This window comes from Chitinophagales bacterium (assembly GCA_017303415.1).
GTDB lineage: Bacteria > Bacteroidota > Bacteroidia > Chitinophagales > Chitinophagaceae > SpSt-398.
Genome location: JAFLBJ010000001.1, coordinates 346,029 through 461,371 on the forward strand (window position 1 = coordinate 346,029; position 115,343 = coordinate 461,371).

The window sequence follows — 115,343 nt, forward strand, 5'->3', positions numbered from 1 at the left end:
CTTTATTACTCAAGGAATTTGTTAAGTAATGTGGTGCAACAAAGCGAACGCTCAACAAAAGGTTTGCCGCAAGGCTGGCGGACGGAATAACAATCATCAGTTGTACTACTATCAGCTAATATCGGGCTTGACAGAATACTATTTGGCTTTTAGTTGTTAACTTCAACATCAGTTTTTCAATCGGCTTCAGTTGCCGGGCTGGCACAGCAACAATTCCAGCCCAGCGGCAAGCCTCAAACGTTAGCGGATAGGCAAATAGACACTTCATTCAATTATGAGCAAACTTATAGACATAGGAGTTGAAGGAGACCACATTGAGTCGTTGACTAAAGCAAACGGTATTACTGCTTTATCGGAACTTATTTGGAATAGTCTTGATGCTGACTCTACAGAAGTTCATGTTGAAATAAGACCTAATGGCTTAGGGGGCTACCAATATATTAAGGTGAAAGATAACGGACACGGTCTGACATATGAAAATGCCCAAGATGTTTTCTCAAGATTAGGCGGCTCTGCAAAAAAAATAAAAACACAAAGTCCAAATGGTCGACAGTATCATGGAAAAGAAGGAAAAGGTCGCTCTAAAAGCCTTGCGTTAGGAGATTTAGTTAAGTTCAAAAGCATTTATGAAGACAAGGGTATTTTTTCAGAATTTACTGCAACCATCGACAGAAACAAATTATCAACTACAGAAGTCAGCGATTTAAAGCAACTCAAGAAAGGAGAAAAGCAATCAGGTTTTACAGTTGAAATTGAAAATATCAATCTTAAAAACGCTGAAACAGCAATAAAATATGAAAATCGCAAGGAACTAGAGGAAAAATTTGCTTCATATTGGATAAGCTATCCGACGTTTAAAATCTTTTTCAACGGAAAAGAATTAGAATTTTCTTCTTTAATAAAAAACTCCGACCAAACAGATTGCACAGTTGAAAAAGATGAAACAATACATAGCTTTTTGATAAAGGTTATAGAATGGAATTTTGAAAATAAGAAAAAGACCTATTTATGCAACTCTCAAGGAATTCCGTTCTTAGATACCAATCTTGGGATTAGGTCTAGCATACCAATATCGGTTTTTATACAAGCCGATTACATAGAAACTCTGCAAAGAGAGAATACAATAGACTTCTACGAAAATGACGAAATTTTAATCCCTGTTTTTAAAATTGCAAAAGAATTTGCAAGAGAATATGTCAGAAAAAGATTGCATCAATATTCAAAAGAATTTATTAATGATTTGAAATCGAAAGGAATCTATCCATATAAAGAACCCGCTGAAAATATTTTAGAGGAGTCAAAACGTCAAGTATTTGATATCGTTGCATTACAAATCCACGAGTATTTTCCAAGCTTCAATGAACAAGATGACAAAAACAAGAAGTTAACGCTAACATTGATAAGTGAGGCTCTAGAAAATGATTCTAAAAATTTAAGGAAAATACTGACTGAAGTAGTAGAGCTTCCTGAGGAAAAACGTGAAGATTTAGCTGAGTTGCTTGATAGAACATCGCTTTCAAGTATGATTGATACAATGACGGAAATAAAAAATCGCCTTAATTTCCTGACTGGATTAGAACAAATTATTTACGACAAGAAATTAAATAAGAATATTCGTGAAAGAAAACACTTACATAAAATCATTGTAAATGAAACTTGGATTTATGGTGACGAATATACTTACGGAGTAGATGACATTACCCTTAAAAATGTTTTGAAAGAATATTTAAGAAGCTGTCTAAAAAGAGACGATTTTGAAGAGGTTTGTGATTCTGACGACAATAGCGAACTTCAGACAATTCCTGATGTATGCTTATGGCATCAATATAGCCAAGGCAAAGCTGGGGTAGAAAATTTAGTTATAGAATTAAAAAAGCCAATCGTTGATGCCGGCTGGGACGAAAAAACACAGATTGAATCCTACGCAACAAAGGTTGCTAATGATAGACGGTTTCCGAAAAATAAAACTCGTTGGAAGTTCATTCTAGTGACAAAAGACATTAAGCCAGAAATTGAGCCTCTTCTTAGTCAGAAAAATAGAAAATACGGACATATTCACGAAGGTGACAATTTTGATGTGTTCATTCTCACCTGGGGAGACATAATCACAGAAGCGAAGACAAGACACAACTTTATTAAGGAAAAATTAAACCTCAACCTAGAGGGTAACGAGGAAGGGTTAAATTATTTAAGAAGTAAATACAAAGAGTATCTTCCAAACGAGTTCTAAAACTGCCCATCCGCTAACATTGGTATTGCCAATAGTGAGGCTTGACATTGGAGCAATCAACAGCGGTAATTCTTTTGTGCCTATGTTTATCGAACTTCTAATTCTTAACTCCTATAAATTAATTTTTGATCATTGGTATTGGGTTTTAATTCTCCATATTATTGCACCCCTTAGATTTAGCGCCTATTTGTTATTCTGCGAGGCAAGAAGCAGTTCCCTAGTTTTAGCAAATACTAGAAAACTATTAGTAAGTAAGTATTATTCTCCAAATTAGGGGTTGCAATCACTTTAAACTTGGGTTGTTGGTGAACCATAAAATGACTCCTTACAACCCAAGTCTAGTAGATGGCTATTTAAATTGCATTTTTCTAGCCTATCAATAGTTTCTTTGCCACTGCCCTTTTCTTATCCACCCCAAACCCCTGTACATAAAACTGAGTGGTTCGGATATTCTTATGCCCCAGGCATTCACTCAGATATTCAACAGACTCCCCGCCATCTATAATAGCTTTTGAAAACTGGTGGCGTGCTGTATAAGTGGTTACCTTGGAGGTAATCTCCAATTCTTCCCGGATAAATGCTAAATGCTTATTGGTTACCTTGATAAACTGCATAATGGCCTTGTGCCTGACTTCCGGGTCCATACCTTCAGATATGAAGGGGAATAATAGCTGGTTGTTAGTATCCCGACCCCTCCATTTTTCAATAATTTCTGTTGACTCATCTAATAGTGGGACCCTTATCAAAATTGGGTTGGCCCTTCCGGTCTCTTTCGTTTTTCCGCGCACAAACACAATCTCCTTCCCCTGAATTTGATCCTTTCTAAGCAATAACAGATCCCTGAAGTTCATCCCCTGGCACAGGTAAGAAAGCACGAAGAAATCCCGGGACCTTGCCTTAAATCCCCTCTCATCTTCAATTTCCATTTGAATGATCTTTTGGAAGTCCTCCCGCTCAATAGCCCGCTTTGGGTTCCTTCCTTCCGGTATTACATACTGCCGTTTACCAAAGGGGTACTGGTCCCGGTGCATATATCCCCGGAAAATAGCTTCATTAATGATGGCTCTAAGTGGTCTCATGTAGATGCCTACTGTGGTCCGCTGCTTGCCCTGCTTCAACAGGTAAGCTTCAAACTGCCAAAGCAGATCGGGGGTGATATCTGCAAAGCTGAGCTTCTTGTTGAATGTCAGAAGGCTATTCAGGCTGCATTGATAATTACTGGCTGTATTAAAGCTACCCTCCGACTGCTTCTTCTTGATGACTGATTCAAATAACCCAAATAGAGACTCTGCTGGTTTTGCATCCGTTAAAAACCGCTTCTCAAAGCCAATAAAGCTGAATACAGGCAATTCCCGAGCAATGGCCTTTGCCTTATCCATCTTAGCATCCAGGATAATCTTAGCATCCCTAATCCTTTTGGGTGGGGCAGACCTTTGAACCTGATTAAAATCCTCCTCATTCATCTTAAATTCTGTAAGGTAATATTTCTGGACCCGGTGCCAGGTTACTCTTATCTTCACCGGGTAAATCCCCTCATCATTTTTACGCCGGGTATCCAGCACTAGTTTGATCGTTAGCATATAAAATCATTTATCCGTACATACAGCGTACATACAAGTTTTGAAAAATCAGGATAATAAAGGAAAAACGAAGCTAGAAAAATGAGCTTCAAATTGTTGACAGTCAATAAAATATGAAAACTCAGGAAAATTGAGGCTAACTGAGGAAAAGACCCAAATTGCGACTCATAATCAGAGGGTCGTTGGTTCGATCCCAACAGGGTCCACTTCTTCTGAAGCTATTAGCTGTGCGGGACCTCCGGTCCCGCACTATTCTCCAATCGCCTCTGGCGACACAAACCACACCCCAACACTTTATTATTACAAAGGAAATTTCTTAATTAGCTGTTCGAGACCTCTGGTCTCGAACCATTTTCCCGTCGCCTCTGGCGACACAAACAACACCCCAACATTCTATTATTACTAACGAAAATTCTTAATCAAAATAAATGACTCTATCCGCAGATGCAAAGGAGATGATTGAGCTGATTTCCCAAAGATTGGACCCACTCTTTGTCCAACACGGCTATATTAATAAAAGAAGATACTCAGATCCCTCGGTTTTCAGTGAAACCCTGGGATATGAGAAAGGTGAAACTGAGTTACGAATATCCCTTAGCCTGCATCCCCATGATTATCCCAACGGGATTGATATTCGGCTGATAAAAAAGACTCCGGGGAATTGGGAGTATTCGAGTTTTTCAGATTTAATTACCATGCTTGAAAAAAGCAACTCATTTCAAAAAGAAAACTTCCAAATCGAACCCAGAGAACGTTTTGACATGGCATTATCCAGCATGCAAACATTTTGCGAAAAGATATTAGAAAAGATTGGTTAACATAAGCCACTGAATGGATATCTAACCACTTCAAAATATAGAAGGCTGACTGTAGCCATTCAATATCCTGGATTATGATATAGGCCATCAGCCTACGGCCAATCTTATCTATTAAGTAGAATTACCTAGGCGGAATTCTTTGACATTTTCCGAAATAATCTTATTTTCATACAAACCTTATCCAGTTCCTACCAAATTTACCACTCCTCCCGGAAAACATTATTACTGAATCATTTAGAAACTTGGTCTGTGACTGAGGGGCACGAAGTGTGCAGTATTCAGAACTGAATTTTGGAAAAGCCTCATTCTAGATTAGAGAAAAGGAAATACAACAATACAACCAACAACCGAGTGATAATTAAATGATCAATGATTTTTAACCAACAGCTAATTACATAAATAAACGCGTTAGCTGCGATTTTATATGACACAAGACATCAAATTTAAATACGAAGTATCCTTCTCTTTTTTACAAAAGGATGAAGCGATTGCTTATGAAGTTAACGACCTAATTCAGGATAGAATTGAGACTTATATCTATTCTAAAAAGCAAGAGGAATTAGCAGGCACTGACGGAGAAAAAAAGTTTAATGATGTATTTTTTAAAGACAGTCGTGTTGTTGTTCTTCTCTATCGAGATGGTTGGGGTGAAACACCCTGGACAAGAATTGAAGAAACAGCTATTAAGAATAGGGCTTTCAGTTCGGGTTGGGATTTCCTTTTATTAGTAAATCTTGACAAGACCTCAAATCTTCCAGCATGGATACCTAAAACTTATATTTGGTTTGACTTTGAAAGATGGAAATCGGAAGGACTAGCTCCAGTAATTGAACAAAGGGTAAAAGAAGTCGGTGGACACGTAAGACCAGAATCAATAGAAGACCGAGCTGCCAGATTCAAAAGACTTAGAAATGCAGTAAAAGAAAGGGAGCGTTTCTTTATTGTTGGTAATCCAATTGCTGAATCAGATGAAGAGGCAAAGAAAATTATGCAATTAATGAGGGACACTAAAACTACACTTGAAGACCCTGATTCGCACCTCCATTTATCGACTTCAGAACGAAGAGAGGAAATGTATGAGTTCGGACATGACAGCTACTACCTATGCTTTAATTGGCATAACGGATATTACGAAATAAAGGCTAGAAAACTACTGGTTACAATTTATGAAAAGTTGGGGCATTATGGAATTAATGAAGGGGAACGTAAGTTTAAGCAAGTCTCTTATAAATTTGACAGGGACTTTTCTGGCAATAATGTTTGGACAGACGGCAGAAAATCTTTTTCATCAAACGAACTAGTTAATATTTGGGTAGCTGAATATTTAGATGTTCTATCTAAACGGGAGAAAAACCGCAGCTAACATTGCATTGGCAATATGGCGGAGCGACGAATATATACTCAGCTTCGGCTTCAGCAGACGAATAACGCCGAGCAGCAGAATAAACAATGAGCTTTTGTATTTTTTATCAACATTGGTTAGGGGCAGACGGAACACAGAATACCGCCACATCGCCAATGCTTCAACGTTATATGCACGCCAATTGAACCTTCACGTTAAAAAAGAATCTCATTAAAATATGAACACATTAGAAATAAGACTGTCCCAAATTGACCCAAACCTTTTCTCTAAGTTTGAAGAATCAAAAAGGGAAATAAGTTTAATGCTTGGCAAATACTCGAACAATTTCCCCACTTACACAGACCACTCTAGTCATCACACACTAGAAGTTTTTAAAATAGCCGCTGAATTGCTATCAGATGAGGAGATTGAAAATTTAAACGCCGATGAAGTATATATTTTATCAATGGCTTGTTTACTTCATGATGTCGGTATGTGTGTGCCTGAACAGCGAATTAAAGAAATATCAGATTCAAATGACATATTAGCTTATAAAGATTCTCATCCAAATTTGTCTGTGGAAGAATTTATTAGGGATATTCATCACCAATTGAGCAACAAATTCATTTTGCAAGAATGGCAAATGTTGAAAATTCCTAGTCTAAAATATGCAAAAGCAATCGGTTTGGTTGCAGAAGGACACCGGAAGGTTGATCTTAGTAACTTTGAAATTTACGATCCGCAATATTTTGCAAAAAGTGGCAAGGAGTTTGTCTGTATGCCCTATTTAGCTTGCATACTAAGGATTGCCGATGAATTAGACATAACTAATTCTAGGACGCCAAAGTTACTTACGAAATATTATATGCCTAATAACTCAGTGAGCATTCGGGAGTGGACAAAACATATTGCAACATCTCAAAGAAATTATTTAACGAATAAAGTGATTTTTGAAGTTGACTGCTCTGACCAGAATATTTATGCCGCATTGCAAGATCAATTTGATAAAATACAAAATGTGATAAATTATTGTCAGAAAATTGTAAGATCAATACCTTATGTAAAGACAAAGCCATATTCCCTAAATCTTTCTCTTGTAGATGTAAAATATAATTTCATTGGCTTTCATCCCAAGGGAATTAGATTTTCATTTGATGTGCAAAACGTTGTCACAGCTTTTATTGGCGAAGATCTTTATAAAGACAAGTTGACATCATTGAGAGAAGCGATTCAGAACTCAATTGACTCTTGTAGATATAAACAGAAAGTTCTGAAAGAAGTCTATTCTCCATCATTGAAGATTTATGTCCATCAAGAGTATTTAAGAATTGAAGACAATGGAGCTGGAATGGATGAGTTCATAATCGAGAACTTTTTTGGTAGGCTTGCAAGTAGTTTTTATGAGCAAGAAAAAATTAAAACACAATTTGAAGCAATTGGTCAATTTGGAGTAGGAGTATTTTCCTATTTTTTGTTGAGTGAATATATTGACATCGAAACTAAGACCGCCAAAAGTAGCACTGTGAAATTTAGATTTGATAAAGATCCAAAGAGTTATTTTCATTTTTACGACAAATGGGAAAGAACCACTCCAGGTACGACAATAACTCTCTATTTAAAAAAGGAAATAATTGGAAGATTATCTTTTGTAATCATCGAAAATTATCTAAAAAGAGTTTTTAGGCATATTGAAATTCCAATTGAGGTTAGCGGCGAGAATAATAAAAGTGTAATAGAATTTCAAGGCTATGAACTAGATTCAGACAAGGAAATAAAGGAACGACTAAAACTTCAAGATAAAAAATTAAGCTCTCAAGTAAAGTCTGTCAAAGCTGAAATCGATGATGATGATGTTGAAGGGACATGCCTATTACTAATAGGGAAAGATTATCTGGATACCTTTAAATATCATAGCTTCTTCGATTCAGATCAATTTAAAACATTCAAACATGGACATTTTCTTAGCCAAATCTCAGTTTCGCAAAAAGGAATTTTTGTAAACAATTATACATCCTCATCACTAACCATGCTCATTGGCGATATAAACTTAAAGAAGAAAATCAAGATAAATATTGATAGAAACGAATTTACCAATGAGGAGCAGGTTCACAAAATAATTCAGAAGTTTGAAATCATAATTTTAAATAAAGTTTTTACATTATTAAATGACTGCTACATTGATAATACTGAAAAAGTTCTTGTATCAGATTCTTTCATCAGCAACTACTTAAACTTTGACCCTGATCTCATAAATCAGCAATATATAGATATTATTATTACTTCTATTTATGTAAAAGTATTTTACAAGAATAGAACAAATATTTTAAATTTAAAAAGTCTCTTCAGCTTGAAAGATGAAGTGATACTGGTGTCTGACGAAGAAGATAGTTCCAGAATTTCAAAGGAAACAGGCAGACCTGTTTTAACAGCAAATGAATCCGCATATGTCGGTATTTATAATGATTTAAGTAGGTTGCTGTTAAATTTTTTGGGGTGTACGGATTATATTTTATTCCACCATGGAAGATATTATAAAGTATTTCAACAAAGTCGTGATTCAATGTACGATTATCATATAAAACAGCTACATGACCTTTTAGGAAATAATTACTTTGATTTTTCGAAAATAAATTCTCCTAGACTAGTAGTAAATATATGGAAGAATAAGACCGAAATTACGAACTCGTACTTTCACGATGGAGAAATCTATTTCAATTACAACCATTCGTTTATAGCATATATTATCTCAAATTATAAAGAAATAGGCAGTAGTTCTGTATATCGAAAGATCATCAAATCTGTATTCAGGTATCTGCAAGAATTGAGTCAAGGAGAAATTAAAAATGAGAATTTAAAAAAACTGAATGAAATAATTCAGCCATTGAATTCAATTTGTAAAATAAAGAATTTCAAATCTTCTGATTTTGATTTTTAAGATTTTTAGGAAGGCCTGAATATAACATGGGGTTTTTGCAAGTTGGGAAGACGAATAAATCCTCAGCTAATTGCAAATCCAAGCTTCAGTTCAGGCTTGACGAATAACTATCATCTTTTGTACTTAACTTCAACAACATATTTTCTATCAGCAGCGGTTATGTGCGGACGGAATACTAATTCCCAACCTGCATAAAGCCCTGTTCGTTGTGCTTAATATTATGAGACCGTTCAATAACTATATCCCTTTCCTTGAGTTAAAAGAAAAATTAGGACTAAAAATAACTAATCATTTAGTTGGGCTTGAAAGAACAAAAAAAGATGACAAGCAAAAAATTTTAAAACTCTGCCACATAGGAAAATTATTAGCAACTTATTACTCCGACTTTAACATCATTGAAGTTCGTGAAAAACCAGATTTTTTAATCTCTAATGGGCAGACAGCGATTGGTCTTGAACACGAAGTAATTTTAGATTCTAAATCAAAAGAGAAAGAAGGTTTTTACGAGAACATTTGCCAAAAAGTAGAAGCAAAACTTAAAGAAGAATCTGACTTACCTAATTTCCTTGTGAATCTATATTTAAAAGAAAACATCAGCTTAAAACTTCAAGACAAAAAAGTCTATAATTGATGAGTTTTGTGAAATAGTTAGACAAATTGTGTTAACAGGTGAAATGCAAGAGAATGATTTTGTCGAAAGAGCTATAAAAATGAGACACTCAGGAAAGAGTGTTAATCCAAATTTTGGTGCATACTGGCAAAAATCAATAACAGAAAATTTGATTTTGGAATTTATTGAGAAGAAGGAAAGCAAAATCGATGTATATAAACAAACTTCAGTGCCGCCACAATGGTTAGTTTTAATAATTGGCAGCAATGGACAGAGTTCATTTGAGGTCAATACTCTTTTTAAAGTTGCCATAAAAACTAAGTTTGACAAAGTGTTTCTTTATGAGGACTTTGACAATAAGTTATACGAACTAAAGTAGTGTGGTCCGCCAATACTACGCCCAACAAAAATATTTGCAAATGCAGGGCTGGACATTGTAACATCGCCTATCTGTAAGTATCAGCAGCGGTTCGGGCTCCACGTTCAATGTTCAGCTTTGGTTCTTAACTTCAACAACATAATTTCAATTGAGTATTTGTACCGAACTAGCCAATCACTGAATTTCCTGTCTTCGCAAATACTCGAACGTTGCACGAGAGTTTAACTGTCGGCAGTAGCCGGAAATTGATTATAACTTTACACACCCAATGTATCGAATAGTTTTAGTTTGTACAAATCATTCCGAGCTAGGAAAATGTAATTCTGAGGAATTATATAAGATATTAGAGTCACTTCGACCTGATGTGATTTTTGAGGAACTTCCGCAGGATTTGTTCGATAGGTTTTATAAGGAAAATTCAATTCCATGCGAACCCCCAGAAATAAAAGCTGTCAAAAGGTACATACGGAAGTACCCCGTAAATAACCTCCCAGTTGACTCGCCATCAAGTAATCTGTTATCCAGAAATGACATAAATTTCATGTTCAAAATCTTAAATAATCATTATAGCTTTACACAACTGGAAGAAACCCAACGAAAGCAGATGTTTGAAAAAGGGTATTCTTTCCTTAATAGTAAAGAAAATGAAGTGTTAACTGAGTCCAAAAGGTCTCTATCTAAAGAATTACTGGAGTGTGATATAAATCGAAGAAGGTTGTCTCAGATACATAGGGCGTTTTATGAAGAGCAACATCAACGCGAGTACGATATTTTGAAATGTGTTCACTATCACAGTCAGAGGCAATTCTACAATCAAGGTGTATTGTTACTTGGATCAGGGCATCGCAGTTCAATGAGAGAAAAAATCGAAGGTTATAGCTCTATTAGTGATATAAAATTGAGCTGGACATTTTTTGGTGATGCAAACTAAACCTTCAACCAACATTGGTCTTTGCGATATGGCAGGATAGGACATAGCAGAGCTGTGGATCATTGTTCAACTTTTGAATAACTTACCCAGCGACATTAATATAGACTATCGTCACCTCGTAAAGCTTCAGGCGTCGGGGCTAATGTTTAATTCGTAATTCCTTAGAGCAAATAATTAAATCACTAATGGGAAACTATTGGGTAATAGAATGTAGCCGCCATATAGCGACTCTTTACTCAGGCAAAGTAAAGACAACAGAAATCTCTGAAAATAAACTAATAAAATTTCTTGAAACGCTTCTATTCAAATATGCTCTCACAGACGACGAAATATTAAAAGAATTTAGAACACGAAAATCAGCTAAGCATACAAGGTATTTGACAATTAGAAGACAAAACAATAAACTGGGCGAACCACTTTCGATTTCATTCTCGGGACATATTGCTGACATAAATGTTGATGCTTGGCTAAGCGACTAACAATACGACAAACCTAGCGATGGACATTCAATAAATACCAGCACCACATAAAGCCCCGCTGGCCTTACTCTTCCCACCTCCAAACTCGTTCAATCCCCGCTGGCCGTAGCCTTGAAATTCAAATGTTAGCAATTTTAGTTCACCCGGCTACGGTCAATCCGATTTCCTATCAGTCAAAGTTTATCATTGGTCAGTTTTCGAGGAGAAGATAGGGTTTCAATACGTGAAGGAGAGGTGTGATCACTCTGATCTATTCACCAAATTCAACCCCTTTGGGGTTGCGCAAATCAAAATTCTTTACCACTGGTTGCACCGGTGGCTATTGATGGTTTAAGCCCTGCGGGCTAGTGCTAATATAAACAGTGAATATATTTCCCAATCCGGGAGATTTTATCCTGTCTTAAAAACCCTACTCCCTACCCATCCCAACCAGGGTGACCCCTTCAGGGTCTTATACAGGATCTCAATGCTTTTCTACAAACAGGCGACCCCTTCAGGGTCAGGTTGATGAAATTATTCGTAAGTTAGAATTAGAATCTTCCATCGAGTCAAAGAGAAAATGTAGGATTTGCTTCAGGGCAGGAAAATTAATGAACTCCCCGCCTTAGCAATACCCGTAGGTGGTAGCCTATTCAATTTACATTGAAACCTTTTAAAAAGATAATTGCTCTTCTTTATGGACCACCTAAAAAGCATAGAAAACGAATTTCACATAATACTTCCTGACGTTTACAAAAGATTTTACTATCTATGCGCAGTTTCAATGCCTGATAATTTAATTGGGACAGACCTTTTAAACAATTTCCCTTATTATCACTTAAGAAATAGTGCAGAAGAACTTTTGAAATATGATGGTGTTGACAACTTTCTAAAAAGTGAAGATTTTGTCTTCATGATCCATCAAGGATATATGTTTTGGTATTTTAAGGCGGATGGTGAAGCTGATCCAATTGTATATGGCTATTATGAAGGGAAAAATAGGCCAGATAATTTTGGGCATTTTTCAATTTTTATAAACCAATATGAAAAGTAAATAATGTCACTAATTCGTATACATGCCCTCCCGTATCCTGAATCTTCCTCCGCTGGCCTTAGTCGTCCTTCCTCCAAACTCTATCAGTCATAGGCCAATTGAATAATACCCAAACCTACCTTCCGGCCAATAATACCGTACCGAACCCCCATTCTTCAAAACAAAGATAGGGTTTCAATACATGGAGGATCATTTTCAAAATAACTTGGCTCTTTCTCTGTATAACTGGCAAATACTCCTTCATACCAGGGTATGACCGCCTTATCCAGTATTTTATGCCTTCTATTTAACTTTGGTGAGCAAAGGTCAAAGAAGTCCGACGCCTGAAACTACTCGCCATGAACATAACAGACCATTTCAGGTTAAATCAACGATAGAAAACAAAACTAATTTGGAAGAGAAAATGTGCAGAATTTATAATAAGGTAGGCTCACTGAACACTTTAAAATCACACTTAGCCGACAGTAACATCCATGAATTTAAGACACTAAGAGAAGTAATGCACTTTCAAAGGTCGTATTTGTCTATCCGACAACAAGTAATTTCTCACCATGAAAATCTTATTGAGGAAGAAAAAAATACGCTTGGCATAGAATTGTCTCAATTAGAAACAGCCATTCAAACACAAAAACAGGAAGCTGAAAAACGTTTGAATGATAAAATAGATTCGTTGAAACATGAATTAAGTGCTCTACAAAACAACATGCCACCGAATTTATTCAAAAAGACTATTAATAAATTAAAACAATGGCGCTACATAAGAAAAATCAACCAAATAGAACAGATTTATGATGTTGAGGCAAAACAATTAATAGATGGGCTTGTTCGCAGTTACCAAAGCAAACAGATTCGCTATCAGTATATAGGTTCAAATTTTAGAGAAGCAGTACGGCAAAGTGCTGAAAGCCCATTGTCGGAGCTTGAAAGAAAAAAAACAAAAATAGATGGACTAAATAGTTTTATTTATGGCGCTTTGGGGGAGCAAAAAGTTGTAACGACATTAGAAGCGCTATCGGATGACTATTACCTAATCAATGACTTTGCTGTTTCCTTTTCGCCTGCACTGTATAACAAAAAAGAAAATAGTTATATAAAATCTGTACAGATTGATCATATTCTTGTTGGACCCTCAGGTGTGTTTCTTGTTGAAACTAAGAATTGGAGTGAAAAATCACTAGAAAATTTAAATTTACGCTCACCAGTCGAGCAAATCAGAAGAACAAACTATGCTTTGTACAAGTTGCTAAATACCGGAGTAAGCATCTATCGTTTGAATTTAGATGAGCATCATTGGGGTGAAAAACAAATATCAATTAGAAACCTAATAGTTTTAACTAATGCAAAGCCAAAAGAAGAGTTTCAACATGTTAAAATTCTAACTGTGGATGAGCTCCTTAACTATGTTAATTATTTCAAGCCAATATTTTCATATTCTGAAACACAAAAAATTGCTGAGTTTATAAATATTGTAAATAATCAAACCTATTTATAACTACCCCACTAGCCGTATCCCCGCTATCCAGAATCTTCCCCCATTCCAAATATCAGAAGGACGCTAGCCGTAGTCTTACAGCCAAAAGCCTGACACGGTTTTGGGATAATAGATTACGGCCAAATAAGGTAACAGACCAGGAAAATACTACTAACAGGGTATTGGTACAGGTTATTCTAAATTGTAGTTTCAATTGAGCGTACTGATTTCTTCCCAAGCTGGCCGTAGTCATGTCCTATGAAACAATAGCAATTTTAGTTCATCAGGCTACGGTCAATCCGGATCATTTTCCTTAACAAACTAAACTTTATGGCTGATTTTTTTAAACAACTGGTTGGCCTGGCCGGCTTTGGCCTGGTCGGAATTGTCATTATCATGGTGATCGTTCTGGCTTATGTGGTGATCAAAAAACCCAACAACAAATTCGCCATCCTGGTTATGGCGGGCTTTTGCCTGATTGTTGTTGTCCTCTTCACTTTTGCCGGAGTGGGGATTGCCAAAGAAAATAAGGTTCTCGAAGAAGACAAAAAAGAACTGACGGATAATAACGAGAACCTGAAGGACAGTATCAAAAGCACCTCAACTATGCTTGATATCAAGAAACTGGAATTGATCACTGCCACCGATAAAAATCTTTCCAACAAGGACCTCGCCGAAATCAGTAATAAAATTGCGGATAAACTGGATACCCTGGGCGCCAACGCGCATACATCTGACAGTGCCCGCCAGAAATTTTCCAAAGCCGCCCTGGACTACCGGGCCATTTCCCGAAACCTGAAACAGGATAGTATCAAACCGGAGGAAGCTAAGGTAAAAATTTTGAGCAACGCGAAAGTAGTGCTGGTAAAACCAACCCTTATCCCTAAACAATAAATTCTAATCATGCCTTTTTTAGATTTTTCCATCGATCTGCATTGCCATCCCAATTACAAAACCTTTGCACGCGCGCATACTGATAACGGAAAAGCGCCAGGTGCGCAAAGCGATTCGATCAACAACCGCTCGAGTCTCTGGTATTATGATCCACCCAAACTGGGGGATAAATTGCTGAACTATTTTCTCAGCATAACCAAATTCAGGCAAAACAACCTGACAGCGGCCCTGTATGGCCGGCTGCTGGTAATGGCCGTTGGACTCGGAAGCGTGGAGAAGTTTTTTTTCAAAAACAAACTGGGATCCGGCAAGATCAGTGATATCGCCAATGACTTTGTATCCGAATTCGGCGAACCCCGGATCAATGCCATTCAGGGAATGAAAGATTACTGGGCCGACTTCAAACGGGAGATCAAATTCATGGAGCAGCAGGAAAGCCAGCCAATGAAGATCGACGGATACTGGTATACCTATCGCCTGGTTAAAAATTTTACCGAACTGCAGCAGGCAATGGCGGCCAATGAAATTGTCCAGGCGGGTACCCGTCGCGAACTGCCACTGAACCTGGCCCTGATTCCGGCCGTGGAAGGCTTGCATATCCTGAACTGTGGGTTGGAAAACCCCTGTACACCCGCTGAAGTGAAATCCAATGCCGAAGCGCTGAAAAAAATGCCCAATGCACCCTGGTTTGTCACATTCAGCCATCATTTTTATAATGAACTCTGCGGGCATGCCCGCAGTTTGCGTAAACAGATCGGCAAACTGACCAACCAGGAAGAAGGAATCAATTCGGGCTTCACCCCCCTGGGACGCTCCGTACTGGATATATTGTTGCGTAAAACCGGCGGACGACGGATCCTCATCGATGTCAAACACATGAGCGCACTGGCCCGCAAAGAATTCTATGCGCTCCGGAAAAGCAAATACAACAGCGATTTTCCCATTATCATCAGTCACGGGGTTTGTAACGGCCTGCCCACCCTGGGAGCTACGGTTTCCCAATTCCCGGAGATTGGAAACACATTTATCAACCCGGTGGAGGACGTTATGGGTGGCGATGGTAATTTCAAAGACCACAACCTGATCAATTTCTTTGATGACGAGATCATTGAAATGGTGAAAAGTGATGGAATCCTGGGCCTGCAACTGGACGAACGCCGGATTGCCAGTGATGAAACCATCAGCCGCGTAAAACATTCCCTGGCGCGGAACAAAATCATGCATTACCGCAGTGAACTGATGTGGAAACAGGTTCAATATATCGCCGAATTGCTGGATGCCAATGGGCTTTATGCCTGGGGACATATTGCCATCGGTTCGGATTACGACGGACTGGTCGATCCGCTGAATGCTTTCTGGACAGCCGAACAATATGATGATCTCGCCAGCTTCCTGGAACGGCATGCCTATAATTATTTCAAAGACCATCCCGAACGGATCAAAAACGGATTCAATAAAGTGACCCCGGACCTGGTGGTTCAAAACATATTTCGCGATAACGCCTGGAATTTCTTCAAGCGGTGGTTTTAAAAAAGTGGGTGTATTAAAAAACTGATTAAGTTAGCACCCAAAAACAACCACAGATGGAACCCACCAAACTTGGCATTGGCACCCGGCTGCAGCATACGCAATTCGGCCCTGGTGTCATTGTCGGCATACGCTATGCCTCTTACCTGATTTCTTTTATTCATCATGGCATCAAAGAAGTGGATAAAACAGATCCCAAGCTGGAAGAGATCATTCATGAAGAGATAACGGAGGAAATTGAAACCCATAGCGAAGCGGAGCGATCCCTGCTCAAGATCCTACGGCTCTGGGGAGGGCTGACGGAGATCGTGCCCCTGGGTGACCGGTGGGCCGGCGGCACTTTATTACTCCAGCCAGCCGACAAATCATTAAAACCAAAGGAAATCCCGGTCGACGATTTTTTTCACAAGATCGTGATGCTCCGCGACCGGCTAAGGGTGCTGGAGCAAAACATCAACAGCCACAAAAAACTCAGTGACGAAGACAAAGTAAATCTTCAACAGTATATCACCCGTTGCTACGGATCACTCACCACCTTTAATGTTTTGTTTAAAAACAAGGAGCACTGGTTTGTGGGAGAAAAAGGGGGGAAGGAAGACTAATTTTCAAATACAACCTACAGCCCATACACTACCAATTCCCGTTCAATAAAGCTGAGGCTAAAAGCAATTTCCATAATGCCCCCACACCTGCAATACTCCTTTTCCGCCCAAGTATGGCAATACAATCCCCCAGCGGGTTGGTTCTTTGTTTCCTTGCCTTTGGAAATAGCCAAAGAGATCCGGGAGAATGCCGGATGGCAGGAAGAAGGCTGGGGCCGATTAAAGACCACCGCCCGTATCGGTAAAACAGAATGGAAGACCGCCATCTGGTTTGATACCAAAAAAAGAACCTACCTCTTGCCGCTAAAAGCAGAAATTCGAAAAAAAGAAAATGCAGTGGCAGGGAAAAAACTGACTCTTACGATTTGGGTGTAATCTCTCCTGTTTATTCGCCAGGTTTGACCCGGTTGGCCATAGCCTTTCACTAATATTGAGTAACAACCTTAGACATCCAGGCTAAAGTCAAATCCCGCTTTTCAAAGATTACTGTTGATACTCAGCAGATTGAAGTGAAATAACAATTTTTGCTTCCGTATCAGAATACTGTACCTTACTGGTATCTCCAAAACCAAAACATTAAAAACATGAAACGATTGCTTATGATCAGTTGCCTGGCAACTCTTATTGCCTGCAACAGTGCCGACACCGGCCAAAAAACTGAAACAAGTTCTGACAGCAAAACAGCTATCCCCACCATGCCCTACACATTGGATAAGCCTTATAAAAACTGGCAGCCGGGTGACCAGCAAAATGCATTGATGGTCATGAACTCGCTAAAGGCCTGGGAAAATGGGGATATCAATAAATCAATGGAAGCTTTTGCCGATACCGTGGAAGTCCATTTCGACAACTGGGCGGGAAAATACAGCAAAGACAGCCTGGCAAAACAGTTTGCCACATTCAGAAACAGTCTTGCTTCCGTATCCATTCATATGGATGACTGGGAGTCTGTGATCGCGGAAGATAAATCGGAACAGTGGGTAACCATGTGGTATAAAGAAACCTCCACGGATAAAATGGGTAAAACTGATTCGGTGATGTTTGTTACCGATGCCGGTATTGTAAACGGAAAAATAGCGATACTCAATGAAGCTATGCGACGTTTTCCAGCTAAGAACTAAAGCATAAACATAGACCCTGAAGGAATCGCCCTCTTTATGGGCGACTCTTTCAGGGTCTTGTCATTTTTCGTCCCTCTAAAAACTCGCCCGGATGCCCAGATTTAACGTAAGGATACCATCCGCCTGCCCCAACTTATAATAACTGACTCCCCCACCTACACTCCAGTTGAGGGAACGCTCCCCCTCCAGAAAAATGCGCCGTATGGGAACCAGTGGTTTTGTAAAATCATAGTACCCGTTTATGGCTCCCCCAAAACCAAACTCCGATCCACCCCCCTTGAACAATCCCAGGGCCGGACCAGCCTCAAACTCTATATCTCCTTGTGGACAAGGCATTACATGATAGCCGGCAAACCCATGGACGATGGACAGGTTCTCATATTTAAAGGATCCACCTGTGTAGGTCTCGGTTTTCCCAATCAATACCTGATAACCAAATTCTGCCTGAAAACCAGAACGGACCACTTCAATGGCCTGTATCTGATCCATACCTATCACCCCAACGACTGAATCCAGTTGGGCCAATTCAAGGGCAGACATGCCCAACTCATCCCGGGAAAAAACGAAAGGACTTTTGGCCTCGTCCTCCTTGTACCCCGCCCCGCGAATAAGCCGGTTCCTCCCTAAATCATACTGAACCCGGGCACCCGCCCCCAGGGAAAAATTCTCGCCTCCCTTACCAATCGGTAAGTTGGCAATCAAATCAACATGAAGGTTTCCTGATCGCTCAATCATGCTCCGGTCAATGGCCGTAATAGCCATGGGTGTCTCCTGAATAATCTGCGCGTGGATAGATTGCAATAGGCCCATAACCAGCAACCATACGGGCACAAGAATGACTTGTTTCATACAGTGAAGTTTTGGTTAATGAATAAAAAAGGGCGGAATGGTAATCCCAGGCAATGGATGAAGAATCCAGGCTCCGAATCTGTAAAGAAAACAGGCAGTTGGTTAGATCCGTTTCAATTTAGCCTAAGAAAGGTAAGGAAAAAACACAACAGAAAGCCTCGTCCCTCCAAATTTGGGTTTCAGGAATAAGTTGCCTACATTTTGGGCATTAATTATGTATAAACGCATGAAACCCATCCTCCTTCTGGCGCTACTAAGCCTTTTTATTTCTCAGGTACAGGCCCAATCATTGAAGAAAGTTCCCATCAAAACAGCGACCAACAACACAGGTTGTTCTGTTTACAGTTTCTGTGATCTTACATTCAGTGTCACCCCAAGCCCCGACTCCTCCGAAGTATACTTGGGAGAATGTATAAAGGATAGCCTTGTTTATGGGGTGGTATTTGTTAAACTGGCAAAAGAAGCTATAGCAACCGATTTTGATGTTGCAATAGATTTAACCATTTCCTACCTGGATTTCCTGAAATCCAATTTGACCATTACTTCCGCCGCGGGATATGGAAAAGGTCATACCCTTCGCAACAATGAAAATATTCGGGGTGTTGTGGATTATTGGGAAGACCAGGAAAAAAACAACTGGAAAATAAAAGCATGGACCGACAAAACATTTATCTGTGTACTCTATGCTTATTCCAATAAAGAGTTGCCGGAACAAAAGATCGATGCTTTTTTGAATGGGTTAACTGTTCCGGGGATGTAAAAAGAATCTGGTTTTTAGAATTGCAAATCTTATATATGAAATCTTACCTTATCCTTTTGCTCTCTATCCAACTTTCTTCTGCCCTCCAATCCCAAACCCTTTCAAAGTTCTCCATCGAACTCAACTATGGCTTGAACGGCAATTTTTTTGTCCGGTCCTATGACGAAACAAGTGGGCCTCAAAACAAAACCTACCTCTATAAAAAGAATTTCCTCGGTACCGTGGGTGGCCTGGAACTGAAATACCATTTTCGAAACAACTCCGCACTGATATTCGGATATGCAAGATCAACCAATAAAGGAACCAAGAATTTTTCAGGAACAGTCAATGGCGTGGATGTCTATATCACCGATTTCAATATCCGCCACACCAATGGCTTTTATCAATTGGCCTACGAACGGAGGTTCAGGAAATCCAATCCGGCACTTACCTATCATGTCGGACTTGTACTGGCCAGTATGCAACAACAGGAAATTGGCATCGAAAATTTCAGCAATCAGATAGTGATTGCCGAACGAAATTTTAAAAACTCAAAATTGCAGGAAGCCGGCGTATTCGGAGGCGTTCAGATACAGAAAAAGATCGATACAAAATTTGAAATTGGACTACGCGCCAGAGCCTATTACCTCGTTTCCGTACAAACCCTGGAAGCCCTGACCCTTACCCCGACTCTTACCTATCGGTTTTAACAATACACCTTCACCCCTTTGTTATTGTTTCCCGGGGATCCGGGGAAATGATCAACGCTGAATTTACCGGAAATTCAATCCGGTTTCCTTGTGAAATAGTATTTCACTGAGGCTCTTGTATTTCCAAAGATCCAAATATGTGAATCTTGTAACTCTTGTCCAAGATTGTATAATGCTTTGTCGAGTGAAACTTCCCACCTTTAAGTCCTGAAATTCCTTCACATATTCCTGCGATGCGGGATATTAAAACATAAAAAATGAACTCTAAAGAATTAAATGGCAACTGGAATGTAATAAAGGGCAAACTGAAAGCAAAATTTGCCATCTTAACGGATGATGACCTGAAATTTGTCTTTGGCAAAAAAAATGAAATGCTGGGTCGCATTCAGATAAAACTGGGAAAAACAGAAGAAGAGTTCCATAAAATCATTGCAGCGCTTTAGTTGGTTTATGAATAAACCTGGCAAAGCATTAAATGACTTTACGATCAATAATAAATAGTATAGGATCTCCTCACAACCAAACCGAAGAAAATGAAACTACGGAAACTTATTTACCTGCTTCCCCTTTTGCTCCTTCTGGGGATTACCACACCGGCTTTCTCCCTGAACATTATCAAAAGCCCCGCAGACTCCACCAGCATAGCCATACGGTCGGAGCAAATTCTTAACCGGCTCAAGGAAATCAAAGGAATGGACAGATCGGCCTTGTCAAAGACAGAAAGAAAAGAATTGCGGAAAGAGGTGAAAGACATGAAAAAGGAAATGAAAGCTACCAAGGGCGGTGTCTATCTCTCCGTTGGAGCCATCATCATCATCATATTATTACTTATCCTGATCTTGTAAAAATTCATCCCCTTAAAAAAGACACTTTGCGGTATTCCCGGCTAGAAAACGAAAGGAGTTTGTTTTATACAAACTCCTTTGCCTTTTAATATTGTCACACCAGCAACATTGGGTCGATCAACTCTCCTGCACCGCTTCATAATTCTTTGGCTCAAACCGGGGTGTACAAAAACATAAAAATATCAGGTCTGCCGAACCCGTATTGGTGATCCGCTGGGTTTGACCCGGAGGAATCAGCACCATATCGCCAGGATTAACTGTACCTGCAGCTTGGCCATCGACCTCCATGGCGCCAGTTCCGGATAAGATATAATACTTTTCGGCTGTACCTAAAACCCGGTGTAAGGCCGTAGTGACCCCGGGCTCTACCCGGGCGCGGGCAACTGATAGATCAGGCTCCGAAGAATTGTTGAGCAACTCGGTGATATAACAGCGCTCCTCAAAATAATACTCGCTTTTGCTATCGGCCTTTATGATTGGGGACATAGAGAATATTTTATTAAAAACCCACCTTACCCCCGCAAAATAGGCCAAATGCGGGCTTCCAGGCAAAGTCTAAAGTCCAAACTTTCCCCACTTTTCCCGAAATTCGGGTTCAATCGAAAACCAAACACCCCCGCCCAACATGAGCAATGCCCGCGTCTTTGCCTACACTTTTGCTTCCATCTATCCGCACTATATCACCAAAGTGGAAAAGAAAGGCCGTACCAAAGAAGAACTGGATGAAGTATTGATGTGGTTGACCGGCTACAATAAAAAGTCATTACAACAACAGATCGATCAGAAATCAACGCTGGAGGATTTCTTTGCAAAGGCGCCGGAAATCAATCCCAACGCCTCAAAGATCACCGGCGTAATATGTGGCTACCGGGTAGAAGAGATCGAAGATAAATTAATGCAGAAGATCCGCTATATGGATAAACTGGTAGACGAACTTGCTAAGGGAAAGGCAATGGAAAAAATATTACGTAAATAATTAACTAAACACGCACCATGCTCCTCGCCATTCACCCCAAATTACCGATGCGCTCAAAAGCCGCTACGCGTGATTTTTACCTACATAACCTTGGCTTTAAAGACATCGGTCAGGTGGACTACCCTGACTACCTGATGGTACGCCTGGATGAGGTAGAAATTCACTTTTTCTCCTTCCCCACCCTCGACCCCGCTACCAATGACGGACAGGTATATATCCGCGTGAAAGACATTGAGACCTGGTATGCTTCGCTAAAAACCACCGGTATCCGCCTCACTGAATTAAAGACCATGCCCTGGAAACAAAAAGAATTCTCCACCTGGGACCCGGATAACAATGTATTGACCTTTGGGGAAGACGCGTGAATACAGAAAAGCTGACCCCAAAAACAAGTAATCACAGCCGATTACCTAAAGCAAATAATATTCCCTCCTGGGCGATACGGATCGGTCAGTGACCGTTTCTTCAATCATAGACAGATCAGGGCTAAACCTGGACTTATATAATTTGGCATGACCGGAAAGCGGTTCTTTGTCTTCCACCACCGCCACCGTTAGCTTCCCCTGATTGTACAGATCGGTGCCATACATCTGTTCCAGGTTCTTTTCAATACTCTGCGCGATCGTGGTCATAGGCGTGTCTGTGGGCTTATTTTCAAAGGGATCCTGCAGGTGAATGGCCATTTTTTCAATCAGTAAAAAACTGGCTGAGATGGCCACCACCAGGGGCACTTCAAACAAGCCAAAATACTCAATAACCCCAAATGGCAACAAGGCAATGAACAGCATCATTGACATATGAATATATAAACTGTAGGTGCTGGGGAAAACAGTATTCTTGATCCGCTCACATTTGCCCATGGCATCGCATAAACGGGAAAGGGTCCTGTCCAATTCAACTTGCTGAAACCGGTTGATCCAGCCCTCTTCAAGCGCCAATTGAATATCCCGCCCCATCAGGTCAAGCAAAGCAGCCGGTACATTGTCCATATCCCGCACATAGTCTAATTCCCTGGGTTCAAGGTATTTTTCGAGACCTGACATTACCTGCTGCTTGCGCAGGTGCCTGCCCAGACTATAGGTCCAGGCGATCTGCCTGCGGATCATACGTTGCCGGAAATTCTCCAGGCCTTCATTTTCACTTTCCATGGGTGTAAACGACATCACCTGCCGGGCCAACGTCCTCGAATCATTCACGATCGCCCCCCAGATATGACGGGCTTCCCACCACCGGTCATAAGCCTGATTGCTCCGAAAACCAAGCAATAAGGAAATAACTGTTCCCAAAATCGTAGGTACTGAAATCGGGATGGAGATACGCGTCATGTGATACTGCTCATAGAGGATGGAAACCAAAATGGCATACAAAGCGATAATAATGATCTCTTTCTTAATCTTTCCAAACACGTATCTAAAGGGAATATTCTTCTGTAATAACATACAAATCGTATTAGGTGAAATTTACCTGGTCCTTCGCACAGCCATTTTGGTACTTGTCGAATTGACTACCGGAATTAATAAGATCCCGCCTTTGCGTAAACCTGCTGAGGCTCAGTCGTGAAGATTTTTTTATTACTGAACACAGGTTCCTTTTTCCTTGGTACTTCCCTGACCACCGGAATACCACATTTGGTAAACAAGCCCGCCGGGTTTACGCTTTGCTTGTGCGCCTTGGTAAACACATAATGGCTGGGATAGAAGATCATGTTCACATCATTGGCCTCAATAAAATTTCTGAACATGGCCCTGGTATCACCCTGCATACACCGCACTACGATCTTACCTACCCGTTGGCCATATTCATCCTTTAACTGTTTACAAGCCTGACGAAAATTCTCTGTCATCAATTCTGCTGAAGGATCTTTATAACTGGGACGCAACAATTCAAAGGGCAGGGAAGATTGTTCAAAAGCATGAAAAAGAATGATATTAACTTTCATGTCTGTAGTTAAGCCCAGCGCCTGTTCAGCCAGTTTTATGGAGGCAGGACTAAAGTCTGTAGGTACAAGAATGTTTGCCATATTATTTTGGTTTTATTTAAACCTCAAAATTGGACAGCAAACATTAGAGGCTCCTAAAGACCAGAATAAAATTGGCTTAGAAATTCATTAGAGAGAGATTAGAAAATTAGAATGCCTTAATCTGTATGTCACTCCTTTGTTTTATTATCCACCAGTGGAAGACCGATCTTTACTGTTGTCCCTTCATTCTCAACCGATTTTACCTCGATAGCTCCTTTGTGAAGCCGAATGATGTTATTGGATAAGGGCATGCCGATACCATAACCCTCATACCGGGAGGTGTTGGAGGCCCTGAAAAATGGGTTATAGATATATTTCAGTTCGTCAGCCGGAATGCCAATCCCTTTGTCGACCACCCATATTTCTGCATTCTTTCCCCGGAAATACAGATGAATACTCACTTTACTATTATCTGAATACTTACAGGCATTCATAACGATATTACTGATGGCCATCACCAGCAAATTATAATTCCCCTGAACGCGGGAACGGCTTTCCTCTTCTGGCATTTCATCAATGCGGATCTCGATCTTGTTATCAGGCACAATGGCATCACAATTTTCCTTTACATCAAACAGAAGCTGATCAAGCCGGATGGCTTCCCAACGCTGCCGCTTTCCATCAAAACCGGTTTGGGCCAATGACAAAAGCCCCCTGGTAAGCTCCTGTAATTTTTCCGCCTGTTTGGTGATCTGAACCAGGCTTTGCTGATACCCCTCCACTGTTCTCTCTTTTGAAAGGGCCAGGTCGGCTTCTGCCACGATCGCCGTAAGGGGTGTTCGTAATTCGTGAGAGGCATTGCTCACAAAATTATTCTGAATCTCAAACGCCGTTTCCAGCCGATTGAGCATCAGGTTAAAGGTGCTTGTTAACTCCGCAATTTCATCCGCGCCTTCCTGTTCCTTTAACCGTAAATGAAGATTGCCCTCATTGATCTGTTTTACCCGGTTGATGATATCCCGGAAAGGCTTGAATGTTTTCTTGGAAAAATATCGCCCAACCGTATATATAAGCGCCACCGCAAAGATCAGGTTCACAAATTTGATGATGGCCAGATGCCGCATCATTTCAGTGCCATACTCATTGGTGGCGGACTTGATAACAATATAATTCCCCGATTCATCCTTATATAAAAACCCTGCAAAATGCCTGAACCGGATCTGGTCAAAGACCGTGGCGCCATCGGCTTTCGTGATATCCGCAATATATTTTTCGGTAAGGGGTTTGGGTATGGGTTTCTTTCCGGGCCCGGTTACACTGTCCAGCTTTAAAATGATCGCCTGCTCCTCAGGCAGCCGTTCCAAATATTGTTTCTCAATTTCCCGAAATGCTTCCGTTGACACTTCCCCTTGCTCAAATCGGTATTTGGAAGAAATGCGCGCCCGCAATTCAAGTCGCTTATGAAAATCATTGTTCGCGAAAGAACTGATAAAAATATAAACCACGATGTTCAGGATCAGAAAGATCGTAGCCGTGAGAATGGTAAATAGAAGGGTGGTCTTTGCTTGTATTTTCATATGGCTGCCTGCTTAAGCTTTCAGCATATATCCCATGCCGACTACCGTTTGAATGAATTTTTTGTCCGGGTTATTGCTGATTTTTTTCCGCAGGTAATTCACATATACATCCACCACATTTGTTCCCATATTAAAATCAATGCCCCAAACCTTTTCCAGGATCTCCATTCTTGACAATACCCTGTTTTTATTCCGGACAAAAAACTCAAGCAATCGAAATTCTGTAGAGGTAAGCGCAACCGGTACCCCATCCCTTTCCACTAATTTTGATTTGAAATCGATCCGAATTGTATCCAACTCCTGAACATCTTCCTCCTGTACCACCAGGCTCTTTCTGCGGTTCAGTGATTTTAAACGTGCTTCCAGTTCCGCAAACTTGAATGGTTTTACCAGGTAGTCATCCCCGCCAGCTTCAAGTCCGGCCACAATATTCTCTGTTGTACCCAGGGCGGTCAAAAAAAGAATAGGGGAATGGATCTTATTCTCCCGAAGCCTTCTGCATAACTCCATCCCACTCATACCTGGGAGCATGATATCCAGAATCAACACATCAAAGCTGTGGGCCAAGGCCATCTGCAAACCGACATTACCTTCCGGTGCTACTGAAATACTATAACCCTTCTCGGTAAGTCCCTTGTTTATTATTCCCGCAACATAAGGTTCATCTTCCACCAATAAAATCTTCATACTCAACTATATATTAAAAATAATTTCAATAAAAATGGCCGTTTTCTATCTTTACAAAGAAACCATCCATTTGTTCAGCACAAAACAAATTTTCGGTTGTAGGTGGCAGTGTGATTTATTGATTCGTCCAGATTTATAATTATCGATGTATAGAAATTACCAAATCAACAAACCCCCATCCATTAATATGAGAATTACAATCAAACTTGCACTTGCTTGCAGCTGCATACTGGCCTTCTCGGCTTTTAGTTTCCAACGAACTATTCAGGATAAATATCCCCTCAACGGAGAGTGGAAGCCCATTCGGCAAGAGATGGGAGGAAGGGCCATGCCTCCTGAATATTATGCCAAGCATCTCCTGGTACTTCAGGATACCAATTATGTTTTTACGGCAGAAAGCGTCGACATTGGTGTTTCAAAATATGCCGATGGGAAAATGGACATTACCGGAAAAGAAGGAGTAAATACCGGCAGATCGTTTAAAGCGCTTTACGAATTAAAGAAGGATACACTGAGTATCTGTTATAACCTGAAAGGTGATCAATACCCGGCCAGCCTCTCTACTCAGGGCCAACCGATGTACTTTCTATCCGTTTATATTCGAAATAATAAAGAATAGCGGTGTTGGTTCAGCTGTGCGGGACTTCCAGTCCCGCACAAATAGAAAGCCGCCTCTGGCGGCACCACCTATCCTAATCCCCCTCCTCCAACAAAAACAACTCCTCCACCGCCATACCAAAAACCTTCGCGATCTTCAACGCCAGTACGGTTGAAGGCACATACTTATTACTTTCCATGGCATTGATCGTTTGTCGGGATACGCTGACCTTTTCTGCCAGGTCAGCCTGGGTTATATTGAGCCGGGCGCGCTCTATTCGGATATTGTTTTTCATGACTGCAGGCTTTTTCTTCTTTCCAAATAAAGTACAAGGTTGAAACGAATCACAAAAAGAATCAACGTCGTACAGATATTATACGCCATGATCGTCAAAAACAATTCATTGTAAAAAAGTATGATCGAAACCATAATGAACAATGAATTGATCAGGACAGCCCACAACAAAGACTCCAATCTTAATTGCATGATCCGTTCATCTTCGTCCTTTTCCCTTGAAAAAGCCATTAACAACAGCCCACAGGTCAACAATACCCCACCCAACTCATCGGTGAAATTGTTTTGGTGAAGGTTAAAAAGAAACCCCTCATTAAAACTAAAATGCTCCGAGGGGCGTGAATAATCCAAAAATTCTAAGGTGAAATCAAAATTGAGGTAGGCTACCATCAAAGCAAAAGCCGGTATCGCTATTACCAGCCCTGCGTATTTCATGCGGGGTGAAAGCAAAAATCGGGGTGACATAAAATATGTTTTAAATGTACACCCCAAATGTAAAATTTATTTGTCTAAATGTCAAATAAACTTTACACAAATTTTTGTTAATCAGCGTAAACCCGCGTGATCAAATATCAAAGCGGTCCAACTCCATCACCTTCACCCAGGCTGCCACAAAATCCTTCAGGAATTTCTGCTCTCCATCTGCACAGGCATAAACCTCAGCCAGTGCCCGAAGTTCAGAATTGGAACCGAATACCAGATCTGCCCGGGTGCCTGTCCATTTCTTCTCACCCGTTCTGCGATCGCGGGCTTCAAACACCTCCTTGGTTTCATCCACAGCGGTCCAGGCACAAGTCAGGTCAATCAGATTGACAAAGAAATCATTGGTCAATTGACCGGGTCGTTTGGTAAATACCCCATGTTTGCTCTGGCCATGGTTGATATCCAATACCCGCAAGCCCCCGAGCAAGGCGGTCATCTCCGGGGCGGTCAATGTGAGGAGTTGTGCTTTGTCGATCAGGAACGCCTCGGTAGAAGTGGTTTTTCTGTTCTTTTTGTAGTTGCGGAAACCATCAGCCGCTGGTTCCAATACGGCAAACGATTCAACATCGGTTTGCTCCTGGCTGGCATCGCCGCGACCGGGAGTGAAAGGCACATGGATGGAATGTCCCGCTTTTTTGGCGGCCTCTTCTATTGCAGCAGAACCACCCAGCACAATCAGGTCAGCAATGGAAACACGCTTGCCATTGTTTGCCGCATTAAATTCTTGCTGAATTTTCTCCAGGGTATCCAACACTTTTGCCAAACGCAAAGGCTCATTCACTTCCCAGTATTTCTGAGGGGCCAGGCGGATCCTTGCTCCATTTGCGCCACCACGCTTATCCGATCCACGGAAAGTTGATGCCGAAGCCCAGGCGGTTGCCACTAACTCCGAAACACTCAATCCACTTCCCAAAATCTTAGCCTTCAATCCTGCCCAATCCTGACCATCCAACAAATCGCGGTCTCCCGCGGGTACAGGGTCTTGCCATATCTCATCACCTGCCGGTACTTCCGGACCCAGATACCTGGCTTTGGGGCCCATATCGCGATGGGTCAGTTTGAACCAGGCCTTGGCAAATGCTTTTTCAAATTCATCGGGGTGTTCAAAAAACCGACGGGATATCTTTTCATATGCCGGATCAAAACGAAGGGAAAGATCCGTGGTCAGCATAAATGGTTGATGCCGTTTATGGGGATCATGCGCATCAGGCACCAGTCCTTCACCGGCATTGCCTTTGGGTTTCCATTGGTGCGCGCCAGCAGGACTCTTCGTCAGTTCCCACTCGTATCCAAAAAGGTTTTCAAAGAAATTATTGCTCCATTTGGTAGGTGTGGTTGTCCAGGCGCCTTCGAGACCGCTGGTAATCGTGTACTCGCTGTGACCGGAACCATAGGTGTTTTTCCAACCCTGGCCTTGTTCTTCGATAGTGGCACCTTCGGGTTCACGTCCTACATATTTGCCCGGGTCACCGGCGCCATGGGTCTTACCAAAGCTATGTCCACCGGCAATCAACGCTACGGTTTCCTCATCATTCATCGCCATCCGGGCAAAGGTCTCCCGAATATCACGCGCCGCCGCGATTGGATCGGGGTTGCCGTTGGGGCCTTCGGGATTTACATAGATCAATCCCATTTGCACCGCTCCAAGCGGGTTTTCCAGATCACGGTCACCGGTATAACGTTTATCACCAAGCCATTCCGATTCAGAACCCCAATAGATATCCTCCGGGGCTTCCCACACATCTGCACGTCCTCCGGCAAAACCAGCGGTTGGAAATCCCATGGATTCAAGGGCGCAATTCCCGGCCAGGATCATCAGATCGGCCCAGGAGATCTTGCGGCCATATTTTTGTTTGATGGGCCATAACAACAAGCGGGCCTTATCCAGATTGGCATTATCAGGCCAACTGTTCAGCGGGGCAAACCGCTGGGTTCCCATGCCTCCACCTCCACGACCATCATGTATACGGTAGGTACCGGCACTGTGCCAGGCCATCCGGATAAAGAAAGGACCATAATGACCATAGTCAGCCGGCCACCATTCCTGCGAATTGGTCATCAATTCATACAGGTCTTTTTTAACAGCAGCAAGGTCCAGACTTTTAAATTCACTGGCATAGTCAAAATCGTCTCCCATCGGATTCGATAAGGAAGAATGCTGACGAAGTACACTCAGGTTGAGTTGATTGGGCCACCAGTCACGGTTGCGTGTTCCACCACCAGCAATTGCTTTGTGCGTGGCACCGGTAAAGGGACATTTGGCTTGGGTATTGTTGTTATCCATCTTTAGTGTGATTTAAGGGAGAGCCAAAGCTACTCAAATCACATCATCATTCATATTGATTATTCTTATTAACTAATAGATAATATTTATAAGAAAGATTAGGATTCATTGAAGAGAACAGGAGAATCTACCTCTAGTAACTAAAAAACACCACCATATTCACCTGATCTCTTTGTCCCCCATTTAAAAACTGGTTCATATACGCCAGTTCAAACCGCAGGTCTTTGTTCACCTGGTAACCCACACCTGTATAGAGCCGGTTGCGGTCGAAGATCGTACCACGCGTATTTAGAAAAATCTCGTTATAGGCCGAGAGATAAGCCCCTTTGGTAGCGGATGCTTGTTTTTGCAGGGCCAGGTTGAGTAACAGAAAATACCGGAAGCGGGTCCTGAAATCCTGCGCGATCCAGCGTTGCTCAAACCGGTACCGGTGTTGCAGTTTCAATCGTCCAAATGTCTGTCGGGTGATGAATTGCTGAAACACGCGATGTTCATCTACACTTGTTTTGTCGTCGGTATTGGCAATATAATTTTCGCTATGGATAAAGGCATAACCCATCATCAGGTTATTGTTGTTCTCCGTCAGGTTATACCCGATACCCGTGCGGAGCAGGAGTTGCTCGAGGTCACCGATCGCATTGTAGTTGCGCAGTTGTACCTCATGATGCCAGTTCCATTTTGAATCGATCTTTTTATTGCCAAAATAGATCAGCCAATTTCCAAAATCGCTTTTTTGCGCAGCTACCCCAAGAGGTGCCAGCAATAAAAGCATAACGCATTGCTTAAATATCTTATGTGTGAAACAATCTTTCATATTGCTAAAATAAGACGGTAGCGTCTTTTATGGTCCTTTTTGGTCGGGTTTTCCCCATCCTAACCATTCCGCCTGATGACTAATTACCCTTTTCCCGATGTAGGTATATCACCATTAAAAAATTAAACTCGATCAACATGAAACGTAAATCAATGACCATCGTGCTGGCTCTCTTTGTTGTGGCCATAACAGGTTGCAAAAAGGGAGAAGATCTGGGAGAAGACTGCGAAGACAACAACACTACACAGGTAACCTATACCAACAACGGTACAGTTCCTCTCCGGGTGAAAGTGGCAGCCACACTCACCCCCGCCCTTGAACCAATAAGCCCCATTCTCGATTTTGACCTCGCGCCAGGCGCCAGCACAGTAAAAGTATTTAAGGCAGAACGCTATTTTACCCTTTGGTATAATAACTGTGCCTCCAGTTGTGCACTCACCACCTATTATTTAAAAACCTTTGAATCCTGTCTGGAATACGAAGAAAAGCAGTAACGTCGCGAGCACTTTTCATTTAGTAAATTGCAGGCTAAAAGCTAAAGGCTAAAAGCTAATAGCTTTTAGCCTTTAGCTTTTTAAGTAAAAAACTCTTTTCGAATGAATGTTTCCGTAAATCACAGCGCGCCGGTCTATCACAGTGAAGAGATCACGATCAATGCTCCCGTAGAACAGGTATGGGACATTCTCACCAAAATAGATGAGTGGCCTGAATGGCAGGCTGCTGTTTCAGAAGCCAGGCTTGAGGGCTCCCTGCGCGAAGGCGCCACCTTTAAATGGAAGGCCGCAGGCACCTCCCTCACCTCCCAGATCCATACGATAAGGCAATACCGCGAGTTTGGTTGGACCGGCAAAGCCATTGGCACCAGCGCGGTACATAATTGGTATTTCGCTGATCTTGGTGGACAAACCAAACTCCGGGTAGAAGAATCCCTGGAGGGTTTCCTCCCCAAACTCCTGAAAGGCTTTTTCCAGAAAACCCTCGCCAAAGGCATGCGCACCAATCTGGAAGAATTGAAGCATGAAGCGGAAAACCCCTAATTTCACCGTTCACGTCTCACGTCTCACGTCTCACCATTCACCATTCACTATTCACCATGAAACTCCTCCCCCTTCTACTACTCCTCCCCTTCCTCTCCCTGGCCCAGGAAAAGCCCGGTAGCGAAAACTACCAGACCATCCTGCGCCTCGACAGCCTGGTGTTTGAAGAAGGTTTTAATAAATGCAACTACAAAGCCCTTGAGCAAGTGTTGGATACCGGTCTGGTGTTTCTCCACGATGTAGCCGGGGCACAGGATTATAAAGGTTTCTTTGAGGCCACTAAAAAGAATATTTGTGGCAACCCCAATGGCAAACCCCTGCGTAAAAGAGTGGATGGTTCCCTTGAAGTATATCCCCTCTATAACAATAATGTGTTATATGGATTGATCCAGTCTGGCCAGCACGATTTTTATTTTAAAGAACCCGGAAAACCCGAGGTACGTACCGGCACGGCCAAATACATCCACACCTGGTTATTAAAGGAAGGGAAATGGAAACTGGTCAATGTATTGAGTATTGATCACAAAGCAGCGGGGCCTATCGCTGATTGATCTGTTCGATTTCACTCCACGAACATAATTTCATATTAAAATAATTTAGAAGGCCCTCCCTTGCACGGGTGGTTGGGAAAACGCTGAGTATTCCAATGAAAAAAATGGTATTTTCATTGATATCAACTGAAACTAAACCATTTTTTCATGCCCAACCTTATCCAAAAAATCGGGAAAATTATTGGAGCGCCTGAAAAGGGTGCGCTGGCAACTTCTGCAGTGCTTCTTTCCCTTGACCTAATGGGAGGATCGGGTCTTTTCTCCGCTGCAGGGGCGGCAACAGGAATCGCTCAATCAGGGATAGGCAAAAGCCTCTGCGAGGCATTAAAAGGAGCCATTGGTGGATATCTTCCCATCTTATTTCAAAACCTGGAAACCAGCAAGTCTGCCCAAGAAAACCATACCAACTTTAAACTATTTATGAATGCTACAGATAATTGTTTAAAGGAGGTAAGAACCTGGTTCCTCGAATCCTATGATCTACAGAAAAACCTTTTGTCATCGCAAAAAGACCGTTCAAAGGCAAAAAGGATATTCAACGAACAGATCGTTGACCCTTTCCTTACCTACTTCACGGAAGACCGAGTGGCCGAACTTTTTAATGAGAATAAACAATTCAATGCAGCCCAATTTATTGAGCTGGCATTTCAAGAATCAGTCAATTTCAAGAGCCCGGGTTTAATGGATTATGAAATTGACAAGGAAATTATACGCCGGGAATTCTGTGCCGTCTTCCGGAAGAAATTCCTCGATCAGATCAGGATCATCATTTCAAAGGATGCTGTACTCAGAGATAGTTACCATACTTTTCTATTTCATCAGATCATAGAGGCAATGAATTCCACCAAAGGATTGGAAAGTCAACTTTCCGAAGTCCTTCTTACCCTGAAAAAACAATCCGGTTTAGAGTTCCCACCTTGTTCCCCGGAAATAACCGACAGGTTGAATGCATTGGAAAAAAAGACCGACCAGTTACTTGGGCAAATTTCAGGTTATATCAAAGCACATCAAATTCCCGACCTGCATTATATGTTGCCATTGGAAGAGCGGGAAGAAATACAACTTGGATTCTCCTATCGCTATACAGGCTATGTAGGCAGACAGGATATTCTGATTCATCTTCATGATTTCATGAATCAAACCGATCCGTTGAAATGGGTGATGGTTGCAGGAAAAGCCGGGCAGGGTAAAAGTCGAATAGCCCAGGAAATCTGTGATGTATATTATAAAAAGGGATGGCATGTAGGTTTTTGGCCGCCCAAAGCAGATAGGTCAAGCTTCAACTGGGCACAATTCACACCAGGTCATTTCAATGGCGTTCTCCTGGTTTTCGATTATATAATCGGAAAAGAAAAAGAAATCAAATTCATTCTTCAGCGGATCGCCATTCGCCTGCGAGAATTGCAAGCTGAAAAAGCTAACCCAGGCCTGGTTCGTGTTATTTTGCTTGAAAGAGAATTTTCCAATGATTGGCTTGATAGTATTGCAATGCTTGATCACGTGGGCGACAAGCTTTTTTCTCCAGATAAAATTCTCAAACCTGAATCAAAATAGTTATCTAATAATAATGTACCCTATTTCCTGCTTACTGGACTTGATAATGAGGATCTGATTCGCTTGATGAGTGAGCTATTGAATAATGAACCAAACACAAAGGACCGGGAACAGTTGTTAAATTTATTAATTGCTATTGATTCGGAAAAACGCCCACTTTTTGCCTTTATACTTGGTCTTTACATCCGGGAAAATGGGATCACCGAAGAATTGACGCAATGGAATCGCATTGAACAGCCATTAAAATATATACTCGCCAGAGAGGAACGTGATTGGGAAAAAGCCCCAATCTGGCAACGTCACTCGGGGCTGATCGGACGTACGGCCATTTTTATGGCTGCCATGGGGCAGAATCTTAGTTTATCAAAACTTTTGCAGACCATTGGAACTTATTTAAAAAATTCAGATCCTATCGAGCAGGATGCAATCGCACAACTATTTCGAAGTACATCCCATTATCGGGAAGGTATCCGAGATTCTTATTGTCTCGGTTTGCAACCTGATTTGCTGGCAGAATATTATGTTATCCGACATTTCCTGCGTCTTAATGACCCGGACGAATCCGCATTACTGCTAAACTCAACTTTCAAGATCGACCCGGAAATGGTCACTTCCATGCTGATCAAAACAGAACAAAATTTCCGTCATCACTCCGGTTTTGAAGCGGTATTGTATTGGTTGAAGGAAATGGTACTTCATGCCAGCCTGGATGTTGAACAAGCCCGTGAACTCAGTCGGCTCATTAACGGATTCTTTCAAAGTAATACCCCTAAGGAAACAGATCGCTACAATCTCCCTTATATCCTGATATTCTTTGAACACCTCAAACACTTGCAACTGAGTTTTCCAGATGATATTGAACTTGCCCGCACCTATACCCGAAGCGCACACCGATACAACTACTATTTTGCAGCAAAAAAAGATCCCGACCCTGAACAAGCATTTCAATACCTTCTGGACTATGGTGTGGCTATGCGTGGTTACCAACCCTTCCAAACTGATCCGGAACTGGCACTTAGACAAACAACTGGTGCTAGAAATGTCATTTATAGCCTTTTAGTGGAAAAAGAAAAAAGAAGTGTGGATATTTTTCGATGCCGTGAAATATTTGAAACCTATATCTGGGAACTTAGAAAAGTTGACAAATTCAAAAACGACAGGGAAATCCAGCTCGAAACAATAAAAGCGATCGATCTATTGATAGAAGGCTATACCTCAAGGCCAATATCCAAACCCGATCAGGCAGTTGAATTGATCAATGAATATCTTGATCAACTTATGAACGGAGAAGACTTTGCCAGCGATCTCGCTTTTGCCGAATTTCAACTGAAATGCTATTACACCCTCTTGTATTATTATTGCTACATTGATCCCCAGCCTTCCATTAAAAATGGAATCCACTACTATAAAAAAGTTGCTGAGTTATTCGCTAAGTTTAAGGAAAATGATTCGATCATTCAGCATCGAAATCTTTTGCAGAACCTGGCAGATACTACCTCCAAATTTCAACGCCCCCCTCTATGGAAAAAACTTGAAAATATTAACGGGACAAACTCCCTTGAAAAACTTAATTCTGATGCCCTTCTTTCCGACCCGACCATTTGGAAGATTGGAGAAAAGATTCCTATCGAAACCTGGCAGAAGTTATACCTGCCATTTCTAAATCAAACACCCCTCTACCCAGATGAACAAAAATTGAAGAATTTACTTGCCGATGCTTTTGAACAATCGAAATACCCGCCCGATATCAGGTATGTAAAACATATTATTGGCGCCAGGGCTTTTAAGATCCCTTTTTACCAAAATGCCACACTCTATCAGGTACTCTGTAAACTGGATTCATGGGATAGGTACTTAATTGGAACAGGGACTAGACCCGGACCCGGGATAGGTTTGATAAACTTTATCCATGCACCTGGATCCTCAGCCAGGTTTTATTGGCTCACCGGTTTATCCACCCCGATCCACGATTTAAATGGGCATTTTAATCTCTCTCTTCATCAGCCAGATTTAGCTAGAGACTACTTGCGGTATTTCTGCCTGATGGTACAAGGTGAAAGTGGCTCATTTACCCTGATGGAAAGAATAGAAGATGTATTTATGGTCGAATCACAGGAGAATGATATCGCTGAAAAAAAATTGACAGAGGCTCTCAACCAAAACATCCCCAAGCCCCCGGAATTCGATCCGGAAGAAAACGCCTGGTATAGTAATAACCTTATTGCCTTTGGCTCAGCCCTGTTTAAAGTCCAAATGAAGACAAAAACTTTTGGCCCTATCGAAATGCTGGATGACGACCCGCTTTTAGCCGACTTACCGATCTGTTCCATTCGCTTCCTGGAAGGACTTATGTATCATTTTGAGCCTGAAGAAAATTGACAGGAAGGAATAAGGTTGCCAGCGATAAATTGCTACCTTTGCCCCCTTGTTTAACCTTTTATTAACCCCCTTCCCAATACATTTGCGCTATTCAAGTATAGTTATGAAGAAACTTTTTGTGGCAGCCCTTTTGACCTCCTTCCAACTGGCTGCCTTAGCCCAGGACAGCACCGTATCCAAATCTCCCAAAACCGATTGGAGCAAAGTAAGCCTCGCCGGCCGTACCAACGACCATTTCATGTTCCAGATCGGGACCGCTGGCTGGTCAGGCGCTCCAGATAGTTTGAATATCAAAGGATTATCCAAGAATTTCAACATGTACTTCATGTTTGATTTTCCTTTTAAAACCGATCCCCGTTTCTCGGTGGGCATGGGTGTGGGTTTTGGCTCTGAAAGCATCAGTTTCCAGGATACTTATATTGGGATAAAAGACGCTACCTCTACCCTGCGTTTTCAGGATGTAAGCGATACCAACCACTTCAAGAAATACCGGCTGAATACCACTTTCCTTGAAGCACCGGTTGAACTACGCTTTACCTCCGACCCCACCAATAACAAGAAAAGCTTCAAAATGGCCCTGGGTCTCAAAGTCGGAACCCTGATGGATGCCCATACCAAAGGCAAGATCTTCGTCAACAGCAGCGGCCAGACCCTGAACGACTATACCGAAAAGATCAAGAAAAAAGACTTCTTCAATAAGAACCGATTGGCCGCCACTTTCCGTTTTGGCACCGGCGCTTTCTCCCTCTACGGCACCTATCAACTCGGGCCATTGATCAAAGAAGGCCTCGGACCCACGGTACGGCCCTGGGCAGTGGGTATTTGTATTTCGGGGTTGTAAGGCTAGGCGATTGGGATGTTGGATGTCGGATGTTGGATGACGGAAGTCCGAGGTCCGGAGTCCAAAGCTTTTTCCTCGGTCAACTGTCATCCGTCATCTTTCCCCGTCATCCAACATCCAACCTCCAACATCCAACCTCCACCCTCCAAATCCCCAATCCTGGTCTATCTTTGCCTCCTATGTTAGAGAAGAAGACCACGCTACCCTCCGAAGAATACGCCGTTCTAGTTGGCCTCATACAAAAAGACCAGACGGAACAACAGGTTACCGAATACCTCGATGAACTTGCTTTTCTGGCCCTGACCGCTGGTGCCCAGACCCTCAAACGCTTTACCCAAAAACTCGCGCATCCCGATAGCCGAACCTTTGTCGGCAAGGGAAAGTTGCAGGAGATCAAAGAATATTGCCTCGGTAAAAAAGTAGGCATCCTCATCTTCGATGATGAACTCAGCGGGGCACAGATCAATACCATCGAAAAAGAGACCGGCATCAAGACCATCGACCGGTCGGATCTTATACTTGATATTTTCGCCCACCGGGCCAAGACCGCCCAGGCCCGTGCCCAGGTAGAGCTGGCACAATACCAGTACATATTACCTCGCCTGCGGGGTATGTGGAAACACCTGGAACGTCTTGGTGGGGGTATCGGTACCAGAGGTCCGGGTGAAACGGAGATCGAAACCGACCGTCGTATCGTACGGAATAAGATCTCGCTGTTGCGCAAGAAACTCGCTGAGATCGACAAACAGGCTTTTACCCAGCGTAAGGACCGGGGTGAATTCATTCGCGTGGCCCTGGTAGGATATACCAACGTGGGCAAGTCCACCATCATGAATATATTGGCCAAGAGTGAGGTCTTTGCCGAGAATAAACTCTTTGCCACCCTCGATACCACAACGCGTAAGATCGTTTTTGAAACCACCCCCTTTCTGCTCAGTGATACCGTAGGTTTCATTCGCAAACTCCCCCACCACCTGGTAGAGAGTTTCAAAAGCACTTTGGATGAGGTACGCGAGGCGGATATTCTTTTGCATGTGGTAGATATATCCCACCCCAATTACGAAGACCAGATCGGAGTGGTGAACAAAACCCTGCAGGAGATCGGTGCGTTTGATAAACCCACGCTCACCATTTTTAATAAAATGGACCGGTACGAGTCGCAGACCTTTGACCCCTGGCTGGAGGAGAGCACCAAAAAAGAGATCCTTGAAGACCTCGAAGACCGCTGGCAGAATGCTACCGATGGTAATGCGGTTTTTGTGGCTGCCACCGAAAAGCGAAACATTGAAGGATTGCGGAATAGTATTTTAGAGAAGGTGAGGGAGTTGTACCGGGTGCGGTATCCGTATAAGACAGAGTTTAATTACTGATAACCAGGATTAATAGGATGGCGCTGATTTGCTGTCAAATTAAATTTCGAAAAAAAGATTGCCGCAGCCTCCGCCCTTCTCTTAGCGAACGCCGCGAGAAATTCCGCGACATCAGTGTTATCCGTGTAATCCCATTAATAAACCCATGAGCCTCAATTGGACAAAGATCGCTGAGCACCCCAACGAGCTCAACTTCAATGATGAAGGTCTCGCCGAGGTCCAGGTCGGTGACCGCAAGTTTTGCATCGCCCGGTTTGAGGACCGGCTTTTTGCCTGTTCCCATAAATGTCCCCATGCTGCCGTCCCCCTGGCCGGTGGATATATTGATACCAAGGGAAATATCGTCTGCCCCCTTCACCGCTTTAAATTCAGTCTCGAAACCGGCCGAAACGTCTCCGGCGAAGGCTATTTCCTCAAGCATTGGCCCGTCGAACTCCGCGAAGACGGGGTCTATATTGCCCTGGAAAGCCCCAGTGGTTTTTGGAAGATTTTTGGGTAAAAATGGTGAAAAACAGGTTGTTGAAATCCGGAAAAGACTTACTTTTGCTGCCCCGAAAGGGGTAATACTCCTCCTTAGCTCAGTTGGTTAGAGTCCCGCACTTGCGGGATTAATCAGGGGAACGCTGGTTCAGACAGCGATAAAAAGCTGAAACATATACTCCTCCTTAGCTCAGTTGGTTAGAGCATCTGACTGTTAATCAGAGGGTCGCTGGTTCAAGTCCAGCAGGGGGAGCAGAAAGCCCGGCCATCGTTGCCGGGTTTTTTATTTTAATACCTATACCTCAAAATTCAGGCCTTGGAAATTAGCGGCAGTATTTTCATGCGGGACAGAGGAAAAAAATGCAATTCATTTGGAACGATACATTAAAAAGCAAAAAAGCAGAAAACTAATTGAAAAATTAATCTCATCCGAATTTGCACCCACCGGCGAGCTGGCTCAGTTGGTTAGAGTCCAGGACTGCTTGCCTTAGCCTTACAAATTTCACCCACCACCCATATCCAACTTAATAAATTTCATAAACCTTATATAGAATTAATTTATATAGAGTGATTTCTTTTAGTAAGTGTTTTATTTACTACAAGTAAGCAAATACTAAAAGTTATAAATCTATTCAATTAATGCAGAAATAAAATGTTAGAACCTCCGTTTGAATCGTGCACCAGCACCTTATACTATGATTCAATTCGGCATTAAAAAAGCAATACTTTTTATTCTTCTCGGTTTTCATCTTACAGCAAATTCACAAACTACCCTGGCCGCTGGCGATATAGCTTTTACAGGTTATAACGCTGATGATAATACTGTAAATGGACCTTCGTCGAATGATGATTTCAGTTTTATCCTATTGAAAAATATCACGAGCGGAACAACCATTTACTTTACTGATTTTGGCTGGTGCTCCAATACCAACGCCTTTCAAACGCCAAACCCTTGTGGCGCCAGCACAGGAGCTGTAAGCGATGGCGTCGTTCTCTGGACAGCCACATCAAATATGAGCTACGGTTCGCAAATAACCATCCGATGCCGTTATACTCCAAGTGCCAACTATGGCACAGCCACCGGTTTTCAGGCAACCTTTAATGTTGGTACCGAATATGTAAACCTCGTCATTGGAGGTGACCAGCTCTTTGCTTATCAGGGATCACTTGCTTCTCCTACTCTTCTTGCCGGCATGGGTATGAACGGCGCCTGGGACGCCACGCTTACCAATTGTACCTTTACCTCTTCCGCCAGTACCATACCAACAGCCTTATCTACGAATGCCTATGCTTTTAACATTACCCCGGAAGTGGACAATGCACGCCTGAAAACAACCGTTTCATTAACCGGTACTGCAGCTACCGACAGGGCCGCCATTCATAGTGCAGCCAACTGGGATGTAAATGATGTTACGGCCTTTGCGTTGCCGGCTCCCATTGTTACCCTTCCTGTAAATTTTATCAGCTTCTCGGCAGTACGCACGCAGGGATCAATTAAACTGGTTTGGGATGTTGCCGAAGAGATAAACCTACGCGAATACAAGGTTCAACGTACAACAAATGGCATGCAGTGGGAGGACTTAACGACTATGCCTGCAACTCATTCGTCACGTTACACCTGGACCGACCCAAACCCTGGTTCAGCGAAAAACTATTACCGCATTTGCTCAGTGGACCTGGATGGGCAATTGAAATATACCCGCGTAATCTCCATTGAGACAGGGATAGCGTCATTCAAAATAAACGTCGCGACAAATCCGGTCCGTGAATATGCAGATGTAAAAATCGAACTCCCGGAAAATACTGTCATTTCCATGCAACTGGTCGGAGCAAACGGATTGACCATCTGGACATATCATGCAAACTTACCGGCTGGCGCACATGTTATTAGAGTAAACGAACTAGCCAGATTTGCCCCAGGCGTTTACCAACTGGTAATAAAGTCAACAACCAACACGGATTCTCAGACTCTAAGTATTTTAAAAGTAAATTAGAGACGGCTATCCTCCACCACTGGCCCCAGTCTTACGAATTTCAGCCACTGTCAATTAGTAATTAAAAGTAATTTAGCTGTTTCATGCCTGTCCAATTATGCTGATTGCCAGGTATTCGCTATCTTTTCTCATCGTAGACCTGAGCATTTTGCTAGTGAACTTTTGCTCCAAAAGCCGAAAGGAAATAAAAGGTAATGTCCCAATCATCAGTTGAACCATTATTAGACTATTTCGATCAACTCATTCCACTCAATGAGGATGAAAAGGAGTTGGTACGTACCAAATTTCGATCGCGCTTATATCGCAAGAAGCAGTTCATCTTACAGGAAGGAGACGTTTGTACTCAGTTCAATTTTGTTGTAAGAGGATGTATTCGGCTATACAAAATTGATGACCAGGGAACTGTGCATACACTTCAATTCGCAGCAGAAAATAACTGGATCAACGATCTGGGCAGCTTTCACCAAATAAAGCCCTCAAAACTAAACATGGATGCCCTGGAGGATTCGGTTGTTCTTCAGATCAGCCATAACGATCTGATCTCTCTTTATGTAGCAGCGCCTAAGTTTGATCGCATTTTTAGAGTCCTTATCGAGAACGGATTCATTCGATTGCAGGAACGACTATTGCAAAACATCAGTTCCACAGCAGAAGAGCGTTATGAGACATTTCTCGAGGCGTATTCTCATCTAAATAACCGTCTTTCCCAGGTACATATCGCATCCTTCCTCGGTATCACACCAGAATTTTTAAGCAGGCTTAGAAACAAACGTGTTAAGGCGACGAAAACAAAATCTTAAACTAGATCAAGTCTATTTCTTAATCCAGGTTATTGGAGCTCGGCCGCTGATTGGGTGAAATTTGCCTTATCAATTTATTCATCCCAATCTAAAAGAAAAAGACATGTCACAAAAATTAAAAGTCGCCATAATCGGTTTAGGAAATATTGGCGGAACAGTCGCAACAAATTTTGTTAAAGGGAATCATGAAGTAATTATTGCCGACCGCACATTTGATAAGGCAAAAAAACTGGCAGAAAAACTAGGCGGTTTGGCAGAACCATTGGAAATACCGGCGGCTTTGGAAAAAGCTGACATAGTTGTATTGGCCATTTACTTTGATTCGATCAAAGAGTTTTTGAAAAACTTTTCGTCTCAACTACAAGGTAAGATCATCGTAGATCCATCAAATCCCATTGCCCCTGATGAAAATGGCGGATTCAAAAAGATTATTGGTCAAAACGAATCAGCCGGAGAAATACTGTCATTACAATTACCTACAGGAGCCAAACTGGCAAAGGCCCTGGGCACTTTAGGCGCAGCCTCACTTGCAAATAATGCCTATCAAAAACCTGAAAAAGCCGTGCTTTTTTATGCTACAGATGATCAAAGCATCAACGGGCAGATTGAAGCGTTAATTCATAACACTGGTTTTGAAGCTTTGCGTATTGGCGAGCTTAATAAATCAATCCGCATCGAAGTTTTTGGTGACCTCCATGAATTCGGGGCAATCGGAAAATCTGTAACGCTAAGTGAAGCGAAAGAAAAACTTTAATCATCCATATTTACCAGCTCACTGGATGTATGTTATGGAGTGTGGTTTGAAAACCTTTCTCACTTTTCATTTGCCTTTAAAAAGCAATTTGGATTTTCGCCTACGCAATTCGTCAATAGAGAAATGGTTAGTTGAGTGCCTGCATCTCGTCTTTGACATTATCGCGGACCGATATAGGTCCAGGTTTCGTCGAAGGAGGTCCTATGCCCTGTTACACCCGTCTCATTCATCCAGTATTTTATTTTGATGTTTTTTGTTACCGGGTCCCAAGTATTGACTCCGGAGGGGTCCAATTCGGCTGACCGGCCATTATCCGAGGGTTGTCCGTAGCCATTGCGCACGCTTATCGCTTTATTGGTAGCCGGGTCGAACTTTACGATCACCGAAAACTTGCCATAATAGGAAAGGCTGCCGCCATGCGAAATCAGGTGACCGCTGATCGTCAGATCCGGCGAGAACATTTCAATTTCTGTGTCATTGAGGGTTTTCAGATGGTATTCCTTGGGTCCCGGAGAGCTGATCTGCGGTTCTGTCTTATCCACGATTGTACCCGTAATTTGATACCGGCCATCAAACTTGTTGGTGTCTCCGTTAATATCGATTTCCTCATTTTTCTTTTTACAGGAAAGAAGGACTAAAAACATCAGGCTGGTCAGGATCAAGGTTTTGCGGTTCATGGAGTTGATTTTTAATACATCGGGAAGGTAGGGAAAGGTCATCAGAAGGGCCGACTTCCCTTGTTACCTCCAGGAAATCAAGGCCCTTGGGGTTACCGGGTACGAAACCCATGTACTCGATGGCCACGTCGTTTACCACGCTGAAAACAAGTTTACCACTCAACTCTCTAACCTCGCTTTCTTCTTCTCCCAATCTCCCATATACTTCCCAAGTATCCTATAAAACCCTTTTCCGTGATCCATGTGTTTTAAATGACACAACTCGTGAACAATCACATAGTCGATGCACTGAACTGGCTTTTGAACAAGAGACACATTAAATGAAATACTCCCATTCTCCGTACAACTACCCCATCTATGTTTCATAGAACGGATTGAAATTTGATAAACAGAAAATTTCTCCTTTCGCAAAATATGCATGTGGCGCTCACAACGTTCCAGTATGATCATTTTTGCCTGGGCACGATACCACTTGCTGATGATTCTTTCCATCTTCTCCGGACCTGGCCTGGTTTTTCCCCTAACTACCAAGTACCGACCCTCAATTCCAATCATCTCGGCTGTATCAGCAATATATTTCAAACGGTATTTGCGCCCCAATACGTAAAATGTTTCACCAGGTACATATTCAACCCTTCGAGTACTACGGTCTGCCTCGATTGATCTAAATCGCCGAATTTGTCGACTGATCCAGGCGGCTTTTTTGACAATCAAGTCCTCTATTTGCTCCTTTGTAGATGAATAAGGCGCAACCACCTGGACCTCCCCATTAGGAAACACGGAAATACCCAAAGTCTTGCGACTGCTATAAGCTACATAGAATTCAATCCTTGTTGTTCCATATGGTACATGCCAAATATTATTCACCATTAGCTATAAACATTTTTAGCCACTTTTATCATCCTACCCATTAGCTCATCCAATTCATCATAATTCACCGTTACGCCCCATTCACGGTATTTATCCAGCAAATAGTCCTCCAGCGCATTTTGTATTTGCTTTTGTACATCATCATTCCGCTGCCAGTCGCGAATCAAAAAAGAGGAGATCAGGTTCTCCAGGTCAAGTCCACATACTGCAAGTTGCTCATCAATGGTGTTTTCAGCAGTGATGTTTAACTTGTCACCCAATTCCTGTTGTAATATTCCAAAAAAAGCCCTGGCTTCAGGCTTGCTATGCAAACTGGAGGGAGTACCTTCCATATTCCCTTTGATAAATTGATCCCTAATTTCCATCTGACTAGCGAGGTACTGTGCTTCCGTTATCCGTTTATTAATAAAGTCTTTGATTACTTCATCAATTTTATCCGAAAATTTCTTGTAATACACGGGATCTTTCTCCATATTCTCGGATATCGTCTTCTTCATGCTGTGCGCAATGGCATCCGCCTTGGCAGCTTTGGACCCGGTAATCCGCTCCACTTCTTCCTTAAAGGTTTCTTTATTGAAAATGTTAATGGGGCCGGCTATCTGATCCATTCCTTCTGCCCCAACATAAACATCAAGTAATTTACGAATTTTCTTCTCATATTCTTTGTAGTCAATCTTATCGGCATAACGCAAACACAGCGATCTTCTTAACTCATCGTAAAATTTAAATTCCCGAATGAAATAGTTCATCTTCTCCGTAGTGATTAGATGTTCCGTTTCGATCGAACTTAATGCCAAATCCAAATTCTTGGCAAAGGCTGTCAATTTCTCTGCAAATAAATCCCGCCGATCCTGCGGTTGCAGAAACCGCTCCAATTCCTCCTTGTCTTTTTTATTCTTTACTTCTTTAAAAACATCCAGCAGTTCTCCATGTCGTTGGGGTAGTTTCTTTATCTCGTCAATGGGTGATTGTACCGCCCCTTCAATGTCTTCCTGGGCGTAATCACTCAAGGCAGCGTATTTTGTCAGGGCCAGATCAAGTTCACCCAATACGCCTACATAGTCAATAATATGCCCAAAATCCTTTCCTTCATACACCCGATTCACCCGCGCAATGGCCTGTAACAGATTATGCTGGACCAAGAATTTAGCGAGATAGAGTGTGGTACAATTGGGGGCGTCAAAACCAGTCAGCAGTTTTCCAACCACGATCAACATTTCCACTTCATCATCTTCATTCTTAAATTTTTCAATGGAGATGCGTTCATACTCTTCCATGCCCCCGGCATATAGTTTCTCAGTTTTACTCCACCATTTGTTTACTTCTTCACTGGGGTCTTCATCCACTTCATCATAGCCATCCCGTGCATCCGGGGCTGAAATGATTACCCGGGCATTGATTTTGAGTTTTTCGTCTAATTGTTCCTCAAAGTATTTCAGGTATTTCAAGGCCGTGGCTTGAAAAGGTACGGCCAGCATGGCTTTAAAACCCGTATTCTTTAAATGGGTACAGAAGTGTTTGGATACATCGTAGGCAATTTCCTGTACCACCTGCTCCGATCGGTACACCTGGGAAATGGAAGCATATTTTCTTTCCAAATCCTTGGTCTGGTATTCCGGCAGCGATTCGGTCAACCGGTTGAATTCTTTATCCAACACCGGTTTGTTCACGGATAATTTGGCATTTCTACCCTCATATAATAAGGGAACCACGGCACCATCACGCACCGCCCGGTCAATGGTGTAGGTGGGGTAAATAAAGCCGCCGAATTTACTGGCGGTATTCTTTTCTTCATAAGTAAGCGGCGTACCGGTAAAGCCAATATAACAGGCATTGGGCAACACCCGCTTCATTTTGGTATGTAGTTTTTTATACTGACTACGGTGACTTTCATCCACCAGCACAAATATCTCGCTCGATTCGTTTCGGCAACCCTGTTTATTCAAGGCAGTATCAAATTTATTCAGGAGTGCCGTAATCACTTCCACGCCATTGTCCTCAATCAATTCGGCCAGGTGAGCGCCATTGCGGGCCTGTACGGGATGTTTCTGGCAGGCTTCAAAAGTGCCGGTTATCTGGCGATCCAGATCTTTACGGTCGGTTACGATAATAACCCGGGGGTTGCGAATGTCTTTATCCAGGGCCAGACTTTTGGCCAACATCACCATGGTCAAACTTTTCCCGCTCCCTTGGGTATGCCAAATAACCCCTCCCTTTCGCTGACCTTCTTCATTTCTATCCTTCACCCGCTCGATGGTGTTCTTCACCGTAAAATATTGCTGGTAGCGGGCTATCTTTTTTACGGGACCATCATACAATGTGAATTTATACACCAGTTCCATCAGGCGTTCTATCCGGCAAAGGGAGTACAGCATTTTATCCTGCACGGTGGGCAGCCGCTTCTCCGCACCGCGTTTGGTGCCGGGCAAGGTGGAGGCAAGAATGGCCGATACTTCGGGTTCTATATCATAAGGCTCCTCCCACACGGCCCATTGTTTGGGTTTGGTGTCTATAGTGGCATACTTAACCGCATTGGGGTGTACGGCCATCAGCAACTGAGCATAATAAAATAATCGGGGGATGCCGGTTTCCTTCCCCTGATTGCGAAGAAATTGGGAAATGGCTTCTTCAATCGATTCTTCTTTATCGCGTCTTTTATTTTCAATCACAACCATGGGGATGCCGTTGATAAACAAGACCAGGTCGGGACGACGGGTTTCTCGGATTCCTTCCACCACAAACTCCTCGGCCACATGAAAAACATTCCTTTCTGGTTTTTCCCAATTAATATACCGGATGCTGAAACTCTTGCGATCTCCCTGTATGGTTTCCTCAAAGCTCTTGCCCAGGGTAAGAAGATCATACACTCGCTCGCTGGTGCGTACCAATCCTTCATCGGCTACATTCTTCAGAGCATGAATAGCCGCATGGATATTTCCCTCCGAAAAGGGGTAGGTATTACTTTTATAGGTAAAAGAATTGATTTTCTTCAATTGCTCCAGCAGGATGGTTTCTAAGATTACCTGACTCTTAAAGCCGGAACGATAGGCTAGGGCCTCATCTTGGCTTAATGGTGTCCAGCCCAGTTTATGAAGCAGAAGCAGGGCGGGGTTTTGAGAATCGTGCTTTTCAGTATAACTCATAACGATGCATTTTACGCGCGTGGGTTAATGGTGGCTTTTCAATCGGGATCTACTTTAACTCGTTTTTTGCCGGTGAGGAGTTGTTGCATGAGTGCAGATTTCTGAGTTTTTATCTTACTTAAGCATTCAAAAAGAAATTTTACTTCATAATCGAGTAGCTGTAAGAAATTGCCTATTGCCTCTTGCTCCTCATATTCAGTAGGCAAAAAAATCTGGATTCCTTTTAAATCATTCAATACTAGACCTTTAACAGTACTCCCGTTTCCAAGTAGATTGATTTTATCAATACTATGTTCAAAATAATAATACAAAAACAATTTGCTATAGTTATTGTCTGGAAAAAGTGCTTTTAAATCTTGATTTATAGCAACATCCATATCAAACATCACACATTTACCTACAGCCATCCTGGTCGAAATTATTAATGTATTTGCTGGCACTTTATTGGTTGAACTATTCTTCAATCCTAACTCACTAATATATTCTTGTGTGGCGTTTGGATTGAAATTAGAAATATCTTTCACCGTTGCCCATGGTATATCTCCACCCCAAAACTCTTTCCTATCTTTAGCAGGAGTTCCTCCCCCTATTATCCGTATAAACAACTCTCCTAGATTTTTCTTTTCCCACTCCCCCTCAAACCCCGGCAATCTTTTTTTACCGGTAAGCAGTTGCTGCATTAAGCCTTTTTTGAGTTGTTGTTTGGCGGAGATGAGTTGGGTGAGGGTGGAAATGGCGTGGTCCCACGTCTTTAGAACTAATGAAATATATTTTTGCTCGGACTTTGGTGGAAGAGCAACATATCTGCTTTCCATATCACCTTTTGTAATATGAAACATAGTGCCACCTTGTTTCGAGTTAATTATATTTTCTTTATCAAAATCCAATAAGTAGAATAAAAACCCTTTTTCTACATTATCGTTGGGCACGACCTTCCATATATGATAGTGAAATATTGTCTTCTCTCCTGTCCAGAATCTTGGTCCAAAAGACGCTGACCATGCATACATTAAATCTCCCTTAAAAACGTACTTCACATCCTCTAATTCAAGATTAGAATAATACCACTTTGAGGTTGTATTTAAATTCCCAACTCGTAAAACAAGATACTTGCCTCGATCTAATAGCTCTTCCTGCTTAAATGCACGTCCATTTATTAATAATGAAACTTCCCCGATAGTTTTGATCCTCCATTCTTCTGGTATCCACCCCAACTCTGTATGTTTATACCCTTTCATATTTATCAATAATTATTTTGAGTCGTTACAGATCCCGAAGGGATCGCCTGTTTGTAGCTTTCGTATTTATTGTTTTCTGCCGGACCCTGAAGGGGTCACCTGAAATGATTCCATCCACCGGTGATCCCTTCAGGGTCATAGCATTGGAAAACCAATTCAAGCTACAAACAGGCGATCCTTTCAGGATCTTAAGATTAATTAAGAGCTAATTCCCTTTACTAAAAATAATTTCAATTACATTTTCCGCATTAAACCCAGCCTCTTCTCCGAGCTCCACATATCCCAATTGGTTTGTCAACAATTTTGTCTTCCCTACTTCAAAAGCCGGGATATTATTATGATGGTGCCCGTAAATCCAAGTATCAACCTCACTTCCCAAAATAGTATCGTAAAGCTCAACTGCAAAAGCCTCGTTTAGTAAATCAAAGCGATATTTTTCCGGATAATTTAGCAAAGTGGGAACATGATGGGTAACCACGATGTTTTTCTGCCCCATTTTGTTAGTCAATTCAGAATTCAAAAACTTCAATGAAAGTTGATGAAGTTCATTAAACTCCCGGGGGGTGAATCGTTTATTTCCCCAGCGTATGGCATGAAAATCTGAAATGCTTCGTTGTATTTCCCATTCATTGGCTATACTAATTTTACTCCAAAGGGTTGTACAAATGATATTTACCTCCTTGTACTCAACCACTTTATTATTCACCAACCAAATATTGGAACGAACTTTCTCCAATAAGGGATTGGCCAGGGAAGCGGCATCAAATCCGTAGTATTCATGATTTCCCGGCACCCAATAAACCATTTCAAAGCTATCGGCCAGCCGATCTAAAAACGTCTTATGTTTCTCTATCGTACCCAATGGGATTATATCCCCCGCCAAAATCAATACCTCACCTGCCCGCTCAAGCGGATGACTTTCCAGGAAGCGCTTGTTCGCCGGAAATTCAAGATGCAGGTCTGAACAGTATTGAATTTTCATTTTTTACCGGATTCCTTTTTGATTTTTTTCAACATCTTCTTTTCATCTGATTCCAGTTTTCGTTTCACTTTCATCACATCCTCGGCCGGAGGTAGTTGTTCGGGTTGAACTCCACGTTCCTTCAGCATTTTTCGAACGGCCTCATTGTTCTCAATATGTTCCTTTGTAATTGATGTTTCTCCCCGCAACTCCTTTTCCTGTACATTGTGACTGGTCAACTCCGTAGCAAAATCTTTGGCTTTAATGGTTAAGGTTGGTAAAAAATCAGCTAATGGACGGGTTGCAGGTACCCCTAATTTTTGCTTCATATCATTGGTCGTAAAACCTCCAAATAATGCCTTATCGCCTTTGGATCGAATGATGGCAAACCCCTTTTCATCCACATCCCGTTCATAAAGGATTCCGGATAACTTCTTTTCCGATTTAGTCAACTTCTCCCGCGCGCTAACTCTCGCTATATCCAGCAACCTTTGCTCAATAATCTCCTGCTTACGTGTTTGAATGGCAAAATAGGTTTGCGCAAAAGCAATTTCTGATTTTGTTGGGTCACCATTTTGAGCAATTAAATAACAAGCGTAGCGGGTAAGCATAAGGTCATCAATTTGTTTTACCGCCGTTTTAGGCATGACAATATCCCTGCTCACTTCAATAAAATGATCATCGGGGTTTAGATCACTGTTCTCGCAAGCATTCTTAGCCTTTTCAATTACTTTTGAAAAGTTTCGCCACTGAGAATATCCAAGCATTTCTTGTAGATCACGAGCCAACCAAAAATCGACCCCATCTTTTTGAAGGGTTGCTTCTTCAAAACTTTTAAATAATCTGACGATCAGTTCTTTTTTCATAACGCTAAACTTTTACTAACCACATCGTTTTGCCGATATCAGCAAAACGATCCTTCTTATAAATCACTTATACCCCAATTCCTTCAAATACTTGTTCATTTCAACCCTCACTTTTGCCAATTCTTCCTCCAATTCTTCAATCCGTTTTTGAACCGTGGGAATATCCACTTCTTCCTCTTTTTCAAACGTATCTACATAGCGAGGGATATTCAGGTTAAAATCATTTTTCTCGATTTCGGCAAAGGGGGCCCGGTGGGCATATTTCTCCATTTCGCCGCCACCGTTTAGAAAAGCTTTGTAGGTATCAGTAATCTTCCGAATATGTGGTTCACGCAGTCTATTCTGCTTTTTACCACTTTCAAAATCCTTGCTGGCATCGATAAACAGCACATCTTTGGTCTTTTTACCCTTATTAAAAAGCAGTATGGCTGCCGGAATACCCGTACCAAAAAACAAATTGGAGGGCAGGCCAATAACTGCTTCCAAAATATTATCCCGTATCAGGCTTTCGCGTATGATGCGTTCGCTGCTTCCCCTGAACAACACCCCATGAGGTACAATCACGCCTGCTTTGCCAGACCCTTCAACTGCCGTATCAATCATGTGCAGGATAAAAGCATAATCGCCCTTGGTTTTTGGAGGCACCCCTCTTAAAAATCGTTTATATACATCATGTGCTGCTTGTTCTGCCCCCCATTTATCCAACGAAAAGGGGGGATTGGCCACCACAATATCAAACTTCATCAAATGGTCCTTTTCAATCAGTCGAGGTTGGTTGATGGTATCGCCCCATTCAATATGGGCGGCATCCATACCATGCAGAAACATATTCATTTTAGCTAAGGCCCAGGTACCTCCATTGCTTTCCTGACCAAAAAGACTACAATCCCGCAGGTTTGTACCTTTCTTGTAGGGAACCTGTTCCGCAACGGTAATCAAGAGTGAACCTGAACCACAGGTGGGGTCGCAAATACGATCGCCTGCCTTGGGCATCATCAGTCGGGCCAGTAATTCACTTACTTCGTGAGGTGTGTAAAATTCACCGCCTTTCTTCCCGGCGCCACTGGCAAACCGTTCAATCAAATACATGTAGGCATTCCCTATAATATCTTCGGTGCCAATTACAGAAGGACGGAAATTGAGTTCAGGTTTGTCAAAATCGGCAATCAGGTTTCGAAGGCGACGGTTACGGTCTTTGGTATTTCCCAGGCGGTCAGAATTAAAATCCACATCTTTGAAAACACCTTCCAGTTTGGCTTTATTCTCATCCTCTATCCTTTCCATCACTTTATTGATGAGCGAGCCAAGATTATCATCATTTCTATTCTCAAGGATATACTCAAAGGTGCAATTCTCGGGCAGCACAAAACGTTCCCGTTTCATTTTCCGCATAATCAATTCCTCATCATTCCCTATCTGCGTCATATATTCTTCATATTTATCACGCCATACATCACTTAGGTATTTCAAAAACATGAAATTGAGGATATAGCTTTTGTAATCACTGCTATCTACGGTTCCCCTAAAAGTGTCGCAGGCGGCCCACAATGCGGCATTAATTTGGTCCTGATCTGGTTTACGGTTCATGTCTATGCTTCGTTAAGTTGATTATTTAAAAATCCTTCTACAAGTCTGGTGGTTAAATGACGGTATTCATTCATCAATCGCATATAATGCGCATGTGTGTCTGCCAGACGAATGATCCTTTCCTGATTTTCGAGGGACGGTATGGGTACCGGCAGATCTTCAATCGCTTTTTTCGATAAATTCAGGGTAGTTGTTCCTGCCCTGTTGGCTGTAAAATACTCCTGCGCTTTGGGGCTATTGATATACCAAACCAAAAAGGCCGGCTTTATCCTTTCGCTTCTTAGCCTCACAATAGTAAAAAAAGAAGCAGCTACGGCCATTGGAAATTGACCGTTGTAAAGAATAGCCCGGTTGTTTGTTCCTTTTGAAACGATCAAAATATCCTGGTCTTTCAAAATCTGGATATCCGGTAAGTCTTTTGATACAATCCGGGAAGTAATCGATTTGCGAGATGCCGCAGATTCCAGCGCTTCCCAATCCTTTACCTGGATAAAAACACAATCCCCCTCCGGATCAATTTCCTCTCGTGATCGAATGGTATGACCCGTGTGTAATGAGGCGATATTGCTTAAAAATTCACTCACGCATAACGCTTATACAGACCAAAAATAAAAAGTATGAATTAGGAATCCAAATATTATTTATACATATTTTTGCATAATCGCTATACAGATAACCAAATTCAATCACTTAAAATCATAAGCAATTGATTATTAATAAAATAATTGAATTAGTATGAAATACCTGGTATCTAATCCGGCCATAGCTGTGGTGCCAATTCGGTTGACCAAAGAGGAGATGGAGAACCCGGACCTGGTGATTCGGGAATTCTTCAGCTTTTATGACTTAAATGATATCCGGCAGGAACTGGGCAGGTGGCTGGAACTGGCTATGTCTTCTGCGGAACAAGACCTCCAGGACCCCCGAACCCGGGTGATTATGATACAATTTGGTTTTCAGTTGGAGGCGTTGGTGGAGGCGGTGTATGTGAAACAGCTCAGTTTCTACAACGTGTGAACTGGCAACCACTCTATTATACCCAAAAAAATATTGGTAATTTGTAGCGTCATTGGTCCTAATAACAAATATAAATAATTTTATATAGAAAGTAGATAATGGGCGACGTCCATTCCAAAGTGACCAGAAGTTACAATATGAGCCGAGTTAAAGGAAAAAATACCTACCCGGAAATATTGGTTCGGAAATTTCTGTTTGCTAATGGAATAAGATATCGACTAAACGCTCCAAAACTTCCTGGAAAACCAGATCTCGTATTCCCAAAATACAGAAAGATCTTATTCATAAATGGTTGCTTTTGGCATGGCCATTCAAATTGTAAATACTTCAAATTACCGAAAACACGTTCGAAATGGTGGAAGGAAAAAATAGAATTAACTATTATAAATGATTCCAAAAACAAAACACTTCTTGAAGCTTTAGGTTGGGAAGTATATACTATTTGGGAATGCGAATTGAGGAAGGATATACAGGCAATAACATTAGACAAACTTGTTAGTCAAATAAAGAATGGAAAAGAAGATTAGATATATTGACTTATTCGCGGGAGCCGGTGGGTTATCGGAAGGATTTATAAGGGCTGGTTTTGAGCCAATAGCTCACGTAGAAATGGATGAAGCTGCTTGCTTCACTCTTAAAACTAGGGCGGCTTACCATTTTCTTAAATCCAACGAACAATTCGATGAGTACAAAAGGTATTTAAAAGGCGAGATCACCAGGCGTGAACTTTATAATTTGATTCCTGAGAAAATACTAGAATCTGTAATTAATCTTCCAATTGGAGCCAATTCAAATGCATCAATACATAGAAGACTTGAAAGCCTTAATAAAAGTAATGAGGTCGATTTGATAATTGGTGGCCCTCCATGCCAAGCATATTCTTTAGTTGGAAGAGCGAGGTCGTCCAACGGTATGTCTGGTGATCCAAGAAATTATTTGTACGTACATTATGGAAAATATCTTGAAAAATATAACCCAAAAATGTTTGTATTTGAAAATGTAATTGGATTGAAATCTGCTGGGAATGGTATTCATCTTAAAAACATGCAAAATCTCTTTTCAAAAAAGGGATACCTAATTAAACCTTTCACGCTTGATGCCAATAACTTTGGCGTTCTTCAAAATCGAAAAAGACTAATTATTATTGGTTGGCAAAAAAAACTTCATATTGATATTCCAAATTTGGAATCCATTAGAAGAGAAATGAAATACACAGTCAAGTGTCTATTATCAGATTTACCGAAACTACAAGCTGGAGAAGGCAATGACAAATTCCAAAAATACAGATCTGATACAAATGAATACCTAAATGCTAGCTTAATTAGGAACGGAATTGATATTCTAACACAGCATATAGCTAGACCTCACACAGAACAAGACAAACAAATCTATAGAATAGCAGTAGAACGATGGAATCAAAATAAAGAAAGATTGAATTACAATGATCTTCCAATCAAACTTAAAACGCATAGAAATAGAACCTCATTTCATGATCGATTCAAAATCGTAGCTTCAGATGAATTTCATTCGCAAACAGTTGTTGCCCACATAGCAAAAGATGGTCATTACTATATTCATCCTGACATTCACCAAAATCGTTCAATTACAGTACGAGAAGCTGCAAGAATACAGTCCTTCCCTGATGACTACTATTTTGAAGGTGTAAAAGAAAGTATAAGTAGAACTGCAGCATTTAAACAAATAGGTAATGCAGTCCCGCCGTTGATGGCTTTCGAAATAGCCAAGAGTATAAAGAAAATTTTAATTACGCGCTAAAGCGCAATTAGAAATATACAATAATGGCAGTTACTCCAATACAAAAAGACTCATCAATTTTAAGACCAAGGGCAAGGATTATAAAGACCATTGGAGAAGAATTAATCAGTGATGACAAGGTCGCACTTCTTGAGTTGGTCAAAAACAGCTATGACGCTGACGCTTCAATAATAACTATAAAATTCTCTGGTCGCGTAGTTAGTGAAAAAGATGGCCGGAAAATGGTAAATAAAATTGTTAAAGAAGGGAGTAGCATAACTATTTATGATGATGGTAGCGGGATGTCGATAGATACAATAAAGAATGCCTGGATGGAACCTGCAACAATATCCAAGAAATTATCAAAGATATCCACTTTAAAAGGAAGACGGTATACGGGCGAAAAGGGAATCGGTCGATTTGCTTCTGCAAAACTTTCTAGTAACCTCCAAATAATTACAAAGGTAAAAGAGGATAATGAAGTAATTGTTGATTTTGATTGGAGTGACTTTGACAACAATGAACTATATCTTGATGAAGTGAAATGCAAATGGGAAGTGAGAGAGCCTATCGTATATCCGCGGGATCTCCACGGAACAACGCTTGTTCTTACTAATCTTAATTCGGATTGGGATGAAGACAAAATTAGACAATTTCGTATTGCGTTACAACGCCTAATAAATCCAGTATCGCCTATTTTGGATTTTTTGATTGAACTAGATTTACCAAAAGAGTTTGATTCCTATTCAGGTATTGTCGAATCACCCGAATCATTGAAGCGTTCCAACTATTCGATTAAGGGAACTGTGGATAATAACGGTGTTCCTTCCATCACTTTTACAAGCAAGAAAAAAGGCGAAATTAAACTCACGGATTTTGTTCTATTGAAAAAAGACGAAAAATTCCTTACAGGTTCATTTGATTTTGACTTCAGAGTTTGGGATTTGGACACTGATTCATTAGATGAATTGGCAAAGGAAACTGATTCAACAAAAAAATATGTTCGAGACGCACTTAAGGAAATTGCTGGGATAAGTATCTATAGAGATGGGTTTCGGGTTCTTCCTTATGGTGATCCGAAATTTGATTGGGCCAGATTAGATTTGCGTAGGGTAAATAACCCAACCATGAGAATTAGTAATAATCAGATTATTGGGTTTATTTCAATAGAACTCGATAAAAATCCTGATTTTGTAGACCAAAGCAACAGGGAAGGGCTCGTTGACAGCGATGCATTTGAACAACTTAAGGATTTTATATTGCGAATCCTTAATCAACTTGAAGATAAAAGGTATCAGGAAAGGCCAAGGGAAAATGAAAATAATGATAATCGCGATGGACTCTTTAACCGCTTTTCCCTTAGCCCTGTAGTAGAACTTGTACAAAACAAGCTTCCAAATGATAAGGAGGCAAACGAGCTAATTGCCAAAACCGAAGCCACTATACAAGAAGGTGTTAAGAAAATTCAAGATGTTCTTTCAAGATATAGACGACTAACAACACTTGGTTTGTTAATTGATATTATTCTGCACGACGGAAACAATTTTCTTGCAAATATTGATAGTTCTGCCCATTTACTTGGGAAAGAGCTAGGGAAAAATGAAATTGATAAAAAGCAAGTAAGTGCCCATCTTAATAATATCAACGAGGGAAGAAAGGTTCTTGCACAACTATTTAAACGCATTGAACCCTTTGGAGGGAGGAAGCGAGGTAGACCAAAAGACATTATTCTTGAAAATGCAATTACAAATGTCTTTGAACTTTATAAAAGAGAATTTTCCAAGCTTAACATTTCTTACATATTACCATCATCTAAAAATCTAGTCCGAATTGATGATGGTGAACTTCAAATGATTTTTGTAAATCTTGTTCAGAACTCAATGTATTGGTTGGAAACAATTTCTTCTGAAAGAAAAATTCAGGTTGATATTGAAAGAACCGATGATGAGCTTTCCGTTGTATTTAGCGATAGTGGCCCGGGAATAAAGGAGGAACATCAGCAGATAATTTTTGACCCGTATTTCAGCACAAGACCCGACGGAATTGGTTTAGGCCTTACAATTATTGGTGAATTAGTGACTGAATATAATGGCAGCTTTACACTTATTGCTAATGGACCACTTGATGGAGCAACATTCAAAATAACATTCAGACGAAGAATCTAAATATGGATTTAAGGACTTTATTTATTGAAGATAATGAAATCTTAAGTAATAACCTGAAAAGTTACTTCGAAGGGGAGGTGTTTTCTGGTCATGTTTTAAAAACAGAAAATACAACCAACTTTGACGAAGGCATTACATTAATTGAACGGAATGATTATGACTTGGTAGTATTGGATTTGCAAAAGGAAGGAAAAGATTTTGATGAAAAAGCGGGAATAAAAATTTTAGAAAAGATTAAGCAGATTGCATTTATTCCGATAATATTTTATACAGGACATGCGATTAAAATTCAAGATTTGGTATCAGAAATAGTTGGTGTTGTTAATAAAGGGGATGGTTTCGAAAATCTGAAAGCAGAAATACAACGCATTATTGACACAAGAATAGCTCTATTAAAAGGTCAGGTTTATAGCCACTTAAGGGAATCTTTGAGAAAATACTTTTGGGAGACAGTTGATTCGGAAAAAACTATTTTTGTCCCAGGCAAAGGTGATGTGTCTTTAGGCTATCTCTTGCTTAGAAGATTTTCAAACTCACTTTCCAAAGAAAATATCAAGCAGATACTTGGTGATGATAAAATCAAAATTGATAAAGCTCACCCACTTGAATTCTATATTTTTCCTACAAACCGAGAAGAATATCAGGCTGGTGAAATACTTCTCCGAAATGGCGTTTATTATACAGTTCTAACTCCAACTTGTGATTTTGTTCAAGAGGGTGAAAGACAAAGAAAAGTAGGAAATGTTTTACTTGGAATTGCTACAAATTTAAAAGACACTATAGAATTCAAGAATTATATTGAATCTAAGAGCAAAAAAAACTTGACGGAGATTACTAAATTAATTGCGTCTAGAAAATCTGATAGGTATTTTTTTCTCCCTGGAACCCTATTTCTCCCAAATCTCGTTTTGGATTTTCAAAATAAGATAATGTGCGACTATCAAGAGTTAAATGAATTTACACGCATTGCTAAACTAGATGATCCTCATGCTCAATCAATGATTGCAAGCTTTATTCGTTACTATAATAGAATTGGCTTCCCAGACATCGATGCAGATTATGTTATTGCAAGGCTTGAGTGAGTGCTGCAATTCATGCCGCGACTTCTAATACTAAGTAACAAATTTGAAAACCATAGCATAGTTTACGAATAGTTGCGTTACCTTCTGTTGTTGTGATTCTCTTAAAAATAAAATTTATCAGTTTCTTTCTAAAGAAACATTGGGGTAACCAACACCTGCGAAATTGTAAAATGTCATATAACTGTACGACTTCCAAAATACTGACTTTAATTATCCAATACTTAAAATGTACTAATTATCCACCCAACTCTTTTACAAGGCGCCTACTTTCTCAAAAGCCTACTAAGCCACCAACCCGGTTCCCCTACGGGGAACAGAGCCTTGACCTTGCCATGTTATTCTACTGCTATCCTCTGCGTCTCTGCGCCTCTATGGTTCCTACCTCCCTGTTTCTGTGTCTCCCCACCCCTGCAGTCCTCCTTTCTCCAAAAAATTTGACCTTTAACCCCATGACCACACCACCCCCCTTTGTATACCGCCCACTCCAATCACAGGATGAAGACCTGCTCCTGGATTATCTCGAAAAATTGAGCCCGCAGACGCGGCATCGGTTTGGACCTCACCCCTACGATAGACAGGCCATCCGCGATTTTTATAAACCCGAAAATCAACACCTGGGATTTGTAGCCATAGAACCCCAACAACCATCCATCATTGCCTATGCCATTATCAAATACGGCTTTCTTCCCCATGATGCACCCAGATTGGAAGGCTATGGCCTGGAGCTAAACGCCTTTACTGACTGCACCTTTGCCCCTTCGGTAGCCGATGAATGGCAGGGCCGTGGCATCGGAAGCGGGTTATTTGATTTTATACTAACCGGGTTAAAAGCACAAGGGAAAAAACGTTTGATTCTCTGGGGCGGCGTACAGGCTTCGAATGAAAGGGCGATTACTTACTACCTGAAAAAGGGCTTTCGCATACTGGGCGAGTTTGAATATCATGGCCAAAACCTGGATATGGTGCTGGATATTATCTGAAGACCCAAAATCTTTCAATAGTTAAATCGCAGTACAGCGAAAACTGATTTCTCCTCTGCGCCTCTGCATCTCTGCGGTCAATCTCTCCCAAGAATCCTTATATTAGCCCTATTACTACCAAAACTCTCCCATGCGTAAACTTCTGCCCCTGCTCGTTCTGCTGAGCATTTGCCAATTGAGCATTTCCCAGCCAAAAAAAGACACCACTGATTACAACGCCGTATTCAAAGCCGTGAAATGGCGCAATATCGGCCCCTTTCGGGGTGGCCGCTCAAACTGTGCCACAGGCGTAAAGGGCAACCCCATGGTGTACTATATGGGTACCACCGGAGGCGGCCTCTGGAAAACCGACGACATGGGCATTACCTGGAGAAATATCTCGGATGGCTTCTTTACTACGAGCTCGGTTGGCGCCGTGGCCGTGGCCGAAAGCGATGCAAATGTGGTGTACGTGGGCATGGGCGAACATGCCATACGCGGGGTAATGACCTCGCATGGCGATGGAATGTATAAATCCACCGACGCTGGTAAAACCTGGAAAAAAACGGGACTGGATGAAACGCAACATATCTCCCGGATACAGATCGATCCGCGAAATCCGGATATCGTGTACGTCGCCGCCCAGGGTGCCCTCTATGGCCCGAACAAGGAAAGAGGGATCTATAAATCCACCGATGGTGGCAAGACCTGGAAAAATATCTTATTCGTTAATGAACGTACCGGCTGCGCGGAACTGTCCATGGATATGAACAACCCCCGCATCCTCTATGCCGCTATGTGGGAACACGGTCGCCGCCCCTGGCAGGTTATCAGTGGCGGACCAGGCAGTGGCCTCTATAAATCAACCGATGCTGGCGAAACCTGGCAAAAGATCGAAGAGGGTCTTCCCAAAGAGTTGGGTAAAATGGCCATCTCCGTGAGCCGGGCCAACCCGGAAAAAGTGTATGCGCTGATAGAAAGCGATACGCAAAAAGAACAGGGAGGCCTGTTCGTGTCTTCAAACAGCGGTCAATCCTGGTCATTGGTAAGTAAAGACCACCGCCTGGTGCAAAGGGCCTGGTACTATATTGAAGTTTTTGCAGATCCAAAAAACGAAGACCTGGTCTATGTCCTGAGTGCCCCGGCCCTGAAATCCTCCGACGGCGGCAAGACCTGGAGCCAGGTGTCGGGTATGCATGGTGATTATCATGATCTCTGGATCAATCCCGATAACGCGAATAACATGATCCTCTCGGATGACGGCGGTTCAGTGGTCAGTTTTAATAGTGGCCAATCATGGAGCACACAAAGCAATATGCCTACGGGTCAGTTTTATCGTCTCAATACCGATAACCAATTTCCCTACCGCATCTACAGCGGGCAACAGGATAATAGCAGCGTCAGTATCGCAAGCCGCGAAATTGGCGGAAGTGGCATCACTCCCCGTAGCTGGCGCAGCTCCGCCGGTGGTGAAAGCGCCTTTCTGGCCTTCAATCCGGATGATCCGCGCTATGTGGCAGGCGGAAGTTACCTCGGTACGATCGAGTTTCTGGATACCAAAACCAATGCAGGAACAAATGTGATGGCCGCACCGATCCAATACCTGGGCCGCGATGCGAAAGACATGAAATACCGCTATGCCTGGAACGCTCCCATCATCTGTTCCAAACATGATCCACGGGTGTTTTACCATGGAGCCCAGGTGCTGCTCCGTACGGATGACCTGGGTAAACACTGGACCGAAGTTTCCCCCGACCTCACAAGAAATGATAAAAGCAAACAAGGAAAGATGGGTGTGCCCTATACAAACGAGGCAGTGGGCGCGGAAAACTATGGCACCCTCGCGTATGTGGCAGAATCAGCAAGTGAAGCCGGTGTGATCTGGACAGGCAGTGATGACGGGCTGGTGCATATCACCCGCGACAATGGGAAGACCTGGACAAACGTAACACCTGCCGGACTTCCCGAATGTCTGGTCAATGCGATCGAGTTATCGGCCTTTGACAAAGCCACTGCCTATATCGCCACCACGCGCTATAAATTCAATGATAAAACGCCGGGATTATATAAAACTACCAACTACGGCAAAACCTGGACCCGCATTGATAACGGTATTCCCACGGGCGCCTTTACCCGCGTACTGCGTGAGGATCCGGTGCGAAAGGACCTGCTCTATGCGGGTACTGAAACGGGTGTATATATTTCATGGAATGGGGGCAAAGATTGGTCACCGTTTCAACTCAACCTGCCCGTCACACCTGTTCATGACCTGATGATAAAAGAGGGTAACCTGATTGCTGCAACCGGCGGCCGCGCCATTTGGATACTCGACGATCTGTCGGTGATCCGCCAGTACAGCAAAGCCGATACTGTATTACACCTGTATCAACCGGTGAATACCATGCTCCTTACCGGCTACAGTGAACTCGATGAAAGTGATGAAGCCTTTACCGGCACAAGTACCTCGCGGGGTATCAATCCCGCTACAGGTATCACCTTGTACTATCAATTACCCGAATTAAAACCCACGGATAATATCACCCTGCAAGTTTTCAATGAAAAAAATCAACTGGTGAGGGTAATCTCCTCGGTGGCAGACAGCAATTACCGTCGCTATGATGGTGGCCCCGAACCTTCACCGGTATTACCAGCTAAGAAAGGATTGAACCGGTTTGTTTGGAACTTACGTCATGCCACCCTCCTGGGTGTACCTGATGTGTACATTGAAAGCAGCTATGCCGGTCACAAGGCCATACCGGGTACCTATCGAATGGTGCTGACTGCAGGTAATAAATCGGTTGAAACAAAAGCTACCATCTTACCCAATCCCAACTACCGCACCACGTCGCAGGACTACGAAGCGTATCATGCCATCATGTGGGAAATGGAAAACAAGGTGACAGAAATGCATCAGCTCGTAAATAAATTAAATGGAATGAGAATCCGGTTAGAGACCGTGTTGGCGGCTTTACCTTCTACCAGCCAAAATGATTCGCTACGCAAAGAGGCCAATGGCTTGATCGCTCGAATGAAAGCCTGGGACGAAGAAATGGTGCAACGAAAGGCCAAGGCTTATGATGATGTCGATAATTTTGATAATAAGTTTACGGCCAATTATCTTTTCCTGCTCAATCAAACCGAAAGTGATATCCCTCAGGTAAACCAATCTTCGCTGGATCGAAAAAAAGAACTCGATGCACAATGGACAATCTTAAAGACACAGGCCGATCAGATCATTAACACAGAAATCCCAGCATTAAATAAAAAATTATGGGCCCTTGGAGTAGGGGCAATTGACTCGTTTTGATTACTTATTATTTATCCAGGTAAATCGAATATTGAATGGTAGAACCATAGGGGTGATTTAAAGATATGGAAGCATATGCCGGTATGCCTTTGTATCTCCGTAACCCCCACCCCTACTACAAATTGATTATTTCCCCCCTCTCTTTTCTCCTGCAGTTTTGTGTCACAAACAAAATGTATGAAAAAAGCTACCATTCTATCCCTGGCGCTGAGCCTGGTATTTTTGTCCTGCAAAAAGGAAAAGACTGAGGATCCACCACCGGATAACATTGAAACGCCATTGAAAACCGCCGTTGAGGCCAAAACACCGGCGGATACGATCTATTCGCAAGCAAACTCTCCAGCGAACTTTGGTTTTAAGTTTTATAGCAATACGGCAGGTACGATCCGCAAACTGGGCTGTCGTATGCCAGCGGCCGGAGCTTATACCGTCACCCTCTGGGATTTTGCTACCGGTGCCTCCCTGGCACAAACAACTGTAACGGTAACCGATGCAGGGCAATTTGCTTACTCGGCAATAACCCCCGTGGTGGCAATTACTGAAAACACGCGTTATGTGATCTCGGTAAACAATACAATTGGAGGCGTGGGAAAACCCTATTTCCAACTGTTCAAGAAACCGAATACGGCCATCAATATTTACCCCTTTATCAAAGGACGCATCACTATCGAGGCGCCTCTGTACAAAGGCGGTGCCACACCTGTGATGCCCAATCAAAACAATGCTTCCGATTTACCCTTTATGCGTGGAGTAGCTGATATAGAGATTGATTTTCTGATGTAACTCCTGCTGGATCAACAGACATATTTGGTGTGAGGTAATTATTGGAGAATTTCATATATTCAAATACCACTTCAAGGTTAAACTGTATGAAACTTCTCCATTCTTTGAAAATTCTAATCACCATTCTGCCATTTATGAGCACCAGTTGTAATGAAAATTCTTCCAACCCCGGCGATCCAACCACCCAGGGCGAATCCTCCAAACAATTTGTAGAAGGCAAGGATTATACTGTATTTGAGCGCGTGCGGGTATTGGATAAACAGGGCTTTACACAACCTGTTGAAGCCTACAGCCTGTTATTACCAAAAGGTTGGAAACAGGAAAGTGAAGTGATCTGGATTATGCCGGGACAAACCTGTGCCGGTAACAACAGTTGGCTTAAAGCCAGTTCACCAGATGGAAAATTCTCGCTTGAATTCCTGCCGCAGAATATCATGTCATGGACTACGAATCAGGAGACCCTTCAATTCAGCAGGGCGGCTGCAGGGTCTTCTCCCTATTGTTCCTATAACGAACCCATAGATGCTGAACAATACCTGAAGAACAACTTTGCCCAGGAACTGGGACACCCGGAGATCATGAACGTGCAACCAAATCCGGCCGTGGTAAAAGAGATGCAGGTAATGGTGGAGAAAAGCAAGGCTGAACTGATGCAATACGGAGCTTCGGGTGTTCAGAGTTTTCCTACAGCCGTTAATGCAGAACTGAAGTGGAAGGATGGGACCGAAGGCTTTGTACTGCTCTGCTCGGTGGTCACCGAAGTCATGGTTCCCAACATGTACACAGGCGGCTATGATAAGAACTTTACCACCGCCATCACAAAGAAGACCGTTTTCAAATACCCCGCGGGGGAAAAGGAACAGGCCAAAGTATTATTCTCGGCAATCATGGCCAGCATGCGAAGCAATATAGAATATACCAATGCGGTCAATAATTTCTGGCTGCAGGCTCGTCAGCAAAGTAACCGTACCCATTGGGAAAAGATCAGGTTGATGGATGAACGCACCCGCCAGATCGGAGAGCAGGCCATTCAACAGGGAAATCAGCGGTTAAAGGATATGGACAACCAGATGCGCAGCTGGGAAGCCACACAAACCTCCTCCAATGATAAAATGCATACGGATTTTATAAAAACAATTCGGGAGGTCGAAAACTTCACCGATGAAACAGGCAAGTATGAAGTGTCTGCCGGATATAATCATGTTTGGAGCCGGGGCGACGGATCTTCCTTTGTCTTAAGCAACAATCCAAACTTCAATGCGGCCTCCGCCTTTCAGGACCAATCCTGGAAGCCCATGAAAAAAGAAGATTGATCAAGCATAATTAAAGGTTTAAAAATCTGATCGCAACTGTAGTTGACCGGCTTCATCAAACAGTGCCGGGATTAGCAGAGGATCGCGAAAGAAGTTTTCATAGTCCATCCACTTTCCATCAACCTTGATTTTTCGGTAGATGAGCCGGATGCCATGACTATAGTCTGCATACCAGTTTACATGTCCGGTGTACAGGGGTTGTATGGGACGCCCGTCCAATTTGTGCCAGCCATAAATGGCCACCCGGTTGGTGCGGCCTTTGAGTGAGGAATCGCTGCAAATCACCACATCCTTTTTGATCCCACTGATCAAACCCTTTCTTCCCGCGCGCTGTCCCTCAATGATCAAATGGTGTTGCCACATGGTCACGGTACTATCGCGAAAGGCATACATGGGCACCGGTTCGAGTTTAACCTGGCTTTGTTGATAGATGAGGTCCACCATGCGACGGGTAGGTAAAAAGCACTTCAGGCTATCGGCCAGCGCCTGTGCTGTCATGGGAGTAAGGGGTACCCGGGCCCAATTGGATGAAGTACCAATCATCGCATAGTCCGGAGAGCAGTAAAAAACAATCGTATGTGATTTGCCGTTTGAATCGGTATGCGCAACGTTGATGGGCACAAACTGAAAAAAATGGGCGGGTATATTTCCCTTTGAAAAATAATCAAGAAAAAGCGAATCACGCTGTTGCCATTTATATGCAGCGGCTTGTTTGTAAAATGTGTTTCCTGTAATGGGGGCAACTCCCTGAGGGGAATGGGGAATCTTCAACCTGTGTGTGCAGGAGGAAAGCAGTAACAAAAACAGGCAAAATGGAAGAATCTTGTGGGTCATGAAATTTGCCGGGATAGCAGGATAGCGGATGTTGATGATCGATCCATTCATCCGCTATCCCTATCTCCGGCTAAAGATAAAGAACCCAATGCGTGGGTCAATATCCTCTATACTATTTCTTAAAATACTTCAACCCTTCTTTCCTGAAAATATAGGCGGTAATACTGCAGCAAACCAGGGTCACAATGGCCAGGATGAACAATTGTCCGCCATCTCCCTTGCTTTCGATACCGATCACAAGAAGATGCGAAAGAATGGCTCCGCCCATCAGTCCGATGCCTAATACGGCGCCGAAAATAACCGTAGAAGGAATAAGCAGGAGTACCCCGGCAATCAATTCAATGACCCCCGTGCCGATCCGTCCCCAGGGTTCTACCCCCAATTTGGTAAAAAGGTCAACACTCTCCGGGTGACCGGTAAATTTGAAATACAGGGTTTGAAACAGAATGACAGCCGCCGCGATCCGGAACAGCCAGGAAAGTTTTTTCATGATAGATTGCTTTTCCAATAAATACGCTCAATCTCACGAAACCTTACAAAAAATAGCAAAAAAGCAATAATAATTACTTCATACCGGCCGTAGCTGCTGCGATCTGGCTCCGGTCAAGATACTGATCCTGGTAATCGATCATACCGGCCTCATTATAGTGGTTGACCTGGTGTACCCAGAAATTAATATGCTTGCTGTTCTTATAGGTAGCATGTGCATTGGCCCAATGAAGTATCCATTTTCCGGTTGGGACATTGGCTGACTGGGGTTCATACATTTGCAGGGGAACAAAAATATGGTCGGTAAAGGTGATCGTGTCAAGGAGGGCAAAGCGCCTGGAATAATAATCCTTTACCGCCTGCTTGCCGATCAGGCTGTCGCCCGATGACCAGAAATAACGGACATCCTCTGCCAGTCCGGCGGTAAATCCATCCACATCCTTTTTCGAAAAAGCTTCAAAGGCTGCCTTTATGGGCTCGGTCACCACCATGGGCAGCAGTTCCATCGAAGCAGTTTTTTTCTCCACTTCTCCGGCGGGTTTATCAGCCGGTTTGTCGTTACAGGAGTTCAGGCAGCCAATAGCCACCAGGGCAAACAAGATCGTTTTACGCATAACATTGGTTTTGGTTAAATGAAGAAATTAGCGGTTTTCGGTGCGGGAAGCTTTCCAGAGTGGAGTTACTAAATATACCTATTCTCCACGACCCTTGAGGAAAAACTAAATTTTGTCTCAAATCATGATCTGAGGCGACCAGAAACCGCCACGCCTCCACATTTGCTGTCAAATACAAATTGACATGCGAAAACTTTTTAAACGAATCACTGCCCCGATCCATCTTCCTTTTTGGTGGCAGGACCTGATCCTCAGCCTCCCACGCATTGCCGCCGGCTACCTGATGACCGTAGAATTCGGAGCCCCAAAATTTGGTCTCCCCTGGAGCGAATCCGACCGTAACCTGGGTTTCTTTGAGGTAGCCTACTGGTTTCCGGAAGACGTCAGCGCCTATGGCGGGATCTTCAAGGCCTTCCCCGTTTTCTTTGCCTGGATGGGTGCCTTTAGCGAAGGCATCGGCGGAATTGCCTGGATACTGGGGTTCCAAACCCGTATTTTCTCCTTTCTCCTGGTATGTACCATGGCCGTGGCCGCCTTTGCCCAACAATGGGGCAATGGCCTGTGGTCCATGCTGCCCGCCCTCGGCTTTCTATGTCTTGCCCTTCAACTCATGATCATGGGTAGTGGCCGATTTGGTCTCGATTATCTTCTTTACAAAAAACTAAAACCATGAAATCAATCCTTTTCCTGATAACGATTGCTCTCTTTCTGCTCCCTGCCTGTGTACAGAAAGCCTACAAAAAAACAATTATCATTACCCTTGAGATAAAGGGAAAAAAGGATATCGAAACAGTCGGTATCCGTGGTGGAGGTGGCCCGCTTAGCTGGGATGAAGACTATCCACTTCAGGCCATTGTAAAAGATTCGCTGTATGGCTCCACCATTGAGTGGGTCACGGGTTATAACTCCGGTGAAGTCAAGTTCACTGTGAATGGCGATTGGGAATTAAAAGAAAAACCCAACCGGGCGGTGAAGTTGGGTAAGAGTGCGGATACAGTATATGTAGGAGCGGTTTTTGATGAAAGTGTTAAAGAATAGTTGGAATTAAAGGCTAACCCCTTGCCCCTCAGGGTGCCATGTATCGAAACGTCATTAATTATACCACTTGCTGTCAGAAGCTGGGAATAATAACCTACCTTCAATATGTGAACATAAGTTCTCCATCATTTAGTCAGGATCAGTTTTAATTCTTACACTTCGTTTCTGTAACAATTTCTCCTCCTCTTTACACCTGCTGAAGTCCTTCTGTCACATTTTTTAAATCAATCAATTTTTATTTATGAACATGTATGTATCTAACCTGGGCTTTCATGTGCAGGAAGAGGACCTAAAAAAATTATTCAGCGCTTTTGGCGAAGTAACTTCTGCCAAGATCATCACCAATCGGGATACCGGTCAAAGCCGTGGATTTGGTTTTGTGGAAATGACCTCCGATGACGACGCCAACAAGGCAATGGCTGCCCTGAACAACAAAGAACTGGAAGGACGCGCGATCTCCATCAGCGTGGCCCGTGAAAGAGAAAACCGTACGCAACGCGGTGGTAGTGGCGGTGGTCGTTGGTAATCAGCAACTGATCAATCAATCCTGATATACAATCCGTACCCCTGTAAACCGAGGCATGAGCAGAGAAAAACTTCCCTGCCATGCTTTTGGCTTTATCCCTAAATCCACAGAATGCCTTTTGCAAAACAAGATCTGAACTTTATTCATTATCGGTGGGCCCTCGAAGATGAGCCAGCAAGCATCCTGTACCAGGGCGAACCCTCTCGCAGGGTATTCGATCCCTTCAATGGTAACCAGGTCCTGTTTCTGATCAATGCCTGTGATTCGGCATTGGGCGCACTGAGCCTGAAAGAAGTAAGGCAATTGGAAAGCAAGATCGCGCATCAGCTTCCAGCCGATATCAAAAGCGAACGCTCAGTATTCAACTGGATAAAACAAAACAAAAAAAGCTGGATCGAAACCACAAGTTGATCCATTTATATTTAATTAAAAAAACACCCGGTTATTGAACTATGGCAAAATCAAGGGAAACATTCAACAAAAAGAACAAAGAACAGAAAAAGCAAAAGCAACGCAAAGACAAGCAGGAAAAGATGGAAGAGCGTAAGCTGAATGCGAAAAAAGGCAAAAGCCTGGAAGATATGATGGCCTATGTTGACGAAAATGGCAATATCACCGACTCCCCTCCCGATCCCAGAAGCCGAAAGGTCATCAATGTAGAAGATATCCAGATCGGTATCCCCGCCGGTAACGAAAGGGACGACTCACGCTCAGGTGTCGTACAATTCTTTAATGATGAAAAAGGATTTGGGTTCATTCTGGATGGCTTAAACAAAGAAAGGATCTTCTTTCACAACAGCGGACTGCTGGAAGCCGTTCAGGCCAATGACAAAGTGCAGTATGAATTGCAGGCTGGTGAACGTGGCTGGGTAGCAGTTGATGTAAAGAAGTTGGCCAAATAATACTCCTCAATACCGGTAACAAACCGCATTGATATTCATCCCGGCCCCTACCGAGGCAAACAATATCACATCGCCTGGCGTAAGTGAATGAGGGGCCAATTGGTCCTTGCGTACCAGGTCGTACAATGTGGGTATCGTAGCCACCGAACTGTTACCAAGCCATTTAATACTCATCGGCATCACATCGGCTGGTACCGGTATATCGTATAATTGATAGAGCCGCTGAATAATAGCCTCATCCATTTTTTCATTGGCCTGATGGATAAATATCTTTTTGATATCGCGGATATCTACGCCACTTTTATCAATACAATCCTTCATCGCCGCCGGTACATGCAAAAGGGCATACTCATACACCTTTCGTCCTTTCATTTTTATATACCGCACATGAGGATCACTTCCCGGCTGTGCGGAACTTCCCATATTGATATATTCCACTTCGTCGAGGGAATGTGTTTGTACACTGGCAGATAGAATACCTTGCTGAGTGGGACTATCCTCCTTGTATTCCAACACCACCGCGCCGGCGCCATCACTAAAGATCATGCTGTCCCGGTCAAATGGATCGATCACCCGCGAAAGCGTTTCGGTGCCAATGATCAGGGCTTTTTTGGCAATCCCCGCCTTAAAGAAGGCATCGGCCTGAATGATTCCTTGTAGCCAGCCCGGACATCCAAACAATACATCATAGGCAATGCAGCCAGGATTGCGAATACCTAACTCGTGCTTGATGATACAGGCCAGCGATGGCACAGAGGCAGACTGGATCGTATCGGGTAGGACATTCCCAAAATTATGCGCCACGATCAATTGGTCGATGGATTCCGGATCAACACCACTATCGGTCAGGGCATTCCTGGCCGCCAATGTCCCAATACCCGAAGCCAACTGTTCGGGGGTAACATATCTTCTTTCCTCAATACCCGTGATCATCCGGAATTTCCGGACGATATCAGCAGAGGGAATGGGCAAAACCTGCCCTTCGGCATAAAAAGGCTGTTGGGAAAAATCCTGATTAGTCCTGGTCAGTGTAGGAATATAGCATCCTGAGCCGGTTATCACAGAGCGAGGCATTGTGCTAAATTATTATTGATTGATAAAGTGGCTGATGCCGGAGCAAAAGCTAACGTTGGTAATCGTCTCAAGAGCAGTGGATTGAAAGGTAAGAAACTTTCGGCTGATTGGTCCGAATAAATAATCAATTCAAGGCGGGGGGAAATGATTACCTTTACCGGCACAGCGCCTCCAAAAGGCTTGCTCTTTAAAATCAAAATATGACGAACGAACTTATCGAACAATTCATTCTCGCCAACAACCGGAAGAATAAAATGTTGTGCATTCATTTTAAAAACCGGGAATCGATCAACGGAGTCTTCATCTTCACTAACGATTACGAAGAACTCAAAAAGAAGAATTTTTGGCGCATTGTGGCCGAAGGCCGCAAGGACGAATGGCAAAGCACCAAAAAGCTCGCCTGCAGCCGCCTCTTCAGCGGCACGGAATTTACCCGGCTGACCGAGGCTTCATAAACCTCCCTCCGCATTTTCTCCCTGCGAAATCACTGAATATCAATTCCTAAATAATCTTTACCGCCAAATAGGGGTAAACGATTACTTGCTTGTTATACATTAAATATACTTTTGGAGGCCGCTTTACAAATAGAAACGGGCTACAGACAAGCAAGCATGGAATTGGAAAAGGATACCACCGCCTCCCTACTCATGAGGAAGGACCCGGCTGCCTTTGAACAGGTTTTTAAACAATACTATAAAAACCTGCATGCCTATGCTTTCACTATGCTGAAGGACAATGACCAGGCGGAGGAAATGGTACAACAGGTTTACTTCAAACTCTGGGACCGGTCCGAAAACCTGAATCTCACCGGCAGCGTTCAAGCCTACCTCTACAAAGCTGTCTACCATGAGTGCCTGAATTATATCAAACATCAAAAAGTGCGGTCCGATCATCAACTCCGAGTCGCCTACAGCCTGAAAAATCAAAGCGATAACGCAGCTAAAAAGGTCATTGCCAAAGAATTGGAAGGCCGCCTGCGCAGCGCCCTGAATGAACTTCCGGAACAATGCCGGACCATCTTTCAAATGAGCCGCTTTGAAGAACTGAAGTATAAAGAAATTGCCGACCGGTTGAATATTTCCATCAAAACCGTAGAAAACCAAATGGGCAAAGCCCTGAAAATATTAAGAACCAACCTAGCCGACTGCCTGACCGTTTTACTAATCCTGATCTTGCCATCTTAAAAATCAATGATCCTGGAGACAAATTTCAACCATATCACCGATGAACTGCTGGTAAAATACCTGCTGGATGAGGCATCACCCGAAGAACGCCAGCAAGTATCCACCTGGATCGCCGATAAAAAGGAAAACCAGCAATACTTTGACCAGTTCAAAACCATTTGGGATGCCGCCCAAACATTGGCCGTTACTGCCGAAGTTGATGAAGATAAAGCATGGCAGAAACTACAACATCGGATTAAAAAGAATGATTACGCGGAAACCACGAATTACGCAGATGAGACGAATGAGGCAGATTCATCTCCATCCTTGAAATCCGACAAATCCGTGAAATCCGTTTTTTCCAGGGTAGCAGCATCCATAATTCTCATAGCCGGCATAGGGTTAATTGGATATTTGCTGATCAATAAAAATCAGGTTCAACAACTGGCACTCAACTCTGGCAATGAAGTTAAGATTGATACCCTCTCAGACGGCTCCATCATCACCCTGAACAAAGCTTCTTCACTCTCCTATCCTTCCAAATTCAAGGGAGATAAAAGAGCGGTTGCGCTGAAAGGCGAAGCCTTTTTCAATATCACTCCCGATAAGAAAAAACCCTTTATCATTTCCGTTGATAGTATTGAAGTGACCGTAGTAGGTACCTCTTTTAATATCAAAGCGGAAAAAGAAAGTACCGAGATCATTGTAGAAACAGGCATAGTACGTGTAACTACATCGGGCCAGTCGGTCGAGTTGCGTGCGGGAGAGAGGATCGTTTTTAACTCGGGAGGAACCATTGCAAAAGAAAAGGTATCCGACAAACTCTATAACTATTACCGTAGCAAGGAATTTGTATGTGACAATACCCCGCTCTGGAAACTGGTAGAAGTGATTCGGCAAGCCTATCAAACTGATATCGTGATCGGGCGTGAAGAACTGCGTAACCTCCCCATGAACGCCACCTTTAATAATGAATCCCTGGAACAAGTACTCAAAGTTATCAGCCTGACCTTTGATATCAAGGTCACCAAGGAAGAAAACAGGATCATCCTCGAATAATATTTTCCATGGAATGTCTTCTCCATATCCGGCCAAATAAGCCCGTCAAAGCTATTTTGATCATCCTGGCTATCGCCTTTAGCGCTACGGTAAGTACCGCCCAGTTGCTGTCAAAACCTATATCGCTGAACATCAAGAACCAGCGTCTTGATAACGTCCTCGAGATCATCAGCAACAAAGGCGATTTCTACTTCTCCTATAATTCCAGCATCATCAATAAAGACAGCCTGGTCAATTTATCCATTTCCAACAGATCGGTAAAAGAAGTTCTTTCCCTTTTATTCAATAACTCCTACGAGTTTAAGGAAAGTGGCAATTTCATCATCATCAAGAAAGCCCCGATCCGGATGACGATGGTAACAAAAGTGGAAGAAAAAGAAGACCGGATCTTTACCATCTCCGGTTTTGTGTACAACGAAAATAACGGTCTCGCCATTCGTGATGCGAGTGTGTATGAGAAAAAACTTCTTGTGGCCGCATTGACCAATCACGAAGGGTATTTTAAACTCAGGTTTAAAAGCAGCAAGGCCTCAGCGATCGAATTATATGTGAGCAAGGAATTCTATGCGGATACCATGATCAAACTCTCTCCGCGTCATACCCAGGAGGTAACCATTACCATGATTCCTTCTACAGATGCCGAGGAAAACACGACTGTTACCCCATTGGATTATCTGATACCCGATTCGCTGCAGGCCACTAAGATCATTCCCACTGATTCGCTCTCGTATGCGGACCTGGGAAAAGTGGAGCGCACAGGCATGGGGAAATTCCTGCTTACCTCTGGTCAAAAGATCCAAAGTCTCAACCTGAAAAAGTTCTTTACCGAAAGACCCTTCCAGGTTTCCCTGATACCCGGGTTAAGTTCACACGGCAAACTAAGTTCACAGGTCATCAATAAATTTTCGCTGAATGTATTGGGTGGCTATACGGCTGGCACACAGGGTATCGAATTAGGGGGGATTTTTAATATTGATAAAAAAGATGTTCATTTCTTCCAGGGCGCTGGTGTATTCAATATCGTAGGCGGTGAGGTCAGAGGTATGCAGCTTGCCGGGGTTCACAATACCAATCTGGGTTCCACCTTTGGCTTTCAGGCTGCCGGTGTGAGTAACTATGTAAGAGGCGCTTTCAAAGGTTTTCAGGTGGGTGGTGTGTACAACCATGTCAATGATAGTGTTCGTGGCTGGCAGGCCGCAGGTGTAGGCAACTATGCCCGCAATACTGTAAAGGGTGTACAACTTGGTGGCGTATTTAATTTCAGCAACCGGAGTATGAACGGAGTGCAGATCGCCGGGGTGATCAACTATGCCAAAAGATTAAAAGGGGTACAGTTTGGCCTTATCAATATTGTCGATTCCTCAGACGGCTATAGCATCGGATTGATCAATATTGTGCTCAATGGCTACCACAAACTCAGCATCACCGCCAATGATATGACGGATGTGAACGCCGCCTTTAAAACCGGGAATTCGAAATTTTACAGCATCCTGCAGGCGGGTATGCGATCAGATGACAAGAATAAACTCTTTGCCTTTGGGTATGGATTGGGAAGTGATTTGCCATTTAATAAAAAGAAAACATTGTTCTTCAATCCCGAGGTCATCTCTCAATATCTCTATGCCGGTAGTTGGGATAATATCAATTTGCTAAACCGCGCACAGTTAAACCTCAATCTCAAGATCAATAAATTCATCTCCATCTATGGAGGCCCCGCACTGAATGTTCTTTTCTCCAAACAAACCACCGGAGTCGCCGGATACAAGTATCCCATAATTCCCACCTATGCCAGGACCTACGACTTTGGGCCCTTTGTGAATGGCTGGTTGGGGTGGAATGTGGGAGTTAACTTCTTCTGATCGAGAAACGTGAGACGTGAGGCGTGAGATCCCTACTCACGCCTCACGTCTCACGTTTCACCTCTCTCGTTTCTTAATTTCTTGTTAACGCATAGGGGTATCCCCCCACCTGGTTGTTATATCCGCAAATAACCAATTGCAATCGACATGAAATTTTTGATTTTGCCCCTTATCCTGGCCTTATCCATTACCGTACAGGCACAACAGCTTCAGCAGCTTAGAGGCACTGTTACCGATCAGGCCCTGAAAGAGCCGCTTTCCGGCGCCACCATTTCCCTGAATGAACAGCAACATACTACCAGTGATGCCTCTGGGAACTTTCGTTTCAAGGACCTGGCCCCGGGGAATTACACTCTTCGGATCACTTATGCTGGTTTTAAAGAAATCGTTTTAGACAATATCACTGTCAACTCAGGAAAAGAAACCATTCTGACCATCACACTGGAAGCCGAGGTCAAGAGCATGGAGGAGGTGATCGTAAAAGCCAATGGCAAAAAGAACCGGCCCCTGAATGATATGAGTGTGGTGAGTGCCCGGGCCTTTACGGTGGAAGAAACACAACGATATGCCGCCGCGGTAAATGATCCCTTGCGCATGGCTACCGCCTTTCCTGGTGTAATGGCGAATGACGACGGCAATAACAATATCATCATCCGGGGTAATTCACCTACAGGCCTCCTGTGGAGAATGGAAGGCATGGATATTCCATCCCCCAACCATTTTAGCCAGCCCGGGTTAAGCGGGGGTGGTATCTCCATCCTGAGTTCGCAACTCCTGTCCAATTCCGATTTCATTACAGGTGCATTTGCTGCTGAATATGGAAATGCCCTGAGTGGGGTATTTGACATAAAATTGCGCAAGGGCAATGATGAGAAAAGAGAATACTCCTTACAGGCTGGAGTACTGGGTTTGAATGCAGCGATGGAAGGACCTTTCTCCAAAAAATACAAAGGTTCCTATCTCATCAACTACCGGTATTCAACGCTGACCCTGCTCAACAAAGTAGGTGTGTTACCCGATGACAATGTGACGAACTTCCAGGACCTGTCCTTTAATATCTATCTCCCCACCAAAAAAGCCGGAAACTTTAGCGTCTTTGGTTTTGGCGGATTGAGTGACCAGTACTATGATCCCGGAAAGGACTCTTCCAAATGGGAAACGCGTCGTGACCGCTACCTGGCCGACTTTGTCTCCAATACCGGTATGGCTGGTATCACTCACTCCTTACTGGTAGGGAAAAACCTAAAGATCAACTCAGCCGTTGGTGTTTCCGGTACCCGCATCAGCTATGATGAAGATTTTACAGAAGATGATCTGACATTGCGTAAGACCTACTTTGAAAAAATGACCACAAAAAATATCCTGTTTAATACTAAACTGGACTATAAATTCAGCAACAGGCTACTCTTGCGGGCAGGGTTTATCAATAAACAGATTAACTATCAATTCTACCGTTTATCATCGGCACATGATGATGAGCCACTGGAAGTTCTACTCAACAGCAAAGGGCAAACCTCCACCCAACAAGCCTTTCTGCAATGGCAATACAAATGGTCAAATGACCTGAGCTTACAGGCCGGATTGCATTACCTCCATTTGGCACACAACGGAAGTGAGGCCGTAGAACCCAGGCTCTCCGCCAAATGGAATATCAACAATAAAAACAGTCTGGCGCTTGCCTATGGTCTACACAGCCAGATACAGACACTAAATGTGTATTTCGCTGAGCGTACATTAGGTGCAGGAGGGGTTGACATGCCAAATAAAAACTTAGGTTTCACCAAGGCCCATCACTATGTGTTATCCTATGGTTTTCGTCCGGCGGCCAAACTCCAAATAAAAACAGAATTGTACTATCAACAATTATTCGATGTACCCGTGGCCGCACATGATAGCAGTACCCTTTCTTCGCTGAATGTGGAATATGAATATGTGACAGACCCGATGGTGAACGAAGGTAAGGGGCGGAACTATGGGATAGAGATCTCGATTGAACGGTATCTCCATAACAATTTTTACCTCACGCTGAGTAATTCATTGTACCAATCCAAATACACGGCATTGGATGGAGTAGAACGAAATACCCGTTTCAATGGAAACTACATTACTACCCTGATCACCGGAAAAGATTTTTACAATGAACGAAAGCAAAAGACATTGGGAATAAATCTTAAAACCATTGTAGCGGGTGGATTACGCACCACGCCCATTGATCTGGCTGCTTCACAGCAAGCTGGCTATACGGTGTACAAAGAAAAACAAGCCTACAGCCAGCAAAACCCGGCTTATTTCCGGACTGACCTGCGGATCAGTATGAAGTGGAACCGGAGAAAACATACAACTACCTTATCGCTGGATATTCAGAATGTCACCAATCGCCTGAACCTGTTCAGCCAGTATTTTGATAAGGAGGAAAATCAGATCAAGAATCTGTACCAAACAGGTATGATCCCGATCCTTAACTATAAAATTGAATTCTGATCGCTGGTCAGGTAATTTAACCGCCTGTCACACCGATGTAACATAACTATTTCGATATCCGTCTCATGGAAAACCATAAAAAAAATTGATCAACAATAATAGAATTGAAAATGAAAAAGACATTTGTGGCCCTGGTGGCCGTTCTCGCCCTTCTTAGCTTTTCCTCTTGTGAGAAAGTAGTAGGTACTGGTCCTGTAGTGACCGAAACAAGAACCGTAAACAACTTTACCGGTGTATCCGCTGCCTTTGGTGGTCAGGTAAATATCCGGATCGGGGCCACATTGAAAGTGGAAGTAAGTGCCCAGCAAAACATCCTGAATGTTCTGGAGACAGAAGTGAATGGCGGGGTATTGAATATTGATTATGAACATGGCGTTTATGTAAAAAACAGCCAGCAAGTAAAGGTTGACATTACCATGCCCTATGCCGATTATCTCAAACTCAGTGGTTCTGGAAATATGGACCTGTTGGGTAACAATATCAGCAATAACCTGACCTTACAGGTAAGCGGCAGTGGGAATATCAGCCTACAGGAAACTCAGGTGGCTGGCATCCTGGATGCCCGTATCAGTGGTAGTGGCGATATGAATATTTTCGCAGGTACGGTGGGTCATGAAGAATTACAGATCAGCGGCAGTGGCACCATGAGTTTTGTTGGTGTTCAGGCAACTACAGCCGATACCCATATCAGCGGCAGTGGCGATATCCGGTTAAAAGTGTCTCAAACCCTGGATGCCCATATAAGTGGCAGTGGTTCTGTGTTTTACTCCGGAACACCCCAGGTTATTACCCAAATCAGTGGCAGCGGAAAAGTAAGGCCTATCTAAAGGATTTAAAGTCTGTTTTTGACAAGTGCCCGGTGTGGATGTCGTTTAGAACCCGCCGGGTTTCTTTTTACTCAACCGCGACTTGTTAAAAGAAATACAATCTTCATTATTGAGGTAATCCTATTAGGAAGAATACCATTCAACGGTTTCTGCATCTACCAAAACGATATTAGTCAGTTTTGCTTTTGTCAATACTTCCTTTGCCTTTTCGCTCACCATGGGTTGGAATGTATCTTGAGGATAAAAGAAGTCTGACCCATCCCAACTTGAAACATCAAACCGCATACCGGTAAGAAACCCAGGTCGGGGTGGACGTTGAAGGGGGCCCGATCGTCCTTTAATGATAAAACCATGGTATTCCTCTTTCGAATTTTCGATCTCCAGGGGATAGGTTTCCCAGCCTGTCAACCCATGGCTGGCAATGACATCGAGGAACCTTCCTGATATCACCATATTGAATGGATCAGACAAGCCAAGCAGGTCGTAAAACTTGGTTCCCTTGACCACCTTTACCATGAATGGCTCCGGGAGCTTAAAAGCTCCCTTTGCCAATAATTGTTCATCGTAAGGAGTCAGTGCTGCTAAACTCACAGGGCTTTTCTTGCTAGAAGCCGCTATTTGAAAAAAAGTCATACCCAAAATTAAAAAAATACATTCAAACCATACTTACTCATTATATCACGTCCAAATTGAAGTACCGCATTTTTATCCGCGTTTGGATTTAATCGCATAAACGCCCTCCATTCAGCATTGTATTTTTGTGCATTGGGGTTATGTCCAGCCCTATCCCACCACTGCATATGTATTGGATCATTGACATCAATGCCAACCCTATCAAAAAAGTTCTTAAACTCGTCCGCCTTAGGGAAAATATGATGTGCCTCGACTTTGGAACCTGGATCGACGCCAGTAAGTGTTTTCAAATTGTCTCTGTAGCTATTGGGGCTATATTTATTTTTATCCGCTTTTGACATTGAGAACGTCTTTCCAGCCTTCATGTCAATTTTTGGTTTTGGCTGGGGTGCTTTTCGACCCAATAACCGATTGATGCTGTTTTGATCAATGCCCATCTTTTTTAAGCCCTTCTCTACAGCCACCGCACCATACTTCCCAATATATTTATACACCAGCGGTTCTAAAATTCCCATGAAACCAGCCTTCATTAATCCAGTCCCAGTGATATTTCTAAAACCCACATCATCCATGTAATGGAACATGCCCATAATACCATCTCCGGCCATTCGAAGCGCTCTGTTTCCGATCATATCACTGGCACTTTCCCATAAAGCATCCCAAACACTGGCCTTATCCCATGCATCTCCCCAGGACTTTACATTGGGGTCAAACATGTAAGCCGTGATCATTTGGATACCAATATTGATCCCTACATTGATTCCATATTTCAATATCAGGTGTACAAATTTGCCGTCTTTGTCAACCAGCAGGGTGGGATTATTGGCTGCATAGGCGTACGGCGAGGAATTGGGAAATTCATCTGCTTTAGGATCAATACTATTCCAGCGCCCGATCTGGGGGTTGTATTGTCTGGCTCCAAAATCATACTCATCCAAACTGGTACCATCCGAAAATTCTTCACTCTGAAACTCTTTGTCGCTGAACTTGTGGAAATTGACCGGGTTCACACTCAGGGCTCTTGGAGAAATGGCTTTTAGAGTGAGACCGAAGGGAGAATAGTGATTCTCCTCAAGAATATGACCCCTGTTATGTACAATTTGGAAGTTATCAAAATAGACTGGTTGCTGGCTTTCATTATTGACGAACACATAAATCCAGCCATTCTTCGTAATGTTAACATCGTTCAATACCAATGGCGCCTGCAGGGGCCCGTTGGCCTGAACCTGTTTGACTCCTTTACTGATGGGGTTAAACCCTTCGTCAAAAACTATATAATTGATGAATGCCTTGGGTCGGGTAGAAACATAATCGCTGTTCTGTTGTGTCACCAGACTTCCGGTAACCGGATTACCCTGGACAGCGCTTCCAATGATACCCGACTGGGCTTTAGCCGTTACGCCCGCATTGCCTGCATTGAGGTGGTTGATCAGGTTATTAACAAGATCGGTCAATACACTGGTTGAGTTTACCTGGGTACCATTATCCCGGTAATAATAATCCGTTTTGGCTTGTACCAGATCACCGGCCATTACCTTCAGAAGGATTGAGGGACCTACCCGGTTATCAGTTCCCTGGGTAGAAAGCTTGCTCATTTTTTGACCATATCGTTGGTCATACTGAGTATTTCCCTGTAACTCAATGGGCTTGTCTGTTCTGTTACTAATCCGGTAATACTTGTCTTCAAGGGCGGTAGTTGCCGTTTCCATGGTAGCTACGGGGTATGTATCTACCTGTTCCTCCTCTGTCAACACCATGCGTACATTCCCCAAGTGATCTTTAATAAAATAATCAATGGTAAAAGCAACGGGAAGTTGTGTAGCAAGACTTTTTACATAGCGAATTCGTCCATCCTCGATAGAAACATACACATCATTCCCGGGAGTGTAGGTCAAAGGCCCACTATATGTGGTGGTGTTAGTCACCGGGCCGGTAGCGAGTGTAATATCTGTTACAATTTTTTGTAAACGGCTTCCGTTGGCATCATAGATGTAACGGATCGATCCTTTTTCCGGTACTGTTATTATTTCAGGTAAATTAAGGTAGTTATATGTTACCGTTTGAATACCCTTATTCAAGTCACCGGTAAGATTTCCATTAAAATCGTAGGTATAATCAATCACCCCGGCACCTTGGTTCTTGTCAGTGAAGTCACCCAATTTATGATCTACCCCCGGTGCATCTTCCGTTACCCATTTTAATCGGTTACTGTTCGCATCATACCCATAACTCATCCGATCCATGGCCACAATGCCATTAAAATTGACGCCATTTTGTTCGAGCCGGGTGATGTTTCCGTTATAATCGTACTGAACCAGATTCATGGAGAAGTCAAAGAGATCTTTTGTCCATGCACTAGTTCCCGTATTTTTTTGGCCGAAATTGGCCTGAGTAATTCGGTTTGCATTATCATAGAGATAATCAAACTTCCGAAGGATGTTATCCCCTGCTGTTTTCCAGGCCATCCCCGCCACGTTTCCATTCCGAAGCAGATTTCCAAATCCGGAATTGCCAGGCTTGTCATACCCCAGTTCCATTCCAAAGAACCGATCGGTCCGGTTGGGGTCAATGGCATATTCCTTATTGATTCCTGTCATCCAACCCCGAATATTGTACTCATAGTCCAGCTTCTCCAGGAAAGGGCCATTAGGACCTGCATAGCCTGGAGCCAAAGTTTTGGATAATAACTGGCCTAAATCATCATAGGTGTGTTCAGAAATAACCCGTTCACCCGTAGTAATGACTACCGGGGGAAGTGACTGATTAGGGGTTTCTTCATTAATCACATTCTTGATCGTCCGCTTTGGACGGGCCGCGTGATCAAATTCGTATTTTGAAACAACGGTATACGCTTTTGTAGCATAAACCGGGATGGGAGTTGGTGTCACAAGAATCTGCCGGCTTTCTTTATATACCGTTCCCCGGACCTTACCAGCAAAATCATACTGATTGGTCACCGAAGTACTTGCTCCTAAGGTATTCGCCGAAAGGGTTTGCAGAACGCGGCCCTTTTCATCCAAAACGGTAACGGTATTGATGAACTTATTGGTACCATCCAATACCCTAACCTTAGTTTTTGTCTGAATACCACGAACTCGTTGGCTGGGGGAGGCTGGATCAATATTCTCAAAATTCGAAGCATAGGGCAGACTAACATTCGTATAAGCCGCCGCTGTATTGACGTCGTAATACTTGACAGCATTAATCTTGACCTGATAATGCTCAATTAAAATACAACCCGCACAACTGACGATTGGAGCCGGGTTAAAAACCTCTAATGTTTCCGATATATCTGTTTGAATGGTGACTGTTTTAGCCCCCATTTGCATACTAGGCAGATCTATCAGGTACTGCAAATTACCGCGGGTATACTCATCCATATCATCCAACATGACTCCCGAAGCCACCTGCCTGTTCTGTACATCGTACAAGAAGAAACTCCATTCATTAAAACCAAATGAATTAGTACTCCCGTCCCGTTGATTACCATGTTGAGAAAACACCAGGCGATCACGACTATCATACACCATATACTCCACAGCTGCATCCGGGTCTTTCTTCTCAATCAGACGGCCTCGGCTATCATAAACATACTTAAAGCAAAGTCCGTCCGCCATTGCCTGGGATAATACCCAGCTTCCGGATTGGCGCATGCTCTCCACGGCCTTTGGTTGAATCATGTACCGTAGCTGTCCAAAATCATTATAGACATAATAAGTACATAACCAGCCGAGATGATCCTCTGAAAGTCCGGGGCCTGATTCCGCCAACTGTTGTTTCCGAAGAATGATCTCTCCCTCCTTATCCTTGTATTCAATAATCAACTTACCTCTCTCATCCGTAGTAATAATTTTGTAAAGCGTATTGGCCGGATAAACATCTCCGGCATTTGAGATGGGTAAGGCGGTGTTAGAAAAATTATCAATTCGCCAAATACGTACCGCATCTGCCGTACCATTCAAATCGTATCCGGTTTGAATACCTACATCACTTCCTCCCCAGTTCAATCCCGGTGCCAGACTCTTGATCGACCTGTTCAAGGGGCTTGCTTCTAATCGGGTCTCGGCAAAAAAGCTGTTCTCCCCAGGATACTTAGTCGCCATAAAAAGCTGCTGATCCGCAATGGCATTGGGTTTAAATTTTCCGTCTGAAGAAGCTGCCTGGTAGGCCAGATGCTTTTTTACATCTCGTCCAAGAGCATCATACTCTATAGGAACAACTAAATCTTTATTAGACGGCGAAATACCCGTCATCACCTGCTGTTCCGGTCGGCTGATACCGTCGAAAAATATAGTGGATTGTTGCTTCTGCCCGATAGGAAGGTTATCAGCCTGATTAAAGGTCAGTTTTCCAGGATACCAGATGTCATTTGTTTTAATAAAATTCCGGTTCTCCCAGGAAAGTGATTGATAGTTAAATTCCAGTACATTGGTGTAGGCCACGGACATGCCACAATACACTCCGCGGCGAACTAAGGTTTTCTCTGTAAATGCCGGCGCCGATGTTGGGTAGCTCTCCCCGTATCCAACATTGCTCCAATTGACTCCATCAGGCGAATGCTCCCAAAAATAGTCGTAGACTCCGCCACAGTTTCCATCCGTAGCGGGCGTTTGGGTTATAGTTGGCGTTGGGTTTAGATAATTAAAGAAATAAGTATTGGCACTGATGTACCCTGGAGAAACAGGAGCACCTCCCACCTCCACCGCCAATTCTCCATACTGGCCATACATGTCTTCGTAAATTGAAAGGTATCCGATACCCGGATAATCCCATTGTACGATACAGTAAATCATACCCCAGGTGGGGTTCTCATTCTTGGCCACAATGGTTCCACCTTGAACATTCCAGGTGATATAGGAATACGTATGAGGGCCAAAATCAAACATCGCTGTATAGTAACTCTGGTCACCCGGGTTGACGTTTGTAGGGCCATAAATGTAGGCTTGCTGAGAAGAGGAAGAATAACTCATTCCCAGAATAAAAAACAGGAAAAGGGATAATAGTTTGCCTTTCATATAATCGTCTTTTTCGCTGAATTAATTTTTGTAGTTATACTCATATGTCTTGACTACGTTTCCAAACTGGTCTCTCACAATCACCAGTCGTTGCAAACTATCATACTCGTAGTAGACGGTTCGGTTGTTGGGGTCCGTTTGGGAGGTCATTCCATACAATGGGTCAAATGTATACGTGACCATTTGGGCATCTGCCGGAAACAATCGTAATTCATCCACAAGCACCGTAGGCTGATAACTGTATTTGAATAACTCAACCTTGCCCGTATTTTCCAGTGTAACCTCATAATATTTCCAACCATTAATCGTCAAAAGTTCTGTAGGGGTAATGGTTTCAGTAGACATACCGGTTCCGATATACCGGTAGATCATTGGTACACCATATTTTGCCCAAAAGGTCAACTTGAATTTTTTGGTTGTGTTCATCGTGCCGGAAATAATTTTGTCGTTTTGCGGAATCTCAAAATATTTCCTTCCCGTTATTCCTTTTTCATTTTGCTTTACATGGGCCTGGTTGTAGGTCCACTGCCCCTTTCCATCCGCTTCAAAACTAGTATACGCGATTTCGGAAAGTGCCGCATTGGTGGCTTTAGCAACCGGAAAGGAATTCTGATAATCCCATATATAGGCCTCCTTCATATTCCCCTGCTCCAATTGCTCCTGTATGTTGCCATAAGAGTCATACAGATTAAAATTCAACTCAGATTTATAGGAAGGGTCGTATGCAAAAAAGCCATTGGTAGTATTTGATTCAACAAAACTGGTCTGGGTTGAGGATGGTTGAAAATAATAGGACTGCTTAACCAATGGTTTATCCGGATGAAATTTATTCAACACCCCTTCCAAATAACGTTTGTTATTACCTGCCTGATCTTGGATGTACTGGTACTTTTCTACGACCGGGCTTAGGACGTTTTTTCCTTTCAATTGGGTAATCCCTTGTCCAAATTCATCCATAGTGGTAGCATATTGCAGCGGGTACCGGAATTTTGTCACAACCTGCTCATTCTTACTATCGGAGGTCATTTTTGATTCCGTTTGGAACAGATACTCTCTGGAATTGTGCAGGATTTTGGAATAAGAAACTTCCATCCTATTCTCCAAATAGGAAATTCCATCCGGCTTATAGTCTCGCTCCGTTTTAGAAATCAATAATTGCCATCTGGGATTGTGAAAATATTTTGAATAGATCATCCAATTCCAGCCGGTTCCATAATCAACTCTGTACTTGGTAACAGCCAATCCGCTGGAATACCCATTTCCGGCATACATCAAATCCTGATCATAGGAATAATGAACGGACTTGATATTCTTCCCCTGTTCGGATATAAAATACTCCGCAATGGGCAGACCTCTTTTCCAATCATTACTGGTAGCCTGCGGAAAGGGATAATTATAGCCAATCTGGGAAAAGTTCTTTTCAAAGCCCCCGTTGAAATTGGATACGAGTTTGACAGAGCTTCCAAAATCGGAACTATTCGGGCTTGAATTCGTTGTAAACTCAGCTCTGTATTTTCCATTTCCAGGTTGTGAAACCTCTACAAAGTTGTATCCTCCCACCGCTCCACGAGTTTGGGTCTCCGGATTAAAGCGGCTATTGGAGTTAAACCGCTTGTCCGCTACCGAATAATAGGTGGAAGAGCCGTTCTGTGTAAAGCTGATCACATAATCGGGCATCGTGTACGAAACAATTGGATAGTCTGTCTGGACAAAACTGCCATAGGTATAGTTCTTTACAATAGGGGTGCCTCCTATGGTTGGATACTCTTTAACCTGATCCACCCGGAGTCCATTCCAGGCCGTGCTACTACCACTTATTCCATAAATAAACTCTTTAAGACCGCCGGTTGGATACTTGACCGACTTTAGCACTCCTGCCATTAGCTTGTCCAAAGCCGGTGGTGCGTTTGAGGGAGTAGTGGAATTCCGGGTATACCCAAAAACATCCTGATTTACGGAGGTGCGGAAGGTTAAGAGATTCTGATTATAGTACTCAAATTGATAGGGAGGAAGTGATTTAAAGTCGCTTCCCATCTCAACAATGCTCGTAAGGTAATGCCGGTACCGAACACTATTATCGATATAACTTCCTGTTTCTTGTCTTGAATTGTTATGGAAGGACAGGTTGAACACCAAATACCCTTGTTGATTGGGGGTGTAATTATACCTGGGTGAACGGAAACCAATATTGATCGTTTCAAAGGCTTCAGTGCTTTGGACTTGTTGATATGTTAAATTGTATTGCTTCACCAACTGGCCATTTAGGGTCACCTTGATCTGATCCAACATCTTATCGCCTGGAAGCTCCGGTCTGGAAGAATTCGCGAGAAACTCAACCTTGTAACCTTGCGAAGTAGTGATTTCTTTTAACCTCTTAGATTTAAGCTCTATTGTCGTTGCCGAAATCGTATAATCACCAAAAGAGGGATAATGCAAATAGTAACCAGCGGGAACCGGCATATTATTCACGGGTGGTGCATGAGATGTAAAAAAGGAGGTTGGCAAATAGCCTCCAAAATTGCAGCCCGTACCCATATTCGGAACATTACGAGTTCCGGGAAGTGGGTCGCTGGATGTAAAGGAGCGATCGGAAACATAGTTCAATGTCCCATTATCTACATAGTTAAAATTAACCACATCATTTGTTGGAGAAGTGATCTTTGTCAAATACCAGGAAGAGGAGTAAGTGCAATACTCATAATTGGTATTGTTCGCCGCTTGCCAGAAATCCATTAGATTTCCAGGCTCACTCGAACATCCAGATGGTACGGCACATCCCACTGGGCTCAGATAAGACATGACAATCGGAACAGCCTCGTATATGTAGTTAGGGGATTGTATAGTGTAGTTTTCATTGGAGTTGTTCAATTTGGGCACCTGGTAATTATCCAAGTAGTAACATCCTGTATATCGGTAGGTGAATAAGATAGACTTTGACTGCACTCTGAACTTGGTTTCCTCCACCGCATTGAGCGCATAATTCCCAAATTCATATTTATACCCATCTTCTGTTAACACCACAAAGGATACAATTTTACCCCCGGATATAGTGGGAGTGACGGTTAAATTGTTCTCGTTGAGCATAACAACCTTTCCAAACTTGTCAAAGACAAACTTTCCGGAGTAGTTTCCAAAATTGAAGTAGAACTCATCCGGCTGAAGATCAAAACCCTTATCGGGTTTATTGTTTTTGTCTTTGGTATTCCAGTTTCCCCGGTTTATTCGCTCAATTTTTTCCGGATAAGAATAAAAAGCAAAAGGAACAACCGGATCATTGAATCGGTCCAACTCCACATTCTCTGCTTGCAAGTGGAGAAACCCCTTACCGGGGATATTAAAATCAGCACTGATAGTACCATTAAGTTCGTCCGGAAGATTCTTCATCACACGCGTGATAACGCCACCAGCATTCAACTGCCAACCTAAACCTACCCAGCTACCAATATCATTTACCTTATGTGCATTAGCTACATGACCCAAAGAAATGGGCACATCAATGTTTCGGCTTTTCAAACTGTAAAGCGGTAACGAAACATTCAGCTTCCCGGTATAGAGATCTACATTATCAGAAATGGACCGGGTTAAGGTCGCGCTATTGGGAGATGGCAAAACCACAAAGGGTAAAGTAGCTTCGCTCGCTCCCCGTCTTGAATTAGCAGGTTGAGCAAAGAGAGGAACCGAAAACAAATGGAAGATAAAGGACAAGGCAAGAAACGCCTTAAGCATTTCAGTTAATCTTGGTTTCATAATTATGCGTGGTTGGAATTATTTGAATTGATATCCGAAACGGAACAAAACAGGTGATGTGCGCGGGGTATGCTGATTATGAAGAAAATCGTATAGTACATGGAAGTTGCCCCGGGTCTTGCCACCTAATTTGTATTTTTTACTTAGCCCGATTAAAGCACTCCCCTGCCAGGCAGAAAAATTCTTTAATTCCTCAATGGTTTTGAACCCAGATAGGTAATTGAACTCAAAGCCCCCATTGATATAAATATTACCCTTTAGTTTAAAATCAAGAAAGGAGCGCAAGCCTACCCCTTCGTGACTAAATTGAACCCGCTGCAAAGTACCATAGCCTAATTTATAGGACATCCCTACGCCAACACTGCTATTCTGATGCAAGCGGTAGCTTACCTGCAATCCAACATCCAACATAGAAGGGAGACGGTAGTTATTCCGTCTGAATTGAAAATTGGTACCCCATTCCAGCCGGTCAAAAAATGACTTCGACCTCATTTCATTGGGCTTGAAATCAGGCATAACGTCTTTATCATCCCAATCCCCTGACGTTGACTTTATATTCTGAAGTTCATTTCTAATTTCAGCCAACCTGTTGGTTAAGGGATCTCCTCCTGAAACACCCCGTCCCGACAAATCGACACTGGACATAGCAGGGCCAATAGTATTGTTAACGGAAGCTACGGTTTGAAGCCCCGGAAGATCCGGAATGGAACTGGCACCCAACCCGCTAAAACGTTGGTTTAACAAATTACCTCCAAACACAGAAGCCAGATAGGAGTTGTCCTCCATAAATTTTTGAAAACCCTTTAACCTGGACAAATACCGAAAGGCCGTAATTTGTAATTGTTTGGGGTCATTCAATTGAGCCTTCAACTCTTTAATGCGGGCATTATAGTAATACAAGTCTTTTTGAAGTTTCGAAAACTCCTTCCCTAATCCGAAAAGCTTATACTTATTTTTAAGGAAATCCAAGCGTTGTTTTAGCTTTTCCTGCACCGCTGTAATTAGTTTCAATCGTTCGGTAAGCACTTTAGATTGATTCAATAGACTGGAAATTGCAGGGGAAGGATTTACCCCATGAAGAAAAGCCAGACTTGTCTGAACACTATCCAGATTCGGAAAATACTCTCCGGCCTTTTTGCGTAGCGCCCCTAATGAATTCTTCCCATTTATTGCCTCCGATAATAAATTATAGTCCAGGGAATCCCAAACAAATTCCTGGCCTTTATTTCCCGCGTTGCGCTTTAGCTTTTTGTAAATTTTCGATTCCCATTTTTTTAGTTTTTTGATCGACTTCTCTGACGTGGAGATCAAACCGGCCTCTGCCCGGGAAAAATGATTTGACAGTTTATCTAACTTTTTCCCGGACGGGTATTCAATTTGAATTGTGGAATCAGAGGGAGAAACAGATTGAGCATGCAATGAAAGGGGAAATAAAGAGAATAGCAGAATTCTCAAATAAGATCGAGGTTTCAACAGCATAAGGTAAGTTAGTTTTGGGTATCAGAAACTAAATTAGGATTGATAAATTCATAAAAAAATTTTTTTGTTAAAAATTTTTTTATGAATCTTCCGTTTGAAAGTTCTTCCGGTTATTTTTAATAAAACTAAACGCCGGCTAAGTGATTTTACTTAGCCGGCGTTTAGTTTATAATTGATCGCTGCCTTAATTATCTCATTTTTCACTCCACTCCCGCAATGATCCTTAACGGACCGCCGCTGCCTTTTCCGATCTTCATGGGCAAAGCCACTACATATATTCCTTTGGCAGGTAACTGATCGAGGTTGGCCACATTTTCAAAAGCGGGTCTGTTTGCTCCCATCAACACCTGATGTGCTTTAAAATCCTTCGACTGCCCGAAATCAATACTGGGTGTATCAAGGCCCACTGCCTTTACCTTGCGTTTATCCACCAGCCATTGGGCCGCAACCGGATCAATACCTGGGAAATGCAATTCAGGAATTGCTTCCAATCCCATCTTCGGAGAACCAAAATATTTTCCCCGGTCGGGATAAAATTTCCCGTAACCTGTCTTGAATAGCACGATTGTATTATCGGGCAGTACTCCTTGCTCTTTCTCCCACGCTTCAATATCGGAAATGGAAATCAGGTAGTCACGGTTGGCCTGGGCATTGGAGCTTACATCGATCACTACCGCATCTCCGGTAAGACTGGTAAGAGGAAGTTGGTCGGCTGTTAATTTCCCTTCGGCAAAATGAACCGGCGCATCAAGATGTGTACCTCCATGCTCGGGAGTGCAAATCGAATAAGAGGAATAAAAATAACCAAGCTCCGTTTTGCCCTCTGCATCCGTACTGTGCTGAAATCCCTTGAGGTTATTGGGCCAATAAAGAGTGGTGCTGTCAAAGGTATAGGTCAGGTCGATCCACCGCAACGAGGATAAGGATCTCTCCCCGGGTGTTTTGGTTTGACAGGCCGTCAGCACAACTAGAAGGAGGTAAAAGAGCGTACGCATGGTTTTTGGTTTATGTACCCGAATTTAAGGATTCGGTCGCGGGTTTGATTTATCTCCCCTCCGCCATCCCGGCGATTCAGTTGTCAATTTGTTCTGGTCACTTATGAAAGGAGCCCCGTTTAACCGTTCCGGTCCTGGCCCCTGTTAAAATCTATTGGTATATTGCATCAACCACTACACCCTTGATGCGAAAAGCCTTGCTTTTTGGGGCCCTTTCTCTTCTTCCTCTCCTGGCCATCACCCAGACGGGAGGCGGGAACCCAATCGTTGACAGCATCCTCTCCGCCAAAAAAAAGGCCGCAGACTACTTTACCCGGGGTGATTTTGCCAAAGCACAGGAATACAGTTTTATCCTGCTTCAATGGGCCGAAAAAGGCAATGACCCCTACGAAGAAGCAAATGCCTGCACCATGATCGCCCACCTGCTCAACAATGCCAATCAGGCGGTAAAGGGCATAGAGTATACCCGTCGGGCGGTAAGACTATTACCCCGCATCACCGAACCAGCAAAACAGGTGGATCTATTCGCCAAATTATCCAAACGATACCTCTGGCATTACCAGGATACCCATACGCAGGGGAGCCTGGATTCTTCCGGTTTGTTCAGTCAATTAACGATCGCAATTTCTAATCAGGAAGGATTTACCAGCTTATTGGCATTGGCCTATAACAACCTTCAGGGAGTAGAATGGGAAAAGGGAAACCTGGATAAAGCACTTGCTTACCTTGATTCCGGTAAGGCCTATCTCGATCCGGCCCAAACCGCAGACATGCGGGTATATTTTTTCGATAAGGCTGATATTTTGCTGGAACAAAAGAAAATTTCCGCAGCCCGCAGGGAAATTGATTCCGCGATCAGGTATGCACTGGTTAATGGGAACCAGGCACTATTGTCCGAAACCTATTCCTTAGCTGCCACCATCGCCAAAGAACAGGAAGATTATCAGTCGGCCTATGAATATCACAAAAAGGCTACCACCCTGAATGACTCTATACAAAATGCCGAAAAGATCCGTATCATAACAGAGCTGGAAAAAAAATATGATCAATCGCAAAACGAGAACAGGATCAAGGACCTGGACAAAAAACGACAGCTCTACCTGCTTTTGGCAATAGCAGGGCTATTGGCTGCAACTGCAATTGCGTTTTACCTGAGACAACAATCCCTGAAACATAAAAAAGATATCCTTGAAACCGAACAACGCCTGAACCGGGCACGGATGAATCCACATTTCTTTTTCAATGCCCTGAGTGCAATGCAGAAATTCGCGGTACAGGAAAAGGATGGGCAGGCACTTGCGACCAATCTCTCCCGCTTTAGCAAGATCATGCGTGAAACCTTGGAGAGTACCTATAAAGAATATGTTACGATCGAACAGGAGTTTGATTTTCTGCAGGAATACCTCGAAGTACAGACCATGCGCTTCCCAGGCAAGTTCACCTATGCCTTGGAGGCCGACCCTGATCTGGCCATCGATGACCTGTTGATACCATCCATGATCCTCCAACCTTTTGTAGAAAACAGTATTGAGCATGGATTTTCAGGGATCGGATATAAAGGTGTTCTCACCATTCATTTTGGTATGGATAAAAAGGAATTGATCATTTCGATTGTCGACAATGGTAAAGGCATAGGATCCGAACCCAGGGAAACCAATGATCATATCAGCCGGGCCAGCCAGATCATTCGCGACCGGATCTATCTATTAAATATCAAACTGAAATCCCGGGCCGGGTTCCGCATCGACAATAATCCAGGTGGTCAGGGGGTGATGGTCACTATACATTTACCTATATTGTACAAGAATAACGTCTGACCAGTATGTATCTATTGTTAATCGATAATGAGCCGGAAGTACGCGGTGTTTTGCGCACGATGGTGGAGAGCTGGAACCAGGGACGTTTTCAGATCGCCGAAGCAGATGGTGTGGCTTCAGGGTTGGAGATGGTCCGGACACTGAATCCATCGATTGTACTGCTCGATGTGGAAATGGATGACGGAACAGGTTTTGATCTCCTGGAAAAATTACCTCACCCTTCCTTTCAACTCATATTCACTACGGCGCATAACCAGTATGCGATCCAGGCCTTTCGGTGCAGCGCGCTCGATTACCTGCTAAAACCAGTTGACCCGCTCGAATTATCACAAAGTCTTGACCGGGCCCTCGAGCAATTAACACAACAGACCCTACAGCAGCAATTGGAGGTGTTGATGCGGCAATTGAAAAATGAAAAGGAAGCCGAAAAACAGATCGTATTAAAAGATATTGACAAAACATATTTTGTCAGGATTAGTGATATACTGTACTGCGAAGCGGCTGGCTCCTATACCAAATTCCATCTGGTCGATGGCGGACCGATATTTGTCAGCCGTAACCTCCGTTCCTATGAGGAATTGTTAAGCCCTTATGGCTTTTTTCGCACACACCACTCCTGTTTGGTCAATCCCAATAAGATCAAACTCTATGACCGCAAAGCGGATAGCGGCATGCTCCTGCTGGAAGGCGGTAAATCTATCCCGGTCTCACAGCGGAAAAAAGATATGGTACTTCACCTGCTGGAAAAACGTTGACAGTTTTATTGATTTTCTCATCACTTATGAAACCATAAAAGGCAGTTCTGAAACTGCCAGAAAATGTTCAATTGTTTTTATTCATTTTACGGGACTAAAATCCAATTAAAATGAAAAAGACAAGAATCCTCGTCCTGATGGGACTATCGCTCTCTGTACTTCTTTCCTGTAAAAAGGATAAATCGGAACCGCTTCCACCTCCTCCGCCGCCGCCAGACCTTACCCCGGTTATTACGGGTATCAGTCCAAGCAGCGGTGGATACAATACAAGTCTCACGATAACCGGTACCCATTTTAGTTCTACAGCCTCAAGTAACACGGTGAGCATTGGCGGAATCACCGTACCCGTTACAGCAGCTACCGACAGCCAACTCACCGTTACCGTCCCGCAGCTCCTCTCCACCGGAGGGGGTGCTGTGGTCGTCACCACTTCGCACGGGAAGGATACCGGCGACCACTTTACCTATTCGCCCGACATTTATATTGTGGGCAGGGAAAAAGGAACTGATAATATTAGCCGGCCAAAACTCTGGATCAACGGCACCGCTACATCGCTTCCCATTGGAGCAAACGGAGGAGAGGCGACCTCTGTCTTCGTTACCACCACCGATGTGGTGGTAGGAGGCATTGAAGAAACATCCACTTCATCTGAACCCAGGGTATGGTTGAATGGTGTTTCCAGTTCACTGCCACACCTCGGCCAGGGAGGTCAGATCCGTGGGGTATGGCTGAATGGAAGTAATATCTATGCGGCCGGCTTTGCCTATGGTACATCAGGCTGGAGTCTGGCACGTACCTGGTTAAACTCATCCGGCACCAATCTTACCTCTGGATCAGCCTCCGATGCCAATGCCATGGGAATTGTCATGGTTGGCGCTGACCAGTATGTTTGTGGTAGTGAGGATATCGGCGGTCGTTCGGTGGCACGTTTATGGAGAAACGGAGTGCCCACCTCACTCAGTAATTCCAGCAATAACTGCTATGCGGTCGGCATTGCCGTGTCTGGAACAGATATCTATGTCGTAGGGTATGAGATGCTGTCTACAGGTGAACGCGTGAAGGTATGGATCAATGGCGTGGAAACGACTTATGCTGGGGAAGCCAACCTTCGCGATCGCCCCAATAGCATCACGGTTTACAAAGGTGATGTTTATGTGGCCGGAAATGATGAAAGCATGCTTAGCGGTATGAAAAGACCTAAGTTTTGGAAAAATGGAGTTGCTTATGTGTTGGAACCAACCTCCTATGGCGATGCAAAGGCCATAGCGGTTTGCGGAGAAAATATCTATGTGGCAGTCGCGGGCAACCTCAGTTCAGGCCCCCGGGTCAAAGTGTACAAAAACGGAACACCCACTGAGATCACCAGTGGAGTAACAGATGCATACCCGTCCGGTATCGCGCTCAGATAGGTCAGTTTCCCACAGCGGGCGTCAGGTAATAAGACGCCCGCTGGGGAAACTTCCCTTTCATTAATTCAATCATCATCGTCTTCGTTGCCTGACTCTTTCGCCCCGCCATTTTCTGTATTACCCTCACCATTCTGCCCAACGGCTGCTGAACGGATTTCGGTATGCCTTATCTGCCCTCCCAAATGAGCAGTCTGCAGCATCAATGCGGAAGAGGCAATGGCCAATAATAAAATGACGATCTTCCCGAGCCGAACGAGAGCCTGTGGTTTGCTTAAGAACAATACGACCAGGGACACCAAACCCGAAGCAGAGATCGCGATCAAGGCAAATTTGGCCAGCCCTTCGTGCTTTTCAATTATGGCTTCAGACACACCGGGCAGGTTTTCCACCGCTTCCTCCGCACCTTCTCCGGTAAGAAAGACAGGGATCGCTGTTATACTAGCAAACACTAACAAATAGTAGGAAACCTTTGCCACTGTTTCATTCTTAATAAAAAAAGAAACAAGCAATATAATAAAGGCAATGAATGATAAAATTACAGGCACATGGGTCAACGCCAGGTGCAATTGTACACTAGACATAAAATATTTTTTAAAAAATTAAATGGAATAAATGGCCCAAAAACTAGAAAGAGTAGCCGCGTGGAGGATGGAAAATACCGGCCAGATGCCTGCGTGGATTATAGTTCTTGTGGAAAATGATCTTTTCTGGCTTTAGTAAAATCACGGAAAACCCGGATTGAATTACCGGGCTTACAAGGGCAAATCCAATGCTAAATAATATAATCTGTTTGAAGGGCAATTGCTCATCCTCATCCAGATCTGCATCCATATGCCCGGAAGCGTAATGTTCTGCCAGGAATCCCATAAATGAAAGGCCATTTGCTTCATTATGCTTTAAGAAATGCTCGATGAGCAGGGGAATTTTAAAAAATTGCCCGACAGGTGTTTGTAAGGAAATCAAAAGTCCCAATAAAAGTATGGTTACAAACCTCTTCACCTTATAAACATAGGCCCATCCTTTCACCTATGGTATGACTAAAATCAGGTGAATGGTATAAATTTTTGTGAAAAAGGCGAACGGGCTGAAATTGACTCACTTCATAAAACAAAAAACCCCGCCTTCGGCGGGGTCAATGCTCTGCTTGTTCAAACAGAATGGCTTGTCATGAGGAATATCCGGAGCTATGAAACCTTATCTTACTAAGATGAATTGTTTGTAGATACGTACCTCCAGTCCGTCGCTGATCTCCAGGGTGTACATGCCCCCTTTTATTGCCTCAGGCACACGAATAGTCTGACTTAGTGAACCACCGTCATGAATCAAAGTAGTCCGCGAAAGCTGAGCACCCTGCTGATCCAGCATACGGATAGTGTACATGCCTTTGGCCAGATCAGGTGTTAAAACTGATACATGGTCACCCGATACAGGGTTGGGGAACAAGGTCAAACTAGCCACCTTTTTACCAAATACTACTTTAACCACATTGCTAATGCTGCTGCTTCCGTCTATATCCAGGTTGCGGATACGATAGTAATTGGCGCCTTGTACGGGAGAAATATCCGTAAGCGAATAGGCTCCCTTTTTCAATGCTGCTACTGTACCAATCTCCTCAAAATCTCTTCCATTCACACTTCTTTCCACCGCATAATGTTTCACATTCACTTCGGTAAGAATGGTCCAGTCGATCTTCACTGTATTTCCTTTGATACTTCCCCGTATATCGCCAAAACTTACAGGCAAAGCAATACCGGCGGGGGAAAGATCTGACCAGGCAGCAGCGGCATTCAAAGCCGTACTTCCATTTCCCGAACCATAGGCGATCTTAAAGGCATCCAGTGAGCCAGTTGGGGTATTGGTACGTTTGGGAATCTCCAGTTGGGAAATGTCATTGGTTGTGCCAAACGTATAATCAATATTCACATTGGCATTGGACACATTGGCACTGGCTGTGGTCGGTTCTGAAGCCAGTGAAGGGTTGACCCACATATAGATATCATCGCGGTTGGTAGCCGATGCATCAATGTCATACCGGATAACGATAAGATAGTTGGTGTTTACTGCATATTCATTGGAGGCACCCGAAGGGGTGTATACTGCTCCTTCGCTGCCTGTACCGATACCAAAACGCACACGGCTGGTAGCGCCGCCACGATCAACAAAAAAGCGGAGTACATCATTACCGGCTTCGTCCTTTAAAACCACCACCCTCTCCTCATTCGAATTGGGAGTGCTGGCAATGCGCACCACAAAGCTCATGTACACCACCGCGCTTGCGTTCAGCGGTATATTGGTGATAAAATTTTTGCGGGCATAGCGCGAACTGGTTGCAGAAATGTTTACATACTGGGTGCCGCTTACATATCCGGGATAGGCCAGATAGGGCGCCACATTGGCTACTTGTACCTGGCTGGTGGTACTGGTTACGGTCCAACCTCCCTGGCCATTGATATCGCCGGAGGTATAACCACCAAAATTTTCGCTGAGGACAAGTCCCTGCGCAGAAGAGAGATAACTGCCAAAGAGCAGCGTAATCATGGGTAAAAACTTTTTCATAACTCGTTTTTTGAATGAATAAAAAAACGGTTATTTCAAAAGGTAGTGGATCAGATGGGGAATCTCAACAGGGATGGATAAAATTGCGGGTGTAAAGAAAATAGAAGGATTCGTCCAAAGCAAGGATTAATCCCTTATTCCATAGGAAATGAGCCGGAAACACTAGATAAAAACTAAGTGTTACTACGTAGTTAGATTAGTTCATTGAGTTCATTGCTCCGTGTATGGGCTTCCTGCGAAAGCAGCTCGAGCGCCTGGTCAAGTTGGATACAGGCCTTTTTCAGCTCCTGATGGTCGATCTCTCTGTTCTTTACCCTTTCCTCCAGCCCACGCACCTGCGTCAGTGCATGCTTGGCTCCAATGACACCCAGGGCAAAAACGAGTTTGTGCAATTCTTCCGCCAAAGCCTGATGGTCCCGGTCCTTTAGCGCCGATGATAGGCCTTCCCGGATCAATTGGTTTGTACTCGCAAATGACTGTAGCATTTGAAGGATGAATCGGGGGTCATTTTTCCCGATCCTTTGCAGGTAGCTCAAATCGATGGAGTCGTTATATTCTGACATGGGTGAGGTTTCGCGTTCCAGAGGCATATAGGATAGGGTATTTCTTATGAGGACGATAAAATAATCATTCTGTTTCAGTCGTTTAAATGAATGCCGGAATAAATTTTTTATTTACGGGTAAACACTTATACCCGGTTTTCGGTTCAATATCCTAAGTAAGAATAAACCTGTATGGGAAAGACAAGATTATACTTTGTAGATGACCACAAGATGGTGATCGACATGTGGACCACCCTGCTTAGTGCAGACCCTCGCTACGAAATCGTAGGTAAAGCCTTTGATGGAGAAACCGCCCTGGCCGAGATCAAAGATCTCTATCCCCATATCATTCTTCTCGATATCAGCATGCCCGGTTTATCGGGTGTTCCGCTGTTAAAACAAATCAAGGCTCTCATGCCCGCTGTAAAAGTGTTGTCGGTTTCTATGCACACGAATATCGCCATGGTAAAAAACATTTTACAGAATGGTGCCAGGGGATATGTTTCCAAAACATCAACCTATGACGAGATGATCACCGCGATCGAATCGGTGAAGAATGGCGATACATTTATCAGTGCCGATATCAAGGAACAGATCATCGGCAATGTGATCAAGAATGAAGAAGCCGAACCCGATATCAACTCACTTACCCGACGCGAACTCGAGATCGCGCAAATGATCAAAGAAGGCCTCACCTCCAAAGAGATCTCCGAGCGCCTCTTTATCTCCCTCCGGACAGTGGAAGTCCACCGGCACAACCTTTTTAAAAAACTCAATGTTAGAAATGCGGCAGGGCTGATCAATTTGATTAATCAGTGATGGGATGTTGGATGTTGGATGTTGGATGTTGGATGTTAATTTCGATTTTTTAATTTTCTATAAAAAAATTAAATTACTTCCAAAATACCATAGCTAATAGCTATTAACTATTAGCCAAAAGCTAAATCCCAACCGCCTTGACTCCCAAACAACTTCTCCAACGATGGGTTGACCTTTTCAACCAATACGATGCCGATGGCCTGGCCGGGTTATATCATGAAAATTGTGTCAACCACCAGATCGCTTCCGGCAAATTTGAAGGGCGGGAAAGGATACGCGAAATGTTCCGCGAAGAATTCTCCAAATACGAAATGGTTTGTATCGTAGAAAACATCTTTGAAGACGGCAATGTCGGTATCCTCGAATGGCGCGATCCGAAGGGACTACGGGGCTGTGGATTCTTTTGGATAGAAAACGACCAGATCGTTTTTCAACGAGGGTATTGGGACCGGTTGTCGTTTATGGAACAACAAGCCAAATAATCCCGGATCCCATCGCCTTATGCCTTGGGTTTGTCTTTTAAAATTACTTCCGCCTTCACCAACCACGATGTCCCAAAGGCCCATACTGCCACCGTCTCCATCCAGAACATAAGATGGTATTTTTCAAAATCCTCATTGCTGATGATCTTTAGGGGATTGGCCAGTATAACCAATAAAGCGAGCACCATGATCACGCCACAGGTACGAAATACCCGGTTACGTCTCCGCTTTTGAACACCCCGCAAATGCGGTGGTTTATCAGACTTGGTAAAAAGAAAAAGGGACATGGCCGCCAGACTCCCTAAGAATATAGCCGCACCCACATAGTGTACCACCGCCCGAAATGAATTGTCTGGGTAGATGGCCAGGGAATATAAATGATCCGGGTCACGGCAAACAAAACTGATACTATCTGTTGGAAAAACGACCAATATCAAAGCAAATACACCTGCCAGCGAGGAAAGAATGAAATCAATGGGCTTCTTGCCTTTGTACACCAATAAAAAGATCGCCATCAGGCTGACAATGATAATAAACACAGGACTCGACCGGGTGAAATAATAATGGCTGATGGAATACAAAGGTTTCCAATACCCGATATCGATCCAAATGACCAGGGGAAGCAGGAGGGGCAGCAATATTCCCAATACACCGATCAGGATACGAAGGGAGTTCTGGTTGGTAAGCCAGATCTGCTCATTCTCATTGCGAAAATCAAGGTGAAGGGTTTTCTCCAAACCGGAGAGCTCCTCTTGAGGTTTGTTTTCTTCCATAGCAGGGGTTTTAATGGTGAGATTGATTACGAAGATAGGGAAAGGGGAGGATGTTGGGTGTTGGATGACGGATGACAGATGACAGATGACTGTATTAAACGAACGCACCTCCGACTTCGGACCCCGGACCTCTGTCATCTGTCATCCGTCATCTGTTATCAGTCATCCGTCATCTGTCATCCGTCATCCAACACCCAACATCCACTCCCCACTCACGACACCTTCCTGTAATTCCACACCGCCCAGCCATTAAACCCCACTGCAAAACCCGCCATCACCAAAAAATGCTGTCCCAGCTCTCCAAATCCACTCCCCTTTAACACCACCATGCGCACCACCTCAATAAAATAACTCACCGGATTGCTATACGCCACCCAACGCGCCCAGGTGGGCATACTGTCAATGGATGTAAACAACCCACTCATAAGCAAAAAGATCATCACAAAAAAGAAAGCCAGTGACATGGCCTGTTGCTGGGTATTTGAATATGTGGAGATCAATAACCCGAAACCAAGCACCGCAATGAGAAAAAGCGCGAGATAGGCATACAATGCCAATATATTCCCCAAGGGCACAATGCCATATACAAAACGACCGATCACAAATAAACCGACAGAAAATAATACCACGCCAATGGTCCAGAAAGGAATCAGCTTACCTAAAATAAAGTATTGCTTCTTCACCGGTGTCACATTGATCTGCTCAATGGTACCGATCTCTTTTTCCCGCACAATATTCATAGAACACATATAAGCCGATATCATGGTGACCAGCAAAACCAGGATGCCCGGTACCATGAAAAAAGCATACTTCATGTGGGGGTTGAACCAGTTAACCGATTCGATCTCGATCATCTTTGCCCCCATGGCCGGGGTCTTCCACTCCACCTTGATATCGGTATTGTAATCCTGAATGATACGGTTCAGATAGTTGGCCCCCACCATGGCTTTGGTTCCGTTGATGGCATTGACGGCCAGCAAAAGGGATTGCTTCCCTTCCCTCACCAGATCCTTTTCAAACCGGGAAGGGATCTCCAGGATCAGATCGGCCTTATCCGACTCTAATAAAGGAAAGGCTTCTTCATAACTATGCGTGTATTGTTGCAAACGAAAATACCCGGCTGCTGTAATGCGGTTCACCAATTCACGGGAAAAACTTGACCGGTCCTGATCCACCACCGCAATATTGATATTCTTGATCTCATAGTCAGCCGCCAATGGAAGAATGATCAACTGGATCATGGGCATGGCTATGATCATACGCAGGATGATCTTGTTGCGGAAGATCTGCCGGTACTCCTTTTGCAATAAATATTTCAGTGTCCTCATGCTAACCGGGTTTTAAATCGTGCCAGACTAATACTGAGCAATAAAATGGCCATGGAAAACAAGATCAAGGTCTCCTTCCAAATCGCGGAAAACCCAAGGCCTTTGATCATCACCGACTTGATAATGATATAGTACCACTTCGAAGGAATAATATTTGAAATTAGCTGCAAGGGAAGGGGCATATTCTCCAACGGGAACATAAACCCGGTGAACAACATGGTCGGCAACATCATCCCCATCAGCGACATCAACATGGCCGCTTGTTGTGATGCCGCTACATTGGAGATCAATAAACCAAGGGACAGGGCCGTGATGATAAGCAAGATGCTTTCCCCAATGATCAATAACAAACTGCCCTTTACAGGCATGCCCAACAAATACACGCTCAATAAAAGAATGACCGCGAGGTTGACAATGGATACCACCAGATAAGGAACAGCCTTGGATAGAATAACCATCAGGGGGTGAAATGGCGAAACCAGCAATACCTCCATCGTACCCGATTCCTTCTCCCGTACGATCGATACAGACGTCATCAACACACAAACCAACAAAAGCACCAGAGCCATTACCCCGGGAACAAAATTGGTCGTACCCTTCAACTCCGGGTTATAGATCATCCGGACCTGTGATTCGATCTGCATGGGATAAGGGTCACCTACACCACCCAGTTCTTGCTGGTACGATCGGGTGATACTGGAAATATAATTGGTCAATGTCGAGGCCGTATTGGGATCAGACGCATCAGCAATGACCTGTAACTTGGATTTCCCCAAGTGCTGAAGGTCGGATTCAAAATGGGGAGGGAAAACTATTGCAAGTTTTACCTTTCCTTTTTTAAAGGAAGTCTCGATCTGCTCATGGCTTAATAAAACTTCTTCCAGATCAAACTGCGCACTCGCTTCCAACTTTTGGATGATCGCTCTCGATGCACCATCATGTGCATAATCACATACAACAATCTTCGTATTCTTGATCTCATTTGTCAAGGCAAACCCAAACAAAAGTATCTGCGCTACCGGTAAACCAAACAACAGGAGTAAGGTCTTCCGGTCACGAAATACGTGAAGGAATTCTTTTCGTACAAAGGATAAAAACTGTTTCATTTTCTTTGTTCGTTATTGGTATAAGCTGTCAGCCGGGCTAAAAGCTATCCGCTAATAGCTAAAGGCTATTAGCTATTCTCCCCGCTTCGCCCCTCTCGCCAATTCATAAAACACTTCATCCATAGTCTTCACCCCAAACTGTTTTTTCAATTCGAGGGGAGAATCCATGGCCTTTACCACCCCATCCACCATCATGGATAACCGGTTGCAATATTCAGCCTCGTCCATATAGTGGGTGGTGACAAATATGGTTGTGCCCCGGTCGGCTGCCGCATAGATCAGGTCCCAGAACTGCCGACGTGTGACCGGATCTACGCCCCCGGTGGGTTCATCCAGAAATACGATCCGCGGTGTATGAAAAATGGCCACGGAAAAAGCCAGTTTCTGTTTCCATCCTAAAGGCAGGGAGCCCACAAGTTGATTCGCCTCAGGCAATAAACCCAGGTCCTCCAACATGGCTTCAGACCGGATTTTGATATCCTTGTCATTCATCCCATAGATCCCTCCAAAAAACCGGATATTCTCCCGCACGGTCAGGTCTTCATACAGAGAGAATTTCTGGCTCATATAACCGATATTCAATTTGATCTTTTCAGTCTCCTTGTAAATATCATATCCGGCAATTCTTGCCTTGCCCGAACTTGGGGTCAATAAGCCACAGAGCATACGCATAGCGGTGGTTTTTCCTGCGCCATTGGCACCCAGAAATCCAAATATCTCTCCGGCATGTACATCTATACTGATGTTGTTGGCGGCAATAAAATCGCCATAGCGTTTGGTCAGTCCTTCGGTATGTATTACAATATCACTGGTCATGCTCCCATGAGTTTAATAAAACAATCTTCCACAGTTGGGCGAACGGTTTGAATCTCCAGATCGGGATGACGGGAAATAAGTTGTTGGCGAAGTCCCTCCACCACTGTTAACCCTGGATCTTTAAGGGTGATATGATGGTATTCGCCAAATGAATTGCTCGATAATACCAGATCAGAACCACGGAGGTCCGATAACAATGCACTCATGGCGCCCGACTTCACTGCATAAAGCGGCTCTCCAAATGAATCTTGTATGGCAGCAGGAGTATCAATGGAAAGGATCTCTCCTTCCTGGATCAACGCGATCCGTTCACAAAGCGTGGCCTCGTCCATATAGGGTGTGGAAACAAGAACCGTAATGCCCTGAGCCTTCAGTCTTTTGAGCATTTCCCAGAATTCCTTCCGCGATACCGAATCAACCCCTGTAGTAGGCTCATCCAGAAAGAGCACTTTTGGCCGGTGTATCAGCGCACAGCTCAAAGCCAGCTTTTGTTTCATGCCCCCTGATAATTTCCCCGCCCGGCGGTCTTTGAATGGCTCGATCTGGGAATAGATATCTTTAACCAGATCATAATTTTCCTCGATCGTTGTATTGAATACCGTGGCAAAAAAACGAAGGTTCTCTTCAACAGTCAGATCGGGATAAAGCGAAAACTTCCCTGGCATATACCCGACGATATTTCTGATCTTGCGAAAATCCTTTACCACATCATTTCCTGCCACCGATGCCCTTCCCAGATCCGCTAATAACAAAGTGGTTAGTATGCGAAATATACTCGTCTTACCTGCCCCATCCGGACCGATCAAACCAAACAACTCGCCTTCCTCTACCTCAAAGGAAACCCCCTTGACGGCCTTTACCGCCCCTTTGTTATAGGTTTTGACAATATTTTCTAAAACAACATCCTTCATTTCTATAGAGAGTTTTGAAAGCTAAAAGATAGAAGCTAATAGCTATTAGCTTTTAGCCCCGGCAGTATAATCACTCAATTCGCATCTCGCCATACATCCCGATCTTATAATACCCATCATTCACCACCGATACCTTTATTGCATATACCAGGTCGGCCCTTTCATCCTTGGTCTGTATGGTTTTTGGCGTAAACTCCGCCTTGCTATTGATCCATGTAATCGTTCCCATCGATTCCTTCATCCCGCCTTTACCATCATCCGTTCTCACTTTCACTTTCTGCCCGAGTTTGATCAACGGTAAAGTATTCCCATCCACATAGGCTTTCAGGGTCATCGTCGAGAGATCTGCAACCTTATACAATGGCTTGCCAACCGATACCAGTTCATTGGGCTCCACATAAGTGACCAACACCGTGCCTTTGCCCGGACTCATCAGTCTGCATTTGAGCAACTGGTCTTCTACCTGCTCAATCTGTGCATACAACGCAAGCGGATCGGTCTGCAAGCCTCGGGCTTGTGTACCCAGAGCAGAAACCTGTGCTGCCTGTTGCTGCTGTACCAGATCGATCTGCTTTTTCACCTCGTCTATTTGGGAAACGATATCATCCAATTGCTTTTGTGGCGCAGCTTCACCCGCCACGAGATTCGAAAGCCGTCTTTCTTCACGCTCTAAGGTGGAAAGCCTGCTTTTATACACAGCCACCTGGCGGGCATAATACGCCGTTTGTGTTCCGATATCCGGTATCCGGCTACCCGTGGCTTGTATCTGGGCCAATAACTGTTTTTTACGAAGGGATAACTGCGTGCTATCCACATACCCAATGTATTCACCCGCAGAAAGACTATCCCCTTCTTCTAACGTAAACTCCTTCAATACCCCATTCGCCTCTGAAGAAATGATGATCTCATCTGCTTCAAATGCTCCTGAGCCATCAAAGGAATGACCATTGCCGGTACAAGAACTGATAAACAATAACCCGGTTCCAAGAATCAGTAAAAAGAAATTTTTCATATCCCTATCATTAAATTTTCAAAAATTTATTTACGCGTTAATAGCCTTTCACCAACTCCCTTCCAAACCGCACCATCAGCAACTGTACTTCATGCAACAGCAAACCCTGACGGGCCTGGTCTTCAGCATTTACATACGTGATATAATCATTGGCAGTAATGATCCCGTTCTCAAGTTGTAGTTGCGATGTTTTTTTGATTTTCTCACGGAGGCTGATTAATTCCTGGTCACCATTGATCAGCGATTGATACTTCCGTATCTCTCCATCCTGCTGGGAAAGGGAAAGTTTGGTATTGAGTAAAAAGGTTTCTTTCTGCAGCACCACGGTCTGTTGCTGGAGATGGATCAATTGGCGATCGGCCTTCTGTGTATAAAGCTGACCAATATTCCATCCCAATCGCAATCCACCTATATAGTACGGATCCAGTTCATTGCTCAGCATATTCAATGCCGGGCGTCCAACGCCTCCCTGTAGAAACAGACTAAACCGTGGCCAATTCTTTGCCTTTAAAATTTTCTCCTGTAAACCCAGGTTGGTCTGCTGCAATTCATACAATTTTATTTCGGGTCGCCTCATTTCCGTGCTTTCTGTGTTTTCTGTGAGCAAAACCGGTTTTTCCAAAATAACCGATCCACTAAACTGCTTCCCCGTAAACAAAGACAACATCTCTTCATAACTCTCCCTTGTAGCAGCCATCTCCTTTCTTCGTTGTTTTGCCTTTACCAATTCAGCCTCCAGCAAATAAATATTCGTCCGGGTGGCAGTTCCATTGTCAACGGCTACCTGTGTTTTATCCAAACCCGCCGTAATATCCGCCATCATCAACTCCACCTGTTTTTCCTGCTCACGCATCAGCAGTATGCCAAAGAAAAGCTGAGTCACCCGCTCTTTTAACTTGTACAATTCCACTTCCAGCTTTTGCTTCTCCACCTCGCCAGTGGACCGTAGCAATTCCTTTTGCCTGTTGATCGTCTGCAAATCTGTAAGTGGCTGGTTAACCTCCGCGTAAAGCCGGTACTGGTCTTTCGACAATTCAGGAGGAGTAAACCCGGGAAGGTTGATCCCCAACCTGGTTACTTCTGACTGGTAACTGGCCTGTCCTCCCACACTCAGTTGCGGCAACTGACCCTTGGAAGCATTCTCTACCGAGAGGTCCCGCGACCGCTCGATCAATTGTTGTTGCCTTACAAGCGGATAGTTGTCCCTGGCCCATTGCATACAGGAATCAATTCGGAGGATGGTTTGCGCTTGAAGCCCCATCCCACCCAACAGGACCATCAAGGGTATTAAGATCGTTTTGCGCATAAAATTTAAATATTCGATTTAGTCATTTGATTAATTTCTATTCAAAAAAAATCAGGTGTTGAGCATCCCCATAAACCAACCGGGGATCAATGCCTTTCTTTCTTCCATTAACTGGTCAAACTCCTTATCCTTGAATTGTCCGATCTGGCGGATAAACGGCGCTCCAGCAAAGGGAAAAATCACCATTGACGACAAATTCACCATCATCTGGATCGGATTGACTCCTTTTAAACGCGGATTCGCTGCCATGCGCGCCTGCAATTCTTTGATGAAGGATGACTTAAAAATCACATCCTTCACCTTCATCTCCTTTAAAAAAATATCCGGATGATTATTCAATTCACTGACCACAAAAAACGGCAGTTCAGGTTGGGCCTGGAATAAAGTAATGTAACGGTCTACAAAACCCTGTACCTTCTTTTCAAAACTCAATTCCTCATCATTGAGCACAACGATCATGGAAGAAAAAAATGTCTGAAGGCTTTCCAGCATCACGATCTGGAACAGGCGTTCCTTGCTGCGGAAATAATAATTCAATAAGGCAAGATTGATCCCGGCCTCCTCAGCAATATCCCGGGTCCGTGCCGCCGCATAGCCTTTGGTCGTAAATACAACCTTGGCCGCTTGCTTGATCTTCTCCTCGGTACTGGTATCAAGGGGTTTTATCGTCTTTGTCTTTGCCATGGGATTCAATGGGGCAAAGAAAAAGCGAATTTTTGAATTAAACAAATATTTTAATCAAATGATTAAAATATTATACCCAACTAAAGCCTTCGTTTCGGATAGGCAGGTTGCGCGGGCGGTGACCCGCAGCGGCCAGGGCATTGCACAAGGCCGGTGCTACGGTGGATACCCCTACTTCCCCAACCCCACCGGGTTCGGCTTCACTGGGTATAATATAAACTTCTAGCGGAGGCATTTCACTATACATCAATAGTTCGTAGCTAAAGAATCCATCCTGCATCACCCGGCTATCCTTGATGGTGATCTCCCCTTTGAGAGCCTGGGTGAGCCCAAACGCCAAACCTCCTTCCATCTGATTGAGTAACCCATCCGGATTGATGACCTGTCCACAATCAATAGCTGCCACTACCCGCGTGATCCTGAACTTTTTCTCCCCCACCATCTCTATCTCTATCGCATGTGCGGCATAGGCTTTGGCAAAAATGAAAGAGTGTGTGGCCAGTCCGATGAAATGTTTGGGCTTGCGGGGTTTATCATATCCTATCTTCTCTGCTGCTAATTTCAGCACCCCTGCAATTCGCGCGGGTGACTGGCTCAGGGCCCAGGCTTCGGTACCGGTTTTAAAGTCGGGTCTGTTTTCCAGTAAGGATAAACGAAAGGCTAGCGGATCCTTTTTAAGCTTCCCCGCAATTTCATCCACAAAGGATTCCACCGGAAAGGTGTTGACGCAAATATCCACTGACCGCAACCAACCCCGGTTAATATTAAAATCAACAGGCGTGTACCCTGTATGAATATTTGGAACATCATAGCAGAAACCTGCATCAGCCCCATCCATTTCCCCGATATTCTTTGTTTCCGGGCCTTCGATCATATAGGCAATGGGCGTGCCCAGCACATGATGTTTCCAGGAAACGAGTTTCCCCTTTTCATCCCACTGTGCATCGAGCCGGTGGTAGTTGGCCGGGCGAAACATGCCAAACTGCGTATCATCTACCCGGTCCCAAACCAATTGCACCGGACGGTCAAACTGCTGCGCGATCTTAACCGCCTCAATGGCAAAATCAAAATGTAGCCTTCGGCCAAAGGCGCCACCCATCAAACCCAGGTTCACTTTTATATCCGGCTTTTTAAACCCACATTCCTTGGCAATGGTATCTACAGCCCAGTCGGGCAATTGCAATCCTCCCCATATTTCACATTTATCCCCTTTTACTTCGGCTATAAAATTCACCGGCTCCATGGTCGCATGGGCCAGAAATGGTTGTGCATATTCGGCTGACAGTTTTCCGGCCCCTTTCACGTTACCCGGGTCACCTTTCTTGAATACCTCGATACCTGGGGTATCTCCTGCTTTTGAGGCAAATGTTTCAAACAAAGAGACCGTGCTTTCTTCATTGCGTGGACCTTCATCCCAGGTCACCGTCAACATCTCTTTGGCCTTCATAGCGGCCCAGGTATGTGTGGCAATGATGGCTACACCATCCCGCACATGCATGGGCTTGCCCGTTCCTTTATACGCCACGATCTTTAAAACACCGGGTACTTTCTTCGCGACAGTATCATCATACGATACCAGTTTTCCACCAAGCACCGGACAGCGAACGGACACGGCAACGACCATACCCGGAATACGGGTATCAAGCCCGTATTTGGTTTTACCAGTGAGTATGTCTTTCAATCCGCTTCTTTTCTCTGCCTTCCCAATGAGCTTGAAATCCTTTGGACTTTTAAGCGTCACTTCAGCAGGTATCGGTAGTTTGGCGGCTTCGCAAACCAATTCACCATACCCGATCCGTTTCATGGTCGGGGTATGAACAACTTCTCCCATATCCGCGGCACAAGAGGTGACATTCACCTTCCAGCTATTGGCGGCGGCCTGTATCAACATGGCTTTGGCAATGGCACCTGCCTTGCGCAGGGTATCATACATCCCCAATATACTCTGGCTTCCTCCCGTATCATGCATCCCTGCTGGCAGTGTTCCAAAAGGAGCCAGTTCCACTTTTACTTTTCTAAAATCAACTTCCAGTTCTTCAGCCACGATCATCGGTAATGCCGTATCCACTCCCTGCCCCGACTCCTGTTTGGCCACAAAAATGGTCACTAACCCTTTTCGGTCGATCCGTAAATAGGCACCGGGTTGAAAATGCGTACACTCTTCTCCGGGAAGTGCGAGGGCCTGAAGCCCGGGAAGAGTGAATCCCAAAACCAGTCCACCGGAAGCCAGACTGGACAGTTTCAGAAAACGACGACGATCGGTCTTTATCTTTTGCATGGTTGTAGGCGTTTGGAGTTCAGGAATTCAGGGAGTCAATGGCCAGATGAATGGCTTTTCTTATCCGGTGGTAGGTACCACATCGACAGAGCACATTATTCATCACCTGGTCAATCGTCTCTTCCGAAGGGCGTTTGTTTTTTTCCAGCATGGCCACCACCTGCATCATTTGTCCGGGCTGGCAATAACCGCATTGAGGCACCCCCGCCTGCTCCCAGGCCTTTTGTACCGGATGCGAGCCATCGGTCGAAAGACCTTCAATGGTGATGATCTTTTTATTGACACAGGAACCCACCGTGCGTTGACAGGAAAATACCGGGTTGCCATCAATGATGACGCTGCAAACACCACAACTGGCCACCCCGCATCCATATTTTGTGCCCGTCATATTGAGCAGATCACGCAGCACCCACAAAAGTGGCATGTCGGCAGGGGCATCTACATCGTATTTATTATTATTAACCGTGAGGGAGAACTGAGGCATAGCAAGAAGTTTTTGGTAATCAGGAGAAGTGATTAGAAAGGTACGAAACCTCTTTCTTTTCTGCCCTTATCAAAGATTAAATGTTTTTGAAGCTGCATAGGCTGTGCGGTAAACCTGACTTCACCATCTTCGCTGGCAGAAATCGTAAATTCGCCGGAATGGAAAACCTGCACGATCTCAAACTCCGTAGCCAAACCTGGAAGGGTGAAAAAATGCCTTTGCTTTTTATTGGTCATGGCTCCCCCATGAATGGAATTGAAGAAAACGACTTTAGTCGCGAATGGGAAAAGAAGGGGCAGGAGCTTCCGCGACCCAGTGCCATCCTGGTCATTTCAGCTCATTGGCTCACCAGTGGCACTTTTGTAACGGCCATGGACCAACCACGTACCATCCATGATTTTGGAGGCTTTCCTCCCGATCTCTACAAAGTTCAGTATCCTGCCCCCGGTGATCCTGCCCTGGCCGAGGAAACCCGTTCACTAATTCGTTCCACACCGGTAAAACTGGATCATGAATGGGGATTGGACCATGGGGCCTGGACTGTCATCCGGCGCATGTATCCCCAGGCGGATATTCCAGTGCTGCAACTGAGTATTGACTATCACCAACCACCCGCCTACCATTACCAATTAGCCCGCGAACTCAGCACCCTCAGGGATAAAGGAGTCCTGATCATTGGTAGTGGAAACATGATCCATAATCTCCGCATGGTGGCCTGGGATAAACTGGATCAACCCGGATTTGGGTTTGATTGGGCCCTGGAACTAAATGAATTGCTCAAGCAAAAGATCCTTCAGGGAGATCATGAATCGCTCATTCACTATGAAGGATTGCACCGGGCGGCCAGACTGGCCATTCCCACCCCCGATCATTATTACCCGCTACTGTATGTGTTGGGTCTGCGCGACCGGAAAGAAAATACCCTTTTCTTCAATGATCAGTGTGTAGGCGGATCATTGAATATGACCTCGGTATTGTTTCATCAATAAGGGCTGTTATAAAATTCAACATTTACTTTCTATTTTGCGGACTAAACCTTCCCCCTGGGAAAATGTCAAAGACCTCCAATAATACACCATGAGAAACGTCCTTCTTTTCCTCGCGTTGACCACCCTGGTTCTTTCCTGCTCCAAAAATGGAGGGGAACCTGCCCCGGATAACAGCAATAACCTTTATTTCCCTCCGGTGAGCGGCACCGAATGGCAAACCACCGATATGGCCAGTTTGGGTTGGAGCGAAGGAACGGTCAATGACCTGTATACCTACCTGGAGCAAAAGAACAGTAAGGCCTTTATTGTATTGAAGAACGGTAAGATCGTTATAGAGAAATACTTTGGCCTCTTTACAAAGGATAGTCTCTGGTACTGGGCATCCGCCGGGAAAACCCTTACCGCCTTCCTGTCAGGTATTGCCCAGGATGAAGGTCTGATCGACCTGAGTGATAAGACCTCCCGTTTCCTGGGAAATGGCTGGACCGCCCTTCCCCAAGCCAAAGAAGACCTCATCACCATCCGTCATCAACTCACCATGACCACCGGGTTGGATGATGATGTGACACCCAATAATGATTGTACCGATCCTGCCTGTTTACAATACCGTGCCGATGCCGGTACGCGTTGGGCCTATCACAACGCACCCTATACCTTGATGGAAAAAGTGATCGAGAACGCAAGCGGAGTGAGTTACAATAGTTACTTCCAACAAAAAGTGCGTGACCGTGTAGGTATGAATGGACTTTGGATAAAAACCGGGTTTAATAATGTCTATTACAGCAATGCACGAAGCATGGCACGATTTGGATTGTTGATGTTGAATAAAGGAAAATGGGATCAAACAAAAATTTTGGGAGACACTTTATATTTTCAGGATCAGGTAAGCAGTTCGCAAAATTTCAACCTGTCTTACGGATATCTAACCTGGTTAAATGGAAAAGCCAGTCATATGCTCCCCACGCTTGAACTCACTTTCATCGGCTCCATGATGCCCAACGCACCTGTTGATATGTATGCGGCCCTGGGAAAGAATGACCAGAAAATTTATGTGGTCCCTTCACAGAAACTGGTGGTCATTCGTATGGGAGAATCAGCAGGTAATGTACAACTCGCCCTCTCGAGTTTTGACAATGAACTCTGGGGGAAATTAAAGACCATCATCGGGTATTAATAAAAAAGCCATCCGATTGGATGGCTTTGAAATTTTTGTTGGCTAAGTAATTAGCTCAGGTGTTTGTTCAGGAATTTGGCCAGATCGAACATCGAAGCCTGTCCTTTACCACCGAAGATTACTTTCAGCTTATCGTCCGCATTGATCATGCGTCTGTTTTTGTTATCCTGCAGCTTGTTAGCTTTGATATAACCCCAGATCTTCTTCACAGCTTCTGTGCGGGGAACTGCTTTGCTACCGATCACAGCAGCCAGAGCGGCGCTGGGGGTAAGAGCTTTCATGAAGGCTGCATTGGGTTTGCGGGCGGATTTTTTCTTAGCCGCTTTTTTCTTTGGAGCTGCTTTTTTGGCTGCTTTTTTAGGGGCGGCTTTCTTCGCTTTTTTTGGAGCTGCTTTCTTAGCGGCTTTCTTTACGGCTTTTTTTGCGACTTTCTTTGCCATTGTTTTTGTTTTAGAATGTTAACGGGTTTTAGTAATTAACCCTCCAAATATAGCCTATTTCTGTATGCCAACTTCATTGGGGAATTTTCTTTTTTTGATTCGGAATAACCTGTGCATAAGGGGGCGCTGTCAATGTGGCAATCTGGATGGTTTTGGAACGCGGATTGTTACCTTGCGCCTAATTAAAACCGGAAAAAATCAAGGATATGATACAGGAAAAAGGTACTATTTCGATCAACACAGAGAACATTTTCCCTATAATCAAGAAGTTTTTATACTCCGATACGGAGATCTTCCTCCGGGAGCTGGTCAGCAATGCAGTGGATGCCACCCAAAAAGTAAAAAGGCTGGCTTCCCTGGGGCATTTCACTGGGGAATTGGGGGATCTGTCTATTCGGATCGCCCTCGATAAAGAGGCAAAAACCATTCGGATCTCCGACCGCGGAATCGGTATGACCGCTGAGGAAATCCGTAAATACATCAATCAGGTGGCCTTCTCCGGAGCAACGGAATTCATGGAAAAATTCAAAGAAGCCCGGGACGCCAATGAGATCATCGGTCGTTTCGGTCTCGGTTTTTACTCGGCCTTTATGGTAGCCGATCAGGTCGAGATCCAATCTCTCTCCTATCAACCAGCTGCAGAAGCCGCCCGCTGGACCTGTGACGGGAGTACCGCCTTTGAGATCGCCGAAGGAAACCGAAGTGACCGGGGTACAGATGTGATCCTCCATATTAATGAAGAATCACAGGAATACCTGGAAGAAAGCAGACTCCGGGAGATCCTTGTTAAATACGCGCGCTTCCTCCCCGTACCGATCGTCTTTGGCACCCGCGAAGAAGAAATACCCGATGGAGAAGATGAAGAAGGAAAACCCAGGTTCAGGACCGAAACGGTGGACGATGTGATCAATACCACCCATCCGATCTGGACAAAGGCCCCTGCCGAATTGAAAGACGAAGACTACCTGGCCTTTTATCAGGACCTCTATCCCTATTCGGAAGAACCCCTGTTCTGGATCCACCTGAATGTGGACTACCCCTTTAACCTGACCGGGGTATTGTATTTTCCAAAACTTAAGAATGATTTCGAGGTACAGAAGAATAAGATCAAACTCTACAGCCGGCAGGTCTTTATCACCGATGAGGTCAAAGACATCGTACCGGAATTCCTCATGCTCCTCCATGGGGTCATTGACTCCCCCGATATCCCCCTCAATGTGAGCCGCTCCTTTCTCCAGGCCGATAGCAATGTAAAAAAGATCAATAGCTATATCAGTCGTAAGGTGGCTGACAAACTCGCCGAACTTTTCAAAAAAGACCGCCCCTCCTATGAATCCAAATGGAACGATATCGGTCTCTTTGTAAAATATGGCGCCCTGTCGGAGGATAAGTTCTATGAAAAGGCAAAGGAATTCATCCTGCTGACCAATACAGAGGAGAAACATTTTACCCTTGATGAATACCAGGCAAAGACCAAAGAGGCGCAGACCGACAAACATGGCACACTGGTCTATCTCTATACCCCCGATGCCGAGAAACAACATACCTATGTAGAGGCTGCCCAGAAAAGGAATTATGATGTACTCTTGATGAACTCCCCCATTGACAACCATTTCATCCATCACCTGGAAATGAAAGGCGAGAAGATCTCCTTCAAACGCGTGGATGCCGGAGTGGTAGACAAACTGATCGAAAAAACCGACAGCTTACAACATGCACTCACCGAGGAGCAGACCGGAAAAATTAAATCAGTATTCGAAGCCGCGATCAATAACCCCACTATGCATGTGGAAATTGAAAGCCTTCCCACCGAAGCCATGCCGGTAACCATCACCGTGGAAGAATGGATGCGACGTATGAAGGACATGAGCAAGATGGGTGGAGGTATGAGTTTTTATGGCAACATGCCCGATTCCTATAAGGTATCTGTTAATGCCAATCACAAATTGGTGGAAAAGATTCTACAGGCCGATGAAGGGGATCAAACTAAAATAGCCAAGCATGCGTACGATCTGGCTTTATTAGCACAAGGCATGTTAAAAGGCGCGGACCTGACTGCGTTCGTGGAGCGGAGTGTGGAGGGGCTGTGAGGCGTGAGGGGTGAGGCGTGAGGCGTGAGGCGTGAGACGTGAGACGTTAGATGTGAGGTGTGAATGGTGAATAATGAATAGTGAATGTAATTCACTCACAATTGACATCTCACGATTCACGTCTCACGACTCACGACTGACGTCTCACGTCTCACGACTGACGTCTCACGATTCACGACTTCCCTCTTCCCTTCTTGCCTCCTCGATCACCAGAAACTCGGGCTTCTCCTGTCCCATCTGGATCAATTCCTGGTATTTGGATTTCAGGCAGCGTTTGAACGTGCCAACATAGCCCGGTTTACGGAGGTTTTCAGGATTTAAGGGAATGGCCTCTATCAGGTCATTACCAATGAACATCATGAGTTGCATGGCCAACGGTTTTTCTAATACAAAAAAAAGCCATTTACACAGCGGAGTCAATCCCAGTTTTGCTCGATTTTTTTGGTAAGATTACAAGGCCGGTTTGCACAAAATACGGAGCGTGGGAAAAGCGTAGTTCCGGCAAAAAACGAGACTGCTTCAGAGCCTGTGACCGGGAACCCTTGTCAATTACCCGATCGGTTGGCTTGAAGCAGTCTCTCTCCTTTAAGTGTTACTCAGGCGGCCTGGTATTAATTCATCCCCACACTGTATACCAGGCTGAAATAACGAAAATAATGCCCGCCTTTTTCATTGCCTTTGGCTATCCATTCTTCTCCGGTCAATTCCTTTTTATCATTTCCCCAGACAGCCTCGCCGAGGGCGACCAATGCATCATTGGTATGCAGCCTGAATCCGTAGCGGCTGTTGCTGTCCAGTTTAACTTTTCCGAGGTCAAAATCCACCCAGGTAGGGTCGTTGATCTTCTTGATATCCAATTCCACAGTTCCCAGTTCAGGGCCCCAATCATGCTGCTTTTCATCAAACTGATGCAAACTCATTTTGATCCTGCCTTCGCGGTGAACCATTTCACAATAAACACTGATGCTTTCTAATTCTCCGCTATGGTTGATGTGGAAGGTTTGCCCGGCCATATGGTCGGATGGCTCTGCATGAAAATCGCCCAGCCAGCGGCATCCATTGATCTGTAACTGGTCGATATGACGGGATCCCCCCTGGGGACGGAACGGGACTTTCATGGGTATGGATTTTTTAGTTTTTCAAAATAGGATCTGGGACCCTCTTACAGGCATAAAGATTGGCAATGAGAAATAGGCGGTTTATGACTTTGGTTAGGTTTTCAGCTGAGTTTGTTCATTTGTGGTGGGGAGGGAGGACGGATGCTGGATGGTAGATGACGGATGACAGATGACGGATGTTGGATGACAGTTGACTGTAATTAATTTGCCATACTTCCGACCCCGGACCTCTGTCATCCAACATCCAACATCCGTCATCCGACCTACTTCAACTCAATCCCCGCGATCTTCCTCTCTTCCCCCATTTCTTTCGAATTATAATAAAGGAACATCTTTCCCTTCCGGAGATTGGAAACCGCCATCACCTCCTGTATTCGGCACTCCATCAGCGATTTGGCAGTCCCGGGCGCATCGGGATAGGTCCAGGTTTTTACCAACTGGCCACTGGCATCCCGAAGAGTAAGCTGTCGTGACTGGCCATTGGTTCCGCAATGGCTATAATAAACGAATACCTTTTCGCCCTGGGCTGCCACCTGGATGGTCTTTAGCTCTTTGTCAATATGAATGTGCTGGCGAAGCAGGAGCTGGTTCCCCTGGTAGATCTCAACCGTATCCCCACCCAAAGGGCTGGTAAAGGAAAAAATGCCCAAACCCATCAACAGGGCAGCGAAACCGAACAGGGCTTTTTTAATGCTTGTTTTCATGATTGTCTTTTTTTGATGAATAATCCGTTGACAACCCAAAGAAAACACCCGAAAATGGTCATATTTCCCCGGTCTTGACCAGTTACATCACCGGCTTGACAAGAGGTAAAAACCGTCCGCTATCAGAAAATTCCCAAAAAAATATGCCCAAAAATATTAGCGTAATAATGCTAAAAGGATTAGTTTTGTTGTGGATTTCTAAATTAGAACCGGATTTTGTAAAACCTAACTTTGTTTCCATGGCAAAAAATGCATCCAACACCGAAAAAGAAACTGCACCGTCAGTCAACAGCGAAAAATTAAAAGCCCTCAAACTCACGATCGACAAGATCGATAAGGATTTTGGAAAAGGGAGCGTCATGATGATGAATGAAAAGGCGCATGTAGAGCAGGAAGTCATTTCCACCGGTTCCATTGGATTGGATATTGCCCTGGGAATAGGTGGTTTGCCCCGTGGCCGGGTTGTTGAGATCTATGGACCAGAATCCTCTGGTAAAACGACCGTTGCCACCCATGTGATTGCCGAAGCCCAGAAAAAAGGCGGTATGTGTGCCATTATTGATGCCGAGCACGCTTTTGACAGCAGCTACGCCAAGAAATTGGGTGTAGATGTAGACAACCTGCTGATCTCGCAACCAGATTATGGCGAACAGGCCCTTGAGATCGCCGACCGTCTGATCCTCTCCGGCGCCCTGGACGTTGTCGTAATCGACTCCGTTGCCGCCCTCGTCCCCAAAGGAGAATTGGAAGGAGAAATGGGAGAT

The 115,343-nt window shown here is 43.6% G+C and carries 109 protein-coding genes and 1 tRNA gene (2 of these 110 cut by a window edge); 64 read left to right on the forward strand and 46 right to left on the reverse strand.

What is annotated here, in order from left to right; translation table 11 throughout:
• Positions 1–29 carry the 3' end of a type I restriction enzyme HsdR N-terminal domain-containing protein gene (locus tag J0M30_01425; protein MBN8666131.1) on the forward strand. Its footprint begins 850 nt before the window's first position, so only the last 29 of its 879 coding nucleotides appear in the window; the start codon falls outside the window, past its left edge; it ends in the stop codon at positions 27–29.
• 245 nt (positions 30–274) lie between these two features.
• Positions 275–2,230 carry an ATP-binding protein gene (locus J0M30_01430; GenBank protein ID MBN8666132.1) on the forward strand — a complete coding sequence of 652 codons (1,956 nt, stop codon included), beginning with the start codon at positions 275–277 and terminating at the stop codon, positions 2,228–2,230.
• 368 nt (positions 2,231–2,598) lie between these two features.
• Here the strand turns inward: J0M30_01430 and J0M30_01435 are convergent, their stop codons facing one another.
• Positions 2,599–3,810, reverse strand: a complete 1,212-nt coding sequence (locus J0M30_01435) for a site-specific integrase (GenBank protein MBN8666133.1) — start codon at positions 3,808–3,810, stop codon at positions 2,599–2,601.
• A gap of 428 nt (positions 3,811–4,238) precedes the next feature.
• Between J0M30_01435 and J0M30_01440 the strand changes: the two genes are divergently transcribed.
• The 13 genes from J0M30_01440 (at position 4,239) to J0M30_01500 (ending at position 17,952) form a co-directional block, all read left to right on the forward strand.
• Positions 4,239–4,628 carry a hypothetical protein gene (locus J0M30_01440; protein MBN8666134.1) on the forward strand — a complete coding sequence of 130 codons (390 nt, stop codon included), beginning with the start codon at positions 4,239–4,241 and terminating at the stop codon, positions 4,626–4,628.
• A 424-nt stretch (positions 4,629–5,052) separates the two neighbouring features.
• Positions 5,053–5,991 carry a hypothetical protein gene (locus J0M30_01445; GenBank protein ID MBN8666135.1) on the forward strand — a complete coding sequence of 313 codons (939 nt, stop codon included), beginning with the start codon at positions 5,053–5,055 and terminating at the stop codon, positions 5,989–5,991.
• Between the two features lie 217 nt (positions 5,992–6,208).
• Positions 6,209–8,905: an ATP-binding protein gene (locus tag J0M30_01450; GenBank protein MBN8666136.1), complete on the forward strand. Its 2,697-nt coding sequence runs from the start codon at positions 6,209–6,211 to the stop codon at positions 8,903–8,905.
• A gap of 220 nt (positions 8,906–9,125) precedes the next feature.
• Positions 9,126–9,536, forward strand: a complete 411-nt coding sequence (locus J0M30_01455; GenBank protein ID MBN8666137.1) for a hypothetical protein — start codon at positions 9,126–9,128, stop codon at positions 9,534–9,536.
• 43 nt (positions 9,537–9,579) lie between these two features.
• A complete protein-coding gene (locus tag J0M30_01460; GenBank protein MBN8666138.1) occupies positions 9,580–9,894 on the forward strand; it encodes a hypothetical protein in 315 nt (104 codons plus the stop codon).
• Between the two features lie 541 nt (positions 9,895–10,435).
• The gene (locus tag J0M30_01465; protein MBN8666139.1) at positions 10,436–10,825 is read left to right on the forward strand and encodes a hypothetical protein; all 390 of its coding nucleotides are present in this window, start codon (positions 10,436–10,438) and stop codon (positions 10,823–10,825) included.
• Between the two features lie 1,155 nt (positions 10,826–11,980).
• Complete coding sequence (locus J0M30_01470) at positions 11,981–12,337, forward strand: hypothetical protein (protein MBN8666140.1); 357 nt, start codon at positions 11,981–11,983, stop codon at positions 12,335–12,337.
• Positions 12,338–12,632: 295 nt separating this feature from the next.
• Positions 12,633–13,829, forward strand: a complete 1,197-nt coding sequence (locus J0M30_01475) for an NERD domain-containing protein (protein MBN8666141.1) — start codon at positions 12,633–12,635, stop codon at positions 13,827–13,829.
• Between the two features lie 309 nt (positions 13,830–14,138).
• Complete coding sequence (locus J0M30_01480) at positions 14,139–14,702, forward strand: hypothetical protein (GenBank protein ID MBN8666142.1); 564 nt, start codon at positions 14,139–14,141, stop codon at positions 14,700–14,702.
• Positions 14,703–14,711: 9 nt separating this feature from the next.
• Positions 14,712–16,232 (forward strand): hypothetical protein, encoded by a 1,521-nt coding sequence (locus J0M30_01485; protein ID MBN8666143.1) that lies wholly within the window; start codon positions 14,712–14,714, stop codon positions 16,230–16,232.
• 53 nt (positions 16,233–16,285) lie between these two features.
• A complete protein-coding gene (locus J0M30_01490) occupies positions 16,286–16,831 on the forward strand; it encodes a hypothetical protein (protein MBN8666144.1) in 546 nt (181 codons plus the stop codon).
• 75 nt (positions 16,832–16,906) lie between these two features.
• Complete coding sequence (locus J0M30_01495; GenBank protein MBN8666145.1) at positions 16,907–17,206, forward strand: DUF1905 domain-containing protein; 300 nt, start codon at positions 16,907–16,909, stop codon at positions 17,204–17,206.
• Between the two features lie 209 nt (positions 17,207–17,415).
• On the forward strand, positions 17,416–17,952 hold the full coding sequence (locus J0M30_01500) for a hypothetical protein (GenBank protein ID MBN8666146.1): 537 nt from the start codon (positions 17,416–17,418) through the stop codon (positions 17,950–17,952).
• A gap of 75 nt (positions 17,953–18,027) precedes the next feature.
• On the opposite strand, the gene J0M30_01505 is transcribed toward J0M30_01500, so the two are convergent.
• Entirely contained in the window at positions 18,028–18,801 is a 774-nt protein-coding gene (locus J0M30_01505) for a hypothetical protein (GenBank protein ID MBN8666147.1), read from the reverse strand.
• A 226-nt stretch (positions 18,802–19,027) separates the two neighbouring features.
• Between J0M30_01505 and J0M30_01510 the strand changes: the two genes are divergently transcribed.
• The 4 genes from J0M30_01510 (at position 19,028) to J0M30_01525 (ending at position 21,095) form a co-directional block, all read left to right on the forward strand.
• Positions 19,028–19,561, forward strand: a complete 534-nt coding sequence (locus J0M30_01510) for a hypothetical protein (GenBank protein ID MBN8666148.1) — start codon at positions 19,028–19,030, stop codon at positions 19,559–19,561.
• A 35-nt stretch (positions 19,562–19,596) separates the two neighbouring features.
• Positions 19,597–20,250, forward strand: a complete 654-nt coding sequence (locus J0M30_01515) for a hypothetical protein (protein MBN8666149.1) — start codon at positions 19,597–19,599, stop codon at positions 20,248–20,250.
• 257 nt (positions 20,251–20,507) lie between these two features.
• On the forward strand, positions 20,508–20,693 hold the full coding sequence (locus J0M30_01520; protein MBN8666150.1) for a CsbD family protein: 186 nt from the start codon (positions 20,508–20,510) through the stop codon (positions 20,691–20,693).
• A gap of 90 nt (positions 20,694–20,783) precedes the next feature.
• Positions 20,784–21,095, forward strand: a complete 312-nt coding sequence (locus tag J0M30_01525) for a hypothetical protein (GenBank protein MBN8666151.1) — start codon at positions 20,784–20,786, stop codon at positions 21,093–21,095.
• Positions 21,096–21,212: 117 nt separating this feature from the next.
• Here J0M30_01525 and J0M30_01530 read toward each other — a convergent pair whose 3' ends face one another.
• Positions 21,213–21,581 carry a cupin domain-containing protein gene (locus J0M30_01530; GenBank protein ID MBN8666152.1) on the reverse strand — a complete coding sequence of 123 codons (369 nt, stop codon included), beginning with the start codon at positions 21,579–21,581 and terminating at the stop codon, positions 21,213–21,215.
• A 139-nt stretch (positions 21,582–21,720) separates the two neighbouring features.
• On the opposite strand from J0M30_01530, the gene J0M30_01535 reads away from it, so the two are divergent.
• Positions 21,721–22,071 carry a DUF2200 domain-containing protein gene (locus tag J0M30_01535; protein ID MBN8666153.1) on the forward strand — a complete coding sequence of 117 codons (351 nt, stop codon included), beginning with the start codon at positions 21,721–21,723 and terminating at the stop codon, positions 22,069–22,071.
• Positions 22,072–22,088: 17 nt separating this feature from the next.
• Complete coding sequence (locus tag J0M30_01540) at positions 22,089–22,436, forward strand: VOC family protein (protein ID MBN8666154.1); 348 nt, start codon at positions 22,089–22,091, stop codon at positions 22,434–22,436.
• 45 nt (positions 22,437–22,481) lie between these two features.
• Here the strand turns inward: J0M30_01540 and J0M30_01545 are convergent, their stop codons facing one another.
• The 4 genes from J0M30_01545 to J0M30_01560 form a co-directional block, all read right to left on the reverse strand.
• The gene (locus J0M30_01545; GenBank protein ID MBN8666155.1) at positions 22,482–23,510 is read right to left on the reverse strand and encodes a hypothetical protein; all 1,029 of its coding nucleotides are present in this window, start codon (positions 23,508–23,510) and stop codon (positions 22,482–22,484) included.
• Positions 23,511–23,584: 74 nt separating this feature from the next.
• Positions 23,585–24,091 carry a universal stress protein gene (locus J0M30_01550; protein MBN8666156.1) on the reverse strand — a complete coding sequence of 169 codons (507 nt, stop codon included), beginning with the start codon at positions 24,089–24,091 and terminating at the stop codon, positions 23,585–23,587.
• Positions 24,092–24,219: 128 nt separating this feature from the next.
• On the reverse strand, positions 24,220–25,608 hold the full coding sequence (locus J0M30_01555) for a HAMP domain-containing histidine kinase (protein MBN8666157.1): 1,389 nt from the start codon (positions 25,606–25,608) through the stop codon (positions 24,220–24,222).
• 12 nt (positions 25,609–25,620) lie between these two features.
• Entirely contained in the window at positions 25,621–26,295 is a 675-nt protein-coding gene (locus J0M30_01560) for a response regulator transcription factor (GenBank protein ID MBN8666158.1), read from the reverse strand.
• 187 nt (positions 26,296–26,482) lie between these two features.
• On the opposite strand from J0M30_01560, the gene J0M30_01565 reads away from it, so the two are divergent.
• Positions 26,483–26,914 (forward strand): TIGR03067 domain-containing protein, encoded by a 432-nt coding sequence (locus tag J0M30_01565; protein MBN8666159.1) that lies wholly within the window; start codon positions 26,483–26,485, stop codon positions 26,912–26,914.
• 73 nt (positions 26,915–26,987) lie between these two features.
• Here J0M30_01565 and J0M30_01570 read toward each other — a convergent pair whose 3' ends face one another.
• From J0M30_01570 to J0M30_01585, 4 genes are all read right to left on the reverse strand, one after another.
• On the reverse strand, positions 26,988–27,188 hold the full coding sequence (locus J0M30_01570; GenBank protein ID MBN8666160.1) for a helix-turn-helix transcriptional regulator: 201 nt from the start codon (positions 27,186–27,188) through the stop codon (positions 26,988–26,990).
• Positions 27,185–27,652 carry a hypothetical protein gene (locus J0M30_01575; protein MBN8666161.1) on the reverse strand — a complete coding sequence of 156 codons (468 nt, stop codon included), beginning with the start codon at positions 27,650–27,652 and terminating at the stop codon, positions 27,185–27,187. The genes J0M30_01570 and J0M30_01575 overlap by 4 nt, the downstream gene beginning before the upstream one ends.
• A 100-nt stretch (positions 27,653–27,752) precedes the next feature.
• A complete protein-coding gene (gene katG / locus J0M30_01580; protein MBN8666162.1) occupies positions 27,753–29,954 on the reverse strand; it encodes a catalase/peroxidase HPI in 2,202 nt (733 codons plus the stop codon).
• Positions 29,955–30,087: 133 nt separating this feature from the next.
• On the reverse strand, positions 30,088–30,726 hold the full coding sequence (locus J0M30_01585; GenBank protein ID MBN8666163.1) for a DUF2490 domain-containing protein: 639 nt from the start codon (positions 30,724–30,726) through the stop codon (positions 30,088–30,090).
• Positions 30,727–30,905: 179 nt separating this feature from the next.
• Between J0M30_01585 and J0M30_01590 the strand changes: the two genes are divergently transcribed.
• From J0M30_01590 to J0M30_01645, 12 genes are all read left to right on the forward strand, one after another.
• The gene (locus J0M30_01590; GenBank protein ID MBN8666164.1) at positions 30,906–31,262 is read left to right on the forward strand and encodes a hypothetical protein; all 357 of its coding nucleotides are present in this window, start codon (positions 30,906–30,908) and stop codon (positions 31,260–31,262) included.
• 102 nt (positions 31,263–31,364) lie between these two features.
• Positions 31,365–31,805: an SRPBCC family protein gene (locus tag J0M30_01595; protein ID MBN8666165.1), complete on the forward strand. Its 441-nt coding sequence runs from the start codon at positions 31,365–31,367 to the stop codon at positions 31,803–31,805.
• A gap of 56 nt (positions 31,806–31,861) precedes the next feature.
• On the forward strand, positions 31,862–32,356 hold the full coding sequence (locus J0M30_01600) for a nuclear transport factor 2 family protein (GenBank protein ID MBN8666166.1): 495 nt from the start codon (positions 31,862–31,864) through the stop codon (positions 32,354–32,356).
• Positions 32,357–32,503: 147 nt separating this feature from the next.
• Positions 32,504–33,910, forward strand: coding sequence for a hypothetical protein (locus J0M30_01605; protein MBN8666167.1), 1,407 nt, complete (start codon positions 32,504–32,506; stop codon positions 33,908–33,910).
• Between the two features lie 66 nt (positions 33,911–33,976).
• Positions 33,977–36,289: a hypothetical protein gene (locus J0M30_01610; GenBank protein ID MBN8666168.1), complete on the forward strand. Its 2,313-nt coding sequence runs from the start codon at positions 33,977–33,979 to the stop codon at positions 36,287–36,289.
• 103 nt (positions 36,290–36,392) lie between these two features.
• On the forward strand, positions 36,393–37,130 hold the full coding sequence (locus J0M30_01615; protein MBN8666169.1) for an outer membrane beta-barrel protein: 738 nt from the start codon (positions 36,393–36,395) through the stop codon (positions 37,128–37,130).
• 179 nt (positions 37,131–37,309) lie between these two features.
• Positions 37,310–38,500 (forward strand): GTPase HflX, encoded by a 1,191-nt coding sequence (hflX, locus tag J0M30_01620; protein MBN8666170.1) that lies wholly within the window; start codon positions 37,310–37,312, stop codon positions 38,498–38,500.
• A 145-nt stretch (positions 38,501–38,645) separates the two neighbouring features.
• The gene (locus J0M30_01625) at positions 38,646–38,999 is read left to right on the forward strand and encodes a Rieske 2Fe-2S domain-containing protein (protein ID MBN8666171.1); all 354 of its coding nucleotides are present in this window, start codon (positions 38,646–38,648) and stop codon (positions 38,997–38,999) included.
• Positions 39,000–39,159: 160 nt separating this feature from the next.
• Positions 39,160–39,233 (forward strand) — tRNA-Asn (locus tag J0M30_01630).
• Positions 39,234–39,675: 442 nt separating this feature from the next.
• Complete coding sequence (locus J0M30_01635) at positions 39,676–40,974, forward strand: hypothetical protein (protein ID MBN8666172.1); 1,299 nt, start codon at positions 39,676–39,678, stop codon at positions 40,972–40,974.
• A 194-nt stretch (positions 40,975–41,168) separates the two neighbouring features.
• The gene (locus J0M30_01640; GenBank protein ID MBN8666173.1) at positions 41,169–41,774 is read left to right on the forward strand and encodes a Crp/Fnr family transcriptional regulator; all 606 of its coding nucleotides are present in this window, start codon (positions 41,169–41,171) and stop codon (positions 41,772–41,774) included.
• Positions 41,775–41,877: 103 nt separating this feature from the next.
• Positions 41,878–42,528: an NAD(P)-binding domain-containing protein gene (locus J0M30_01645; GenBank protein MBN8666174.1), complete on the forward strand. Its 651-nt coding sequence runs from the start codon at positions 41,878–41,880 to the stop codon at positions 42,526–42,528.
• Between the two features lie 158 nt (positions 42,529–42,686).
• Here J0M30_01645 and J0M30_01650 read toward each other — a convergent pair whose 3' ends face one another.
• Positions 42,687–43,205: a hypothetical protein gene (locus J0M30_01650; protein ID MBN8666175.1), complete on the reverse strand. Its 519-nt coding sequence runs from the start codon at positions 43,203–43,205 to the stop codon at positions 42,687–42,689.
• Positions 43,206–43,245: 40 nt separating this feature from the next.
• Between J0M30_01650 and J0M30_01655 the strand changes: the two genes are divergently transcribed.
• A complete protein-coding gene (locus J0M30_01655; GenBank protein MBN8666176.1) occupies positions 43,246–43,428 on the forward strand; it encodes a DUF1398 family protein in 183 nt (60 codons plus the stop codon).
• On the opposite strand, the gene J0M30_01660 is transcribed toward J0M30_01655, so the two are convergent.
• The 7 genes from J0M30_01660 to J0M30_01690 form a co-directional block, all read right to left on the reverse strand.
• A complete protein-coding gene (locus tag J0M30_01660; GenBank protein MBN8666177.1) occupies positions 43,365–44,075 on the reverse strand; it encodes a M48 family metallopeptidase in 711 nt (236 codons plus the stop codon). The genes J0M30_01655 and J0M30_01660 overlap by 64 nt on opposite strands.
• Complete coding sequence (locus tag J0M30_01665) at positions 44,075–47,218, reverse strand: type I restriction endonuclease subunit R (protein ID MBN8666178.1); 3,144 nt, start codon at positions 47,216–47,218, stop codon at positions 44,075–44,077. The genes J0M30_01660 and J0M30_01665 overlap by 1 nt, the downstream gene beginning before the upstream one ends.
• A 38-nt stretch (positions 47,219–47,256) precedes the next feature.
• Positions 47,257–48,456, reverse strand: coding sequence for a restriction endonuclease subunit S (locus J0M30_01670; protein MBN8666179.1), 1,200 nt, complete (start codon positions 48,454–48,456; stop codon positions 47,257–47,259).
• Between the two features lie 205 nt (positions 48,457–48,661).
• The gene (locus tag J0M30_01675) at positions 48,662–49,438 is read right to left on the reverse strand and encodes a metallophosphoesterase (protein MBN8666180.1); all 777 of its coding nucleotides are present in this window, start codon (positions 49,436–49,438) and stop codon (positions 48,662–48,664) included.
• Positions 49,435–50,283, reverse strand: coding sequence for a DNA damage-inducible protein D (gene dinD / locus J0M30_01680; protein MBN8666181.1), 849 nt, complete (start codon positions 50,281–50,283; stop codon positions 49,435–49,437). Before dinD ends, J0M30_01675 begins: the two co-directional genes overlap by 4 nt.
• A gap of 63 nt (positions 50,284–50,346) precedes the next feature.
• On the reverse strand, positions 50,347–51,870 hold the full coding sequence (locus J0M30_01685) for a type I restriction-modification system subunit M (GenBank protein MBN8666182.1): 1,524 nt from the start codon (positions 51,868–51,870) through the stop codon (positions 50,347–50,349).
• A 2-nt stretch (positions 51,871–51,872) separates the two neighbouring features.
• Complete coding sequence (locus J0M30_01690; protein MBN8666183.1) at positions 51,873–52,454, reverse strand: restriction endonuclease subunit S; 582 nt, start codon at positions 52,452–52,454, stop codon at positions 51,873–51,875.
• 151 nt (positions 52,455–52,605) lie between these two features.
• On the opposite strand from J0M30_01690, the gene J0M30_01695 reads away from it, so the two are divergent.
• From J0M30_01695 to J0M30_01735, 9 genes are all read left to right on the forward strand, one after another.
• Positions 52,606–52,887: a hypothetical protein gene (locus J0M30_01695; GenBank protein MBN8666184.1), complete on the forward strand. Its 282-nt coding sequence runs from the start codon at positions 52,606–52,608 to the stop codon at positions 52,885–52,887.
• A 98-nt stretch (positions 52,888–52,985) separates the two neighbouring features.
• Positions 52,986–53,414, forward strand: a complete 429-nt coding sequence (gene vsr / locus J0M30_01700; protein MBN8666185.1) for a DNA mismatch endonuclease Vsr — start codon at positions 52,986–52,988, stop codon at positions 53,412–53,414.
• Positions 53,398–54,663 carry a DNA (cytosine-5-)-methyltransferase gene (gene dcm, locus J0M30_01705; protein MBN8666186.1) on the forward strand — a complete coding sequence of 422 codons (1,266 nt, stop codon included), beginning with the start codon at positions 53,398–53,400 and terminating at the stop codon, positions 54,661–54,663. Before vsr ends, dcm begins: the two co-directional genes overlap by 17 nt.
• 23 nt (positions 54,664–54,686) lie before the next feature.
• On the forward strand, positions 54,687–56,807 hold the full coding sequence (locus J0M30_01710; GenBank protein ID MBN8666187.1) for an ATP-binding protein: 2,121 nt from the start codon (positions 54,687–54,689) through the stop codon (positions 56,805–56,807).
• 2 nt (positions 56,808–56,809) lie between these two features.
• Complete coding sequence (locus J0M30_01715) at positions 56,810–57,889, forward strand: hypothetical protein (GenBank protein MBN8666188.1); 1,080 nt, start codon at positions 56,810–56,812, stop codon at positions 57,887–57,889.
• 449 nt (positions 57,890–58,338) lie between these two features.
• Positions 58,339–58,869 (forward strand): GNAT family N-acetyltransferase, encoded by a 531-nt coding sequence (locus J0M30_01720; protein MBN8666189.1) that lies wholly within the window; start codon positions 58,339–58,341, stop codon positions 58,867–58,869.
• A 130-nt stretch (positions 58,870–58,999) separates the two neighbouring features.
• The gene (locus J0M30_01725; GenBank protein ID MBN8666190.1) at positions 59,000–62,155 is read left to right on the forward strand and encodes a hypothetical protein; all 3,156 of its coding nucleotides are present in this window, start codon (positions 59,000–59,002) and stop codon (positions 62,153–62,155) included.
• Between the two features lie 177 nt (positions 62,156–62,332).
• Entirely contained in the window at positions 62,333–62,938 is a 606-nt protein-coding gene (locus J0M30_01730; GenBank protein ID MBN8666191.1) for a DUF4082 domain-containing protein, read from the forward strand.
• Positions 62,939–63,042: 104 nt separating this feature from the next.
• On the forward strand, positions 63,043–64,251 hold the full coding sequence (locus J0M30_01735; protein ID MBN8666192.1) for a hypothetical protein: 1,209 nt from the start codon (positions 63,043–63,045) through the stop codon (positions 64,249–64,251).
• Between the two features lie 18 nt (positions 64,252–64,269).
• Here J0M30_01735 and J0M30_01740 read toward each other — a convergent pair whose 3' ends face one another.
• The 3 genes from J0M30_01740 to J0M30_01750 form a co-directional block, all read right to left on the reverse strand.
• A complete protein-coding gene (locus J0M30_01740; GenBank protein ID MBN8666193.1) occupies positions 64,270–65,085 on the reverse strand; it encodes a hypothetical protein in 816 nt (271 codons plus the stop codon).
• 112 nt (positions 65,086–65,197) lie between these two features.
• Positions 65,198–65,575 (reverse strand): DoxX family protein, encoded by a 378-nt coding sequence (locus J0M30_01745; protein MBN8666194.1) that lies wholly within the window; start codon positions 65,573–65,575, stop codon positions 65,198–65,200.
• A gap of 73 nt (positions 65,576–65,648) precedes the next feature.
• Positions 65,649–66,188, reverse strand: a complete 540-nt coding sequence (locus J0M30_01750; GenBank protein ID MBN8666195.1) for a nuclear transport factor 2 family protein — start codon at positions 66,186–66,188, stop codon at positions 65,649–65,651.
• Between the two features lie 184 nt (positions 66,189–66,372).
• Between J0M30_01750 and J0M30_01755 the strand changes: the two genes are divergently transcribed.
• The 5 genes from J0M30_01755 to J0M30_01775 all read left to right on the forward strand — a co-directional run bounded on the left by J0M30_01755 (position 66,373) and on the right by J0M30_01775 (position 68,654).
• Positions 66,373–66,861: a DoxX family protein gene (locus J0M30_01755; protein MBN8666196.1), complete on the forward strand. Its 489-nt coding sequence runs from the start codon at positions 66,373–66,375 to the stop codon at positions 66,859–66,861.
• Positions 66,858–67,226: a hypothetical protein gene (locus J0M30_01760; GenBank protein MBN8666197.1), complete on the forward strand. Its 369-nt coding sequence runs from the start codon at positions 66,858–66,860 to the stop codon at positions 67,224–67,226. Before J0M30_01755 ends, J0M30_01760 begins: the two co-directional genes overlap by 4 nt.
• Before the next feature lie 241 nt (positions 67,227–67,467).
• Positions 67,468–67,752, forward strand: coding sequence for an RNA-binding protein (locus tag J0M30_01765; GenBank protein MBN8666198.1), 285 nt, complete (start codon positions 67,468–67,470; stop codon positions 67,750–67,752).
• A gap of 111 nt (positions 67,753–67,863) precedes the next feature.
• On the forward strand, positions 67,864–68,163 hold the full coding sequence (locus tag J0M30_01770) for a hypothetical protein (GenBank protein MBN8666199.1): 300 nt from the start codon (positions 67,864–67,866) through the stop codon (positions 68,161–68,163).
• A 41-nt stretch (positions 68,164–68,204) separates the two neighbouring features.
• Positions 68,205–68,654: a cold shock domain-containing protein gene (locus tag J0M30_01775; protein ID MBN8666200.1), complete on the forward strand. Its 450-nt coding sequence runs from the start codon at positions 68,205–68,207 to the stop codon at positions 68,652–68,654.
• Positions 68,655–68,660: 6 nt separating this feature from the next.
• On the opposite strand, the gene J0M30_01780 is transcribed toward J0M30_01775, so the two are convergent.
• Positions 68,661–69,728 (reverse strand): ketoacyl-ACP synthase III, encoded by a 1,068-nt coding sequence (locus J0M30_01780; GenBank protein MBN8666201.1) that lies wholly within the window; start codon positions 69,726–69,728, stop codon positions 68,661–68,663.
• Between the two features lie 200 nt (positions 69,729–69,928).
• On the opposite strand from J0M30_01780, the gene J0M30_01785 reads away from it, so the two are divergent.
• The 6 genes from J0M30_01785 (at position 69,929) to J0M30_01810 (ending at position 77,117) form a co-directional block, all read left to right on the forward strand.
• Positions 69,929–70,183: a short-chain dehydrogenase gene (locus J0M30_01785; GenBank protein ID MBN8666202.1), complete on the forward strand. Its 255-nt coding sequence runs from the start codon at positions 69,929–69,931 to the stop codon at positions 70,181–70,183.
• 156 nt (positions 70,184–70,339) lie between these two features.
• Positions 70,340–70,912 carry an RNA polymerase sigma-70 factor gene (locus tag J0M30_01790; protein MBN8666203.1) on the forward strand — a complete coding sequence of 191 codons (573 nt, stop codon included), beginning with the start codon at positions 70,340–70,342 and terminating at the stop codon, positions 70,910–70,912.
• Between the two features lie 6 nt (positions 70,913–70,918).
• Positions 70,919–71,950 carry a FecR domain-containing protein gene (locus tag J0M30_01795; protein ID MBN8666204.1) on the forward strand — a complete coding sequence of 344 codons (1,032 nt, stop codon included), beginning with the start codon at positions 70,919–70,921 and terminating at the stop codon, positions 71,948–71,950.
• A gap of 8 nt (positions 71,951–71,958) precedes the next feature.
• Positions 71,959–73,809, forward strand: a complete 1,851-nt coding sequence (locus J0M30_01800) for an STN domain-containing protein (GenBank protein MBN8666205.1) — start codon at positions 71,959–71,961, stop codon at positions 73,807–73,809.
• A gap of 147 nt (positions 73,810–73,956) precedes the next feature.
• Entirely contained in the window at positions 73,957–76,290 is a 2,334-nt protein-coding gene (locus J0M30_01805) for a TonB-dependent receptor (GenBank protein ID MBN8666206.1), read from the forward strand.
• Positions 76,291–76,400: 110 nt separating this feature from the next.
• Positions 76,401–77,117 (forward strand): DUF2807 domain-containing protein, encoded by a 717-nt coding sequence (locus J0M30_01810; GenBank protein ID MBN8666207.1) that lies wholly within the window; start codon positions 76,401–76,403, stop codon positions 77,115–77,117.
• 123 nt (positions 77,118–77,240) lie between these two features.
• Here the strand turns inward: J0M30_01810 and J0M30_01815 are convergent, their stop codons facing one another.
• The 5 genes from J0M30_01815 to J0M30_01835 form a co-directional block, all read right to left on the reverse strand.
• Positions 77,241–77,708 (reverse strand): hypothetical protein, encoded by a 468-nt coding sequence (locus tag J0M30_01815; GenBank protein ID MBN8666208.1) that lies wholly within the window; start codon positions 77,706–77,708, stop codon positions 77,241–77,243.
• Positions 77,709–77,758: 50 nt separating this feature from the next.
• On the reverse strand, positions 77,759–82,765 hold the full coding sequence (locus tag J0M30_01820; protein ID MBN8666209.1) for a DUF2380 domain-containing protein: 5,007 nt from the start codon (positions 82,763–82,765) through the stop codon (positions 77,759–77,761).
• Positions 82,766–82,786: 21 nt separating this feature from the next.
• Positions 82,787–86,512: a hypothetical protein gene (locus J0M30_01825; protein ID MBN8666210.1), complete on the reverse strand. Its 3,726-nt coding sequence runs from the start codon at positions 86,510–86,512 to the stop codon at positions 82,787–82,789.
• A gap of 18 nt (positions 86,513–86,530) precedes the next feature.
• Positions 86,531–87,967, reverse strand: coding sequence for a hypothetical protein (locus tag J0M30_01830; protein MBN8666211.1), 1,437 nt, complete (start codon positions 87,965–87,967; stop codon positions 86,531–86,533).
• A gap of 224 nt (positions 87,968–88,191) precedes the next feature.
• The gene (locus tag J0M30_01835) at positions 88,192–88,986 is read right to left on the reverse strand and encodes a cyclase family protein (GenBank protein MBN8666212.1); all 795 of its coding nucleotides are present in this window, start codon (positions 88,984–88,986) and stop codon (positions 88,192–88,194) included.
• Between the two features lie 185 nt (positions 88,987–89,171).
• Here J0M30_01835 and J0M30_01840 point away from each other — a divergent pair, with 185 nt between their 5' ends.
• The 3 genes from J0M30_01840 (at position 89,172) to J0M30_01850 (ending at position 92,967) form a co-directional block, all read left to right on the forward strand.
• A complete protein-coding gene (locus J0M30_01840) occupies positions 89,172–90,803 on the forward strand; it encodes a histidine kinase (GenBank protein ID MBN8666213.1) in 1,632 nt (543 codons plus the stop codon).
• 5 nt (positions 90,804–90,808) lie between these two features.
• Positions 90,809–91,558 carry a response regulator transcription factor gene (locus J0M30_01845; protein ID MBN8666214.1) on the forward strand — a complete coding sequence of 250 codons (750 nt, stop codon included), beginning with the start codon at positions 90,809–90,811 and terminating at the stop codon, positions 91,556–91,558.
• Positions 91,559–91,668: 110 nt separating this feature from the next.
• Positions 91,669–92,967 carry an IPT/TIG domain-containing protein gene (locus tag J0M30_01850; GenBank protein MBN8666215.1) on the forward strand — a complete coding sequence of 433 codons (1,299 nt, stop codon included), beginning with the start codon at positions 91,669–91,671 and terminating at the stop codon, positions 92,965–92,967.
• A 65-nt stretch (positions 92,968–93,032) separates the two neighbouring features.
• On the opposite strand, the gene J0M30_01855 is transcribed toward J0M30_01850, so the two are convergent.
• The 4 genes from J0M30_01855 to J0M30_01870 form a co-directional block, all read right to left on the reverse strand.
• Positions 93,033–93,548: a hypothetical protein gene (locus J0M30_01855; protein MBN8666216.1), complete on the reverse strand. Its 516-nt coding sequence runs from the start codon at positions 93,546–93,548 to the stop codon at positions 93,033–93,035.
• 43 nt (positions 93,549–93,591) lie between these two features.
• Positions 93,592–93,966: a hypothetical protein gene (locus tag J0M30_01860; GenBank protein MBN8666217.1), complete on the reverse strand. Its 375-nt coding sequence runs from the start codon at positions 93,964–93,966 to the stop codon at positions 93,592–93,594.
• Between the two features lie 195 nt (positions 93,967–94,161).
• Positions 94,162–95,523 (reverse strand): hypothetical protein, encoded by a 1,362-nt coding sequence (locus tag J0M30_01865; protein ID MBN8666218.1) that lies wholly within the window; start codon positions 95,521–95,523, stop codon positions 94,162–94,164.
• Between the two features lie 191 nt (positions 95,524–95,714).
• Positions 95,715–96,086, reverse strand: a complete 372-nt coding sequence (locus J0M30_01870; protein MBN8666219.1) for an Hpt domain-containing protein — start codon at positions 96,084–96,086, stop codon at positions 95,715–95,717.
• Between the two features lie 171 nt (positions 96,087–96,257).
• Between J0M30_01870 and J0M30_01875 the strand changes: the two genes are divergently transcribed.
• Positions 96,258–96,884 (forward strand): response regulator transcription factor, encoded by a 627-nt coding sequence (locus J0M30_01875; GenBank protein MBN8666220.1) that lies wholly within the window; start codon positions 96,258–96,260, stop codon positions 96,882–96,884.
• Between the two features lie 137 nt (positions 96,885–97,021).
• Entirely contained in the window at positions 97,022–97,366 is a 345-nt protein-coding gene (locus J0M30_01880; GenBank protein ID MBN8666221.1) for a nuclear transport factor 2 family protein, read from the forward strand.
• Positions 97,367–97,383: 17 nt separating this feature from the next.
• Here J0M30_01880 and J0M30_01885 read toward each other — a convergent pair whose 3' ends face one another.
• From J0M30_01885 to J0M30_01930, 10 genes are all read right to left on the reverse strand, one after another.
• The gene (locus tag J0M30_01885; protein ID MBN8666222.1) at positions 97,384–98,139 is read right to left on the reverse strand and encodes a hypothetical protein; all 756 of its coding nucleotides are present in this window, start codon (positions 98,137–98,139) and stop codon (positions 97,384–97,386) included.
• Between the two features lie 212 nt (positions 98,140–98,351).
• Positions 98,352–99,467: an ABC transporter permease gene (locus tag J0M30_01890; protein ID MBN8666223.1), complete on the reverse strand. Its 1,116-nt coding sequence runs from the start codon at positions 99,465–99,467 to the stop codon at positions 98,352–98,354.
• A complete protein-coding gene (locus tag J0M30_01895; protein ID MBN8666224.1) occupies positions 99,464–100,573 on the reverse strand; it encodes an ABC transporter permease in 1,110 nt (369 codons plus the stop codon). Before J0M30_01895 ends, J0M30_01890 begins: the two co-directional genes overlap by 4 nt.
• A 72-nt stretch (positions 100,574–100,645) precedes the next feature.
• A complete protein-coding gene (locus tag J0M30_01900; protein MBN8666225.1) occupies positions 100,646–101,389 on the reverse strand; it encodes an ABC transporter ATP-binding protein in 744 nt (247 codons plus the stop codon).
• A complete protein-coding gene (locus J0M30_01905) occupies positions 101,386–102,300 on the reverse strand; it encodes an ABC transporter ATP-binding protein (GenBank protein MBN8666226.1) in 915 nt (304 codons plus the stop codon). The genes J0M30_01900 and J0M30_01905 overlap by 4 nt, the downstream gene beginning before the upstream one ends.
• Positions 102,301–102,370: 70 nt before the next feature.
• Positions 102,371–103,312 carry an efflux RND transporter periplasmic adaptor subunit gene (locus tag J0M30_01910; protein MBN8666227.1) on the reverse strand — a complete coding sequence of 314 codons (942 nt, stop codon included), beginning with the start codon at positions 103,310–103,312 and terminating at the stop codon, positions 102,371–102,373.
• A 37-nt stretch (positions 103,313–103,349) separates the two neighbouring features.
• Entirely contained in the window at positions 103,350–104,618 is a 1,269-nt protein-coding gene (locus tag J0M30_01915; protein ID MBN8666228.1) for a TolC family protein, read from the reverse strand.
• Positions 104,619–104,669: 51 nt separating this feature from the next.
• Positions 104,670–105,302: a TetR/AcrR family transcriptional regulator gene (locus tag J0M30_01920; GenBank protein ID MBN8666229.1), complete on the reverse strand. Its 633-nt coding sequence runs from the start codon at positions 105,300–105,302 to the stop codon at positions 104,670–104,672.
• 70 nt (positions 105,303–105,372) lie between these two features.
• A complete protein-coding gene (locus J0M30_01925) occupies positions 105,373–107,580 on the reverse strand; it encodes a xanthine dehydrogenase family protein molybdopterin-binding subunit (protein ID MBN8666230.1) in 2,208 nt (735 codons plus the stop codon).
• A gap of 19 nt (positions 107,581–107,599) precedes the next feature.
• Positions 107,600–108,064, reverse strand: coding sequence for a (2Fe-2S)-binding protein (locus J0M30_01930; protein MBN8666231.1), 465 nt, complete (start codon positions 108,062–108,064; stop codon positions 107,600–107,602).
• Positions 108,065–108,222: 158 nt separating this feature from the next.
• Between J0M30_01930 and ygiD the strand changes: the two genes are divergently transcribed.
• On the forward strand, positions 108,223–109,053 hold the full coding sequence (gene ygiD / locus J0M30_01935) for a 4,5-DOPA dioxygenase extradiol (protein ID MBN8666232.1): 831 nt from the start codon (positions 108,223–108,225) through the stop codon (positions 109,051–109,053).
• 88 nt (positions 109,054–109,141) lie between these two features.
• Complete coding sequence (locus J0M30_01940; GenBank protein MBN8666233.1) at positions 109,142–110,227, forward strand: serine hydrolase; 1,086 nt, start codon at positions 109,142–109,144, stop codon at positions 110,225–110,227.
• A gap of 50 nt (positions 110,228–110,277) precedes the next feature.
• Here J0M30_01940 and J0M30_01945 read toward each other — a convergent pair whose 3' ends face one another.
• A complete protein-coding gene (locus J0M30_01945; protein ID MBN8666234.1) occupies positions 110,278–110,667 on the reverse strand; it encodes a hypothetical protein in 390 nt (129 codons plus the stop codon).
• A gap of 206 nt (positions 110,668–110,873) precedes the next feature.
• Between J0M30_01945 and htpG the strand changes: the two genes are divergently transcribed.
• A complete protein-coding gene (gene htpG / locus J0M30_01950; protein ID MBN8666235.1) occupies positions 110,874–112,757 on the forward strand; it encodes a molecular chaperone HtpG in 1,884 nt (627 codons plus the stop codon).
• Positions 112,758–112,922: 165 nt separating this feature from the next.
• Here htpG and J0M30_01955 read toward each other — a convergent pair whose 3' ends face one another.
• From J0M30_01955 to J0M30_01965, 3 genes are all read right to left on the reverse strand, one after another.
• Positions 112,923–113,126 carry a hypothetical protein gene (locus J0M30_01955; protein ID MBN8666236.1) on the reverse strand — a complete coding sequence of 68 codons (204 nt, stop codon included), beginning with the start codon at positions 113,124–113,126 and terminating at the stop codon, positions 112,923–112,925.
• 242 nt (positions 113,127–113,368) lie between these two features.
• Positions 113,369–113,875 (reverse strand): hypothetical protein, encoded by a 507-nt coding sequence (locus J0M30_01960; protein MBN8666237.1) that lies wholly within the window; start codon positions 113,873–113,875, stop codon positions 113,369–113,371.
• 263 nt (positions 113,876–114,138) lie between these two features.
• Positions 114,139–114,579, reverse strand: a complete 441-nt coding sequence (locus J0M30_01965) for a hypothetical protein (GenBank protein ID MBN8666238.1) — start codon at positions 114,577–114,579, stop codon at positions 114,139–114,141.
• Positions 114,580–114,818: 239 nt separating this feature from the next.
• On the opposite strand from J0M30_01965, the gene recA reads away from it, so the two are divergent.
• Positions 114,819–115,343, forward strand: partial view of a recombinase RecA gene (gene recA / locus J0M30_01970; protein ID MBN8666239.1) — the 5' portion only. 516 nt of this gene lie beyond the right edge of the window; 525 of the gene's 1,041 nt are visible here — the first part of the coding sequence; its start codon is at positions 114,819–114,821; its stop codon lies beyond the right edge, outside the window.

Bases quoted from the DNA above. Each gene is read 5' to 3' on its own strand.
- J0M30_01515 (MBN8666149.1), top strand. From the start codon at position 19,597: ATGAAATCTTACCTTATCCTTTTGCTCTCTATCCAACTTTCTTCTGCC.
- J0M30_01810 (MBN8666207.1), top strand. From the start codon at position 76,401: ATGAAAAAGACATTTGTGGCCCTGGTGGCCGTTCTCGCCCTTCTTAGC.
- J0M30_01650 (MBN8666175.1), bottom strand. From the start codon at position 43,205: ATGAACCGCAAAACCTTGATCCTGACCAGCCTGATGTTTTTAGTCCTT.
- J0M30_01480 (MBN8666142.1), top strand. From the start codon at position 14,139: ATGGCTGATTTTTTTAAACAACTGGTTGGCCTGGCCGGCTTTGGCCTG.
- dcm (MBN8666186.1), top strand. From the start codon at position 53,398: ATGGAAAAGAAGATTAGATATATTGACTTATTCGCGGGAGCCGGTGGG.
- J0M30_01670 (MBN8666179.1), bottom strand. From the start codon at position 48,456: ATGAAAGGGTATAAACATACAGAGTTGGGGTGGATACCAGAAGAATGG.
- J0M30_01465 (MBN8666139.1), top strand. From the start codon at position 10,436: ATGTTCAAAATCTTAAATAATCATTATAGCTTTACACAACTGGAAGAA.
- J0M30_01895 (MBN8666224.1), bottom strand. From the start codon at position 100,573: ATGAAACAGTTTTTATCCTTTGTACGAAAAGAATTCCTTCACGTATTT.
- J0M30_01775 (MBN8666200.1), top strand. From the start codon at position 68,205: ATGGCAAAATCAAGGGAAACATTCAACAAAAAGAACAAAGAACAGAAA.
- J0M30_01495 (MBN8666145.1), top strand. From the start codon at position 16,907: ATGCCCCCACACCTGCAATACTCCTTTTCCGCCCAAGTATGGCAATAC.
- J0M30_01675 (MBN8666180.1), bottom strand. From the start codon at position 49,438: ATGAAAATTCAATACTGTTCAGACCTGCATCTTGAATTTCCGGCGAAC.
- J0M30_01720 (MBN8666189.1), top strand. From the start codon at position 58,339: ATGACCACACCACCCCCCTTTGTATACCGCCCACTCCAATCACAGGAT.
- J0M30_01695 (MBN8666184.1), top strand. From the start codon at position 52,606: ATGAAATACCTGGTATCTAATCCGGCCATAGCTGTGGTGCCAATTCGG.
- dinD (MBN8666181.1), bottom strand. From the start codon at position 50,283: ATGAAAAAAGAACTGATCGTCAGATTATTTAAAAGTTTTGAAGAAGCA.
- J0M30_01845 (MBN8666214.1), top strand. From the start codon at position 90,809: ATGTATCTATTGTTAATCGATAATGAGCCGGAAGTACGCGGTGTTTTG.
- J0M30_01440 (MBN8666134.1), top strand. From the start codon at position 4,239: ATGACTCTATCCGCAGATGCAAAGGAGATGATTGAGCTGATTTCCCAA.
- J0M30_01820 (MBN8666209.1), bottom strand. From the start codon at position 82,765: ATGAAAGGCAAACTATTATCCCTTTTCCTGTTTTTTATTCTGGGAATG.
- J0M30_01540 (MBN8666154.1), top strand. From the start codon at position 22,089: ATGCTCCTCGCCATTCACCCCAAATTACCGATGCGCTCAAAAGCCGCT.
- J0M30_01840 (MBN8666213.1), top strand. From the start codon at position 89,172: ATGCGAAAAGCCTTGCTTTTTGGGGCCCTTTCTCTTCTTCCTCTCCTG.
- J0M30_01930 (MBN8666231.1), bottom strand. From the start codon at position 108,064: ATGCCTCAGTTCTCCCTCACGGTTAATAATAATAAATACGATGTAGAT.
- J0M30_01780 (MBN8666201.1), bottom strand. From the start codon at position 69,728: ATGCCTCGCTCTGTGATAACCGGCTCAGGATGCTATATTCCTACACTG.
- J0M30_01600 (MBN8666166.1), top strand. From the start codon at position 31,862: ATGAAACTCCTCCCCCTTCTACTACTCCTCCCCTTCCTCTCCCTGGCC.
- J0M30_01470 (MBN8666140.1), top strand. From the start codon at position 11,981: ATGGACCACCTAAAAAGCATAGAAAACGAATTTCACATAATACTTCCT.
- J0M30_01575 (MBN8666161.1), bottom strand. From the start codon at position 27,652: ATGTCACCCCGATTTTTGCTTTCACCCCGCATGAAATACGCAGGGCTG.
- J0M30_01915 (MBN8666228.1), bottom strand. From the start codon at position 104,618: ATGCGCAAAACGATCTTAATACCCTTGATGGTCCTGTTGGGTGGGATG.
- J0M30_01770 (MBN8666199.1), top strand. From the start codon at position 67,864: ATGCCTTTTGCAAAACAAGATCTGAACTTTATTCATTATCGGTGGGCC.
- J0M30_01450 (MBN8666136.1), top strand. From the start codon at position 6,209: ATGAACACATTAGAAATAAGACTGTCCCAAATTGACCCAAACCTTTTC.
- J0M30_01790 (MBN8666203.1), top strand. From the start codon at position 70,340: ATGGAATTGGAAAAGGATACCACCGCCTCCCTACTCATGAGGAAGGAC.
- J0M30_01805 (MBN8666206.1), top strand. From the start codon at position 73,957: ATGAAATTTTTGATTTTGCCCCTTATCCTGGCCTTATCCATTACCGTA.
- J0M30_01965 (MBN8666238.1), bottom strand. From the start codon at position 114,579: ATGAAAACAAGCATTAAAAAAGCCCTGTTCGGTTTCGCTGCCCTGTTG.
- J0M30_01545 (MBN8666155.1), bottom strand. From the start codon at position 23,510: ATGTTATTACAGAAGAATATTCCCTTTAGATACGTGTTTGGAAAGATT.
- hflX (MBN8666170.1), top strand. From the start codon at position 37,310: ATGTTAGAGAAGAAGACCACGCTACCCTCCGAAGAATACGCCGTTCTA.
- J0M30_01710 (MBN8666187.1), top strand. From the start codon at position 54,687: ATGGCAGTTACTCCAATACAAAAAGACTCATCAATTTTAAGACCAAGG.
- J0M30_01635 (MBN8666172.1), top strand. From the start codon at position 39,676: ATGATTCAATTCGGCATTAAAAAAGCAATACTTTTTATTCTTCTCGGT.
- J0M30_01760 (MBN8666197.1), top strand. From the start codon at position 66,858: ATGAAATCAATCCTTTTCCTGATAACGATTGCTCTCTTTCTGCTCCCT.
- J0M30_01870 (MBN8666219.1), bottom strand. From the start codon at position 96,086: ATGTCAGAATATAACGACTCCATCGATTTGAGCTACCTGCAAAGGATC.
- J0M30_01800 (MBN8666205.1), top strand. From the start codon at position 71,959: ATGGAATGTCTTCTCCATATCCGGCCAAATAAGCCCGTCAAAGCTATT.
- J0M30_01940 (MBN8666233.1), top strand. From the start codon at position 109,142: ATGAGAAACGTCCTTCTTTTCCTCGCGTTGACCACCCTGGTTCTTTCC.
- J0M30_01900 (MBN8666225.1), bottom strand. From the start codon at position 101,389: ATGACCAGTGATATTGTAATACATACCGAAGGACTGACCAAACGCTAT.
- J0M30_01750 (MBN8666195.1), bottom strand. From the start codon at position 66,188: ATGCGTAAAACGATCTTGTTTGCCCTGGTGGCTATTGGCTGCCTGAAC.
- J0M30_01555 (MBN8666157.1), bottom strand. From the start codon at position 25,608: ATGAAAATACAAGCAAAGACCACCCTTCTATTTACCATTCTCACGGCT.
- J0M30_01640 (MBN8666173.1), top strand. From the start codon at position 41,169: ATGTCCCAATCATCAGTTGAACCATTATTAGACTATTTCGATCAACTC.
- J0M30_01725 (MBN8666190.1), top strand. From the start codon at position 59,000: ATGCGTAAACTTCTGCCCCTGCTCGTTCTGCTGAGCATTTGCCAATTG.
- J0M30_01525 (MBN8666151.1), top strand. From the start codon at position 20,784: ATGAAACTACGGAAACTTATTTACCTGCTTCCCCTTTTGCTCCTTCTG.
- J0M30_01460 (MBN8666138.1), top strand. From the start codon at position 9,580: ATGCAAGAGAATGATTTTGTCGAAAGAGCTATAAAAATGAGACACTCA.
- J0M30_01510 (MBN8666148.1), top strand. From the start codon at position 19,028: ATGAAACCCATCCTCCTTCTGGCGCTACTAAGCCTTTTTATTTCTCAG.
- J0M30_01430 (MBN8666132.1), top strand. From the start codon at position 275: ATGAGCAAACTTATAGACATAGGAGTTGAAGGAGACCACATTGAGTCG.
- J0M30_01535 (MBN8666153.1), top strand. From the start codon at position 21,721: ATGAGCAATGCCCGCGTCTTTGCCTACACTTTTGCTTCCATCTATCCG.
- J0M30_01740 (MBN8666193.1), bottom strand. From the start codon at position 65,085: ATGACCCACAAGATTCTTCCATTTTGCCTGTTTTTGTTACTGCTTTCC.
- J0M30_01490 (MBN8666144.1), top strand. From the start codon at position 16,286: ATGGAACCCACCAAACTTGGCATTGGCACCCGGCTGCAGCATACGCAA.
- J0M30_01590 (MBN8666164.1), top strand. From the start codon at position 30,906: ATGAAACGTAAATCAATGACCATCGTGCTGGCTCTCTTTGTTGTGGCC.
- J0M30_01520 (MBN8666150.1), top strand. From the start codon at position 20,508: ATGAACTCTAAAGAATTAAATGGCAACTGGAATGTAATAAAGGGCAAA.
- J0M30_01445 (MBN8666135.1), top strand. From the start codon at position 5,053: ATGACACAAGACATCAAATTTAAATACGAAGTATCCTTCTCTTTTTTA.
- htpG (MBN8666235.1), top strand. From the start codon at position 110,874: ATGATACAGGAAAAAGGTACTATTTCGATCAACACAGAGAACATTTTC.
- J0M30_01530 (MBN8666152.1), bottom strand. From the start codon at position 21,581: ATGTCCCCAATCATAAAGGCCGATAGCAAAAGCGAGTATTATTTTGAG.
- J0M30_01855 (MBN8666216.1), bottom strand. From the start codon at position 93,548: ATGTCTAGTGTACAATTGCACCTGGCGTTGACCCATGTGCCTGTAATT.
- J0M30_01755 (MBN8666196.1), top strand. From the start codon at position 66,373: ATGCGAAAACTTTTTAAACGAATCACTGCCCCGATCCATCTTCCTTTT.
- J0M30_01910 (MBN8666227.1), bottom strand. From the start codon at position 103,312: ATGAAAAATTTCTTTTTACTGATTCTTGGAACCGGGTTATTGTTTATC.
- vsr (MBN8666185.1), top strand. From the start codon at position 52,986: ATGGGCGACGTCCATTCCAAAGTGACCAGAAGTTACAATATGAGCCGA.
- J0M30_01665 (MBN8666178.1), bottom strand. From the start codon at position 47,218: ATGAGTTATACTGAAAAGCACGATTCTCAAAACCCCGCCCTGCTTCTG.
- J0M30_01610 (MBN8666168.1), top strand. From the start codon at position 33,977: ATGAGTGAGCTATTGAATAATGAACCAAACACAAAGGACCGGGAACAG.
- J0M30_01765 (MBN8666198.1), top strand. From the start codon at position 67,468: ATGAACATGTATGTATCTAACCTGGGCTTTCATGTGCAGGAAGAGGAC.
- J0M30_01625 (MBN8666171.1), top strand. From the start codon at position 38,646: ATGAGCCTCAATTGGACAAAGATCGCTGAGCACCCCAACGAGCTCAAC.
- J0M30_01715 (MBN8666188.1), top strand. From the start codon at position 56,810: ATGGATTTAAGGACTTTATTTATTGAAGATAATGAAATCTTAAGTAAT.
- J0M30_01890 (MBN8666223.1), bottom strand. From the start codon at position 99,467: ATGAGGACACTGAAATATTTATTGCAAAAGGAGTACCGGCAGATCTTC.
- J0M30_01920 (MBN8666229.1), bottom strand. From the start codon at position 105,302: ATGGCAAAGACAAAGACGATAAAACCCCTTGATACCAGTACCGAGGAG.
- J0M30_01730 (MBN8666191.1), top strand. From the start codon at position 62,333: ATGAAAAAAGCTACCATTCTATCCCTGGCGCTGAGCCTGGTATTTTTG.
- J0M30_01485 (MBN8666143.1), top strand. From the start codon at position 14,712: ATGCCTTTTTTAGATTTTTCCATCGATCTGCATTGCCATCCCAATTAC.
- J0M30_01435 (MBN8666133.1), bottom strand. From the start codon at position 3,810: ATGCTAACGATCAAACTAGTGCTGGATACCCGGCGTAAAAATGATGAG.
- J0M30_01885 (MBN8666222.1), bottom strand. From the start codon at position 98,139: ATGGAAGAAAACAAACCTCAAGAGGAGCTCTCCGGTTTGGAGAAAACC.
- J0M30_01615 (MBN8666169.1), top strand. From the start codon at position 36,393: ATGAAGAAACTTTTTGTGGCAGCCCTTTTGACCTCCTTCCAACTGGCT.
- J0M30_01685 (MBN8666182.1), bottom strand. From the start codon at position 51,870: ATGAACCGTAAACCAGATCAGGACCAAATTAATGCCGCATTGTGGGCC.
- J0M30_01955 (MBN8666236.1), bottom strand. From the start codon at position 113,126: ATGCAACTCATGATGTTCATTGGTAATGACCTGATAGAGGCCATTCCC.
- J0M30_01785 (MBN8666202.1), top strand. From the start codon at position 69,929: ATGACGAACGAACTTATCGAACAATTCATTCTCGCCAACAACCGGAAG.
- J0M30_01595 (MBN8666165.1), top strand. From the start codon at position 31,365: ATGAATGTTTCCGTAAATCACAGCGCGCCGGTCTATCACAGTGAAGAG.
- J0M30_01905 (MBN8666226.1), bottom strand. From the start codon at position 102,300: ATGAAGGATGTTGTTTTAGAAAATATTGTCAAAACCTATAACAAAGGG.
- J0M30_01875 (MBN8666220.1), top strand. From the start codon at position 96,258: ATGGGAAAGACAAGATTATACTTTGTAGATGACCACAAGATGGTGATC.
- J0M30_01565 (MBN8666159.1), top strand. From the start codon at position 26,483: ATGAGAATTACAATCAAACTTGCACTTGCTTGCAGCTGCATACTGGCC.
- J0M30_01455 (MBN8666137.1), top strand. From the start codon at position 9,126: ATGAGACCGTTCAATAACTATATCCCTTTCCTTGAGTTAAAAGAAAAA.
- J0M30_01660 (MBN8666177.1), bottom strand. From the start codon at position 44,075: ATGGTGAATAATATTTGGCATGTACCATATGGAACAACAAGGATTGAA.
- J0M30_01825 (MBN8666210.1), bottom strand. From the start codon at position 86,512: ATGAAACCAAGATTAACTGAAATGCTTAAGGCGTTTCTTGCCTTGTCC.
- J0M30_01505 (MBN8666147.1), bottom strand. From the start codon at position 18,801: ATGAAACAAGTCATTCTTGTGCCCGTATGGTTGCTGGTTATGGGCCTA.
- J0M30_01605 (MBN8666167.1), top strand. From the start codon at position 32,504: ATGCCCAACCTTATCCAAAAAATCGGGAAAATTATTGGAGCGCCTGAA.
- J0M30_01960 (MBN8666237.1), bottom strand. From the start codon at position 113,875: ATGAAAGTCCCGTTCCGTCCCCAGGGGGGATCCCGTCATATCGACCAG.
- J0M30_01570 (MBN8666160.1), bottom strand. From the start codon at position 27,188: ATGAAAAACAATATCCGAATAGAGCGCGCCCGGCTCAATATAACCCAG.
- J0M30_01585 (MBN8666163.1), bottom strand. From the start codon at position 30,726: ATGCTTTTATTGCTGGCACCTCTTGGGGTAGCTGCGCAAAAAAGCGAT.
- J0M30_01850 (MBN8666215.1), top strand. From the start codon at position 91,669: ATGAAAAAGACAAGAATCCTCGTCCTGATGGGACTATCGCTCTCTGTA.
- J0M30_01645 (MBN8666174.1), top strand. From the start codon at position 41,878: ATGTCACAAAAATTAAAAGTCGCCATAATCGGTTTAGGAAATATTGGC.
- J0M30_01795 (MBN8666204.1), top strand. From the start codon at position 70,919: ATGATCCTGGAGACAAATTTCAACCATATCACCGATGAACTGCTGGTA.
- J0M30_01550 (MBN8666156.1), bottom strand. From the start codon at position 24,091: ATGGCAAACATTCTTGTACCTACAGACTTTAGTCCTGCCTCCATAAAA.
- J0M30_01745 (MBN8666194.1), bottom strand. From the start codon at position 65,575: ATGAAAAAACTTTCCTGGCTGTTCCGGATCGCGGCGGCTGTCATTCTG.
- J0M30_01925 (MBN8666230.1), bottom strand. From the start codon at position 107,580: ATGCAAAAGATAAAGACCGATCGTCGTCGTTTTCTGAAACTGTCCAGT.
- katG (MBN8666162.1), bottom strand. From the start codon at position 29,954: ATGGATAACAACAATACCCAAGCCAAATGTCCCTTTACCGGTGCCACG.
- J0M30_01835 (MBN8666212.1), bottom strand. From the start codon at position 88,986: ATGCGTACGCTCTTTTACCTCCTTCTAGTTGTGCTGACGGCCTGTCAA.
- J0M30_01865 (MBN8666218.1), bottom strand. From the start codon at position 95,523: ATGAAAAAGTTTTTACCCATGATTACGCTGCTCTTTGGCAGTTATCTC.
- ygiD (MBN8666232.1), top strand. From the start codon at position 108,223: ATGGAAAACCTGCACGATCTCAAACTCCGTAGCCAAACCTGGAAGGGT.
- J0M30_01560 (MBN8666158.1), bottom strand. From the start codon at position 26,295: ATGAAGATTTTATTGGTGGAAGATGAACCTTATGTTGCGGGAATAATA.
- J0M30_01945 (MBN8666234.1), bottom strand. From the start codon at position 110,667: ATGGCAAAGAAAGTCGCAAAAAAAGCCGTAAAGAAAGCCGCTAAGAAA.
- J0M30_01500 (MBN8666146.1), top strand. From the start codon at position 17,416: ATGAAACGATTGCTTATGATCAGTTGCCTGGCAACTCTTATTGCCTGC.